This is a genomic window from Streptomyces sp. CB02980 (assembly GCF_014451325.2).
Taxonomy (GTDB): domain Bacteria; phylum Actinomycetota; class Actinomycetes; order Streptomycetales; family Streptomycetaceae; genus Streptomyces.
This window is the reverse complement of sequence record NZ_JACSCH020000013.1, coordinates 114700-230042: the sequence shown is the minus strand read 5'-3', so window position 1 is coordinate 230042 and position 115343 is coordinate 114700. Positions and strand designations below refer to the sequence as shown.

The window sequence follows — 115343 nt, the reverse complement described above, 5'->3', positions numbered from 1 at the left end:
CACCATCAGCTCACGCAGCTGCGGCAGCGTGAGGAAGCTGAGGACGTTGTCGTCGGCCGGGTCGAGCAGATAGCCCTTGCGGCGCGACACCTCGCGCACGGCGACCGCCCGCTGCACCCACTCCTGGCCGGCCGGGCCCGCCGCGGCCACCACCCACTCCTCGCCGTGCACGGGTTCGTACACGGGCCGCAGGACGGCGGCGACCACGGCGCGGAGCCGCTGCTCGACGAGGTTCAGCCAGATGTAGGCCCGTCCGGCGCGCTGGGCGCGGGTGCGGACCTCGCTCCAGGCCTCGGCGTCCCAGTCGATCTCGGCGCCTATCTCCACCGGCCGGGCCACGGTGACCGTGCCGGGCGGCACGGCGCCCGGCGGCGCGACCGCGCCCGGCGGGGCCTCGGCGGGGCCGGCGGGACCCTTCTCCTGACCCGCATCCCCTGGGGGCAGCTCCAGACCTCCCGAGCTCACCCGCGCACCGCCTTCTGCTCCTGGACGCCCGTGTCGACCGGTCCGACAACGATCAAGGAAGGGTACTCCGCGAGCGGGAGGCGGTGCAGCAGGATCGTCAGGCTCCTTCCTCAACTCCCCAGATCGGGCTGGCCGTTCTGGGAGGCGAGATCGGACGGAGTGAGCGGATTCATAGCGGTTACGTCCCTGGGGGCGAGCTGGAAGCCCTGCCAGTGGACCGGCATGGGCTGCTGGTCCTCGTCCCGGGCGATGTGGTGGAACCCGATGTTGACCCAGACGGACGGCTTGGTCAGGGTCTCGCCGTTGACCCATTTGTCCACGCTGTCACCGGCGTTGGGCGCGCAGCCGCCGATGTTGTTGCTCGCGAACTTCTCGCAGGGACGCGCCTGCGTGAAGTACACGTCGTGCTTGGTGAAGCCGCGCCCCGCGTGGGTGTCGGTGTGGCCGGGGACGATCTCGTACGAGCGGGCGTGGCCGTCGGCGTTCTTGCCGGTGCCGCTGACCACCCGCCACCAGCGCATGTTCCTGGCGTCGCCGGCGAGCTCCTTCGTGACGACGGTGCGCTTGGTCTTCACGGTCGGTCCGCCGCCGCCCGGGGCGGGCGCGGTGACGGTGGAGTCGAACTGCTCGACGCGGTCCTTGGTGGAGCCGTCGAGACCGAAGTCGAGCTTCCAGAAGACGTTGTGGGCGTGGCTGGTGGCGTAGGCGCGGGAGCCCTTGCCGATGGGCCAGCCGCGGCCGTCGGTGGCGTTGTAGTCGACGGGCGAGAGGCTTCCGGTGGCACCGACGTTGGCGCCGATGGTCCCGTCGGCGGAGAACCGCCATTCGGAAATGTACTCGTACCAGCCGACCTTGTTCACCGTGTAGACGAGCAGGTCCTTGGCCTGCGCCTGGTAGACCTTGCTGCCGGTGTCGCTGGCCATGCGGTAGGCGTGGCCACGCGCCCGCGTGGTGGTGCACAGACCCTTGATCTGGCCGACCTCGGGCACCTTGACCGTGGTGAGGGTGCCGCCGGGGCACTCGGCCGGCTTGAGGTTCTGCAGGCCCCAGCCGAAGCCCGCGCCGGTGAGGTCGTCGTACTCGGCCACCCCGTCGTCGTAGGGCACGTGGATCTGGGCGAGCCGGGCGCTGGCGAGGACCTTGATCGGGGCGGCCGCGCCGGGCGGCTGGTAGGTCACCTTGTCGAGCGTGAGCCCGGCGTCGGTGTCGTAGCGCCAGCACATGCGCCAGGTGGCGCCGCCGTCGAGCTTCTGCGTGATGCGGTAGGCGTTGGAGCAGTCGGCCTCGGGCGGGACGGGCGTGCGCGTCGGGGCCGGCGGCGGCACCACGGGGGTGCGCGTCGGGGCCGGCGCGGGGGCCGCGGTGGCCCCGGTCGCCGGGCCGGTGGCGGCGGTCGCGGTGCCGAGCAGGACGGCCGCGGTCAGGACGGCGCCGCGCGTGCGCCGCTTTCGCCGGGTGGACGGGCTGTGCGGGGTGGACATGGGGACGTACTCCCTCGTACGGAGATCGGCCCGCCGTCCGCGAGGGACGGCGGGAGAGGACCGGCGGCGGTGGTCAGCCGACGCGGGTGACGGTCCTCGCGGAGAGGTCGACGATCAGGTCGCGGGTGTCGATCCAGGCCCCGTTGAGGACCTTGGTGACGAGCCGTACACAGCGGTGCTCGCCGCAACGGGTCAGCTGCGCGGGCACGTTCGCCTCGCGGTAGGTCCGGTAGAGGTCGCCGTTGAACCACAACTGGCCGGTGGAGGTGAGCTCCTTGCCGGTGGCGTCCTTGTAGTCCTCCTTGACGCCCTTGCCGAGCGGGCTCGCGAGGATCAGCTCCAGGGCCTCGCGCAGCTCCTCGGGGTGGGCGGAGGGCTGGACCCCGCGCTGTACGGCGGACTTCTCGACCTTCCCCGTGGCGAGGTTGACGGTCCGGGTGATGAGCTCGTCCCGCCCGTAGTCGTAGAAGCGGACCTCGGCGCGGCGCGTGCCGTCCCCCGGCAGCGGGTCGGCGAGGCCGGTGCCCAGGTGCTGGGGTCCCCGGCCGCCCTCGACGTTCTGCTGGGCGGCGGCGGGCGGGGTCAGCGCCAGCGTCTCGGCCCGGGCGAGCTCGTCGTCGGTGAGCGGGTCGCTGCCCACGCCCTTCTCCCCCTCGGCCGCCGCGGGGGCCACGGTCGCCGGCGGGGGCGCGGTGCCCTGTGCCTGCGCGTCGCCGCCCTGCGTTCCGTCCGTGCCCTGCTGTCCGGTCGCACCGGAGGCTCCGGTCGATCCCGCGGTTCCGGCCGCCCCCGCACCGACGGCGGCGCGGCCGCCCGGCGTGTCGTCCGCTCCCGCCGCGCCCGGCAGGCTGATCGCGACCGCGACGGCGGTCCCCGTCACCGCCATGGCCGCTCCCGCCACCACCTTCCCCAGGTGGCGGCGCGCTATTTCGTACACACTTCCCCCTCATTCCCCCTCTAGGTGTGCGGTCACCCGGTAGGACGGGGCGAAGTCCTAGGAGGTTGCGCCTCTTTCGGGCAGGATTCGGCCGAAGAACAGCTATAAAACCCGGACAGAAGAGGAAGAGTCGTATCCATGCAGGTCTGGCCGGGACAGGCGTACCCCTTGGGCGCCACGTATGACGGAGCGGGAACCAACTTCGCGGTCTTCTCGGAGGCCGCCCACAGGATCGAGCTGTGTCTGCTCCACGACGACGGCTCGGAGACGGCGGTGGAGCTGCGCGAGACCGACGCGTTCGTGCGGCATGCCTATCTGCCGGGTGTGATGCCCGGTCAGCGGTACGGGTTCCGGGTGCACGGCCCGTACGCCCCGGAGCGCGGGCTCCGCTGCAACGCGGCGAAGCTGCTCGTCGACCCCTACGCGCGCGCGGTGTCGGGGCAGGTCGCGTGGGGCGAGGCGGTGTACGGCTATCCCTTCGGGAAGCCGGACGCGCGCAACGACCTGGACTCGGGCCCGCACACGATGACCTCGGTCGTGGTCAACCCGTACTTCGACTGGGGCGACGACCGGCGGCCGCGCACCGAATACCACCACACGGTGATCTACGAGGCCCATGTGAAGGGCCTGACGATGCTCCATCCGGACCTGCCGGAGGAGCTGCGCGGGACGTACGCGGGTCTTGCGCATCCGTCGGTGATCGGGCACCTCAAGGCACTGGGCGTCACGGCCCTCGAACTGATGCCCGTTCACCAGTTCGTGAACGACCACCGGCTGGTCGACGCGGGGCTCTCCAACTACTGGGGCTACAACACGATCGGCTTCTTCGCCCCGCACAACGCCTACGCGTCCTGGGGCGACCGGGGCCAGCAGGTCCTGGAGTTCAAGTCGGCGGTACGGGCGCTGCACCAGGCGGGCATCGAGGTCATCCTCGACGTGGTCTACAACCACACCGCCGAGGGCAACCACCTGGGCCCGACGCTCTCCATGCGGGGCCTGGACAACCCCTCGTACTACCGGCTCGCGGACGACCCCCGCTACTACCTGGACACCACCGGCACGGGGAACTCGCTGCTCATGCGCTCCCCGCACGTGCTCCAGCTCATCATGGACAGCCTGCGGTACTGGGTCACCGAGATGCACGTGGACGGTTTCCGCTTCGACCTGGCGGCCACTCTGGCCCGCCAGTTCCACGAGGTGGACCGGCTGTCCTCGTTCTTCGACCTGGTGCAGCAGGACCCGGTGGTCAGCCAGGTGAAGCTGATCGCCGAGCCCTGGGACGTCGGCGAGGGCGGCTACCAGGTGGGCAACTTCCCGCCGCTGTGGACCGAGTGGAACGGCAAGTACCGGGACTGCGTACGGGACCTGTGGCGGGGCGAGCCGCGCACCCTCGCCGAGTTCGCCTCCCGGCTGACCGGCTCCTCCGACCTCTACCAGGACGACGGGCGGCGGCCGCTCGCCTCGGTCAACTTCGTGACCTGCCACGACGGTTTCACCCTGCGGGACCTCGTCTCGTACAACGACAAGCACAACGAGGCGAACGGCGAGGGCAACCGGGACGGCGAGAGCTACAACCGCTCCTGGAACTGCGGCACGGAGGGCGAGAGCGAGGACGTCGGGATCGCCGAGCTGCGCGCCCGCCAGACCCGTAACTTCCTTGCCACCCTGATGCTTTCGCAGGGCGTGCCGATGCTCAGTCACGGCGACGAGTTCGGGCGCACCCAGGGCGGCAACAACAACGCGTACTGCCAGGACAACGAGGTGTCCTGGGTGCGCTGGCCGAAGGAGAACAGCGAGGCGGAGGCCACGCTGCTCCGCTTCACCCGGGCGATGGTGCGGCTGCGCCGGGACCATCCGGTCTTCCGGCGCCGCCGCTTCTTCCACGGGCGGCCGGTGGAGGGCACCCACGACGAGCTCACCGACATCGCCTGGTTCACGCCCGAGGGCGAGGAGATGACGTCCCGCGACTGGCAGGCGGCGCACGCCCAGGCGCTGACCGTCTTCCTCAACGGCAACGCCATCTCGGAGCCGGGCACCCAGGGCGAGCGGATCGCCGACGACTCCTTCCTGCTGATGTTCAACGCCTCGTCGAAGGCGCTGGAGTTCGCTGTCCCCGACAGCCACGGGACCCGCTGGCGCACGGTGGTGGACACCTCCGATCCGGAGGGCATGCCACCGCAGGAGGGCCCGGAACTCGTGGGCGGCGAGCGGGTGACCCTCGCGCCGCTCAGCCTGACCGTTCTGCGCCGGCCGGCCTGAGTTCCGGTACGGGACCGGGCACCGCCGCCCGTACCGTCCAGGACAGCAGCGCGCAGGCCACGGCCGCCCCCACCGCCACCGCGAAGGCGGCGGGGGCGCCGTGGCCTTCGGCGAGCCGGCCCGAGACGGCCAGGGCGAGGGCCTGACCGGCCACGACCCCGCTGGTGAGGAAGGCCATGGACTCGGCGAGCCGGGCGGCCGGCACGGTCCGCTCGGTGAGCCCGAAGACGGTGATCAGGTGCGGGGCGTAGGCGGCGCCGAGGACGACGACGACCGCGTACAGGGCGCCGAGGGAGCCGGCGAACAGCAGCGGTACGGAGAGGACGACCAGCGCCGCGGTCGCCGCGCGCCAGCGGGTCGTCAGCCCGATCCGGGCGGGCACGGCCGCCATGGAGAGACCGACGGCGGCGCTCATGACCCCCATCGCGGCGTAGACGAGACCGGCCTGGGCGGGCGCGCCGAGCTCCTCGGTGAGCGCGGTGATCCCGGCCTGCGAGGCACCGAACATGGCGCCCTGGAGGACCATCGTGCCGCGCAGGGCGTACGCGGATCCCGGCAGCCGCGTCCGTTCGGCGGCGCCCGTACGGGTGGACGCCGACGGCTCCGGAAGGGTGGCCCGCGCCGTCGGGTGGAGGGCGAAGGCCGTACCGAAGACGGCGAGCAGGAGGGCCGCCAGGAGGAGCGCGGCCGCCGGGTGGGCGAGGGCGGCGGCGAGGCCGACGAACGCCGGGCCGAGGACGAAGGACACCTCGTCGAGGGTGCCCTCGAAGGAGAGCACCGTGCCGACGGTCCGGTCGTCGGCGCCGGAGCGGCGGGCGAGGGCCACCGAGCGGGTCCTGGCGAGCGGCCCGACCTGGGGGACGGTCGCCCCGGCGAGCCCGCCGAGGACCATCAGCCAGGCCGTGGGGGCGTGGGCGAGCGCGGCGAGGACCAGGGCGGTGACGGCCACGGCATTGGCGAGGGAGGCCGCGAGGACGACCCCGCGCTGGCCGTGCCGGTCGGTGAGCCGTCCGATGACGGGCCCGCCGACGGTCTGCCCCGCCGCGAGCGCCCCGCCCGCCAGGCCGGCCGTGGCGAGGGAGCCGCTCGTCTCGGCGACCAGGAGCAGGCTGCCCAGCTGGCACATGGCGGTGGGCAGCCGGCCGAGGAAGGAGACGACCGGCAGGGCGGGACCGAGCAGGGAGAGGGTGTCGCGATACATCCGGAGCATCGGGCGAACGTAACGCGATGCACACGAACGGGTGCATGGGGCGATGACACAGAAGCCCTCTCGCGGGGTACGTACGTTCGCATGACCTCCCTCCCGTCCGGCCCGACCGCCTTCCCGTCCGGTTCGGCCTCGTCCCTGCCCGCCCTTCCCACCGCCACCTACCGGCTCCAGCTCCAGCCGGAGTTCCCGTTCGCGGCGGCCGAGCGGGCCGTGCCGCACCTCGCGGGCCTCGGGGTCTCGCACCTCCATCTCTCCCCCGTCCTGGAGGCGGTCCCCGGCTCGACCCACGGGTACGACGTCACCGACCACCGGTCCGTGCGCGCCGAACTCGGCGGCGAGGAGGGGCTGCGGGCCCTCGCCGCGACCGCGCGGGCGCACGGGGTCGGCCTCGTCGTCGACCTGGTGCCCAACCACATGGCGGCCTCCGCCCGGCACAACCACGCGCTGCGCGCCGTGCTCCGCGACGGTCCCGCCTCGCCGTACGCCCGCTGGTTCGACATCGACCGGTCCGCCGGGGACGGCCGGCTGCTGCTCCCGGTGCTGCCCGCGCGGCTTCCGGAGGTACGGGACCGGCTGCGGGTCGCGGACGGATCGCTGCGCCTGGACGGCCAGGACTTCCCGCTGCGGCCCGGCACGGAGGGGCTGCCGCTCGACGAGCTGCTCGACGCCCAGTGGTACCGGCTCGCCTGGTGGCGGCTCGCCCGCACGGAGCTCAACTACCGGCGCTTCTTCACGATCTCGGATCTGATCGGGGTACGGGTGGAGGACCCCGAGGTGTTCGGGGCCACCCACGCGAAGATCGTGGAGCTGGTCCGGGACGGGGTGGTCGAGGGGCTGCGGATCGACCACCCGGACGGACTCGCCGACCCCCAGGGCTACTTGGAGCAGCTCGCCGCGGCCACCGGCGGGCACTGCTGGACGGTGGTCGAGAAGATCCTCACCGGTCCGGAGACCCTGCCCGCCGCCTGGCCGGTGGCCGGCACCACCGGGTACGACGCCCTGCGGCACGTCGACGGGGTGTTCACCGATCCGGTCGGCGCCCATGAACTGACCGATCTGTACCGGGAGTTCGTCTGCCGAGCCGGGGACAGGGGCGGCCGCTGGGAGGCGACCGAGCGGCGCGCCGCGTACGAGGTGGTCGGCCACGACCTGGCCGCCGAGACGGCCGTCCTGACCCGGATCGCGGAGCGGATCTGCGCCGCCGACCCCGCCCTGCGGGACCACGCGCCCTGGGCGCTGCGCACCGCCGTCCGCGAACTCCTCGTCCGGGTCCCGGTCTATCGCCCCTACCGGACCGGCGGCGAGGAGGTGCTGACCGCGGAGGCGGCGCGCGGCGCGAAGGCGGCCTTCGCGGTGCCGGAGGAGGCCGCGGCGGTCGACGTCGTACGGGACCTGGCGCTCGGGGCGCTCGGCGACGGGCCCGAACACCGGTCGTTCCGCGCCCGGTTCGCGCAGACCTCGTCGGCGCTGCGGGCCAAGTCCGTGGAGGACACGGCCTTCTACCGGTACACCCCGCTGCTCTCGGCGAACGAGGTGGGCGGTGACGCGGGACGCCCGGCGGTTCCGGTGGACGAGTTCCACGCGTACTGCCGGCGGATCTCACAGGACTGGCCGGGCACCGGCACCGTCCTGTCCACGCACGACACCAAGCGCAGTGCCGACGTCCGGGCCGCGATCGCGGTCCTCTCGCAGTGCCCGCAGGTGTGGGCGGATCTCCTCGGCGAGGTCGCGGGGGTGCCGGCGCCGGACCCGCACGTGGCCTGGACGGCCTGGCAGACCGCCTTCGGCTTCGGCGCCCCCGACCCGGACCGGCTCGGCCCGGCGATCCTCAAGTCCGTACGGGAGGCGGGGCTTCGGACCAGCTGGACGGAGCCCGACACGGAGTACGAGCGGGCGGTGCAGGAGTTCGCGGCGGCCGGGCCCGGCCGCATCCCGCTCCGGGCGGCCTCGGAGGCGGCCTTCGCCCTGGAGCCGCACATCCGGGCGCACGCCCTGGGCGCGCTCCTCACGCAGCTGACGATGCCGGGGGTGCCGGAGCTGTACCAGAACACCGAGCGGGAGTACCGGGCCCTGGTCGACCCGGACAACCGGGCCCCGTTCACGATCGGCGCGGACGACGATCACACGGCCCTGGTGCGGGCGGCACTGCGGCTGCGGCGCGAGCGCCCCGCGGCCTTCGGCGCCCGGGGCGGGTACGCCCCGCTGACGGCCGAGGGCCCGACGGCCGCCCACTGCCTCGCCTTCACCCGCTCCGACGAGGTGATCACCGCCGTCACCCGGCTACCGCTGCGCCTCTGGGAGGCGGGCGGCTGGCAGGACACGGAGCTGGTCCTCCCGGAGGGCCGCTGGGCCGATGTCCTGGACGGTGTGCGGGAGTTCATCGGCGGCCCGGCGACGGAGCTGAAACTGGCGGAGCTGTTCGCGGAGCGGCCGGTGGCACTGCTGGCGCGGACGGAGTGAGGCGACCCCGACTCCCCCCGCCACGACTCCGCAAGGGACACGAAAAGGCGGGACGCCCTCTGGAGGGCGTCCCGCACCGCGCCGACGATCGTCAGGAGCGGGAGGCGCGCGAGACCTCGCACTTGATGTACTCGGAGCCGTCGCCCGTGCCGGGGTAGTCGGCGGTCAGGTCGACGCTCTCGGAGGCGCCCGCCGCGACCGCGATGGCGGTCATGGTCGAGGTCACCGGGGAGGCGGTGCCGCCGATGTCGCCCTTGAACGTCATGGTGACGTTGTAGTCGTAGTCGAGCGCGCCGTCGTTCTTCACGGTGATGCGGGCGACGAGGTTCTTGGTCGCCGCGTCGTACTTGCACTCCTTGATGGTCACGTCGCGGATCGCCTTGTCGGCGCTGCTGGAGCCGCCGGGGAGGGAGCCGCCGGAGGTGCCACCGGAGGTGCTGTCGCTGTCACTGTTGTGGTTGCTGCTGCTCGAACTGCCGGAGCTGCTGCTGCCGCAGCCGCCGCCGTGCGAGCCGCGGGCACCGGTCAGGGCGACGACCGCGATGCCGAAGACGGCGATCGCGCGGACATGACGCTTCTTCACGTTTGAATCCCCGTTGAAAGTGGTACAGAAACAGGCGCTCTTTGACGAGCACACGTCACCCTAGCAGCGGGCGGACGAGCACCTCCCCACCCCGGGATCAGCCACCGGGACGGACGATCAGGCTCCGCGGCGCCCGTGTGATGAGGCCGGTCCACACCGGCCGGAATCCGTCGGCGAGGCGGAGCCGGGGCATGGCCGTGAACAGGGCCCGCAGGGCGTACTCGGCCTCCAGACCGGCCAGGATCACGGCCGGGCAGAAGCCGCTGCCGTAGGTGAGCTGGCCCGGGTCGTCACGGAGCGGGTCGAAGCGGTCGGGCTCGCGGAAGCGCTCCGGGTCGCGGCCGGCCGAGCCGACGAGCAGGGCGACGGACGCGCCCGCGGGGAGGACGCCGCCGCTGACGGGGACCTCGGCGGCGGTACGTCGCACGGCGATCTGCACGGGCGGGTCACGGCGCAGCGACTCCGCCCAGGCCCGGCCCACGAGGTCGGCGGGGGCGTCGCGCAGGGCGGCGACCTGGTCCGGGTCCGAGAGGACGTTGCCGAGGAAGGAGGCGAGGGCCTTCTCCCGTACGGCGATCTGCCCGCCGCACTCCCCGGCGAGGGCCCCGGCGGCCCGGCCGCGTACGAGCCGCATCATGTCGCGGTAGGGCACGCCCACGGCGGCGGCGACGGTTCCGGCGGGGAGCCAGTGGCAGAAGTCGGCGACCAGGTCGGCCTGGGGCCGCTCGGCGATCCGGCGGGCCAGGACGTACGCCGTCCGCTCGGTGACCGAACGGAGGGCCGCCACGTCGACGTCGACGTGGGCCCGCGCGCACGGCGGGTCGCCGGGCCGGTGCCCGTGGGTGAAACGGCTGTCGGTGAGGGCGGTGGCCACGTCCGCGTACCGACTGAGCACCCAGGCCCGCAGCAGCGGGTCGTAGGTGCGCGGAAACTCCTCGCGCAGGGTCCGGTGGATCCCGTGCGGGTCACGCGAGGCACCGGGGTCGAGGGGACTCGGCGCGACGACCCGGGCCCCGGGCGCTCCCCCGTCGCCGGGCGCGGTCCGCACCCGCGCCGCCAGCGGCGCGAGACCGCCCGGCACCACGGCACCCACGCCCTCACCCGGCCGACCACCGGCCGGCGGCGGCGTCGCCGGCGCCATGGACGGCAGCCGGGTCCAGGGGTCCCCGGGCGGCACCTCCGGCCGGTCGTTCCCCATGCCTCGGCCCGGCTCGCGGTTCTGCTCGTGGCTCATCGCGCCCCCTGTCGATCGGCGGTGGGTGCCGCGGCCGGAGATCGTGGCGCGCGTCCCCACAGCCCATCACCGCCCGCGCCGCGCCGCCCGCCGCATACCGCCGAACGGGTGACGGGACGGGGTGTGTACCAGCGGCTCAGCCGTGCGACAGGCGGAACGACATCTGGCCGAAGCCGACCACGTCGCCCGACCTCACGACCACCGCTCCCGTGACCCGGCGGCCGTTGACCGTCGTGCCGTTCGTCGAGCCGAGGTCGCGGAGGATCCACATCCCGCTCTGCATCGACAGTTCGGCGTGCAGCCGGGAGGCCGTCTCGTGGCTGAGGCGGAGGCCGTTGACCGGGTCGCGGCCGATGCGCAGGGGGTGCGGGCCGGGCAAGGGCAGCAGCAGCTTCGGCAGGCGCTCCGCGGACCAGGCGCGTCCCAGCTTGGCCGTGAACGCGGACATCCGCTCGACCGCGCCCACCACCCGGCGGGTCCAGGTGCCCTCGGTCCTCAGGTCGGCGGTGAGCAGGGCGAGTTCGTCGGGGCGCCGGGCCTGGAGCGCGCGCTCCATCCGGTAGACGAACGTGTCGTGCGAGAGGCGGCCCTGAGCGGCGCCCTCACGGAGCAGCACCAGCGCGCGGTCCCGCTCGGCGTCGGTCAGCCGAGGGGTGTTCGCCGGAAGCTCGAAAGGGGTCGTCACATCTGTGATTGTCGGTCCGTCGGGCCCGCAGTGTCCAGAAGGGCCTCCGGCCGGGAAACCCCGTACCCCCTCGGCGATGGTCGCTGTTACGGTCTGGCGTCTCCACAGCACGGATCCCCAGGGGGAAACACGACGTGACCACGTCTTCTTCGAGCACCACCAGCACGCCCGGCACCACCGGCACGCCCGGCACCACCGGCGCGCGCGACCTCGTCATACGTCCGCTCGCCGGACCCGAGGAACTCGACCTGTTCCTCCGCCTCACCTACTCGCTCGACCACGAGCTCGCCGACGACCTCGCCACCGGCCGCCGCCTCCCCGAGTGGATGTGGGTCGCCCTCGACGGCGACCGGCTCCTCGGCCGGCTCTCCTGGTGGGCGGGTGCGGCCGGCGGCGCCCCGCAGGCGCTCGACTTCTTCGACCTCGCCACGGAACTGCCGGAGGAGGAGCGCGCAGAGATCGGTCTGCGGCTCCTGGAGACCGCCACGGCCGCCGTGATCCCGGCGGGCACGCAGCGCCCGGAGTTCGGCCGCTTCATGCCGGCGGACTGGCGTGAGGTGCCGGAGACCCGGTCGCTCCTGGAGTCCGTCTTCGGTGCCCTGCTGGCCACGGGCGCCCGCCCGCTCGTCGAGCGGCTGCGCCTGGAGTGGCGGCCCGGCACCCCCGTACCGGAGCCGAAGGGCCGTCTGGAGTTCCGCCCGGTGCGGGACCGCGAGGACCTGGTCGCGCTGATGACGCCGGTCATGGAGGGCACGCTCGACGCGCACGGCCAGGCGGATCTCGCCTCCGGTCTGTCGGCCCGCGAGGCCGCGGAGCTGCACTACGACGAGGAGTTCGCGCACTACTCCTCGCCGCAGGAGTGGTGGCAGGTGGCCCAACTGCCGGAGACCGGCGAGCCGGTCGGCTTCGTCGTCCCCGCGCGGAACAACTACCACCACACGATCGCGTACATCGGCGTCCTGCCCGCCCACCGCGGCCACGGCTACATCGACGACATCCTGACGGAGGGCACGCGCGTCCTGGCCGCCGCCGACGTCCCGCGGATCCGGGCGGCGACGGACCTGGGCAACGTGCCGATGGCGGCGTCGTTCGCCCGTGCGGGCTACGTCACCTTCGAGCGGGCGATCAACTACGTGTGGGACACACCGGGCGTGACGGGGTCCTGACTGCCAGGATGGTCGCGGTAGTCAGTCGTGGAGTGGCTGGTCCGTCGACGAGGGGATTTCCGTGCTCTTCGAGGTGTGGGCGCCGAACGCCCGTGACCGGGTGACGCTGGAGCTGAACGGCTCCGCGCATCCCCTGGAGCGGGACGCCGAGCGGGACGGCTGGTGGACGGGGGTCGTACCCGCCGAGGACGGCGACCGGTACGGCTTCTCACTCGACGGAGGGCACCTGCTGCCCGACCCGCGCGCCCGCCGGCAGCCCGACGGACCCGACGGGCTGAGCGCGGTCGTCGACCACTCCGCGTACGTCTGGCGGAACGAGTCCCCGAGGCTGCGGCTCCGCAGCTCCGTCCTGTACGAGCTGCACCTCGGCACCTTCACCCCGGAGGGGACCCTGGACGCGGCGGCCGCGCGCCTCGGGGAGCTCGCGGGCCTCGGTGTCACCCATGTGGAGCTGATGCCGCTGTGTCCGTTCCCCGGGGTCCGCGGCTGGGGATACGACGGGGTGGCGCCGTGGGCGGTGCACGAGCCGTACGGCGGCCCCGAGGCGCTGAAGCGGTTCGTGGACGCGGCGCACGGGCTCGGCATGGGCGTGGTCCTGGACGTGGTGCACAACCACCTGGGACCCGACGGCAACCATCTCCCGTTCTTCGGACCGTACTTCACGGAGACCCACCACACGCCCTGGGGCGCCGCGGTGAACCTGGACGCACCCGGCTCGGACGAGGTCCGGGCGTACTTCCGGGGCAGCGCGCTCGCCTGGCTGCGGGACTACCGGATCGACGGGCTGCGGCTCGACGCCGTGCACGCGCTCGCCGACACCCGGGCCCTGACCTTCCTGGAGGAGCTGTCGGCGGCCGTCGACGAGCTGGCGAAGGAGCAGGGCCGCCCGCACTTCCTGATCGCCGAGTCCGATCTCGCCGACCCGCGCACGACCACCCCGCGCGCGCTCGGCGGCATCGGGATCCACGCCCAGTGGAACGACGACTTCCACCACTCCCTGCACACCGCTCTGACCGGCGAATCCCAGGGCTACTACGCGGACTTCGCGCGCGCCCCGATGGCCGCGCTCGCGAAGACGCTCACCCATGTCTTCTTCCACGACGGCACGCACTCGGCGTTCCGGGGCCGCCGTCACGGGCGTCCGGTGGACCGGGAGCGCACCCCCGCCCACCGCTTCCTCGGGTACGCGCAGACCCACGACCAGATCGGCAACCGGGCCCTGGGCGACCGCCTTTCGGCCTCCCTCTCCCCCGGTCTGCTCGCCTGCGCGGCGACCCTCGTCCTCACCGGCCCCTCGGTGCCGATGCTCTTCATGGGCGAGGAGTGGGGGGCGACCACGCCCTGGCAGTACTTCACCGACCACACCGACCCGGAGCTCGCGGAGGCCGTACGGCGGGGCAGGCGGCGGGAGTTCGCGGAGCACGGCTGGGACGAGAACGAGGTTCCCGACCCGCAGGAGGCCGCCACCCGTGACCGTTCGGTCCTGGACCGGGCGGAGCGCGAGCGGGACCCGCACAAGCGGCTGCTCGCCTGGTACCGCCAGCTCATCGCGCTGCGCCGCACCCTGCCCGACCTGACGGACCCGGACCTGGCGGGCGTCAAGGTGGCCTTCGACGAGGAGGCCCGCTGGCTGGTCTTCCGGCGCGGGATCCTGCGGGTGGCGGTCAACCTGGGCAAGGAACCGGCGGTGATCCCGCTCGGCTCCAACGGCCGCGACCAGGTCCTGGCGGCGTGGGAGCCGGTCGAGACCCCGGCGGGGGACGGGGTCCTGCGGCTCCCCGGCGGATCGGCGGTCGTCCTGACGGACGGCTGACGATCAGTCCACGACGGCCATCTCGTGCGGGGTGTTGTTGAAGCGGCGCCCCGCGCCGTCCTCCGTCGCCGTCACGATGTCCTCGATCCGGACGCCGAAGCGGCCCGGCAGATAGACGCCGGGCTCGATGGAGAAGCACATGCCCGGCACGATCGGGAGCTCCTCGCCCTCGATCATGTACGGCGGTTCGTGGGTGGTGACGCCGATGCCGTGGCCGGTGCGGTGGATGAAGTACTCGCCGTACCCGGCGTCCGTGATGACCTTGCGGGCCGCCCGGTCGACCTCCTGGCAGGCGACCCCGGGCCGTACCGCCTCGAAGCCGGCCTGCTGGGCCTCCCGGACGAGGTCGTGGACGCGCCGCTCCTCGTCGGTGGGTTCCCCGACGTGGACGGTACGGGTGGTGTCGGAGCCGTACCCGTGCTTGAGGCCGCCGAAGTCGAGGACCACCATGTCGCCGCGCTCGATGACCCGGTCGCCGGCCTCGTGGTGCGGGTTGGCGCCGTTGGGGCCCGAGCCGACCACGGTGAAGTCGACCTGCGAGTGCCCGAAGCGCAGCAGCAGCGCGGCGAGGTCGGCGGCGACGTCGGTCTCCCTGCGGCCGGCGAACCGGACCTTCAGGATCTCGCCGTACGCCCGGTCGGCGGCGGCCCCGGCGGCCGCGATCCGGGCCAGCTCGTGGGCGTCCTTGACGCCGCGGAGCATCGGCAGGGCCTCGGTGAGGGAGACGTACGAGGTCCCCGGAAGGGCCTGCTGGAGGCCGAGGAGGTGCATGGCCCAGGTGTTGTCGCTGACGCCGAACCTGCCGTCGTCGTCGAGGAGCGGCGCGGTGACGGCGTACGGGTCCTCGCCGTCGGTCCAGTCCCGCAGGGTGAGCGCGGCGGCCCCGGCGGCCTTCTCGGCGTCGGGGGCCTCCAGGGTCGGGACGACCAGGACCGGTTCCTGTCCGGGGGCGATGACGAGGGCGGTGAGCCGCTCGGTGATCGCGGTGGGCCGGTAGCCGGTGAGGTAGACGAGGTCGGGGCCCGGTGCGACGATCACGCCCGCGAGTCCGGCGTCGGCGGCGGACTCGGCGGCGCGGGCCATCCGGGCCCGGTAGTCGTCCGCGGTGAACGGGACGGGGGTCTCGCCGCGCTCCTCGGCCGCTTCGGGGGCGGGGGTGCTCGACATGGGGTCTCCTTCTCGGCTCCGCTGCATCCTGGACGTACAGCATCCTGCCGGGCGACGACCGGGGCCGCGACCGCTCAGCGGAGGTCCGGGCCCTGGGCGATGAGCCGTTCCAGGAGCTCCTGGAAGTCGTCGCCGACGACGATCCGCAGGTCCCCGCGCTCCTCGTCGTGCTCGCTGAGCTGGGTGAGCGTGCCGCCCCGCCACCAGAAGACGTACGGGCTGATGGCGCCCGGCGTGTCCTCGTACCCGGAGGCGGCGAAGGAGGCCATCGCGCCGAGGGCCGGGATGATCGAGGTGTCGCGGATGGGGTGGAAGGCGAGCTGGTGCCGGAACGGCATCGCGACCAGGGCGCCGTGCTCGCCCAGCGGCAGCCCGGTGACCCGCCGGGCCACGCCCTCCAGGTCGAGGACGCGGCTCGCGGTGTAGAAGGAGTCGCCGAGGATGATCTCGAAGCACATGCCGTCGGCGTCGCGGACGGTCTCGTGCTCCTCGACGGGCAGCCCGCGCAGATTGCGCAGGGCCCGGTCGCGCAGCTGGGCGTGGTCGCCGAGCCGTTCGAGCGCCTCGTCGGTGAGCATCATGACGCTCTCGGGCAGGTCGAGGGCGAGGATCTCGTACAGGCCGGGGGCGACGGTCCGCGCGTACCCGAAGGCGGCCGCGTCGATGCCGTCACCGCTGACGACCCGGGGGTAGAGCTGGGAGCGGATCTGCTCGGGCGGCAGGGTGTCGAGCGCGGACGGGCCGTCCATGGCGCGGACGACCAGGCCGATGTGCCGGTTGATCATGCCGGGCCAGACGCGGGGGCCGCGCCGGTCCTGGTGACAGACGGCGGCGAGGTTGCCGAGGCCGAAGCGGCGGCCCTTGTCGTCGACGACGTGGTCGGCGTAGACACTGACCTCCAGGCCGAGTTCGGCGAAGGTCTCCCGGACGCGGCCGCGGAAGAGCGCGGCCTCACGCTGCGAGAAGTACGCGAACTCGGGGTCCCTCGGTGCGTCGTCGCCGTCCCGCCTGGGTCCTCGTCGCAGCCACCCCACGCCCGCCCGCCTTCCGTCGCCGTTGCGCACAGGGTAGCGACTGCCGGTGTCAGCTCTTGAGCCGTCGGGTGAACTCGGCCACCGGGCCGGTGGGTTCGGCCCGCGAGGCGGCCGGCAGGAGGAGTTCGATGCGGTGGACGAGCCGGGGCGCGATCAGGGGGACGGCGATGGCGCCGGAGACGTCCGCCGCGACCGGCGCGGGCAGCAGGGCGAGGCCGTGACCGGCGGCGGCCAGCGCGGCGAGGGTGCGGGTGTCGGTGCCCTCGTAGCGCAGGGCGGTACGGAAGCCCCGCCCGGCCGGTCCGCCGTGGGCGCCCCGCAGCCGGTCGAGGGGGAGGCCGGCGGCGGGCGCGTCGAGCCAGCGGGCGTCGACGAGGTCGTCGAGGCGGAGCCCGGAGCGCCCGGCGAGCGGATGGGTCGCGGGCAGGACGACGGCGAGCGGCTCCTCGGCGACGCCGGTCGCGGCGAGCGGGGCGACGTCGGGCAGGCGCAGCGGGTCGCTGGGGGCGGCGATGCCGTCGACGAGCCCGGCGTCGGCCTCGCCGGTGGCGACGGCGGCGGGCACCGCCTCCCGGGGCAGGGCCCGCAGGGTGACGCCGGTGGCGGGCAGCGCGGCGAGGGTACGGGCGTGCAGGGCGAGCGGGGAGGCGGCGACGCTCAGGGTGGCGCGGGGCGCGGCCGCGAACCGGTCGAGGTCGGCGCGGGCCGCGTCGAGCCGGAGCAGCAGCGCCCCGGCGTGTTCCAGGAGCCGCTCCCCGGCCGGGGTCGGGGCGACCGGCCGGCGGGTGAGCAGCGGCAGCGCGAGGTCGGCCTCCAGGGCGGCGATGTGCTGGGAGACGGCGGACTGGGTGTAGCCCAGCTCGCGGGCGGCCTCGGAGAAGGAGGCGAGCCGGGCGACGGTGACGTACGTACGCAGGAGGTGCGGGTCCATGGAGTGCGCGCCGGGCCCGTCAGGACCCGTCGGGGGCGGTGAGGAGGGCCTGCGCGTAGTGGGCGAGGGAACGGTTGTAGCGGGGCAGCAGGGGCGCGAGGGCGCCGAGGGCGAGGGCGGCGGCCTCGCGGTCGCGGCCGGTGTCGGCGAGGGCGAGGGCGAGGAAGGCGTCGACGGCGCCGGAGAGCGCGGCCTCGTCGGCGTCGAGCTCGGCGGCGGGGATCGCGCGCTCGGCGGTGAGGAGTTCGACGCTGCGGTCGGGGCGGCCGAGGTTGCGCAGGCTGCTGGCGAGCTGGATGACGGCCCGTCGGCGGCGCAGTCCGGTGAGGCCCTGGTCGAGGGCCCGCCGGTAGAGGCGCACGGCCTGCTCCGGCTCTCCGGTGGAGTCGTGGGCGGCGCCCTGTTCGAAGAGGGCGGCCGCGTCGTCCTCGGGGCGCTCGGCGGCGAGGGCGGCGACACGGGCGCGGAAGTCGGCGGGCTCGTACGTGTCGAGCCGCTCCCAGAGGGCGGCGACGCGGCGCTCCCAGTCGGGCAGTTCCTGATCGGTGGTCATACGGCCACCCTATCCAGGCCGGTATAAGCGTTCTTGATGGACAGTGCAGTGATCATCGTTGGACGTGAACGGGCGGCGGCGTCAAGGATGGTCCCCATGAACAGCACGCACCCCCTCCCTCACACCCCTCGGATCGCCCTGGTCGGCGACCGCTCCCCGCACGTCCGCTCCCACGTCCGGATCCCCGTCCTCCTCGACGCCCTCGCGGAACGTGACGGCCTCGCCCTCGACGCCTACTGGATCCCGACCGGGGACGCGGAGACACCCGGCGCGGTGAAGGGCTTCGACGCGGTGTGGGTGCTCCCGGGGAGCCCGTACGCGAGCGAGGCGGGGGCGCTGGCCGCGATCCGCACGGCCCGCGAGGACGGCATCCCGTTCCTCGGCACCTGCGGCGGCTTCCAGCACGCGCTCCTGGAGTACGCGCGGGACGTCTGCGGTCTGACCGGTGCGGCGCACGCGGAGAACGACCCGTCGGCCGACGCCGGCGACCTGCTGATCGCGCCCCTCGCCTGCTCGCTGGTGGGCCACGAGGGAGTCGTACGGGTCACTCCGGGCTCGCTCGCCGAGCAGGCCCTCGGCGCGGAGCGGACCACCGAGCGCTACCACTGCAACTACGGCCCCGACAGCCGCCACCTGGACACCCTGCGGGCGCACGGCATGCGGTTCACGGGCGCGGACGAGGAGGGCGGCATCCGCATCGCCGAACTCCCCTCGCACCCCTTCTTCCTGGCGACCCTCTTCCAACCGGAACTGGCCGGCGACGGCACCCGCCCGCACCCGCTGATCCGGGCGCTCGCGGTGGCGGCGGCGCGGCACGCGGCGGGCTGACCGGCAGGGCAGCCCCTGGGCCGGCGTCAGGTCATCGGCACCACGAGGTGGGCGCGGTCGCGGCCGCGGGCGACCAGGCGGGCGTTCGCCTCGTCCGAGTCCTGGACCTGGCGTTCGGCGCGGGCGCGGTCCTTGCCGAAGCGGACGTGGCGCTCGACGAGCCGGGGGACGCGGCGCCGGGCGTCCAGGTCGAGGTACCAGGCCTCGTCGAGGAGCGGCAGGGCACCGGCCCAGGCGCCCTCGTCGTACAGCAGGTAGTTGCCCTCGGTGACGACCAGCGGGATCTCGGGGCCGACGGGTATCGCCCCGGCGATCGGCTCCTCCAGGGCGCGGTCGAACGCGGGGGCGTAGACCGTGGTGCCGGGGGCGGGGGCGCGCAGCCGGGCGAGGAGCGCGAGGTACCCGGCGGGGTCGAAGGTGTCGGGCGCGCCCTTCCTGGCGGCCCGGCCGAGGCGTTCCAGTTCGGCCTGGGCGAGGTGGAAGCCGTCCATGGGGACGAGGACGGCGAGCCCGTCGAGGCGGGCGACGAGCCGGGCGGCGAGCGTGGACTTCCCGGCGCCGGGCGGGCCGGCGAGCCCGAGGATGCGGCGGGGCGGCCGGCCGTCCCCGGGGCGCTCGGCGAGGGCCCGCGCCCGGGCGGCGAGGCGGTCGAACTGCTGCGCGTCCATGCGGGGCATTCTCGCACCGGCCGCGGACGCGGCCCGCTGTGCGCCCACAGCCCTGGACTCGCGTCTCCCGCCCCTGCCCCGACCCTCGCCCGGCCCTCTCCGGACCCTCGTTCGAACCCTCCCATCAGCGAGGGTCCGACCCGGGTCGACACGGGTTGACGCGGGTAGATTCCTGCCGCTTCCACGCATTACGTTGGGGTAATGCCGTCCATCGCACTTGTGACCCTGGTCGTCCGTGACTACGACGAGGCCATCGCCTTCTACACCGACGCCCTCGGCTTCGACCTCGTCGAGGACACCGACCGGGGCGACGGAAGCCGCTGGGTCGTCGTCCGCCCGCCCGGTGCGGCCGGGGTCGGCGGCCTCGGGAACGCGGGCCTGCTCCTGGCCCGCGCCAAGAACGACTCCGAGCAGGCCTCCGTCGGCAACCAGACGGGGGGCCGGGTCGGCTTCTTCCTCCACACCGAGGACTTCGCCCGCGACCACGCGCGGATGACGGAGGCGGGCGTCAAGTTCCTGGAGGAGCCGCGGCACGAGCCCTACGGCTCGGTCGCCGTCTTCGAGGACCTGTACGGCAACCGCTGGGACCTCCTCCAGCCGACGGACCCGGCCGAGTAGGCCTGGGGCCCGTCCGGCCGGCCCGGCCTAGCCCAGCAGGGCGATCAGCTGTCCCACCGCGTCCACGACGGGCTGGCCCAACGCGCCGACGGCGGCGGCGATCTGCGCGAGGGATGCCAGGACGAGGCCGCGCTGCCGCAGGGCGGCGCGGTCGGGGGTGAGCTCGGGCAGCGCCTCGTCGACGGTCCGGGCCTGCTCCGGGGTGAGGTGGGGCCGCAGGCCCTGGAGGAGGCGGGTGAGCTCGTCGACGGCGGCGCGGAGTCGGTCGTCCGGACCGCCGCCGACCGTGCCGTAGTTGATGCCGACGTTGCCCTGGCCGTCGTTCATGTTGACCACGGGGCCGTAGTTGTTCGTCGTGTCGCCGCTCACAGGTTGATCCCCCTGTTGTTCCGGCCGCCGGTCATGGTGACGACCGGACCGTAGTTGTTCGTGTTGCTGTTGATCTGCTGCACGACCCTGTTGAACTCGGCTGCCGGGTTGTCGATCGCGCGGGCGATCAAGCCGGCGATGTCGCGCAGCTCGTCCACGCTCGGCAGGGTCACGGCCACCGTGGAGCCGCTGGACATCTCGATGTCCAGCACCGGCTTCGGCTTCTGGAACAGCTCCCTGAGGAGGAAGCCGGCCAGCGCGATCAGGAGGACGATGACGAGCGGGCTGGCGTCCCCGACATCGGCATTGCCGCCGCTCCCCTGGTTGATCACGGCGTAGACCACCACGGCCACGGCGAACCATTTGAGGAAGCGCAGGACGGCCGCGGCCCGGTCGGGCTGTTGCTTGTACGCCTCGACGCGGGTGATGTTGTGCAGCGGGAAGGCCGCCGTACCCACCCACAGCATCCGGCGGCTGACCCGGAGGCGCAGGACGCGTCCGTTGCGGAGATCCAGCTGTGGTGAGTCCGGCGGCTCCGGAGGACCGGACGGCGGCTCCGGCGGCGGACCCGGCGGACCGGACGGCGGCTCCGGCGGACCGGAGGGCGGACCCGGCGGCGGACCGGAGGGCGGACCCGGCGGCGGACCGGACGGCGGGCCCGGCGGCTCCGACGGCGGCGCGGGCGGCGGCGCACCTGTGCTTCCTGTGACAGCCATACGTCCCCCGTACTCTCGTCACTCCCACCCGCACCGTGCGGGAGCACCATTAAGCGCCCGGGGCGAGGCGCGAGGCAGACGAGAAACGGCCAATTCGCCTTCCCTGGCCGGTAGTTGGCTGCAAGCGCAAGGCGCGACACACACCGGCCACAGCCTCCGGGTCCCGGAAAACCGCTGTCGCACCTCCTCTCCCCCTCCCTACACTCACGTCTCGCGGCGCATCGACCGATGTGCCGTCAGACGTCCGACCGAGGGGAGACGACCGTGCGTTGCCGTAACGCCGCCGCCGTGTCGTCCGCCCGTGCCCGGTACGACGTGATCCTCGCCTCTCCCTCCGGCCGGTGGCGGCTGCGCGCCCGCCATCGCCGACCCGTGACGCTCCCGCCGTCCGCCTGACGGCCCGCGTACGGGAATCGCGCTGCCCTGTCTTCATCCAGCAGCAGCGAAAGGCACGACACCGTGCGTACCCACCTCGTCGACCGCGTCCGCAACCTCGGCATCCTCGCCCACGTCGACGCCGGCAAGACGACCGTCACCGAGCGGTTCCTGTACCTCACCGGCGCCACTCACAAGCGCGGCGAGGTCCACGACGGCACCACCGTCACCGACTTCGACCCGCAGGAGCGCGACCGCGGCATCACGATCTTCGCCGCGGCCGTCAGCTGCGACTGGGCCGGACACCGGATCAACCTCATCGACACCCCGGGGCACGTCGACTTCTCCGACGAGGTCGAGCGCTCGCTGCGCGTCCTCGACGGCGCCGTCGCCGTCTTCGACGCCGTCGCGGGCGTCGAGCCGCAGAGCGAGACGGTGTGGCGGCAGGCCGACCGGCACGGCGTCCCGCGCATCGCGTTCGTCAACAAGCTGGACCGCGCGGGCGCGGAGCTCGACACCGCCGTGGAGTCGATCCGTACCCGTCTCGGCACCGTCCCGCTGCCCGTCCAGCTGCCCATCGGGCGCGAGGACGGCTTCACCGGCGTCGTGGACCTGGTCCGGATGCGGGCGTACGTGTGGGCCGACGGCGCCGACACGTACACCGACCAGCCGGTCCCCGACGAGCTCCGGGACGAGGCCCGGCACCGCAGGCGACGCCTTGAGGAGACCGTGGCGGAGCTGCATCCGGGCGCCCTGGAGGAGTTCTGCGCACAGACGGATCTCTCCGACTGGACGCTGACGCGCGCGCTCCGCGACCTCACCCTCACCGGCGAGGCCGTGGTCGTGCTCTGCGGTTCGGCCTACCGCAACCGGGGTGTCGAGCCGCTGCTCGACGCCGTCGTCGCGTACCTCCCGGCGCCGTCGGACATGCCTCCGGTCCGCGGGGAGGTGCCGGCGGACCCGGAGGCGCCGTTCACCGCGCTCGCGTTCAAGGTGAGCGCGACGGCCACCGGCCGGATGACCTACGTCCGCGTCTACGCGGGCACGATCGGGAAGGGGGACACCGTGCTCGACTCCGTCAGCGGCCGCACCGAGCGGATCGCCCGCATCCTGCGGGTCCAGGCCGACCGGGCGACCGAGGTCGACGTGGCGCGCGCCGGGGACATCGTCGCCGTCGTGGGCCCGAAGGGCGCCCGCGCCGGGGCGACCCTGTGCGCCCAGGACGCCCCGATCGTCCTCGAACCGCCGACGACCGCCGACCCGGTGGTCTCGGTCGCGGTCGAGGCCCGTCGGAGCACGGACACCGGCCGCCTGGCGACGGCCCTCGCCCGGCTCACCGAGGAGGACCCGTCGCTCGTCGTGCGGTCCGACCCGGAGACGGGCCAGACCGTCCTGTCGGGTCTGGGCGAACTGCACCTGGAGGTCGCGGTGGAGAAGCTGCGGCGCGACCGGGGCCTGGAGGTCACGGTCGGCCGTCCGCAGGTCGCGTACCGGGAGACGGTGGCGAAGGGCGTCACCGGGCTGCTCCACCGTCATGTCAAACAGGACGGCGGCGCGGGCCAGTTCGCCCATGTCGTCATCGACGTGGAACCGCTCGCGGACACCGAGGAGGCGGAGTTCGCGTTCACGTCGGCCGTCACGGGCGGCCGGGTCCCGCAGGAGTACGTCCGCGCGGTCGAGGCCGGCTGCCGGGACGCGCTCGTCGAGGGTCCCCTCGGCGGCCACCCGGTGACGGGTGTCCGGGTCACGCTCACGGACGGCGCGACGCATCCGAAGGACTCCTCGGAGATGGCGTTCCGCACGGCGGGCAGGTTCGCGCTGCGCGAGGCGCTCCGCGCGAGCGTGATGACCCTCCTGGAGCCGGTGACCGACGTGACGGTCACCGTCCCCGCCGAGTCCGTCGGCTCGGTCCTCGGCGACCTCGCGGCCCGCCGCGGGCGTGTCACGGACCAGACGACCCGCTCCGGTACGGCGGTCGTGGAGGCGACGGTGCCGCTGGCCGAACTCTTCGGCTACGCGTCCCGCCTGCGCGGCCGCACCCAGGGCCGGGGCACGTTCACGACCCGCCCGGCGGGTTACGCCCCCGCACCCCGGGGTCAGGTCGGCTGAGTGAAGGGTGTCCGGTCCGTGGCGACCCCACGGACCGGACACCGGGCCGGCGCGATCGGGGCATGGCGCACAAGTCGGCACCAACACCCCCTGCGGAGCGTTAGGTTGATGAATTCGGACGAACGCTGGGGGGCGAGTGGCGGACCAACAGGACGTGCTGTACCGCGTGGAGTCGGACCCGGACTGGAACACGGTCGCGGCCGGCACCGCACGGGTCAGCCTCCATCCGGACGAGACGGCGCCCGAGGTCGTCGTGGTCAGCGGGCCGTGCCCGCGCTGCCGGCACGAGACGGTGCACTCCGAGCCGCTCGTCTCGTACGCCAACGCGCTCGACCGGTCCAGTCTGCTGGCCCGCCTCCTCCGCCGCCGGGCCGCCGAGGCGGGCTCCCGGGAGGTCGAGGTCATCTGCGCCTGCTCCGCGACCCACCCCGAGGCCGGTGAGCACACGGGATGCGGGGCCTCCTGGGTCCTGCGCGTCGAGTGGGGCGTCTGATGGCCGTCCGCGTCACAGCCGGTACGCCCAGCACACCGGCCAGCCGGGCGCGGGCCGAGGAGTCCCGCAGGCTGCTGGAGAGCGAGCTCACCCGCGTCCGCGCCCAGGCCGAGAACTGGCGCAACGGCCTGGCGGCCCTGCTCGGCCTGCTGACCGCGGTCGGCGTCGTCAAGGGACCCGACACCCTGCAGGGATTGTCGGGCTGGGCACACGGCACGGTGGGAGTGCTCCTGCTGGGGGGACTGCTGCTCTCCGCGGCCGGTGCCTTCTTCGCCATGCGGGCCGCGTTCGGGCTGCCGAGGCGTCGGGTGGCCGATGCCTCGCTGGAGGAACTGCTCACCAGGGAGCGGCTGACCGTGCGCCGGGCCGTACGGGACCTGCGGCGCGCGATCGCCGCGGGGTTCCTGGCGCTCGCCGTGGTCACCGCGGGGATCGGCCTGACCTGGTACGGCCCGCGGCCCGGGGAGCCGGGGGTGCAGATCGTCCAGACAGACGGGAGCGTGCTGTGCGGCACGCTCGTCGGGATGGACGCGAAAGGAATGCGGTTGCGCGTCAAGGCCGTGGAGCGAAAGGTGCCCACCGTGCGGATCGCCTCGGCGAAGTCGGTGGCGAGCTGTTCCTAGCTCCTAGAGGTTGGCCGTCCAGCGGGCGTCGGGAGCGGCGCCCTGCCGGTGGAGGTCGAGGATCACGGGGGCGGTCTCCTCCCAGAGGACGTCCACGATCTCCTGGATCATCGTGCCCATATCAAGGAGCGACGCCGCGTTCTCGCCGAGCTCCGCCCGGACCTGCTCACGCACGACCCCGCGTCGGATGTCGATCGGCGGATGGGTGGAGGATCCGGGGTCCGGTGCGTACTCGCCCGTCAGCAGCAGGGAAACGGCTCGGTCCAGGACCTCGCAGGCGGAGAAGAACAGTTCGACGCCCGCGTGGGCCAGCTCAAGGCCGAACTTCGCGCCCATGGCCCCGACGCACAGCTTCCAGCCGATGATGTCCGCCACGGCCTCCTGCTCCCATTCCCAGGCGACCTCGGTGACGTCGACGTCACCCGTCCCGAGCATGCGACGCGAGGTCTTCCGGTCGGCCAGGTGTCCGGCCATGACATGACCGTACTCATGGCCGAGAACGAAGAGCTCCATTCCCTCCACAAGGGTGGAGCCCATGACTCTGACGGCCTGCGTCGGCACGTACGGGGACGCCCCGCTCGGCCGCCCCCGAAGGACGTAGGCGAGCACGACATCGCGGAAGCGGCGCGCGGCCTCCGGGGAGTCCCGCACGTGACGGCGCACGTCGTCGATCCCCGGGGAGAACGCGACCGAGCCGTCCTCTCTGAACTCGTGGGGCATCGCCAGGGCCACGGCCTTGCCGAACAGGTTGGCGAACATGAAGAGCTCGCTCTCGAAGGCCACGATGTGCGTCTGCGAGTCGGGGGCGAGCAGCGTCACGGCGTTGATCTCGCCGGTGATCAGCATGCCGAGCACGGGACGGGTGAAGGAGCCGGTGAAGGCCGTCTCCAGGCGGTCCGCCAGCGAGTGGATCAGCCGATAGCCCCAGAGGGGCTCGTCGGGCCCGCGCGGCGGCCAGTGTTCCAGGGGTGACATCCCCGACTCGACCGCCTGCCGCAGCTGCTCCTCCGACACCTCGGGCATCCTCCGCCCGATCTCGACCATGCGTTCCTGCCAGTCCGTCGCCTGCGCGACGTCCCGCATGCCGGTCGCCTCGGCGGCCTGGGCCTGCAGCTCCCACAGGAAGGCCCGCGCCTTCTCCGTCTCCGTCGTCACCCTGAAGCCCCCGTCCCTCTGCTCACCGGTCAGTCTGGCGGCAGTCGGGGAACGGTGTCAGGCGAACGCGCGCCGCTGCCGCCGCGCGTGGACCGACCCCCAGACCGCCATCACCAGGAAGAGCACGGCGCCCGAGCCGAACAGCACGGTGGCCACGGCCGGCCCACCGCCACCGACGTCATCCTGGGAGGCGACCACCTGTGGATCGCCCTCCCGGTACCGGACGGTCAGACGTTCACCGGCCAGGTTCTCCCCGTGACTGCTCCCCACCGGGAGGTTCGCCACCACGGTCCGCCCCTCGGCCTCGAACCTGACCTTGCATCCCCCCAGGAAGCATCCCGAGCCGGCGGCCACCAGCGTCGCGTCGGCCTGTCGGCCGTCCTGGAGGGAGCGCAGGTGCTGGGCCGCCGGATACATCACGAGGCCCGACAGAGCCGCCAGCAGCAGTGTGAGCACCAGCGCGAAGACAATCGCCACCCGTGGCCCCAGGACTCCGTCGCCCGCCTTGTTCTCCGTGTCCAAGTCGTCCGCCCCCTCCGGTTGTTCCTTCCCGATCAAGGTACGTCAGGAGCCGAGGTCGAGCTCTGCCCGTACGGTCTTGCCGACCGGCACGCGGTCGAGCACGGACCACCGGGTCGCGAGCGCCTCGACCAGGAGCAGACCGCGGCCACCCTCGTCGAGAGGCCCCGGCAGGACGGAGGCCGGGCGGCGTTCGCCCCGGGTGTCGGAGACGTCGATCCGCAGCCGCAGTCCAGGCATGTACGTGAGCACCAGCTCGAAGTCCCGCCCGGGGACCCGCCCGTGGGTGACGGCGTTGGCGGCGAGTTCGGCGACCAGGAGCCCGACGGTGTCGGAGACCTCGGAACCGTAGGGGACGGTCCAGCGGTCGAGTTGGTGGAGCGAGAGACGACGGGCGAGGCGCGCGCCGCGCGGGGTCGAGCTGAAACGCTGGGTGAACACACATACGGTGACGGCGGCTTCGCGGGTCATGGGGGAGGTCATGGGGCCAATGTGGCGCCGCACGGGGAGGGTTGCCAGGTCAGAAACCCGTACGCTGCGCAGCGTACGGGTTCACGCTCTGGACGGTACCGGTAACTATCAGTGAGCCTGGATCCGTTCAGTGCGAGCACACGGTTACGGGAGGTGGCGGGGTGACGGACGAGGCTCCGAAGGGAAGCGAACCGGAGACGTCGGAGAGCCTGAAGGCTTTCGGAGAAGTGGTCAAGGTCTTCCGTAAACGAGCGTGCCTGACGCAGGAACAGTTCGCCCCGCTGGTGGGGTACTCGGTCCCCATGATCGCCTCGATCGAACAGGGCCGGCGTCTGCCGTCGAAGGAATTCGTGGACCGTGCGGAGGAGGTACTGGAGGCGTTCGGCGTCATCAGGGCGGCGGCCAAGCATCTGACGCGCAAGGCGGGGCTTGCGAAGTGGTTCGAAGGGTGGGCGGAGTTGGAGCCTCTGGCGGTGACGCTGTACACCTTCGAGCCTCGACTCGCTCCAGGGCTGCTCCAGACAACCGCATACGCCCGTACTCTCTTCGAGAAGCAGCTCCCGGCGATGAGCGATGACAAGATCGAGTCGAACCTGGTCGCCCGCATGGACCGCACGCACATCCTCACGGACCACCCGGAGACGATCTTCAGCTTCGTCATCGAGGAGCATGCGCTGCGCCGCCAGGTGGCCACCCCGGAGGTCGTGCGCGAGCAGATCGACAACATCATCGAACTCAGCGAACGGCGCAACATCGACATCCAGATCATGCCGCAATCGCGCGGGCACCACGCCGGGCTCGACGGTCCGTTGTGCCTCCTGGAGACCGGGGAGAACGCCTGGTACGCGTACAGCGAGGGGCAAGGCACCGGCCAGCTCATCTCCGACCCCAAAGTGGTCAGCATCCTCCAGCAGCGGTATGCCAGGATGCGGACACAGGCTCTGTCCGTAGAGGCGACCGTGGGCCTGTTGCGGGAGATCCGAGGAGCACTATGAGCACGACTGAACTTGCCTGGTTCAAGAGCAGCTACAGCACCGGTGACGGCGGCAACTGCGTAGAAGTCGCCACCTGCCCCTCCACCATCCACGTTCGCGACTCCAAGAACCCCACCGGCCCCCAGCTCGCCCTCTCCCCCTCCACCTGGACGGAGTTCCTCGCCGAACTGGTCTGAGCCGCGTCTGACAGGATGCGTGTACCTGCCCTCCACCGCACGCGGACGGGCCGGTACACGTACGACGCGAGGAGCACAGACCAGATGAGCACGACGCCCGGCGGGTACCTCTCCGACCTCTTCTCCCTCGAAGGCCGCACCGCCCTCGTCACCGGCGGCAGCTCCGGCATCGGACGTGCCATCGCCGGGGCCCTCGCCCGCGCCGGGGCGAGCGTCGTGGTGATCGCGCGCAAGGAGGCGGATCTGGTCACGACCGTCGACGAGTTGACGGCCGACGGCTGCCGGGCGGCATGGGTGAGCGCCGATCTGGGCACGCGCGCGGGGATCAAGGCCGGGGCCGAGGAGGCGGCGGCCGTGTTCGGCGAGCCGGACATCCTGGTCAACTCGGCCGGCATCAATCTCCGACCCCCGCTCGGCGAACTCAGCGACGAGGTCTGGGACACCACCATGACGGTGAACCTGGAGGCCCCCTTCCTCCTCGGCCGGCGCTTCGGTCCCGGCATGGCCGAGCGCGGCTTCGGCCGGATCATCCACATCACCTCCCAGCAGGCGCACCGCGCGTTCGTGCAGAGCGGCGCGTACGGGGTGTCCAAGGGCGCCCTGGAGTCGCTTGCCCGTTCGCAGGCCGAGGCCTGGTCCCCGTACGGCGTCACGGCCAACACCCTGGTCCCCGGCTTCGTGATGACCCCGCTCAACGTGCGGCTCTCCTCCGACCCGGAGAAGGTGGCCGCGCTGGCGGCCCGCACGATGGTCGGCCGCAACGGTCTCGCCGAGGACTTCGCGGGCGCGGCCGTCTTCCTGGCGAGCACCTCCTCCGCGTACGTCACGGGCCAGTCCCTCTTCGTGGACGGCGGCTTCTCCGTCCACTGACGTCGCGCCCGTCCCCGTACGAGATCCGGCCATCACCCGCCCCGACAGGCCGTCGGATTTCGGTCATTGTTCGCCGAACCCCTGGCGTCCCGCACGGTGAGCACTTGAATGGCCTCACTCGTGTGCGGGTGAGTGCGCGGAACAACCGGGGGAACACATGGATCCACTGACGGCCATCGCCGCTGCGGGCGTCGCGCTCGTGGTCAAGGGTGCTTTGGAGGCCACGGGCCAGGAGGCCGGACGGAGCGGCTGGACCGGTGGGGCCCGGCTGGTCGCCCGGATCAGGGAACGGTTCCGCGGGGACGGCGACGCCGAGGCCGCCCTTGAGCGGGTGACCGACGCGCCGGACGACGAAACCGGCCAGCATGACCTGGAGCGGATGCTCCAGGCGCACATGCTGCGCGACCGGGACTTCGAGACCGACATCCGGCAGCTCGTCGACGAGGCCGTCGCGGCCTCCGGGCGCGGCGGCCCGCAGGTGACCGCGGCGCTGATCAAGAACGCCCAGATCTTCAACGAGAAGGTCGAGATCAAGGGCGACTGGAACGTCTCCTGACGACGTCCGTACGTCCCCGATCAGAGAGGGCGGGACGTCCCCGACCAGCGAGGGCAGTACGTCCTCGCTCGGAGGGGGCGGCGCGTCCCCGATCAGTGGAGGCGGCCGTGCTCGTGCCGCCTCTTCGCCGACCCACCCCGGAAGACCTGTGCCATGAGCGAGGAAACCACCGTCGAGCCGTCGGCCGGCGGTAAGACTGACCGCTCCGATCCCACCCCCACCCCGCCTTCCTCTCCCGACGCCCCGAAGGGCGCGTCCGAGGGCTCCGCGAAGGGCGAGCCACGCGGGGGCGGGCCGGAGCAGGACGGCCCCGTCAGCGAGTCCGACGCCCTGCGCTCCCTCAAGGAGGGCTCGGCCGCCGACGACGCCGAACGGTCCGAGGCGCAGCGGGCGGGCGCCATCGCGGACCTCATCGCGCAGCGTCTCAACGCCGACGCGTCCGGCACCCGGATCGGCACCCTGGCGCTCTTCAACGACACGGTCAGCTTCGGCGGCGGGTTCAACGCCGGAGGCGAGCGGCACGCCCGCGCCGCCCATCGCGGCGGCGGGTCCGTGCTGCCGCTCGGCGCCGCGGAACTGGTCGACCACACCGAGCTGTTCGTCCAGCCCGAGGGGTACGACTCCGCGTTGACCTCGCTGTGCGAGCGCCGGCTCCTGGTCCTGGCCGGGCCCTCGGGCAGCGGCCGCGAGGCCACCGCCGTCAATCTGCTCGCCGAGGCCCTCGCGCTGGGCGGCGCCGACGGCGGCGGTGTCTGCCACCGGCTCCTCGACCCGGCGGCCGTCCTCGCCCCCGAGTGGGAACCACCGGTCAAGGACAGCGGATACCTGGTCGCCGTCGAGGACGGACGGGCCGGCGCGCGGGACTTCGAGGCGCTCCCCCGCAGGCTTCCGGCCGTCGTGGCGGCGCTGCACGCGCACGGCTGCCATCTGGTCCTGACCGGCGGCCAGGACCTGGCCGTCAGCGTCCGGGCGGACGGCTCCGAGTCGGTGGCCGTGCACGCCCTCGCGCCCGTGGACCCGCTGGCCGTCCTCGAACGGCGGGTGCTCGGGCACGGCGGTTCACGGGAGGCCCGTGCCGAGCTGCGCGCCACGCTCGCGTCCGGCGGGGTCGCCGACACGCTGCGCGAGATGCCCGCCGCCCGGCACGCCGCACGCCTCGCCGCCGACATCTCGGCGGGCCGGGACGTGGTCGCCGCGGCGGCCGCGCTGCGCGACCCGAGCGACCAGGTGCGGACGTGGTTCGACCGGCACCGGAACCCGGAGGCGGTGGCGTTCGCGCTGGCCGCCGCCGTCCTGGAGGACAGCGGCTACCTGACCGTCGCCGAGGCGGCCGTACGGCTCCGGGCCGCGCTCGCGATCCCCGAACCCGCGCCGCCGGACGTGCGGTTCAGGGACCGGCTCGGCGACGAACAGCAGTGGATCCGCCTCGACGCCGGCTCCTCGGGACCGCCCCGGGTGCGCTTCCGGAACCCGCTGCTCGGGCAGGTCGTCCTGATCTACGCCTGGACCGGGCTCGACGGCTGGCGCGAGGCCCTGCTCAGCTGGCTGCGCCGGCTCCTCGACCACCACGACCTGGAGGTCCGCGCCCGGGCCGCCGTCGCCGCCGGGATCCTCGCCTGGGCCGACCACCACTACGCGGTGCACCGCTTCCTCACCACCTGGGCCGCCGCGGACTCCTGGCAGCTCCGCCAGGCCGCCGCGACCGCGCTCGGCGTGGCGGGAAGCCGGGAGGACTCGGCCGAGGCCGTGTGGGAGCTGCTGCACGGCTGGGCACGCGGCGGCAGTTCGGCCCGTCAGCGGCGGCTCGCCGGGACGGCCGCGAACACGGCGGGCGGGCTCCTCGGCCGGGAGGCGCCGGCGCGCGCGGTGGCCGTGCTGCACGACGCCCTCGACCGCGACGACGACTGGGGCACCCTGCCGTCCGTGGCCTGGGGCGGGGTCCACCTGGTGCACCAGGGGCGGGCGGGGGAGCTGCTCGACGCCTATCTGGACTGGTCCGAGCCGCAGGACCTCTCCCCCATGGTCGTCAAGACGCTGTCCGCCTTCCTCTTCGCGACGGGCCGGCCGTACGAGCCGATGGTCGACGGGCCGGTGGAGGGCGTGTCCGGCGTACCCCTGCTGCTGAGCGTTCTTCCCGAACACGAGGAGCGGATGGCGGAGTTGTGGGCGCGGTCGCTGGCCCGCCGCCCGCTGCAGGACACGGCCCTGCTCGCGCTGCGCGACTGGATCGACGTCCACGCCGAACGCGGCGGCCGGCCCACCCTCGAAGCGCTGAACCGCCTCCTGTGGGACGTCTCCCGGAAACCGGGCTCACACCGCGAGCGGCTGTTGTGGTGGCTGGACAAGTGGGCGAAGGACCGCGAGCGGCCGTCCCGGAACGCCGCACTGATCCGTGCCGCGCTGGCCCGTACGACCTGAACCGGACGTCCCGAGTACGACCCGACCGTGCGGCGCGACCGTGCGACCCGACCGTTCGAACCGCCCCGTCCGAGACGGACGGACGTCCCGAGGAAGTGGAAGGAGGTACCCGTGGGAGAACAGCAGACCTACGACCCGGTGCTGTCCTACGAGGAACTGCCCAAGTGGCGGCTGACGAGTCCGGTACGGCCGCCGCAGCCCGGCCGCGCGCTGGTCCTGGTCCGGGCGAGCGGTCCGTCCCTGACGATACGCACCGGGGAGGAGATCCCCTCCTCCCGCTTCGGCGCGTACAGCGGGATGTTCACCGTCGACCTGACGGAGCACCGGCTCGTCCTCGACATCCCGCTCCTCAGCCGTGACCACACGTTCTCCTTCCGCAGCCGGGTGGACCTCGTGTGCCGGGTCGCGGACCCGGCCCAGGTCGTGGCCCGCGGCATCCGGGACATGAGCGAGACGCTCTTCGACTATCTACGGAAGACGCTGCGCGAGGTCTCGCGGGAGTACGACATCGCCCAGTTCCACCAGGCGGAGGGGGCGTTGAACGCGACGGTGGCGGGGTTCACCGGTGACGACGCGGTGCGCCTGCGGAACGTGCACGTCGAACTCCTCGTCGACGAGGACGAGATCGCCACCAGCGGGCGCGACTTCCGGGACGTCGTCCGGGAGACCCGGCTCTCCGGGATGCGGCGCGAACGGCACCTGGACATGATCCGCGAGGAGGGCCTCGACGGCCTGATCGCCGAGATCATGGAGAAGGAGGGCCCTCGCGCCGCCCTCACCTGGATCGAGAAGAACGAGGCCGAGAAGCGCGAGGTGCGGCGCGAGATCATGCGCCTGGTCCTGGAGCGCGGCGACGCGGACCGGGAGCCCTTCGAGCAGGCCGAGCTGGAGCGGACCGTCCTGGAGGAGGTCCTGCGCGAGGGCGACGGGCTCTTCGACGGCGCCGCCCGGCGCGGGCGGCTGCGCGGCTCGCTCGCCCGCGCCACGGACCCGCCGCCGGCCCTCGGCCCGGGATCCGGGACCGAGGACGAGCCCCGGGGGACGCGCGGTGCGCTGCGCGGCGAGGTGGTGCGGGGCGGGACGTCGGGAGACGGGGACGCGCGGGGCACCCGGCCCGGCGACGCGGGCCCCGCCCGGTCCGGTGGCAGCCGGGTCTCGGGGACGTACGGCGCGGCTCGTACCGAGGGCTACGGATCGGTCGGCCGCCCGGGCCGCGACGGCCGCCCGGCGGACCACGACGGCGGACGCGGGCGGGACGGCGGACGGTACGACGGACGGGACGGCGGGGCGTCGCGCGGTGCCGGGGGCTACGGGCCGCCCGAGGACGAACCCCTGCCGGATCCGAGCGCGGGCCGGGACCGTGACAGGGATCCGGGCCGGGACCCGGGCCGGGACCGAGACCCCGGTCGCGACCGGGACCCGGGCCGGGACCGCGACCGCGACCCGGGCCGGGTCCGGGAATCAGGCCGGGACCGCGCCCCCGACCGGGACCGGGACTCCGGGCGCGATCGGGATTCCGGCGGCGCCCCCGACCGGGACCCCGGCCCGGACCGGAACTCCGGCCGGGCGGACCGGCCGGGAACGCCGTCCGAGCCGTCCCCGGCCCGCGACGCCGCGCCCGGCGAACCGTCCGCCGACCGGCCGGCGCCCCGGGTGAGCAGGGTGCGGGGCACCACCAAGCGGGACACCCCTCGACCCGGACCCGACAGGGAGCGTTGATGGCAGACGACCACAGGGCGTGGCAGGCCGCGCCCTCGCACCGCCCCGACCGGCGGCCGCCCGCACCGGCGCCCGCGGGTCCGCCCCCGCCCCCCGGACCGCCGGGACCGCCCCTGCCGCCCGGGCCTCCCGGCCCGCCCCCGCCGCCCGGACCCGGCGGAGCGTCCGCTCCCACGGACCCGCGGCGTCACCCCGTAGCCCCGCCGCCGATCTCGGCACCGGCGCCCGCGCGGGGCATCGGTCCGGCGATCGGGCCGGGGCCGAAGGCGGCCCCGAAGGGGGCGCCCGGCGCTGCCGCCGTGCCCGGCGACGAGCCGAAGCCGGCCGAGCGCCGGCTGCCGCCCCAGATGGTCTGGTCGGCGCCGGGAGAGGTCCCCGGGCTTCAGGCGCTCTCGGTGTGGACCGAACAGGTGCCCGGTCACGGCGAGGACGCCGAGCCGTTCGTGGTCCACCACTGGCCCACCGACGAGGGCATGATCGCGGTGTTCGACGGTTCGGGCGGCGCGGGCGCCGGCCCCGTGTGGGAGGGGCCGGACGGACTCCGCCACACCGGGGCCTGGGTCGGGTCCCGGGTCGCCCGGCTGGCCACGGAGTGCTGGTTCCGCGAGGTGGCACGGGAGGGCGAGGAGGTCGGTCCGGACAGCCTGCACCAGTACCTGGACTGGTTCCTCGCCATGGCGCCGCAGCGGCGCAGCAAGATCGGCGGCACCATGCGCCGGCACCTGCCGACCACCCTCGCCGGCGTGCACTACCGCGTCCGCGGCAAGCAGTCCACGGTCGAACTGCGCCCCCTGTGGGCCGGTGACTCCCGGGCGTACGTGCTCACCCCGGCCAACGGACTGCACGTCCTCACCCGGGACCACACCCGCGAGAGCGACGCCCTCGAACTGCTGCGCACCGACCCGCCGATGACCAACGTGGTCTGCGCGGACCGGAAGTTCACCATCGACACCCAGCACATCGCGTCGTTCGAGATGCCCTGCGTCCTGATCGCCGCCACGGACGGGTACTTCGGCTATGTGCACACCCCCGCCGACTTCGAGTACCTGCTCCTGGACACCCTGCGGCAGGCCAACAACGAGTACGAGTGGGCCGATCTGCTCCGCCGCGGGGTCCAGCGGTACACCGGGGACGACGCCTCGCTCGCCCTGCTCGCCCTCGGTCACCAGGACTTCGCGGCCCTGGTCGCCGCGTACGAGCAGCGCTTCTCCGACCTGACGGAGCGGTACGTACGGGGCCGCCCGGCGGTCCTCGACGCGGCCCCCCGCAGCGGCGGCGAGGCGGCGGGAGAACCGGAGAGCCCGCAGGAGACGCAGGCCCGTGTCCGCACCTGGCAGGACCACACCTGGCAGACCTACCGCACCGCGTACGAGAACTATCTGCCGCCCGCGTCCGAGGAGTACCGATGAAACTGGGCGACACGATCGCGGGCTACCGCATCGTCACCGAACCCACCAACGCCAACGGTGGAAAGTGCATCTGGGCCTTCGCGGAGAAGGACGGGGGCCAGTACTTCATCAAGCAGTTCCTCGAACCCAAGCGCCCGCGCGACGACGCCGCCGACTCCAAGAGCGTACGCATCCGCCGCGAGGTCGCCCAGGAGTTCGAGAAGCGGCACCGAGACGTCATGAAGCGGCTGCGCCCGGACACCCTCGGCGGTGGCAACATCGTGCTCGCCACCGACTTCTTCCACGTGGGCAGCACGTACTACAAGGTCACCGAGCGGATCGACACCACCAGCCTGGACCGGCCCCAGACGCTGGAGCCCCGACAGAAGATGGTGCTGCTCAAGACGCTCGGATCGAGCCTCAAGCAGCTGCACGACAGCGGCACCGTGCACGGTGACCTCAAGCCGCTCAACGTGCTGGTGCAGAAGCGGGAGGGCGCCGCCTTCCACGCGGCGAAGCTGATCGACTTCGACGACTCGTACGGCTCAGGGAACCCCCCGCAGCCGGACGCCATCGCCGGCGACTCCGTCTACGGCGCCCCGGAGTGGCTCCGCTACATCAAACTCGACGGGACGGTCCGGCCCAAGGACCTCACCTGCGCGGTCGACATCTTCGCGCTCGGGCTGATGACCCATACCTACGTGGTGGGCGAACTCCCCTCGTACGAACCGGGGTTCGACTCCCCCGCGGACGCGGTGAACGGCGGCGCGGAGCTCCGCTTCGACGCGCGCCTCTCGGACGAACTCCTCGCCCTGCTGCGCGGGATGACGTCCGCCGACCCGCGTGCCCGGCCGGACATCGCCGCCTTCCTTGCGACGCTCTCCGACCCCGAGGTGTGCACCCTCCGCCATCGCAGGCCGGGCACCACGGCCACGCCGAGTGCCACGAAGGCCCCGACGCCTCCGGCCGCCACGACCACAGCCGGGCCGTCGCGCACGAGCCGCATCCGCTCCACCTTCGGCCCCCGCAAGGAGGCTCCCGCGGCATCCACGGCCCCCGCGCCCCCGGCGCCCCGGCCGGCCGCAGCCGAACCGCCTCCGGCCGCCGCCGGGACACCGGTGCCGGCGCCCGCTCCAGAAGCGGGCAAGTCCCGCGTCCGCATCAACCTCGGCGGTCGCGGCGGCGACCGCCGCACCCCCTGACAAGGAGAACGTCCCCATGAACGACGCCATCGGGCAGTACCAGGGCAATCTGCAGTACGCCGTCGACATCGCCCTGTGCATCGACGCGACCGGCAGCATGCACCCCGTCCTCGGCACGGTGAAGGCGAGCGCCCTCCAGTTCCACCAGCGCCTCGACGACGTGATGGCCAAGAAGGGCAAGTCCATCAGCCAGCTGCGGCTGAAGGTCATCGCGTTCCGCGACTTCGGCGACAACCCCTCGGACGCGATCGAGGAGACGGACTTCCTCCATCTGCCCGCCCAGGCCAAGGAGTTCGAGCAGTTCATCGGCGGGATCGACGCGGGTGGCGGCGGCGACATCCCGGAGTCCGGCCTGGAGGCGCTCGCCCTCGCGATCAACTCCCCCTGGGAGACCGGGCTCGACCGCAGGCGCCATGTGATCGTGATGTTCACCGACGCGCCCGCGCACGCCCTCGGCACAGTCGGCGCCGACGCGCCCACCTACCCGCGGCACATCCCGCGCAGCCTGGACGAGCTCTTCGAGCAGTGGGGCTACGCCCGCAGCCAGACCTCGGTCATGGAGCAGTCCGCCAAGCGGCTCGTGCTCTTCGCGCCGGAGGAGGCCCCGTGGTCGGACCCGATCGCCGAGGAGTGGGACCTCACCCTCCACTTCGCCTCGAAGGCGGGCGAGGGCCTGGAGGAGTTCGAGATGGACGAGATCATCGAGACGATCGCGAACAGCCTGTGAGGTTGGAGTGGGACGGCTTCCGGCTGTCCCTGGGGTCCGAGGGGCTGGAGTTCCTCTGGATCGGCGCGGGGATCTTCGAGGTCAGGGTGTCGCACTGCGCATCGGCCTCGCTCCGTCATCCGTCGGCCACCAGGGCGGGCCACGAGCTGGAGTTCCGGCTCCGGTTCCCGGGCGGTGCCTCGGGGACCAAGACGGCCGAGGTACGCGTGGACGTGCCGCCCCACAAGGTGGAGCAGGTCGAGCACTTCATGGCCGTGCTCTGGCGCGACCACTCGGTGCCGGACCTGCCTGAGGGCGTGGGCACGGACGTTCCCGTGGCCGCGGCCGCGCCTCCCGCCGCCGTGCACACCGACCCGGCCCCGGGCCCCGGCCCGGATCCGGATGCGGCGACCGAGGCGGCCTCGGACGCCGTCGAGCTGGAGCGCGTGCCCGAGGGCAGGCGCGAGTGGATCCTCAGCCCCGCCGGGGAGAGGTCGGAAGAGCTGTTCGTGGACGTGATGGCACGTCTGGCGAACAGCGACCATTAGGAGGGACGACAGGGGTGGCGGGCTCGGCCGAGTGGAAATGCGCGGACTGCGACAGCAACAACGGACTCAAGGACACGGCCTGCAGCATCTGCGGGTCGACCCGGCGGGCTCCGATGCCGCGGCCCGCCACCCCGCCACGCCCGACGCCGAGGCGCTCCGTACCGAAGGCGACGCCTCCCAAGGCGACGCCGTCGAAACCCACGCCCGCGAAGAGCACACCTCCGACGACCACGCCCCCGAAGACCACGACGTCGCGCGTCACCTCCACCGGGACCACCCCGCGGGCGACTCCGCCCAGGAAGGACGCCCCGAAGACTCCGTCGCGGCCCACGCCCCGGCGGACCGCCTCGCCCCCGCGGGGGACCGGTTCCACCGGCGGGACGGGCTCGCGCCCGACCGGGCTCCTGTTCCCGCCGCCGAGCGGCACCGGCTACACACCACCGACGCGGACGACGCCGCCGGTGTCCACCCCGCCGACGTACACGAGGCCGACCTCCTACGATCCGTCGACCCGGTACCGGCCGCCGGTGAAGGAGAAGAAGTCACGCGGCTGTCTGGTCTTCTTCATCGTGGTCGCCATACTCGTGGTGCTCGGAATCCGGAACGGCTGGTTCGCGACCATCGGCGATGCCATCGAGGACGCGAGCTCGAAACCGGCGACGAGCAGCCCGCGCCCGACCGGCACCGCGTGCCCGTCCCGTATCGCCGACGCGCTCCCGAGCGGCGACGGAGCCGCGCTGGTCGAGGCCTTCCGCACGGAGAACAAGCAGATCACCCTCTGCCGTACGAAGGCAGGGAAGCTCTACTACTACGGCGAGTTCAGCGACCAGCGCGAGCCGGGCATCGCCATGAAGGCCAAGAAGACGAGTGACGGGTACGAGGCGACCAACAGCCCGTACCGCTATGTCATCCGCGGGGACACCGTCAGCGTCTACAAGTCGGGCACCCGCATCGGCCGCGAGGAGCTCAGCCGGGAGCCGTCCCCGAGCTGAGCTCCTCGTACGCCGGTCGCTCCTACTCCCCGGACTCCAGCCGCAGCGAGATCGAGTTGATGCAGTACCGCTGGTCCGTCGGGGTGGGGTAGCCCTCGCCCTCGAAGACGTGGCCCAGGTGCGAGCCGCAGCGGGAGCAGCGGACCTCGGTGCGGACCATGCCGTGGGAGCGGTCGTCGATCAGCTCGACGGCGGAGCTGTCCTTCGGGTCGAAGAAGGACGGCCAGCCGCAGTGCGACTCGAACTTCTCGTTCGACGTGAACAGCTCCGCGCCACAGGCCCGGCAGGAGTACACGCCCTTGGTGGTGGTGTCCGTGTACTCACCCCGGAACGCGGGCTCCGTGCCCGCCTGGCGCAGCACCTGGTACTCCGCCGGGGTCAGCTCCGCACGCCACTGCTCGTCCGGCTTCTCGACGTCGTACGCCATGAGCTCGCTCCCTCTGCTACTTCGACAGGTGGTCCAGGATCAGCGGGCCGAGGTCCGTGACGTCGCCCGCGCCCATGGTGAGAACGAGATCACCGGGTCCGGCCATTCCCGCCACGACCTGCGGCACCGTCGCCTTGTCGTGGACGGGCGTCACGTCGGCGCCCGCCTGCCGCGCGGCGGCGATGATCAGCTCGCTGGTGATGCCCGGGATCGGGTCCTCGCGGGCCGGGTAGATGTCGAGGACGACGGACGCGTCGGCGAGGGCCAGCGCGTCGCCCATCTCCTTGCCCAGCTCCTGGGTGCGGGAGAAGAGGTGCGGCTGGAAGACGACCAGGAGGCGGGAGGCCCCGGCGGCGCCGCGCATGGCCTCCAGGTCGGCCGTCATCTCGGTGGGGTGGTGCGCGTACGAGTCGATGACCTGGACGCCCTGCGCCTCGCCCTTGAGCTGGAGGCGGCGGCCGACACCGGTGTACGCGGTGAGGGCCTGGGCGAGCTCGGCCGCGTCGATGCCGACGCGGGCGCCGGCGGCGAGGGCCGCGGCGGCGTTGTGCGCGTAGTGGCGGCCGGGGACGGAGACGGTGAAGGTGTGCTCGACGCCGTCGAGGGCGACCGTCACCTCGCTCTTCATCCCGTTCGGGACGATCTTCAGGATGCGGGCGTCGGAATCCGCGGTCTCGCCGACCGTGACGATGTTCAGACCGTCGCGGTCCGCGACCCGGCGGGCCAGCTCGCGGGCGCCCGCGTGCTCGCCGACGACCAGGGTGCCGCCGGGGCGGATCTTGGCCGTGAAGGCCTCGAAGGACTCGTAGATCTCGTCCATGGAGGCGTAGTTCGCGTGGTGGTCCAGCTCGACGTTGAGGACGATCGCGACCTCGGGGTCGTACTTCTGGAAGCTGCGGTCGCTCTCGTCGGCCTCGGCGACGAAGACCTCGCCGTCGCCGTGCAGCGCGTTGGTGCCGGGACCCGCGAGGTCGCCGCCGATGGCGTACGAGGGGTCGAGGCCGAGCTCGGTGAGCGCGACGGCCAGCATGGAGGTGGTCGTCGTCTTGCCGTGCGTACCGGCGACGGCGATCGCGCGCAGGCCGTCCATGAGGGAGGCCAGCGCGTCGGAGCGGTGGACGACGGGGATGCCGAGCTCGGCGGCGCGGGCCAGCTCGGGGTTGTCGGCGCGGATGGCGCTGGAGACGACGACGGCGGAGGCGTCGTCGGCGAGGTGCTCGGCGGCGTGCCCGATGTGCACGGTGGCACCGAGGGCGCGCAGCGACTGGGCGGTCGCGGACTCCTTGGCGTCACTGCCGGCGACCTTGGCGCCGCGCTGGGCGAGGATCTTCGCGATGCCCGACATTCCGGCACCGCCGATGCCGATGAAGTGCGGCCGTTCCATGGCGGCAGGGATGGCGGGTGCCATGCGGATCTCTCCCCGGGGTGGTCGTGCGTGGAAGACCCCAGCCTAGTGGCTCCGGCCGGGTGGGCCCGGCGGGAGCGGCGGGGCCCGGTGCGTGGCGTGCCGGCCGTGCCGGGCCCGTGTCCGTGCCCCCTGCACGGGGCGCGGACACGGGCGAGAGACCGTACGACCGGCCGTACGACTGCTCGCGGCTGCTCGGCGGCTCGGCTACTCGGCCGCTTCCTCGCTGTGGGCGAAGAGCTTGAGGACCGGGACCCCTACCTTGTGGCGGGCCCGGGAGGCCCAGTCGCGGTGGAAGAACTCCTCCACGTAGTGCGGGGCGGTCAGCACGATCACCTCGTCCGCCTCCGACTCCTCGACCACCGCCTTCATCTTGGTGAGCGGGTGGTCCTCGACGACCTGGCCGACCGCTTCGCAGCCGGCGTCTCTCAGTGCCCGGAGCGAGTGCTCCAGGGCCAGCTCGGCGGGGCGCCTGGCCTCCTTGCCCTCCGGTTCGTCGCCCTCGCGGGCGGCTTCCTTCAGTTCGCCCATGGCCACGTCGTCGATGGCACGCAGCAGTACATCGGCCTGGTCACCACGCGGCTGCATCAGCACGATGAAGGACACGCCCTCGTCGCCGTGCAGGGTGGTGACGAATTCCACGTCGACGGACGTCAGGGGCTTCTCGATCATCAGAACGCTTGTGAACACCTCAGGAGCCCTTCTGCGGAAACCATCCTTCCCCGTGCCCGCACGGGGTCTGCGACAGTAAGTGTGCCCAGCGGACGGTAAGCGGAACGACAAATTCCGCCGATTGTCAGATCCGACGGTAGCGGGTGAAGAGGAAGCCGTCCTGCTCCAGCAGCGAAGCCACGGCGAAGCGTGTCGGGACGGCCACCGGAGGGCCCCCGGCGATCCGCTGGGCGTCACCCGCCGTCATCGTCGGCGAGACCGTCAGACACAGTTCGTCGAGGACCTCCGCGGCCACGAACTGGCCGAGCAGCCGGGGCCCGCCCTCGGTCAGCTGCCGCCGGAGTCCGCGCTCCGCGAGCACCGCCTTCGCGCGGGCCGGCTCCACCCCGGCGCCGTCGCCCGCCACCAGCACCTCGGCGCCCGCCTCCCGCGCGGCCCGCACCCGCTCGGCGGGCGCGGCGGCGCCCGTGAGGATCAGCGTCGGCACCAGCGGCTCGGTGAAGAGCGGAAGCGAGAAGTCCAGGTTCAGCGAGGCGCTGACCACGGCGATCACCGGGGCCGGGCCCTGTCCGGCGGCGTCGCGGCGGGCCGCGAAGGCGTCACGCGCGCGTGCCGGGCGGTAACCCTCCAGACGTACCGTTTCCGCACCGACGACGATCACGTCCGCGAGGCCCCGCAGGGTGCCGAAGATCCGCATGTCGGTCTCGGAGGAGAGCGGCTGGGAGCGCCCGTCGTGCTGCCCCGCCCCGTCGAGCGAGGAGACCATGTTGGCCCGCAGCCAGGCCGCCTCCGCTGAAGGAGGCTCCGGGTACGCGTAGGCGTCGGCGAGCTCGTCGAGCGACCACTCCCGGCCGGCTCCCGCCTCGGTGTCGTGGGCTGTCATGTCCGTCACAGGGAACAGGCGTCGCATCCTTCGAGTCTGACATGGCGCTTACAGTGGGGAACTGTGTCGACCCGTGCCCTCTCCGCAGCCGCATCCACCTCAGCGGCCCCGCTCTCGCTCTGCTCCCGAGAGCCCCACGTCCCCGCCGACCGACTCGTCGCGGAGATGGTGCCGCCGCCGCGCTTCGACTCCGTACGGTTCGACACGTACCTCCCGGACCCGAACCAGCCCAGCCAGACGGACGCCGTCAAGGCGCTGAGCTCCTTCGCCGAGGGCCTGGGCGGAGCGCATGCCTCCGGTGCCGGGAAGCGCCGCTGGTTCGCCCGGAAGCCGGCCGCCCCCACCGGGCCGCGCGGGGTCTACCTGGACGGCGGGTACGGCGTCGGCAAGACCCACCTGCTCGCCTCGCTCTGGCACGCGACCCCCGCCGAGCCCGCGCTGAAGGCGTTCGGCACCTTCGTCGAGCTGACCAACCTGGTCGGCGCGCTGGGCTTCCAGCAGACCGTGAAGACCCTCGGCGAGCACCGTCTCCTCTGCATCGACGAGTTCGAGCTCGACGACCCGGGCGACACCGTCCTCGTCTCCAGCCTGCTCGGCAAGCTGGTCGAATCGGGCGTGGCGCTCGCCGCCACCTCCAACACGCTCCCCGGCAAGCTCGGCGAGGGCCGCTTCGCCGCCGCCGACTTCCTGCGCGAGATCCAGGGCCTCTCGGCCCACTTCCGGCCGCTGCGGATCGACGGCGAGGACTACCGCCACCGCGGCCTGCCCGAGGCTCCGTCCCCGTACTCCGACCAGGTCGTCACGGAGACCGCGTACGCGACGCCGGACGCCTCCCTCGACGACTTCCCGCACCTGCTCGAACACCTGGCCAGGGTTCACCCGAGCCGGTACGGCGCGCTCACCGACGACCTCACCGCGGTCTGCCTCACCGACGTCCAGCCCGTCCCGGACCAGTCGACGGCCCTCCGGCTCGTCGTCCTGGCCGACCGGCTGTACGACCGCGAGATACCCGTGCTCGCCTCCGGACTGCCCTTCGACCGGCTTTTCAGCGACGAGATGCTGAACGGCGGATACCGCAAGAAGTACTTCCGGGCGATCTCCCGGCTCACCGCGCTCGCCCGCGACGCCAAGGGACTGGTCGCGCAGTAGGTTGGTGGCCGTACCCGATCGAAAGGGATCCACCATGGCCACCGTGCGTCACGCCCACACCGTCTGGCAGGGCGACCTCCTCAAGGGTTCCGGTGTCGTCACCCTCGACTCCTCCGGTCTCGGCTCGTACGACGTCTCCTGGCCGGCCCGCACCGAGGAGCCCAACGGGAAGACCAGCCCCGAGGAGCTCATCGCCGCCGCGCACTCCTCCTGCTTCTCCATGGCCTTCTCCAACATCCTGGCCAAGGCCGACGCTCCGCCGGCCCGCCTGGAGACCAAGGCCGACGTCACCTTCCAGCCGGGCCAGGGCATCACCGGCATCCACCTCACCGTGCGCGGCGAGGTCCCCGGCCTGGACGCGGACCAGTTCCAGGCGCTGGCCGAGGACGCGAAGAAGAACTGCCCGGTCAGCCAGGCGCTCACGGGCACGACGATCACGCTCACGGCCGAGCTCGCCGGTTCCTGACCCAGGGTCAGAACACGCGCCACATGAGGCAGTTGTGGCCCGCATGGTTCACGTGTCACCACAGTGCGTGGTACACACATGCGGGTCACGCGTCACACACCTGTCCGCCAACAGGGAGTTGTTGCCTCCATGTCCTCCGCGACTCGACGTCAGATCCTCTCCCGCACCGGCGCCACCGCCGCCGGGATCGCCTTCACCGGCGCGCTCTCCGAACTCTTCGCCGGCAGCGCGAGCGCCGCGCCCGGCGGCCACACGGGCCGGGCCGGCTACGGCCCCCTCGTGCCCGACCCGGACGGCCTGCTCGACCTGCCGGCCGGCTTCCGTTACAAGGTCCTCTCCCGGCAGGGCGATCCGCTCCGCTCCGGCGAGGGCCTCGTCCCCAGCAACCCCGACGGCATGGCCGCCTTCGCCGGCCGCCGCGGCCGGGTGCATCTCGTCCGCAACCACGAGAACCGGGTCACCGGCAAGATCGGTGTCCCGACCGTCCCCGGCCTGACGTACGACCCGGCCGGCAAGGGCGGCTGTACGGCCCTGGAACTCGACGGCCGGAACAACGTCCTCGGTGAGCGGGTCGCCATCGCGGGTACGGCCGTCAACTGCGCGGGCGGGCCCACCCCCTGGCGCACCTGGCTGACCTGCGAGGAGACCGAGGACAGGGCCGGGACGAACGGCTACACCAAGGACCACGGCTTCATCTTCGAGGTCGACGGAGCCGACCCGCACCGCACCGGCGCCGTCCCGCTCACCGCGATGGGCCGCTTCCAGCACGAGGCGATCGCGATCGACCCGACGAGCGGCATCGTCTACGAGACGGAGGACGCCTTCGAACGCCCCTTCGGCCTCTTCTACCGCTTCCTCCCCCACCGGCCGCTCGGCGGCACGGGCTCGCTGCGCGCGGGCGGCGCCCTGGAGGCCATGCGGGTGCCGGGCGTCGCCGACCTCTCGGTGATCCAGGAGGCGGGCACCCGCTTCGAGGGGATCGAATGGGTCCCCGTACCGGACCCGCAGGCGGCGGAGACCCCCATCAGACTGCAGGACTTCGGCCCCCGGGGCATCACGCACGCCCAGAAGCTGGAGGGCTGCTACTGGGGCGGCCGGGCCGTGTACTTCGTGTCCTCCTTCGCGCGCGTGAAGGACGGTTCCGGCGCGACGCACTTCGGCCAGGTCTGGAAGTACGAGCCGCACCGGCGCCGGCTCACCCTCGTCGTCGTCTTCGGCCCGGACACCGACATCCAGCTCCCCGGCGAGTCACCGGACAACATCTGTCTGGCGCCGAGCGGGGGCCTGATGGTCTGCGAGGACGGCGACGGGGCGCAGCACGTCTTCGGGGTGAGCGAGCGGGGCGAGGTGTACGCGCTCGCCCGGGGCGCGCAGAACATCGGCACGCCGGAGGCGCCGGAGTGGGGCGAGTTCGCGGGCGTCACGTTCTCGCCGGACCGGGGAACCATGTACGTCAACTGCTACACGCCGGGGACGACGTTCGCGGTGACCGGCCCGTGGTGCTGAGCTGAGGACGGCGCCCGGCCGCCCGCACTCGCGGGCGGCCGGGTTCCGTCGCAGGATCGGGGGGAGGACGGACGCGCGCGGCGTGGCGGAAGGGGCACGAGGTGGCGAAGAAGGACGGGAAGAAGGGCGGGAAGAGGGACGGCAGGAAGGACGGCAGGAAGAAGCCGAAGCAGCGGGAAGCGTCCCTGCGGGAGCTGCTCCGCGTCCCCCGGGGCGAGCGCATCGACCTCACCGCGTACGACGCCTCCGCGACCCCGGGCGGCCCCGCCGACAAGGCGGCCGGTCTTGCCGCCACCGCCGCCCTCGCACCGCGCCTCGCGGACCTCCAGGAACGCCTGTACGCGGCGAGTACGGCCGGTGACCGCCGACGGGTGCTCCTGGTCCTCCAGGGGATGGACACCAGCGGCAAGGGCGGCACCGTCAAGCACGTCATCGGCCTCTTCAACCCCTCCGGCTGCCGTATCCACGCCTTCAAGGCCCCGACGCCGGAGGAGCGGAACCATCCGTTCCTCTGGCGGATCATGAAGGCGCTCCCCCGTCCGGGCGAGATCGGCATCTTCGACCGCTCGCACTACGAGGACGTGCTCATCGCCCGGGTACGGGAGCTGGTCCCGCGCACGCAGCTCGACCGCCGCTACGGCCAGATCAACCGCTTCGAGAAGTCCCTCGCCGACGACGGCGTGACGGTCGTCAAGGTCTTCCTGCACATCTCGTACGAGGCACAGCGCAGCCGCCTGCTCGAACGGCTGGACAACCCGGAGAAGCACTGGAAGTTCAACGTGGGCGACATCGAGGAACGCGGCATGTGGCCGGCGTACCAGAAGGCGTACGCGATCGCCCTGAAACGCTGCACGACGGACGAGGCCCCCTGGCACCTGGTCCCGGCGGACCGCAAGTGGTACCGGAACTGGGCGATCAGCAAGCTGCTGCTCGAACACCTGGAGGCGCTGGACCCGGAGTACCCGCCGGGGGACTTCGACGTGGACGAGAGCCGACGGCGGCTACTCGCCACCTGAGCCGCGCCAGTCGCTGATGGCGTCCACCAGCACCTGGGACATCCGAAGGTCCAGAAGTCTCAGCCGCCCCTGATCCGCCATCGTGCTGAACAGCCGGTCCTGGAGTGCCGTCTCGTTCGCGAGGGTGAGGCGGGCGGCGAAGGCCGTCATGACCATCCGGTCGTCCAGCCAGGTCACCACGTCGAACAGGGTGTCGATCCGTGCTTCGTCGAGCTCCAGGACGGCCGCGCCGAGCATCAGGTAGTCGACCCCTGGGACAGCCCCGCCGGGCCCCAGGTCGTCGGCCTTGGCGGGCGGCAGGTACGGCAGGCAGGCGGCCGCGAGCACGAGGGCCGCCACGTCGGCCCTCCCGGCCTCGGCGAGCCCGACCGTGCACCGCAGCCCGTACCGGTCCGGCGGACGCCCCAGGGCGAAGGCCTTCGCCACCCTTGTCAGCTCCTCCGGGGCCGGGGTGTCGGCCAGCGCCGCCACCACGAGGGCGACCGCGTCCTCATCGCTCCGCACGCGGATCACCGCCTCGGCGAGCACCCGGTCGCTCTCGACCCCGAGGCGCGTCCCGGCGTCCCACAGGCCCTGATGGACGGCAGCCGCATTGCGACGGGTGATCCGTGCCGCGACCGCGGCCACCCACAACTGCCGGATCCGGACAGGCCTCCGCCGCAGCACTCCCGGGGCGAATGCCAGCACGTCCTCCAGCGGCCGCAGCCGCGCCACGTCCACGACGAACGTCTCCGCGGGTGCCCTCCCCGCGCCGTTGCCCAGAAGCCAGACCAGCAGCTCCGCCACCTCGTCCAGCGGCCGCGACCACGCCGCCTCCGTCAGGTCCCGGCCGGCCTCCGGGAAGTTCTCCTCCTCCCACAGTCCGGCCAGCTGGGCCTTGAACGCCTCCAGGGGCAGCCCCCCGGCGGCTTGCGGGCTCCGCCGCGACAGTTCCTCCTCCAGGCACAGCACCCGGTCCCGTAGCTCCTCGCCGTGGCGTTCCGCCTCCGCGCGGAGGCGTTCGGCGTCCTCCAGGTCCTGCCGGAGCCGTGCGATCTCGCGCAGCAGGTCGTAGGTGGGGGACGGGTCCGCGCGCTCGGCGCCCCAGTCCAGGCGGAGCTGCGTGAGGTCGTCGGCGAGGCGACGGACCTCGTCCTCCTTCTTCTCCAGGAGGGTCTGCAGCGCCTCGATGTTGCGCTCGGCGCGCCGGGTGTCCCGGCGGGAGCGGGCCAGCTCCCCCCGCAGGCTCTCCAGCCGGAACTCGTCCGGGTTGCAGACGCGCAGCGCCTCCAGGCGCTGGTTCCTGAGGGCCTCCTTCGCCTCCAGCTGGAGGGGCGCGCCGAGGTGCTCCTCGACCTCGCGCACCAGCCGGTCGACGAACTCCTGGGGTGCGAGCCGACGGCCGCTCAGGTAGCGGGAGACGGCGGACTTGTCGAGGTGGACGCGGTGGGCGTACTGGGTCTGGGTGATGCCCAGTCGCTTGAAGAGTTCTGCCAACACGTTGCCCAGCGCGGCAACCTCGGCGACCCCGCCGCGCTCGATCTCCGACGAACTCCCCTGCGTACGGGCGATTTCGGTCATCGCACACCTCCCCCTGGGCGTTGCCGCGACACCGGCAACAGTTGCGGCTTTCGCAACGTACCGGACGGGGCCGACGGTGGGGGCTCGCTCATCCGGAAGCCCACACGACCCCAAGGAACCCGATGCGTACTCTCCGCTGGGCCCAGCGTGCCCTCATCGTTCTCGTGGCGATCCTGCCCCTGCTGCTCGTGACGCTCGCCTTCCTGCCCGCGCTGCTCGTCCTCCCCTTCCGGCGGGAGCGGGCCGCGCACGCCGACGCGATGGTGCGTCAGCTCAGCGCGTGGACTCGGGTGCTGCTGCTGTCGAGTCGCGAGCGTTAGACACTTTGATCAGTTAGCTTCCGATCGTGAACATTTCTGTACGAAACTTGGCGGCGCTCGGTCTTCTGGGCGCCGTCCTCGTCGGCTGTGGCCGGGAAACCGTCGAACCGTCCCCGGCCCCGCCGGCGAGGGAGCCGGCCGCCGTCACCAGCCCGTCGCCCCGGGCGAGCGCCGCGGCGGCCGGGCCCAAGCCCGCGCGCGTCCCCGCCGCACCGCCCACCATGGCTCCGGGGCCCGGCGGCCTCACCCCCGTGTACACGCACCGGACGAAGGGCACGGGCAAGGCCACGGCGAAGGGCGCGGAGAAGGTCGTCGCGCTCACCTTCGACGCCGACATGACGGCCGATCAGGGGCCACGGGCCGCGCAGGGCGAGCGTTTCGACAATCCTCAGCTCATCGAGACCCTGCGCCGGCTCAAGGTGGACGCGACCGTGTTCATGACGGGCCGCTGGGCGGAGGAGTACCCGGACCAGGCGAAGTCCATCGGCCGCGACCCTCGCTTCGAGATCGCGAACCACTCCTACAGCCACTACGCCTTCGCGTCCCCCTGCTACGGCCTCCCGGCCGTCTCCACGCCCGACATGGCGGACGACGTCCAGCGGGCCTTCGACGCGTTCCGCGACGCCGGGGCGGTGAACGTCGTCCCGTACTTCCGCTTCCCCGGCGGCTGCTACGACGACGCGGCCCTCCGCGCGCTCGCGCCGGCCGGGGTGACGGCGGTCCAGTGGGACGTCGTCAGCGGCGACGCCTTCGCGCAGGACGCGGACGCGGTGGCCGAGCAGGTCCTCGACGGAGTGAAGCCGGGCTCCCTGGTGGTCATGCACTGCACGCGCAGCGCGGCCCCGGTCACGGAGCAGGCGATCCTGCGCATCGTCCCGGAACTCCGGGCCCGCGGCTACCGCTTCGTGAAGGTCTCGGAGCTGATGGGCGGATGAGCGGACGGACGGATGCACGGCCGGACGGATGAGCGGACGGACGGATGCACGGCCGGACGGATGCACGGCCGCCCAGGGCCAGTCCGGCCCGTCCGACCCTGATCCGCCGGACAGGACCTAGCCCGAGCAGGCCGTGCGCTCCGCCTCCCGCCACTCGCAGACCGGGCAGAGGGTGATGCCCTTCGTGGACTCCGGGTACTCGGTCGGCTCCTGGCACAGCACACACGCGGCGAAGGGGCCCTCGGTGGCCGGTTCGGGCTTCGGGCCGCCGGGCTCCGGGGCGGCGCAGTACGACGTGGACTCGGTGGACTCGGTCGTGTCGTTCATGTCTTCGAGCGTACTCACTCCAGGCGGGCCGTGGCCCGGCACGCGAGGGCCGCGCACGCCGCCGCGAGGAGCACGGCGCCCCCGCAGGCGAGCCACGGCGGGTCGGCGGTCGCCGTGCGGGCGCCGGTGATCAGGGCCGTCATCGCGTGCTTCGCCGGTGAGCCGGTGGTCACCAGGGCGAACAGCGAGCCCAGGACCAGGGCCGCGACGGACCAGCCGGGGGCCCGGACGAAGGGGCGGGACGCCAGCGCGCCGACGGCGGCGCCCGTCAGGGCGCAGGCCAGCGCCGCCAGGAGCCCCGTGGCCACGGCGGCGGGCGCGGTGACACCGCGCCGGTCGCCGGTCGCCGTCACCGCGAGGACCGCGACCGCGCCGACGAGGGCGGGCAGGCCGGTCCCGGTGACGAGCGCCGCGAGATGCGCGCGGCCCCGGCCGGCCGCCGTCGCGACGACGTTCCGGGCGGCGGACGGCTCCTGTGTGACGCAGATCCGTACGGACCAGGCGGTGACGGGGAGCAGCGCGGCGGCGGTGAGGCCGAGCGCGCCGAGGACGGGCTCGCCCGCGTTGACGCCGACGGCGAGGAAGGCCGCGTACAGGAGGAGCGGGGCGAGCCAGCGCTGCGAGCGGAGCAGCAGGCCGGTCTGGTAGCGCAGGAGCGCCGTCATACGCGTACGCCTTCGGAGCCGAGGTGGTGGATGTGCCAGGAGGCGGCGAGGAGCGCGCGCAGCAGGGCGTCGGAGTGGCCGGCGTCGACGGTGAGGACGGTGGTGCCGTCGCCGTCGCCGTCGGGTCCGGGTGCGACGACGGGGTGACCGGGAAGGCGCTCCGCGGGCGGGAGGGCGCGCGGGCCGCCGGAGACGGTGATCCGCACGCGCGGCAGCGGCCCGGCGCCGGCGCGGACCGGGCCTGAGGCACGGCCGACCGGGTCCGAGGCCGGGCCGACCGGGTCCTCGGCCTCCCCGACCCGTCCCTCCCGCACCTCGTACACCGCGGACGGCTCCCCCTCCAGCCGGCGCGGATCGTGGTCGACGAAGACGACGGTTCCGCCGGCCGCCCGGCGTGAGCGGACCGCCGCGTCCAGTTCCGCACGCGCGCCCGTGTCGAGGCCGGTCCAGGCCTCGTCGAGGACGAGGAGGGACGGGTCGGCGAGAAAGGCCTGGGCCACGGCGACCTTCTGGCTCGTGCCCTTGGAGAGCTCCGCCATGGCCGTACGGGCGTGCTCGCCCGCCCCGAAGCGTTCCAGCCACTCCCCCGCCACGGCCCGCGCCGCCGCCGTGCCAAGACCCTGGATCCGCCCCAGGTGGACCAGATAGTCGGTGGCCGTGAAGGGCAGTGCGGCCGGGAAGCGTTCGGGTACGTACGCCGTGCGGGGCGGGCGGCCCGTGATCCGGCCGGCGGTGGGCGCGTCGACGCCGGCGACGAGCCGGAGCAGGGTCGACTTCCCGGTGCCGTTCGTGCCCACGACCCGGACCAGGGTCCCGGCGGGCAGGTCGAGGTCCACGTCGCGGAGGATCCACGCCCCCCGGAGGCCGTGCCGGCGCCCGACCCGCTCCAGCCTCAATTCGAGGACTTCTGCGGGGTCAGCTCGCTGGGCCGGACGACCACGAAGCCCTGGCCCTCCAGCTTCAGCTGCACCGCCTCGCCCGAGCCGCCGCGGATCATCGAGCCGACTGACTGCGAGCGGTGGAGCGAGGTGTGCAGCTGCTCGCTCCAGCCGACCACGGCGTCGGTGTCGACGAACACCGGGGCCTGCGGGCTGACGGGGATGACGATCGGGTTGCCCTCGCACATGAGGGCGACCTTGCCGTAGCCGGAGAAGACGGAGTTGAAGAGGCCGCCGCCGGTCATGCCGGCGCCCTTCACGGTCTTGATCTCGTAGTGGAGGGTGGCGTCGAAGCAGAGCACGTTGCGGCCGTTGACCGAGAACGCGTCGCCCTGCTCGATCTCGACGATGAAGCAGTTCTGCGCCTCGTGCGCGAACCACGCCTCGCCCTGGCCGCGCACGGCCATCAGGGCGAGGCCCTCACCGGTGACGGCCCGCTTGAGCAGGCCGCCGATGCCCTGAGCCTTGCGCTCGAACTGGAGGTTGCCGCGGAAGGCGATCATCGATCCCTGGCGGGCGTGCATCTCGCCGTTGACGGTGTACTTGACCGATTTGGCGTTCTGGAGGGTCATTCCCGGGAAATCTGCGGTCTCGGCGAGGTGTTCGCCGGTGAAAAGATCACTCTTCATGAAGGGCATCCTGGCCCGGAACTGCTCATTCCTACAAGAATCGCTCGTGACGGCAGTGGCAGACTTGCCCGGTGAGCAGCAACGAGACCGATCTTCGCGATGAGAAGCCCCAGTTCGTCCTTCCGTTGGTCGTACGGATCGAACGGGACGCGCCGCCGTCCCGTACCGACGCCCTGGAGACCGCCGCGCGCGCCGTCCTGGAGATCCTCACCGACGACCGCTCGCTCGGCGAGGGCGAGTGGGCGCAGGCCATGACCGACTGGCAGGACGCCAGGATCCGCAAGGTGGTGCGCCGGGCGCGCGGCGCGGAGTGGCGGCGCGCGGGCGCGCTCCCGGGGATCACGGTCGACGGCCTGGAGGCGGAGGTACGGGTCTTCCCGCCGGTCCCGCTCGACGGCTGGCCGAAGGAGCTGGCCAAGCTCCAGGTCTCGGGCACCGACCTCGACGACCCGGCCGTACCGGGCCCCGTACCGGACGGCGCGGTGGTGCTGTGGATCAACCCGGAGCTCGACATGTCGGCGGGCAAGACGATGGCCCAGGCCGGGCACGGGGCGCAGCTGCTGTGGTGGGCGATGGGGGACGCCGACCGGAAGGCCTGGCACGAGGCGGGCTTCCCGCTCGCGGTCCGCACCGCGCCGGCCGAGGAGTGGCCCGCCCTGGCGGCGAGCGGTCTCCCGCTGGTCCGGGACGCGGGCTTCACGGAGATCGCCCCGGGCCCGACCGTGGTGGCCGAGGGAAGCGACCGTTTCGCCCCGGCGCTGCGGCTGCCGCGACCGTAGCCCTCAGCGCCTGACACCCCCTCCGTTCGCCGTGACCGAATGGAACCTCAAATCAACCTCTGAACGTGACCCTCCTGGGATTCGAACGCTCCCGCCGGGGCCATCACGTGGGTGACTGAGGACCGAAGGAGGGGGACATGACGGAACTCGGCATCGGCATCGGCTGGCGTCCCGAGATCGCTGACGCGGTGGGGGGACTGTCCGGCATCGACTGGGTGGAGGTCGTCGCGGAGAACATCTGCGCCGACCATCTGCCCGACTCCCTGGCGCGGCTGCGCGAGCGCGGCGTCACCGTCGTGCCGCACGGCGTCTCGCTGGGGCTCGGGGGCGCGGACCGCCCCGACCCGGCGCGGCTCGCCGCGCTCGGCGAGAAGGCGGTGGCGCTCGGGGCGCCGCTGGTCACGGAACACATCGCGTTCGTCCGGGCCGGGGGGCCGCTGACCGCGACCCCGCAGCTCGAAGCGGGCCATCTGCTTCCCGTACCCAGGACCTGGGACGCGCTCGACGTGCTCTGCGAGAACGTACGGATCGCGCAGGACGCGCTGCCCGTGCCGCTCGCCCTGGAGAACATCGCGGCGCTCGTCTCGTGGCCGGGCGAGGAGATGTCGGAGGGACGCTTCCTGGCGGAGCTGGTGGAGCGTACGGGGGTACGGCTCCTCATCGACGTCGCCAATCTGCACACCAACCACGTCAACCGGGGCGAGGACCCGGCGCGGGCCCTGTCGGAGCTGCCGGTGGAGGCGATCGCGTACGTGCACGTGGCGGGGGGTGTCGAGCGGGACGGGGTCTGGCACGACACGCACGCGCACCCCGTGCCGGGCGCGGTGCTCGACGTACTGGCGGACCTCGCCTCCCGGGTGACGCCGCCGGGCGTGCTGCTGGAGCGGGACGACGACTTCCCGCCTGCGGAGGAGTTGGCCGACGAGCTGCGGGCGATCCGCAGGACGATCACCGCCGTGGGCGCACGTTCCGCCGGGAGGACGGGGGTCCCCGCGGACGAAGTCCGGGAGCGAGCGGACACGGCCCACCAGCACGGCGCCCCCTCGTCGAGGAGCGCGCCCCGGGGGGCGCTGCTCATCGGCGCCGGGGCTCGGGTTTCCGGTGGGCCGATGCCCAGCGTCACCCCGGTGGTACCCGTGGCCCCCGTACCGGAGACCGCGCCCGCACCCACGCCCGGTGCCCGGCAGCGCGTCGCCGTCGCTCAGGCCGCTCTGTTGTCCGCGCTCGTCGCCGGGACTCCCGTACCCGAGGGCTTCGACAGCCGGCGGCTCGGCGTGCAGAGCCGGGCGCTCGCGGCCAAGCGGGCCGGGGTCGTCGCCAAGGTCGCGCCGGAGCTCCCCGAGATCCTGGGCAGGGGCTACCGGCCGGCGTTCCTCGCGTACGCCCGATCCCGGCCCATGACCGGCGGCTACCGCCGCGACGCGCTCGACTTCGCCGAGCATCTCCTTGTCGCGGGGCGGCCGGAGGATCCGGCGGCGCGGCGGCGGCTCACGGAGTGGTGGCAGGACCGTTCGGGCAGCCGCCCGCCGGGCCGCGCCGCCCGTCTCGTACGGGCCGCCCGGCACGCTCTGGTACGGAAGTGAGGTGCTCGTGAACGTCCTGGTCGCGCTCTACTACCTCGCCGGCATCGCCGGCATCACGGCGCTCGTCACCCGGGTCGTCCGGACCCGCGGGGGACCCGGCGGACCGGTCCACGACCGGTACGAGGCCGCCTTCCTCAACGGCGGCCCCGCCAGGGTCGTCGACACCGCCCTGACCGCCCTCCAGGCGGACGGCAGGCTGGCGATCGGCGGCCCCGGCATCGTGGCGATCGTCCGCCCCGTCGCGTACGACCCGGTGGAGCGCGCCGTGCTCCAGGAGCACGCCGCCGCCCCGCACGGGGCCCTGCACCACCTGCGGATGGCCGTCATGCGGCACCCGGCGGTCCAGGAGATCGGTGACGGGCTCGCGGTGCGCGGGCTCGTCGTCGATCCGGCGACCCGGCGCACCACGTCCCGGTGGTGCGGCGTGTTCGCCATCACGGCATTCGCGCTCTTCCCGGTCTCGATCGTCCTCACGGTCGTGGACTTCGCCACCACCCTGGACACCGACTCGGGGATGCCGGTCCCGTTCATCTTCAAGGTGGTGCCGATCCTGCTCGCCGCCCTGGTCACCGCCATCGTCTGCGGGTCGCTCACCGCCCGGCAGATCACCCCGGCCGGGCGGCGCGCGGTCTTCGCGTACGGGCGGGCCCACGCCCATCTCGCGGACGCCGGCCTGCTGGTGGCCCTGCACGGGCTCCGGGCGCTGCCCGATCCGGTGCTGCGGGAGCAGCTGGCGGCCGCCGCCCGGATCTACGGGCCGCCCCGGCGGCGCGGACGCGGCGGCCGGCGTCATGTGGCGCAGCACCGGTACGGCACCTCGGACGCCGGCGACGACTTCGCGGCGGCCACCGTGTGGTGTGCGGGGACCAGTGCGTGCGGCGGAGGGGGTGGCGGGGGCGGGGGCGGAGGTTCCTGCTCGGGCGGCGGCTCCGGTTCGTCGTGCTCGTCCGGGTCCTGTTCCGGGGGCGGCTCCGGTTGCGGCGGCGGGAGTTCGTGCTCCGGCTCCAGCGGAAGCTCGTGCTCCAGCTCCAGCGGGAGTTCGTGCTCCAGCTCCAGTTCCAGCGGGAGTTCGTGTTCCAGCTCCAGCAGCTGATCACCCGTTCGAGTGGCGGGCCCGCCCCGCCTCCCGTACAACTCGGTCATGGTCTGGGTTCCGTTGCTGCTCGTGGCGTGTGTGGTGGCCGGTGTCGGCTGTGCGCGGCTCTGCCGGGCGACGCTCGCGGCGGCCCGGCCGGCGCGCGGTGACGCGTCCGCCGCGGGCGCGTCCGAACTCACCGTCGGCGAGGCGGCCTACCTCGCCGGCGGGCCGCTGCGGGTCACCGATCTCACCCTCGTGTCCATGCACCGGGAACGGCGGCTGCTGCTCGCCCGCACCGGCTGGGCGACGGTCGTGGACGCCGACGCCTGCGCGGGGGACGAGCTGGAGCGGGCCGTGATCGGCGCCCTGGGCCCTCGGGGGCAGGCGCCGATTCCCGCCGTACGTCCGCTGGTCGCCGCCGCCGACTCCGTACACCTGCTCGCGGAGCGGCTCGTCGCACGGGGGCTCGCCGTGTCCGCCGAGGGCCGGCGGGAGGTCGCCGCCGGGCTGCGGGTGGTGCGGGCGGGTTTCCTGCTGAGCCTGGTTCTCGGGGCGGTGTCCGCGCTGCTCGTGCCGGCCGCCGAACGGGGCCCGGTCCTCGCCGGGTTCGCGCTGCCGCTGCTCGCGTCGGGGCTCTGTCTGCTGATCGGGCGGATCGAGGTGTACCCGTACACCCGCTGGGCCTCGCCGGCCGGGCAGCGGCTGCTCGCCGCGCTCTCGGCCACCGATCCGTTGACGGCACTCGCGACGCGCGGACCCGCGGTCCTGGAGCCGGAGCTCCGTGCGGCGCTGCGCGGCCGGGGCTGAGGCCGGCAGCGAGAAGGCCCCGGAAAGGACGCCGGTGCGGCGCGCGTATGCGCGCCGCACCCGGAGCCGGACCCGGTGTCGCTGGCGCGGCAGGCAATGGTCACGCCTGCCGTCTGATCTTCCGGGTCGAGGGGTGGCGCGCCCGGCCGGGAGCCGGGCCACCACCAGGTTTTCGTGCGGCCGTCAGGCCAGGCCCGCCACCAGGTCGGCGACGCTCTTGCGGCGACCGGTGTAGAACGGGACCTCTTCGCGGACGTGCATCCGCGCCTCGGAGGCGCGCAGGTGACGCATGAGGTCCACGATGCGGTGCAGCTCGTCGGCCTCGAAGGCGAGGAGCCACTCGTAGTCGCCGAGGGAGAAGGAGGCGACCGTGTTGGCGCGGACGTCCGGGTAGCCACGGGCCATCTTGCCGTGGTCGGCGAGCATCCGGCGGCGGTCCTCGTCCGGCAGCAGGTACCAGTCGTAGGAGCGCACGAAGGGGTAGACCGAGACGTAGTCGCGCGGGTTCTCGTCGGCCAGGAAGGCCGGGATGTGCGACTTGTTGAACTCGGCGGGGCGGTGCAGCGCCATGTTCGACCAGACCGGCTCCAGGGCGCGGCCCAGGCGGGTGCGGCGGAAGAGGTTGTACGCCTCCTGGAGCTCGTCGCTCGTCTCGGCGTGCCACCAGATCATGACGTCGGCGTCGGCGCGCAGACCGGAGAGGTCGTACGTGCCACGGACGGTGATGTCCTTGGCCGCGAGCTGGTCGAACAGCTCCTGGACCTCGTCGGCGTAGCCGCCGCGGTCCTCGGGGAGAACGTCGCGCAGCTTGAAGACGGACCACAGGGTGTAGCGGATGACCTCGTTGAGGTCCTTCGCCTTCTTACCGGCGTTCGGGATCTTTTCGGGCGCACTCATACGCCTATTCTCGCCCGTCACAGGGAGTGCCCCGCACCGGGGTCGGTCCTTTTCGACGTGGCGATGATCTCGTCGGCCGCCCGATGGGCCGAGGCGATGCAGGCGGGGATGCCGACACCGTCGTACGCGGCGCCCGCGACGCGCAGTCCGGGGAGGGCGGCGACGGTCTCGCGGACCCGGGCGACCCGGGCGAGGTGGCCGACCGGGTACTGCGGCAGGCCGCCCATCCAGCGGGTGACCGTGGTGGCGACGGGCCGGGCGGTGAGTCCGATGGCGGCGGCGAGGTCCTTGAGGGAGGCGGCGACGAGGTCGGCGTCCTCGCGGTGGACCTGGTCCTCCTCACCGTGGCGGCCGACGGAGGTCCGCAGCACGAACAGGTCGGGGGCGCCGTCGGTGACCCACTGCCATTTCTGCGAGGAGAAGGTGGAGGCCTTGATCGTGTGGCCGTCGACGGGTGGCACGAGGAACCCCGAGCCCGACAGGGCGGGCATGTCGGTGCGGCGGAAGGCTAGCGTGACCAGGGCCATGGAGGCGTACGCGATGGCGTCGAGCTCGGCGGCGGCGGCGGGCGCGTGCGGGGCGAGGAGCGCGGCGGCGGGGCCGGCGGGAGTGGCGAGGACGACGGCGTCGGCGGTGAGGACCCGGTCGCCGCTGACGACCTGCCAGCCGGTGGCCCCGGTGCGGCGGAGCGCGGTCACGGGGGCGTCGGTGAGGATCTCGCCGCCGGCGGCGCGGATCGCGTCGGCGACGGCGCCGGGCAGGGTGCCGACACCGCCGTCGACGCCGAGGAAGACGGTGCCGCCGAGGCCGGTGGCGGCGCCCGCCGCGTCGGCGGGGACGGCCGCCCCGGCCTGCTGGACGGCGCGGACGGCGGCGGTGAGCGTGGGCCGGGTGCGGGCGGCCTCGAAGAGCGCGGGGACGGCGGCCTTCATCGAGATGCGGTAGGCGTCACCGGCGTACACCCCGCCGAGGAGGGGTTCCACGAGCCGGTCGACGACCTCGTGGCCCATGCGGGCGGCGACGTACGCGCCGATGGCGATGTCGTCGCCGATCTCGGCCGGGGGCAGTTCGGCGTCGAGGCCGATCCGGCGGACGCCCTCCGCGGAGAGCAGTCCCTCGACGGCGTGGGCGTCGCCGGGGACGCCCATGACGTGGCCCTTGGGCATGGGGACGAGCTCGCCCCGGGACCAGACGGACGCGGTGGTCGTGCCGGGGGCCTGGAGCCGGTCGCCGAGGCCGACGGCCCGGGCGAGGGCGACCGCCTCGGGGCGGCGGGCGAGCAGCGACTCGGCGCCGAGGTCCACGGGGGCGCCCGCGATCTCCCCGGCGAGCAGCTTGCCGCCGAGCCGCGGCCCCGCTTCGAGGAGGGTCACCCGGTGGCCGGCGACGGCCAGCCGGTGGGCGGCGGCGAGTCCGGCGATACCGCCTCCGGCGACGACGACATGAGGCCCGGCGTGGTGTCCCGTGGTGTCCGCGTTCATGGGACCACTCTCTCAAATCGCCCATCGGCTCCGGTTCCGAGGCTCCCTCTTCCGCCCGCTTCCGTTCCGAGGCCGGACCGTGACCGCATCGCTACCGCCGGAGGGCAACCCGATCGGTGGGCTCGTACGTCGAACCGGCAACACCTACCACCCCTGGGGGGACTCGATGCGGAGCTCACGTACGACGGCGAGAACGCGGGCGGCGGCGGGCGCGGCCCTGCTCACGGCCGCGCTGGTGCTGACCGGCTGCGGGGCCGGCGGCGTCGACACGGCCGGGGACGCCAAGCGCGACCTGAGCGCGGCGGGGCCCGCGGACGCCAAGGGCGACACGGCGGCGCAGGGCGCCGCCGACGGCTACGCCGGATCGGGCGCCGAGAAGGCCCCGTCCGCGCCCTCGAAGGCCCCCGCGCAGCAGCACGTCATCCGTACGGCCTCGCTCTCGGTGGAGGTCGGCGATGTGACGAAGGCCCTGGTCACGGCGCGCGACGTGACGGCAGGCGCGGGCGGGCACGTCGAGAACGAGTCGACGGAGCGGCTCGACGACGGGTACGTCACCTCCCGCGTCGTGCTGCGGGTGCCGCAGGAGCGGTACGACTCCGTCCTCACCGAGCTCGCCGGCACGGGCAAGCTGCTGGCCCGCAAGGCCGACGCCAAGGACGTCACCGAGCAGGTGGTGGACGTGGAGAGCCGGATCGCCACCCAGCGCGCGAGCGTGGCGCGGGTGCGGGCCCTGATGGAGCGGGCCGAGAAGCTGACCGACGTGGTGACCCTGGAGGGCGAACTCAGCCGCCGGCAGGCGGACCTGGAGTCGCTGCTGGCCCAGCAGTCCTCCCTGAGGGACAAGACGTCGCTGGCGACGATCACCCTGGAGCTGTCGCAGAAGGAGAAGCCGCGGGCCGAGGAGAACGAGGAGGAGGGCCGCCCCGGTTTCGGTGACGCCCTGAGCGGCGGCTGGAACGCCCTGGTCGGCGCGGTCTCCTGGGCCGTCGTCGTCCTCGCGGCCCTGGCGCCGTGGCTGGCCGTGGCCCTGATCGCCTACCTCGTGTGGCGCCACGTCGTCCGCCCCCGCCGCGCCAAGCGCACGGACGCCCACCCGGCGGCCCCGCCGGAGGCCCCGCCCGCCGTCCCCGCCGCCCGCCGCAACGCCGCGGGAGCCTCCGTACCCCCGGAGACGCCCGACACCCCCGGCACCGGCGAGTGAGCCGAAGGGGCGCGGCTGTTCCTCCGGCTTTGGCACTTTGGAGGCGAACCGAGCCCAAAATGGAGAGGTGAGTCAAAGACTGGTGGTCATCGGTGGCGACGCGGCGGGGATGTCCGCCGCGTCGCAGGCGCGCAGGCTCAAGGGGCCGGAGGAGCTGGAGATCGTCGCGTTCGAGCGCGGTCACTTCTCCTCGTACTCGGCCTGCGGCATCCCGTACTGGGTCGGCGGTGACGTCGCCACGCGCGACAAGCTGATCGCGCGCTCCCCCGGGGAACACCGGGCACGCGCCATCGACCTGCGGATGCGGACGGAGGTGACGGCGATCGACGTGCCAGGCCGCCGGGTCCTCGCGCGGGACCTGGAGGCCGGTACGGAGACCTGGACGGGCTTCGACAAGCTGGTGGTCGCGACGGGCGCCCGGCCCAAGCGGCCGGCGCTGCCGGGGATCGACGCCCCCGGGGTGCACGGGGTGCAGACCCTGGACGACGGGCAGGCGCTGCTCGACTCGCTGGACGCGGTGCCGGGGCGGCGGGCGGTCGTGGTCGGCGCGGGCTACATCGGCGTGGAGATGGCCGAGGCTCTCCTCAACCGGGGCTACGAGGTGACGGTCCTGCACCGGGGCGAACAGCCGATGGCGACCCTGGACCCGGACATGGGCCGTCTGGTGCACCGGGCGATGGACGGTCTGGGGATCACGACGGTCGCGTCGGCGGAGGTCACGAAGGTCCTCACCGGCGAGGACGGCCGGGTCAGGGCGGTGGCGACGGAGGAGGCCGAGTATCCGGCGGACGTGGTCGTCCTGGGCATGGGTGTGGTGCCGGAGACCTCGCTCGCCCGCGCGGCGGGGCTGCCCCTGGGGGCGCACGGCGGACTGCTCACCGATCTGGCGATGCGGGTCCGCGGCCACGAGGACATCTGGGCGGGCGGTGACTGCGTGGAGGTCCTTGACCTGGTCTCGGGCCGCGAGCGGTACGTGCCGCTGGGGACGCACGCGAACAAGCACGGCCAGGTCATCGGGTCCAACGTCGGCGGCGACTACGCGACGTTCCCGGGGGTCGTGGGCACGGCGGTGTCCAAGGTCTGCGACCTGGAGCTCGCCCGGACCGGCCTGCGGGAGAAGGACGCGCGGGAGGTGGGGCTGCGGTACGTGACGGTGACCGTGGAGTCGACGAGCCGGGCCGGGTACTACCCGGGGGCCGCGGCGATGACGGTGAAGATGCTGGCCGAGCGGCGCACGGGGCGGCTGCTCGGGGTGCAGATCGTGGGCCGGGAGGGCGCGGCGAAGCGGGTGGACATCGCGGCCGTGGCGCTGACGGCGGGGATGACGGTGGAGCGGATGACGGCCCTGGACCTGGGGTACGCGCCGCCGTTCTCGCCGGTGTGGGACCCGGTCCTGATCGCGGCCCGCAAGGCGACGGCGGCGGTCCGCGCGGCGGGCTGACGACGGCACGACGGCCGCCGGGGTGTCCCCGGCGGCCGTCGGACGGGCTTGGCGGGTGCGTCAGACGGCCGTCCTGGTGTGGACGTACTCGACGAGCCGGGACAGGGCGTCCGGGTCCATCGACGGCATGACGCCGTGGCCGAGGTTGAAGACGTGCCCCTCGAGGTTCTTCGCCGCGGCCAGGACCTCGTCCGCCTTGGCCTCGACGACCTCGCGCCCGGCGAACAGCACGGCCGGGTCCAGGTTGCCCTGGAGCGCCTTGCCGGGGCCGACGCGGCGGGCGGCCTCGTCCAGCGGGACGCGCCAGTCGACGCCGACGACGTCCGCGCCGGCCTCGCCCATGAGGCCGAGCAGCTCGCCCGTACCGACGCCGAAGTGGATGCGCGGGACGCCGTACCCGGCGACCGCGTCGAACACCTTCACGGAGGCCGGCATCACCGAGCGCCGGTAGTCGGCCGGGGCGAGGGCGCCGACCCAGGAGTCGAAGAGCTGGACGGCGGAGGCGCCGGCCTCGATCTGGACCTTGAGGAAGGCGGAGGTGATCTCGGCGAGGCGGTCGAGCAGATCGGCCCACAGCTGCGGGTCGCCGTACATCATCGCCTTGGTGCGCTCGTGGCTGCGCGAGGGACCGCCCTCGACGAGGTAGCTCGCGAGGGTGAAAGGCGCGCCCGCGAAGCCGATGAGCGGGGTGTCGCCCAGCTCCTCGGTGAGCATCCCGATGGCCTCGGTGACGTAGTGGACGTCCTCGGGGGTCAGGTCGCGCAGCCGGTCCAGGTCGGCGCGGGTGCGGATCGGGTCGGCGACGACCGGGCCGACGCCGGGCTTGATGTCGAGGTCGAGGCCGATGGCCTTGAGGGGGACGACGATGTCGCTGAAGTAGATCGCGGCGTCGACCTTGTGGCGGCGGACCGGCTGGAGGGTGATCTCGGTGACCAGCTCGGGCCGCATGCAGGACTCGAGCATGGGGATGCCCTCGCGCACCTTCAGGTACTCGGGGAGCGAGCGCCCGGCCTGCCGCATGAACCAGACGGGGGTGTGCGGCACGGGCTCGCGCCGGCATGCCTTGAGGAACGCGGAGTCGTGCGTCCGCGACTGCTGCTTCGTCTGCTGGCCCTGCGGGCTGTCGTTGGCACTCACGCCCAGAATCTTCGCATGTGGCGGGAAGCCGCTCGTCCGGGCCGGGTGTCCTCCCTGCACAGAGGCCCCGTTCCGCCTACTCTTCCCCGCATGGCTGCGGCTCAGGGACATTTTTCCGATCATTCCGAAGGCGATCGAGGGACGGACGAAACGGCGGACAGTACGGAGGCGAACCCGGTACCCCCCGCGTTCCGCCGGGCGGTGGAGGCGCTGCGCTCGGCGCGGTTGCGGCCCGAGATCGAGATCGACCCGACGAGGCCCCCGCAGCGCCTCGCCCCTCACGCGTACGCGGTCGAGGCGGCCGTCGTGGACGGCGAGGAGGACCTCGCGGACGGGCGGCTCGTGCTGCTGCACGATCCGGACGGCCACGAGGCCTGGAAGGGCACCTTCCGGCTTGTCACGCTGGTCCGGGCGGAGCTGGAGCCGGAGATGGCGGCGGATCCGCTGCTGCCCGAGGTGTGCTGGTCCTGGCTGACCGGGGCCATGGAGGCCCGGGGGCTCGCGTACGGGGAGGCGAGCGGCACGGTCACGATGGCGGGCTCGCACTACTTCGGCGGTCTCGCGGACCGCAGGCCGGCGACGCAGATCGAGATCCGGGCGTCCTGGACGCCGCGCGAGGGTCTGGGCGGGGTGCCGGACACCGGAGCGCATCTGGCGGCCTGGTGCGATCTGCTCTGCCAGATCGCGGGACTGCCGCCCGTGCCGGCCGATCCGGCGACGGGCGCGGCGGGGACGGTGTCGGGCGCGGGGATCGTCTCGCTGCCCCAGCGGCGGGGGCCGCAGCAGGTCTGAGGGGTGGGATCAAGCCAACCTTCGGAGTGTCCGAAGACGGCCCCGGCACTCCCTCTCAGGGGTGACACGAGGGGGCCCGCTCGTAGGATGATCGATCACGCGTCCGAATTGCCCTAATTGTTACTCACCAAATCGTGATCTTTCCCTAAAGGCGGGCGGCCCAGCTGCCGAAGGAACCAGTGACCCCTTCACAGCACGGGTTCGCCCCCGGCTTCTTCCCCGAGCCGGCTCCGTCCCGCACCCTTCCCCCCAGGAGGCCTGGTGTCCGTTCTCCTCGAGCAGCCCGCAAGCCTGGTCGCCTACCGCCCGAACAAGCCGACGGCCATGGTCGTCGTGGCCGACCCGCGCGTCCGCTCCACCGTGACCCGCCACCTGTGGGCCCTCGGAGTACGCGACGTGATCGAGGCTTCTTCCATCGCGGAGGCACGTCCCCGCGTCGGCAACCCGCGCGACATCTGCGTTGCCGACGTCCACCTGCCCGACGGCAGCGGCCTGACCCTGCTGTCCGAGACCCGCGCCGCGGGCTGGCCCAACGGCCTCGCCCTCTCGGCGGCGGACGACATCGGTGCCGTGCGCAACGCCCTGGCGGGCGGCGTGAAGGGCTATGTCGTCACCGGCACCCGTACGAACATCGGTCACCCGACCCGACCCGGCGCCGCCCCCATCGGCGCCGCGGCCGCGCGGCTCGGCCACCGCCGCCCCCCGGGTGCCCCGAGCCACCCGGGCGGCTACCGCGAGCTCTCCGGCCGTGAGGTCGAGGTGCTCCGGCTCGTCGCGGAGGGCCAGTCGAACAAGGCGATCGGCGTCTCCATGGGCCTCTCGGCCCTCACCGTGAAGAGCCACCTCGCCCGGATCGCCCGCAAGCTGGGCACCGGCGACCGCGCCGGCATGGTCGCGGTGGCCCTGCGGACGGGGATCATCCACTGACAGAGCGCTCGACGAGAAGCCGGCGCCTGTCGACGGAACGTTCCGTCGACAGGCGCTTGCCGTTCACCGATACCCTTGACAGGTGACCGACGCCCAAGAGACCGCAGCAGACACAGCACTGCGCACCACCGGGGGCGGCCCCCCGGACGACGATGTCCCTGCGAATGGGCTTCCGATCCCGTTGCTGGAGCCCCGCGAGGGGATTCCGCCCGTCGTCGAGACCGAGGACGCCCTCGCCGAGGTGATCGCCGCCTTCGCGGCCGGCCGCGGCCCCGTCGCCGTGGACGCCGAGCGCGCCTCCGGCTACCGGTACGGCCAGCGCGCCTATCTCGTGCAGCTCCGCCGCGAGGGCGCGGGGACCGCGCTCATCGACCCGGTGGGCTGCCCCGACCTCTCGGGACTCGGCGAGGCGCTCGCCGGGACCGAGTGGATCCTGCACGCCGCGACCCAGGACCTCCCCTGCCTGCGCGACATAGGCATGCTCCCCACCTCGCTGTTCGACACGGAGCTCGCCGGGCGGCTCGCGGGCTTCCCGCGCGTCGGCCTCGGCGCGATGGTCGAGTCCGTCCTGGGCTACGCCCTGGAGAAGGGCCACTCCGCCGTCGACTGGTCCACCAGGCCGCTGCCCGAGCCCTGGCTGCGGTACGCGGCCCTCGACGTGGAGCTCCTCGTCGACCTGCGGGACGCCCTGGAGAAGGAGCTCGACCGGCAGGGCAAGCTCGAGTGGGCTCACCAGGAGTTCGACGCGATCGCCTCCGCTCCGCCCGCGCCGCCGCGCAAGGACCCGTGGCGGCGGACCTCCGGCATGCACAAGGTGCGGCGCCGCCGCCAGATGGCGGTCGTACGGGAGCTGTGGACGGCCCGTGACGCGGTCGCCCAGCGGCGGGACGTCTCCCCCGGCAAGGTGCTGAGCGACGCGGCGATCGTGGAGGCGGCGCTGGCGGTGCCGGTGAACGTGACCGCGCTCATGGCGCTGCCCGGCTACGGCCACCGGATGGGCCGCCGTCAGCTGGAGCAGTGGCAGGCGGCCGTCGACCGCGCCCGCGCCCTGCCCGAGAGCGAGCTGCCCCAGCCGGGCCAGCAGGTGGCCGGCCCGCCCCCGCCGCGCGCCTGGGCGGACAAGGACCCGGCCGCTGCGGCCCGCCTGTCGGCGGCGCGCGCGGCGGTCTCGGCCCTCGCGGAGGAACTGAACCTGCCGCAGGAGAACCTGATCACCCCGGACACGGTCCGCCGCGTCTGCTGGGAGCCGCCGACCCCCGGCGACGCTTCGGGCGTGGCCGCCGCCCTGACGGGCCACGGGGCGCGACCCTGGCAGGTCGAACTGGTGACCCCGCTCCTGGTGAAGGCGCTGACGGCGACCGTGTGACCCCGCTCGGAGAGCCCCTGGACGGTGTGAGAGACCGCCAGGGGCTCCGCCGTGTCTACGGGGCCGGGCTGAGGTTGCCGTCGGTGTCCATGTCGAAGACGCCCTCGGTCTTGCCGTCGACCTTGAGGTGCTTGAGCCAGTGCTTCGAGAGGTTGTGCACGTTCTTGTGCTGCATCTCCCACACCACCGAGTGCCCCGCGCAGTCCAGCTTGACCATCAGCTTGTGGGCGCCCGTGACGGCGTCGTAGAGCGCGGGGACCGAGAAGTTGAGTTCCGGGTCCGGGTTGGGGGGCGAGGTGTTCACCTGGCGGTCGAACTCCCCGTACACCATCAGTACGGGGACGCTTCCGCCGAGCACTCCGCCCTGTGCCGCGGTGGTCTCGTTCCATCCCCACCGGACGAAGTTCCTGATCCGGTTGAGCCCCTCCGTCGGCGGACCCCATGTGCTGCCGACCGGGTCGCTCTTCATGATCGCGTCCCACGCCGCCTCGACGACGTCGTCCTTGCGCTGGCCGTCGCAGTGCACCTCGGTCTTCCAGCCGCTGCCGAATCCGGGCTTCGTGCCGAGGAAGGTCGGAAAGCCCGGCCGCGGCAGCGTGGCCGGCGGGGTCGACGTTCCCTTGGGCGGGAAGATCGGCGCCAGCAGGAAGAGGCTCTCCACCTTCTGGGGATTCTTGACCGCGTACGGTCCCATCGTGAACGCGGCGGCGGACCAGCCGATGAAGGCGACCTTCTCCACCTCGCACTCGGCGCGGATGAAGTCCACGACGGTGTTCAGCTCGTCCCGGTCGCTGTTCGAGTTGGTCAGCTGGAACGGGTAGTTCGGCGGGCCCGGCGTGAATCCCGGTGGCCGTGGTGTCAGCAGGTGCTGATGAGCGGGGTTGACGTTGCGGGGGTCGTCCATCTGGGGACGCGGCGACAGTCCGGAGCCCTGGAGGTCCATGATGAAGACGTCGTAGCCGGCTTTCGCCAGGGCCTCGGCCCAGCTGTACGACTTGTACTGAAGGTCGAAGCCCGCGAGCGCCGGGACGCTCCGGCCGTGGAGCATGAGGACCGGCTTCCGCGCCCCTCCTCCGGACGCGCTGTTCCTCCGCTCCCGCACGAAGAGCTTGACGGCCTTGCCCTTGTTCGCGGGGACGGTGGACGTGTGGGGGACTGCGTGGTCTTTGGTGATGATCGCCATAGGAGTCCTTTCCGTGGGCGGGGCCGGAGCCTCGTGCCCCGGGCCGGTGCCAGACTCCGCCCGCCGACGGGCGGCCGCGCCGCGACACGGCCGCCGCTCTGGGCCCATCGGGTTGCGGGACCCTCCGATCAGACGGGCGTACGCGGGGGGCGTGCGGTCGGCCCGGCGGCATTCTCGGGGTGTGACCTTCGCCGCTTGGGCCCCAGGGGCTGGGCAGCTTGGTTACCCACAAGTAGCATGGGGGAAGCAAGCGCACGCTTAGGCGTGTGCCGCAGCAGTGCCATCCCGCACCCTGGAGGAGAGCCATCGTGCCTCGTACCGTCAGGGATGTCGTCTTCGTCGACGGCGTCCGCACCCCGTTCGGCAAGGCGGGCCCGAAGGGCATCTACCACGAGACCCGCGCCGACGATCTCGTCGTCAAGGCCATCCGGGAGCTGCTGCGCCGCAACCCCGGCCTCGACCCCGCGCAGATCGACGAGGTCGCCATCGCCGCGACCACGCAGATCGGTGACCAGGGTCTGACGCTCGGCCGCACGGCGGGCATCCTCGCCGGGCTGCCGCAGTCGGTGCCGGGCTACTCCATCGACCGCATGTGTGCCGGCGCGCTGACCGCCGTCACCTCGGTCGCCGGTTCGATCGCCTTCGGCGCCTACGACGCCGTCATCGCCGGTGGCGTCGAGCACATGGGCCGCCACCCCATGGGTGAGGGTGTCGACCCGAACCCGCGCTTCGTGTCGGAGAAGCTCGTCGACGAGTCCGCCCTCTTCATGGGCATGACCGCCGAGAACCTGCACGACCGCTACCCGAGCATCACCAAGCAGCGCGCCGACGAGTACGCCGTGCGCTCGCAGGAGAAGGCCGCCAAGGCGTACGCCGACGGCAAGATCCAGCAGGACCTGGTGCCGATCTCGGTCCGCCGCACCGACGCCTCCACCGGTGAGACCGGCTGGGGCCTGGTCACCGCCGACGAGCCGATGCGCCCGGGCACCACCCTGGAGTCGCTGGCCAACCTGAAGACGCCGTTCCGCGTCCACGGCAACGTCACCGCGGGCAACGCGGCCGGTCTCAACGACGGCGCCACCGCCTCGATCATCGCCTCCGAGGACTTCGCCCGCGAGAACAACCTCCCGGTGAAGATGCGCCTCGTCTCGTACGCCTTCGCCGGCGTCGAGCCCGAGGTCATGGGCTACGGCCCGATCCCGGCGACCGAGAAGGCCCTCGCGAAGGCCGGTCTGTCCATCGAGGACATCGACCTCTTCGAGGTCAACGAGGCCTTCGCGGTCCAGGTCCTCGCCTTCCTGGAGCACTACGGCATCGCCGACGACGACGCCCGCGTCAACCAGTACGGCGGCGCCATCGCCTACGGTCACCCGCTCGCCTCCTCCGGCGTCCGTCTGATGACGCAGCTGGCCCGCCAGTTCGAGGAGAACCCGCAGGTCCGCTACGGCCTCAACACGATGTGCGTCGGCTTCGGCATGGGCGCCACGGTCATCTGGGAAAACCCCCACTGGGAGGGCAAGTGAGCACCACCGCCGAGCTTCTGAAGGGCGCCGCGGAGCTCTTCCCCGACGAGGTCGTCACGAGCGCCCACGTACGGCACTTCGAACTGCCCGCGGGTGCGGGCCGGTTCGCCCTGATCACGCTGGACAACGGCTTCGACCACACCAAGCCGACCACCTTCGGCCCGCAGTCGCTCGCCAACCTGAACACGGCGATCGACCAGGTCGAGACCGAGGCCGCGAACGGTGAGATCACCGGCGTCGGCATCACCGGCAAGCCGTTCATCTTCGCCGTCGGCGCCGACCTCAAGGGCGTCGAGCTGCTCAAGAAGCACGACGAGGCGCTCGCCATCGGCAAGGGCGGCCACGACGTCTTCAAGCGGCTGTCCGAGCTCGCCGTCCCGACCTTCGCGTACTACAACGGCGCGGCCATGGGCGGCGGCGTCGAGGTCGGTCTGCACTGCACCTACCGCACCGTGTCGAAGGCCCTGCCGGCCTTCTCGCTGCCCGAGGTCTTCCTCGGTCTGGTACCCGGCTGGGGCGGCTGCGCCATCCTGCCGAACCTGATCGGCGCGGAGAAGGCCGTCTCGGTCATCATCGAGAACTCGCTGAACCAGAACCGTCAGCTCAAGGGCAAGCAGGTCTTCGAGCTCGGCATCGCCGACGCGCTGTTCGAGGGCGCCGACTTCCTGGAGCAGTCGCTGATCTGGACGGCTTCCGTCCTCAACGGCTCCGTGACCGTCGAGCGCCCCGCGATCGACCGCGGCGAGGCCTGGGACCAGGCCGTCGCCAAGGGCCGTCTCGTGGCCGACTCCAAGGTCCACGGTGCCGCGCCGGCCGCCTACCGCGCCCTCGACATCATCGAGGCCGCCAAGGACGGCGACCTGCAGAAGGGCTTCGACGCCGAGGACCAGGCCCTCGCGGACCTGATCATGGGCGGCGAGCTCCGCTCCGGCATCTACGCCTTCAACCTGGTGCAGAAGCGCGGCAAGCGCCCCGCCGGCGCCCCGGACAAGTCGCTGGCCCGCCCGGTCACCAAGGTCGGTGTCGTCGGCGCCGGTCTGATGGCCTCCCAGCTCGCCCTGCTCTTCCTGCGCCGCCTCGAGGTGCCGGTCGTCCTGACCGACATCGACCAGGAGCGCGTCGACAAGGGTGTGGGCTACGTCCACGCCGAGATCGAGAAGCTGCTCGGCAAGGGCCGCATCAACCAGGACAAGGCCAACCGTCTCAAGGGCCTGGTCTCCGGTGTCCTGGACAAGGCCGAGGGCTTCGCGGACGCGGACTTCATCATCGAGGCCGTGTTCGAGGAGATGTCCGTCAAGCAGAAGGTGTTCGCGGAGGTCGAGGCGGTCGCCCCGGCGCACGCGATCCTCGCCACCAACACCTCCTCGCTCTCGGTGTCGGAGATGGCCTCCAAGCTCCAGCACCCGGAGCGCGTGGTCGGCTTCCACTTCTTCAACCCGGTCGCGATCCTCCCGCTCCTGGAGATCGTCCGCGGCGAGCAGACGGACGACGCCTCGCTGGCCACCGCGTTCGGTGTCGCCAAGAAGCTGAAGAAGACCGCGGTCCTCACCAAGGACGCCCCGGCGTTCGTCGTGAACCGCATCCTGACCCGCTTCATGGGCGAGATCCAGAACGTCATCGACGAGGGCACGTCGGTCGAGACCGCCGAGAAGGCGATCGAGCCCCTCGGCCTGCCGATGTCGCCGCTGGTCCTCCTGGAGCTCGTCGGCCCGGCCATCGGTCTGCACGTCTCCGAGACCCTGAACCGCGCCTTCCCGGAGCGCTTCATCGTCTCCCCCAACCTGAAGGCCGTCGTCGAGGCCGGCAAGCGCGGCTTCTACGTCTACAAGCCCGAGAACGGCTTCAAGCCCGAGCTGGACCCCGAGGTCGCCGCGCTTCTCGTCCAGGGCGACTCCGTCCTGACCGAGCAGCAGGTCCGCGACCGCGTCCTGGACGCGGTGGCGCAGGAGATCGGCCTGATGCTGGAGGAGGGTGTCGTCGCCGAGGCGCAGGACATCGACCTCTGCCTGATCACCGGCGCGGGCTGGCCCTTCCACCTGGGCGGCATCACGCCGTACCTGGACCGTGAGGGCGTCGCCGAGCGCGTCAACGGCAAGCGTTTCCTCGCGCAGGGCGTGGCGAGCGTCCCGGCGTAACACCCGGCCTCGCGCCCCAGGGCGTACGTGAACGGCCCCGGCACCTTCTCCAGGTGCCGGGGCCGTTCGCGTACGTGCACGTACCGTCGGGCGCGCTCTTCGGGAGCTCCCCGGCGCGCCCGGGGAGCTCCTCGGGGCGTCACCCTATGGAGCGCCAGCCCTCCAGGAGCAGACCCTCCGTCGAGTCCTTCTGGCGGGTGGTGATCGGGGCGCCCGCGCCGACCCGGGCCATCGCGACCAGTCGCCCGTCGAGCCCGCGGGTGAGGACGGCGGCGAGCTCGCCGTGCCGCTCCCCGCTCTCCGACCACTGGATGCCTTCGGTCTCCTGCTCGCTCGGGTAGGCGGCGAGGGCGAGCCGGCCGTCGGCGGACTGCTGGGCGAGGACCGTGCAGTCGAAGCCGTCGATGAGACAGCGGGTGGCGGTGAGCCGTCCGGTGCCGACGGCCTTGCCGAGCACCGTCGGCTCCAGGGAGCGCTCCGGCGACCAGGCGCGGACCTGGCCGTCCAGGTCGAGGTAGAAGAGCGTGACGTGCCCGGAGGGGCCGGTCGTGGCCGCCAGGGTGCCCATGGTCACCGACGCCGGGAGCAGCTCCTCGCGGATCGGCCGGGCGCCGGACTCGCGCTGTACGTAGCGGGCGAGGCCCTTGGCGTGCGAGCTGTACAGCTCGACGAAGCCGGAGCCGTTGGTGACCGCGACCGGCGAGGGGTCGGTCCTCGACCCCTTCAGGTCCCACCAGGGGTGCCAGCCGCCGGCGTCCTTCTGGGCCCGCACGCTCAGCCCCCCGCCGCCGTTGGGCACGAAGGCGTACACACGGCCCTGGCCGTCCACCGCGACGGCGGGGTTGCCGGTCCACGGCCCCTTGCCGTTGGAGTGCCCGATCGAGCGCCACTCCAGGGCGGGGCGGCCGGTCTGGAACTGGACGCTGTGGACGAGCTCGACGTGTCCCTCTTCCCCGCCGGTGGGCCGCAGGGCGACGAGGTGGACGTAACGGTCGGCGCCCTGGCCGACGGCGAGGAAGGGGGTGAGCCGGCCGGCGGGTCCGGGGCCGCCGAGCGAGACGGGTCCGCTCCAGGATCCGTCGGGCTGCTCGGTCCAGCGCACCACCTCTCCGTCCCTGGGCAGGTAGGCGCTGAACCGGCCCTCCGCCCCCCTGGTCAGCCAGGCACCCTGGAGCAGGGGGACGGTGGAGGAGCCGTGGGAAGGGGCTGCGGGGGCCTGGGATCGATTAGCCATGGGGGGATCCAGCACTCCGGTCGTCGGAAGGAGTTCGGGTACGAACCGACTGTAGTCGCCCTTCCGAACGGTCCCTTCCGCGCCTGCGGTATCGCCGCCTTACGGCCCGCTCAGTACTTCGCGCCCTGGCCTTGCTGCCCGAGCCGGCTGTGACTGCGCCCGTACAGGAAGTACACGACGATGCCGATCACCATCCAGACCGCGAACCGGAACCAGGTCTCGCCGGGCAGGTTGAGCATCAGCCAGAGCGAGGCGGCGATGGAGATGATGGGCAGCGCCGGAACCCACGGGGTACGGAAGGAGCGCGGCAGGTCGGGGCGGGTGCGGCGGAGCACGATGACGCCGAACGCGACGACGACGAAGGCGAAGAGGGTGCCGATGTTCACCAGGGTCGCGAGTTCGTTGATGCTGGTGAAGCCGGCGACGATGGCGATGATCACACCGAGCAGGATGGTCGGCCGGTACGGGGTCTTGAAGCGCGGGTGCGTCTTGGAGAAGAAGCGCGGCAGGAGGCCGTCGCGGCTCATCGCGAAGAACACCCGGGTCTGGCCGAGCAGCAGGATCAGACAGACCGTGGTGAGGCCGACGGCGGCGCCGAAGCTGATCACGCCCGCGTAGAAGGGATGCCCGGCGGCCTTGAAGGCGTCGGCGAGCGGGGCGCTCACGGACAGCTCCGTGTAGTGCTGCATGCCGGTGACGACCAGCGCCACGGCCACGTAGAGCACGGTGCAGATGAAGAGCGAGCCGAGGATGCCGCGGGGCATGTCCCGCTGGGGCAGCTTGGTCTCCTCGGCTGCCGTGGCCACCACGTCGAAGCCGATGAAGGCGAAGAAGACGACCGAGGCGGCGGTGAAGATGCCCATGACGCCGAAGTTGGTCGGCTCGTACCCGAAGAGCAGCTGGACGAGCGGGGAGTCCCAGTTGGAACCGCCGCCCTCGGGGGTGACGGCCGGCGGGATGAAGGGGTCGTAGTTGTCGCCGACGATGAAGAACAGACCGGCGATGATCACGATCATCACCACGGTCACCTTGATCGCCACGACGAGCGCGGTGATCCGGGCGGAGAGCTTCATGCCGAGGACGAGGACGACCGTCAGAACCAGGACCAGGATGAAGGCCAGGATGTCGAAGGTGCCGCCCACGACGTCGGGGCCCTGGAGCGCCGCCGGTAGATGCCAGTCGATGTTGTCCATGAGCGAGCGGACGTAGCCCGACCAGCCGACGGCGACCACCGCCGTACCGAGGGCGAACTCCAGGACGAGGTCCCAGCCGATGATCCAGGCGGGCAGCTCGCCGATCGAGGCGTAGGCGAAGGTGTACGCCGATCCCGCCACCGGCACCGTCGAGGCGAACTCGGCGTAGCACAGGGCGGCGAGGGCGCACACGATGCCCGCGGCGACGAAGGCGAGGGCGGTGGCCGGGCCCGCGTTCTCCTTGGCCACCTTGCCGGTCAGGACGAAGATGCCGGTGCCGATGATGACGCCGACGCCGAACACCATCAGATCCCATGCGGACAGGGATTTCTTGAGTGCGTGCTCCGGCTCCTCCGTGTCGCGGATCGACTGCTCGACCGTCTTGGTCCGGAAGATGCCGTTGTTGGCACGTGGCTGCTGGTCCGTACTCACTCGTCGTACCTCCCTGCCATGGGGCTGCCCGCCCTGTGGTCAGAATGCACGCGAAAGGGCCGATCGGCACTCCGAAGAGTGAACCGATCGGCCCCGTGGGTGACGCGGGGTGACGGTGGCCGTCAGTCGCGGGCGGGCTCCACGGCCTGCGCGCTGCTCTCGAACCTGCCGTCGAGACGCGAGACCAGACCGGTGACCTGCCGGGCGATGTCCGGGGCGGTCAGACCGATCTCGGCCAGGACCTCGCCGCGGGAGGCGTGGTCCAGGAAGCGCGGCGGGATGCCGAAGTCACGCAACGGCACGTCCACTCCGGCGTCGCGGAGCGCCTGGGCGACGGCCGAGCCGACGCCGCCGACGCGGCTGTTGTCCTCGACGGTGACGACGACCCGGTGGCGCTCGGCGAGCGGGGCGAGGGCCTCGTCGACGGGCTTGACCCAGCGGGGGTCGACCACGGTGGTGGAGATGCCGTGGTTGTCGAGCAGGTCGGCGATCTCCAGGCACATGGGCGCGAGGGCGCCCACGGAGACCAGGAGGACGTCGGGCCTGTCCGAGCCGGGCTCGCGGAGCACGTCCATGCCGCCGACGCGGCGCAGGGCGGGTACGGCGGGGCCGACCGCGCCCTTGGAGAAGCGGACCACGGTGGGGGCGTCGGTGACCTCGACGGCCTCGCGCAGCTGGGCGCGGACCTGGTCGGCGTCGCGCGGGGCGGCGAGCCGCAGGCCGGGGACGACCTGGAGGATCGACATGTCCCACATGCCGTTGTGGGAGGCGCCGTCGGTGCCGGTGACGCCGGCCCGGTCCAGGACGAAGGTGACGCCGCACTTGTGCAGGGCCACGTCCATCAGGACCTGGTCGAACGCGCGGTTGAGGAAGGTCGCGTAGACCGCGAAGACCGGGTGCAGACCGCCGGTGGCGAGGCCGGCCGCGGAGACCGCGGCGTGCTGCTCGGCGATGCCGACGTCGAAGACCCGCTCCGGGAAGGCCTTGGCGAACTTGTCGAGACCGACGGGCTGGAGCATGGCCGCGGTGATGGCGACGATGTCCGCGCGCTCCTTGCCGAGCTCGACCATCTCCTGGGCGAAGACACCCGTCCAGTCGGCGCCCGAGGAGGCGATGGGCAGCCCGGTGTCGGGGTGGATCTTGCCGACGGCGTGGAAGCGGTCGGCCTCGTCCTGGAGGGCCGGCTGGTAGCCGCGGCCCTTCTCGGTGAGGCAGTGGACGATCACGGGGCCGCCGAAGCGCTTGGCGCGCGTCAGGGCGGACTCCAGGGCCTCGATGTCGTGGCCGTCGATGGGGCCGACGTACTTGAGGCCGAGGTCCTCGAACATGCCCTGGGGGGCGATGAAGTCCTTGAGGCCCTTCTTGGCGCCGTGCAGGGTCTCGTAGAGCGGCTTCCCGACGACGGGGGTGCGCTCCAGGATGTCCTTGCCGCGGGCGAGGAAGCGCTCGTAGCCGTCGGTGGTGCGCAGGGTCGCCAGGTGGTTGGCGAGGCCGCCGATGGTGGGCGCGTAGGAGCGCTCGTTGTCGTTGACCACGATGACGAGCGGGCGGTCCTTGGCGGCGGCGATGTTGTTCAGCGCCTCCCAGGCCATGCCGCCCGTGAGGGCCCCGTCGCCGATGACGGCGACGACGTGGTCGTCCTTCTTGAGGACCTCGTTGGCCTTCGCGAGGCCGTCGGCCCAGCCGAGGACCGTGGAGGCGTGCGAGTTCTCGATGACGTCGTGCTCGGACTCGGCCTGTGAGGGGTAGCCGGAGAGGCCGCCCTTCATCTTGAGCTTCGAGAAGTCCTGGCGGCCCGTGAGCAGCTTGTGGACGTAGCTCTGGTGGCCGGTGTCCCAGAGGACCTTGTCCTTCGGGGAGTCGAACACGCGGTGCAGGGCGATGGTCAGCTCGACCACGCCGAGGTTGGGCCCGAGGTGCCCGCCGGTCTTGGAGACGGCGTCCACGAGGAACGTCCTGATCTCGTCGGCCAGCTGATCCAGCTGTTCCGGGGAGAGCCGGTCCAGATCTCGCGGTCCCCTGATACGGGTCAGCAGAGCCACCCGTGCCTCCTTGCGTTTGAGCTGGTCGAGCTTGCCGATTTGTCGAGTCTAATGTTCCGTCTTGGATCGTGGGCATCGGGCCGGGGGGTGACGCGTCACCCTCACGGCCTACATGCCGCTGATCTGTACGGCTTTGATCGCTGATCCGTACGGCTCCCCGCGGGTCGGGGCACTGCTCCGGACGCAGCAGTGCCCGGCGCCGGTTTCACGGCGCCGGGCGGTGTGGCGGGCGTTACGCGCGGGACGGGGTCCCGGGTCGCGTCCGGAAAGTAGCGCAAGGCGGGACTTTCCGGACGCGACCTAGGCGCGTCCCGCCGTCTTCTGCGTCTTGCGGGAGACCGAGTCGATGATCACGGCGATGAGCAGGACCGCTCCGGTGATCATGTACTGGATCGCGTTCGAGGACAGGTTCATCTGGTTGAGGCCCTGGACGATCGACTGGATGACCAGGATGCCGAGGAGCGCCGACCAGACCTTGCCGCGTCCGCCGAACAGGGACGTACCGCCGATGACCGCCGCGGCGATGCACATCATCAGCTGGTTGCCGCCACCGAGGGAGCGGTCGGCGCCGCCGGTCGCGGAGGCGAGGAACAGACCGCCGATCGCGCCCATGGTGCCGGAGATCATGAACACCGAGATCCGGATCCACGAGACGTTGATACCGGCGCGGCGGGCGGCCTCGATGCCACCGCCGACGGCGAAGACCTGGCGGCCGTACGTGGTGCGGCGCAGCACGAAGTCGGTGACGAGCAGGATCACCAGGAAGATCACCAGGGAGAGCGGCAGGCCCTGCTCCTGGTTGAAGCCGTACGCGGCGACGAGGACCAGGACCGCGAGGACGGCGGTGCGCAGGATGATCTCGCTCTGCGGGCGGTGCGGCAGTGCGGCGGCCTTGCGGCGGCGGGAGTCGCGCAGCTGGGCGAGGTAGAACGCGGCGACGACGGCCACGGCGAGGCCGTAGGCGGCGGCGACGTCGGAGAAGTAGTACTTGGTGAGGTCGGCGACGAAGCTGCCGATCGGGGTGGGGATGGTGGACTTGTCCCCCATCACCCAGGTCTGGAGACCGGCCCAGCCGAGGAAGCCCGCGAGGGTGACGACGAAGGCGGGCACGCCGATCTTGGCGAAGACCAGGCCGTGGAAGGCACCGAGGAGGGTGCCGGAGAGGATGCCGAGGAGGATCGCGAGGCCGTCCGGCATGTCGGTGCCCAGGACGCCCCAGACGGAGCCGGCCAGACCCGCCACGGAGCCGACGGCGAGGTCGATCTCGCCGAGCAGCAGCACGAAGACGATGCCGACGGCCATGATGCCGGGGCCGACCGCGTACAGCGTGATCTGGTCGAGGTTGTACGAGGTGATGAAGTTGCCGGTGAGCGCCTGGAAGACGATGCCGATGACGATCAGGCCGACGACGACGGGCAGCGAGCCGATCTCACCGGAGCGGATCTTGCGCTTGAACTCCTCGACGTAACCCTTGAAGCCCTGCTCGCGCACGAGGAGGCGGGGGTCGACGGCGGGGATCGCGGCGGCGGCCGGGGCCTCGGTCACCGGGGCCGTCTCCTCGGGGGTACGGGGCTCGGGCACCGCTGCCTCTTCGCTCGCGGTGGGAGGGGTGTTGCTCACTTCGCTACCTCCGCGTTGCGGGCCTGACGGCGGGTCACGGCGTTGTCCGTGGCACCGGTGATCGCGGCGATGATCTCTTCGTGCGTGGTGGTGGCGACCGGGAAGGTGCCGTTGTTGCGGCCCAGGCGCAGTACGGCCACGGTGTCGGCGACGGCCTTCACATCGGCCATGTTGTGGCTGATGAGGATGACGCCGAGGCCCTGCTCGCGCAGCCGCTCGACCAGGTCGAGGACCTGGGCGGTCTGCTCGACGCCGAGGGCGGCGGTCGGCTCGTCGAGGATCACGATCTTGGGGTCGCCGACCAGGGCGCGCGCGATGGCGACGACCTGGCGCTGACCGCCGGAGAGCGCCGCGACGGGGATGCGGACGCTGGGGATGCGGATCGAGAGCGTGGAGAGCAGGTCCTTGGCCCGCTTCTCCATGGCGACCTCGTCGAGGACGCCGCCCTTCTTGATCTCGCGGCCGAGGAACAGGTTGGCGACGACGTCGAGGTTGTCGCAGAGCGCGAGGTCCTGGTAGACGGTCGCGACACCGAGGTTCTGGGAGTCGTGCGGGCGCTGGATCTCGACCTGCTCGCCCTCCCACTCGATGACGCCCTCGTCGATCGGGTGGACACCGGCGATCGTCTTGACCAGCGTGGACTTACCCGCTCCGTTGTCGCCGACGAGCGCGACGACCTCTCCTGCGTGGACTTCGAGATCGACACCGGAGAGGACCTGAACCGCTCCGAACCGCTTGAAGATCCCGCGCAACGCCAGCACGGGCGCCTGCGTCTGGGACACGTGAACCAACTCCTTCGCCGCCCGCGGGCGGCGGCATGTCGCGCCGCCGGTGCAGCGCCAAAGTTCGAGGGGGGCTGAGCTCGTCCGGCCCCCGGACCGACAGCGGGGTCTGGGTCGGCCGGGGGCCGGACGGGCAGGGGGACGGATCGTGTCGACGGGCGCCGGGCGGTCAGGGGGCGGAATCACCCTCTGGCGGGGGTTTCCACCCCCGGCGGGGCTCTTCACCCCGTGGCCGGGGCTTCAGCCTCTGTACGCGGGCCGGTGTCGGGATCCGTGACGCCGGGCCTCAGGGGCCCGGCGGGCTCGGCTCAGGGGCTACTTGATGCCCAGTTCCGTGCACTTGGCAGCCAGGTCCGAGGTGCAGAGGTCGGCGGCCTTGTAGATGCCGTCCTTGATCACCGTGGTCTGGATGTTGGCCTTGTCGACGACGACCGGCGGGAACAGCGTCGACGGCACACCGTCGGTCGCGCCCTGGGCGCCGAGCTCCTTGCCCTGGAGCAGGTTCACCGCGAACTTGGCGGCCTCGGGGGCCAGCTGGAGCGGCGACTTGTAGATGGTGAAGGTCTGCGAACCGGCGATGATGCGCTGGACGCCCGCGGCCTCGGCGTCCTGGCCACCCACCGGAATGCCCTTGATGCCGGCGTTCTCGAGGGAGGTGATGACGCCGCCGGCCATGCCGTCGTTGGCCGAGTAGACCGCGCCGATCTTGTCCTTGCCGACCGAGGAGATCGCGGCGGACATCTTCTCGCCGGCGATCTTCGGGTCCCACTCGCCGGAGGCCTCGTAGGCGATCTTGCCGACCTTGCCGTCGAGGGCGGTGTGGGCGCCCTTCTTGAAGAGACCGGCGTTCGGGTCCTTCTCGTCGCCGTTGATCATCACGACGTTGGCGGAGGCGGCCTTGGCGCCGAGGGCGGCGAGGAGCGCCTGGCCCTGGAGCTCGCCGACCTTGTTGTTGTCGTGGCTGACGTAGGCGTCGGCGCCCTTGACGGCGCGGTCGTACGCGACGACCTTGACGCCCTTGGCCTTGGCCTCGGCGACCCAGCCCTCGGCCTTGGTCGCGTCGACCGGGTCGAGCGCGATGACCTTGATGCCGTCGGCGATCAGCTGGTCGAACTGCTGCTTCTGCTTGACGACGTCGGAGACCGCGTTGTTGTACACGACCTCGCAGTCGCCGCACGCGGCCTTGACGGCCTTCTCGAACTGGGGCTTGTCCAGAGCCTCGTAGCGCGAGGTCTTGTTCTCCGGAAGGAGCAGACCGATCTTGGTCGAGCTGCCCTTGTCACCGCTGTCGTCGCCGCCGGCCTGGCCGCAGGCGGCGAGCGAGAGAGCCATCGAAACCGCGGCCGTTGCTATGACGGCACGACGCGTCACTGCGTTCATGTGGGTTGCCTCCCTGACGAGGCCGCGACGTTGCGGCCGAGGTGGCACGAAGTCAACTCGGCCGCAACGTTGACGTCAAGAAGTAAATTCTTAACGAGATGACAACGGTGGTGTTCGTTATCTAAGTGAACGCAAGGCGTGAGGCCGGAGCGGCCGTCGGCAGGGCACTCTCCAACAGGGTCGAATCGCCCATTTCACTCAGCACGAGGGCCAGCGCGCCGAGCACCTCTGCGCGGCCTCCCAGGGCCCCCTGGGCCAGCGAGAGCTGCCGGGCGGCGCTGGGGATCGCGTACCGCGAGACGGAGTCCCTGATGGGCGCCAGGACCAGCTCCCCGGCCTCCGCCAGGTCGCCGCCGAGCACCACCCGGCTCGGGTTCAGGAGATTGCAGAGGTTGGCGATACCGCTGCCGATGTGCCGCCCCACGTCGGCGATCACCCGGCGGCAGCCGGGGTCGCCCTCGCGGGCCAGCTGGACGACCCGCTCCATGGTCAGATCGGGGCCGTGGCTGGGCTGGAGCAGCGGCAGCACGTACCGGGCGGCCGTGAAGGTCTCCAGGCAGCCGCGGTTGCCGCAGCGGCAGACCGGGCCCGACTCGTCGAGCGTGATGTGCCCGATCTCGCCCGCGGTGCCGCCGGGGCCCCGGTAGACCCGTCCGTCGATGACGAGGCCGGCGCCGACGCCGCTCGCCACCTTGATGTACGCCAGGTCCTTGACGCCCCGCCCGCTGCCCCAGACCAGTTCGCCGAGCGCGCCGAGATTGGCGTCGTTGTCGACGTGCACGGGGACGCCGAGGCGGCCGGAGAGCTCCTCGGCGGGGTTGATCCCGCTCCAGCCCGGCAGGATCGAGGTCGAGCCGAGCGTCCCCGAGGAGACGTCGATGGGGCCCGGTACACCGAGCCCGACGCCGATCACCTTGTCCGGGCCGATCCCGGTGGCCAGGATCAGCCGTTTGACCAGCTGCTCGGCCCGGTCGAAGCCCTCCGCGGCGGAGGCGTCCACGTCGAGCGGCTCCGCCTCCTCGGCGAGCACCTGGTGGGCGAGGTTGCCGACGGCGACCCGGAGGTGGGTGTGGCCGAAGTCCACGCCGATCACGATGCCGGCGTCACCGGAGAGCGAGACGCTGCGGGCCCGGCGGCCGCCCGCCGAGGTGGGCGTGACGTCGACCGTGCCGCCGTCCTTCAACTCCCGGACGATGTTGGAGACCGTCGCGGCGGACAGTCCCGTCGCCCGGGCGATCTCCGCCTGGGTGAGCGAGCCGGCCATGCGCACCGCCCGGACGACCCGTTCGAGATTGGCCCTGTGCAGAGACGTCTGCGATCCCGGAGTCTCCATCGACTCACTCACTCCCACCGTTTTCTCCAACATGTGAACTCTAAGGGGACGCTTTCGGCTTGCTCCCCGTCAAGACCTTGAGCCACCGGGCGGCACGCCTCACACGGGCCAAGCCCGAGATGCGCCACGCCCGCAGGGGCCCTCCACCGGATCCGGCACACGATCCGGCTGGGCCCGGCGCAGACCTCGCGCCGGTCCGATTCGCGCATCGACTGCCGAGCATCTACTGCCCGAGCCCGGAACCAGAAAGGAGCACGGGGGTCATTTCCGAATTTCCGCCATACCCACCCTCAAAAGGCCACTTACAGAAGAAGCAGAACCTGTCTCGAAATTCACTTACCCCCCAGTCAAACGTCCTGTAGCTTTCGCTTCGAAGGAATCTTGCACCTACAAGGAGGACGTTCCATGAGGAATGGAAGAAGGATCACCAGGATCACCACAACGACGGCTCTCGTCGTTGCAGGATTTATGGGTGGAACTGCCACACCCGCCGCAGCTCACGACGATAGTCAAGCCGTTTACGCAGGATGCGGCTGGTCCAGCGGATACACGGAACTCGACAGAGAAATGATATACAATCCTGCAGGCGCCCGCATGGGCGCCGTATTCCTGGTCTGGAATGGTTCCACGGGTCAAAACTGCGTCGTCACTACACAGTGGGCAGGCCACGGCATCCCGGCCAAGCTCGTCGCCACTCTCGGCATCAGAAGCTCCGGAAGCGGAGCCATCACGTACAGGACCGACTCGGGAAGCTTCGGACATTTCGCCGCAGTTAAGGAATACACATCTGGTCAATGCGTGAACTTCCGCGGGGAAATTGCAGGAAGTGTCGCTGGGCGCTCCGCATGGGGAAATTGCGGTTGAGATTGATTTGAAAGGGGGTGCCTCCGATCCTTTGATCGGAGGCACCCCCTTTCAAATCAATCTCAACCTACTGACACAGCTCCCTTTACTTCACGGCCCCGGCGGTCAGACCGGCCACCACCTGCCGCTGGAAGATGATGTACGCGGCGAGCACCGGGAGCATCGCCATCACGAGGCCGGCGAAGAGCCCAGACCAGTCACCTTTGTAGCCCTGACTGACAGCGAGTTGCACCAGGCCCTGCGAGAGTACCTTTTGGTCTTCCTCCGTGTTGAGCACTGTCGGCAGCAAGTACTGGTTCCACTGGCCGAGGAAGTTGAAGATGCCGACGCTGATGAGACCCGGCTTCGCCATCGGCAGCATCACCTGGAAGAAGGTCCTGGTGTGCGACGCGCCGTCCACGAAGGCCGCTTCCGCCACCGAGGTCGGCAGCGTGCGGAAGAAGGCCGTGAGGAAGAAGACGGTGAAGGGTAGCGAGTACGCGATGTAGACGAGGATCAGGCCGTGCGGGGTGTTGAGCAGGGCCATGTTCTGCATCACGTAGAAGAGCGGCACGAGCGCCAGGATGATCGGGAAGCTCATCCCTCCGATGAAAAGGAAGTAGATGAAGCGGTTCCCAGGGAAGTCGAAGCGGGCCAGCACGTACGCGGCCATGGAGCCGAAGAGCAACGTACCGATGAGTGAGCCACCGACCACGAGGATCGTGTTCAAGAAGTAATCGCCCATGTGCGCATCGGTCCAGGCTCGGGACCAGTTCTCGAAACGAAGTGTTTCGGGCAGAGCCCAAGGCGAGTTAAAGATCGCCTTGTCGGTCTTGAAGGAGGTCATGACCGCCCAGAGCAGCGGCATGACGACCATGATCGCCCAGATGATCAGGAAGCCGTGCGAGAAGACGTTGAGGACCGAGCCCTCACTCTTGGATTCCTTGCGGGTCGTGGGCGGCACCGTCTTGGTGACCACGGGCCCCGAGCCCCCCGAGGGGCCGGGGGTCTCGACGCCGGGGGTGGCAGTGTCGGTCGTCTTCATCAGAACTCCAGCCGCTCGCGTCGGCCCAGCTTCATCACGATGGCCGCGAAGGCCAGGGTGACGAGAAGGAGCGCGACACCGATGGTCGTTGCGTAGGCAGCCTGACCGTCCCGGAATGCCTTCTGGTACACGTACAGCGGAAGGACGATTGTCGAGTAGTCCGGCCCACCACCGCTGGGGCCGACGGTCATGATCTGGACGACGGCGAAGGACTCCGCGCCGAGCGCCAGGATGCCCATGTAGATCCAGCCGGACTGCACGGTGTCCCAGAGGAGCGGCAGGGTGATCTTGAAGAAGGTCGTGAAGCGGCTGGCGCCGTCGAGCAGTGCAGCCTCGTAGAAGTCCCTCGGAATGGACGCCATGCCGGCCGAGAAGAGGACGACGAAGAAGCCGACCGTCGACCAGACAAGTACCACCATCACGCAGATGAGGGCAAGGTTTGGATCACCCAGCCAGTCCGGCTGAACACTCCCGAGACCGACGCCCTTCAGGAAGGAGTTGATGGCCCCACTGTTCGGGTTGTACGCGAACTGGAAGAGAAGTGCAACGATTGCGATCGACAGCACCTGCGGAAAGAAGTACACAACCTTGTAGAAAGAGGATCCACGCACTCCCGCGATGGCTGCCCCCCTACGGCGCCGACCGCCGACATTGAGCATGAAGGCGAAGAACAGCGCAAGACCGACGGTCACCAGCGGGAGCACCACTGCGAGGGTCAGACTGTGCTGGAGCGATTTCCAGAAGATCTCGTCGTCCAGCATTCTGCTGTAGTTGTCGAATCCGACGAACCCGAATTCGGGGCTCAGTCCGCTCCAGTCCGTGAGCGAGTAGTAGATGGACTGGATGAACGGCCAGATGACGAAGAGCGCATAGAGCGCGAGGGGTGCCGCCAGGAACCCCACGATGAAACGGTACTTGCCGTGCTGCATTCCTACCGACCCCGATCTTCCCGCGGAGGCGCGCCGCGGGTGCCGCGCGCGAAGGGGCCGGGGCCCGCTCCCGGTCGGCGGGAAGGGGCCCCGGCACTGCTCACTGGTGCTTGTAGTGCTTGATCGAGGAGTCCTTGGCCGCTTCGTCGGCGAACTTCTGGATCTTCTTGATCGTCTCTGCCGGGGTGGCACGGCCGGCCATCATCTCGCCGATGCCCGCGACACCGATCTTCTCCTTCTGGAGGGCGACGTACCAGTCCTGGAGGCGCGGGTTGACGACGTTCTGGCCGGCCTTCTCCAGGGCCGCGACACCGGACCTCAGACCCGGCGAGAGCTCGATGCCCTCGGTTCCACCGTTGAACGCGGTCAGAGACTTCACGGACGCCGTGAAGTTCTTGGAGGAAGCCTCGCTGAGCATGATGCGCAGCTGCTCCATGCCGCCTGCGGCGTTCTTCGCCTTCGCAGGGACGATAAAGGGCTCGCCGCCTGATGCCCAGATGGTGCCGAAGGGCATCTTGTCAGAGCTGTCGAGGCCAGTCGGTGCAGACACGGCGAGGTTGAAGTCGGCAGGCATGGTCTTCGCCGCCTCGTTCTCGACCCACGAGCCGTTCGGGATGAAGAGCGCCTTGCCTTCGGTCCACGCGGTCTGCGACTGGTTGTGATCGAGGCCAGGGGTGCCCTTGAGGATGTACCCCTTGCGGACCAGTTCGTAGTAGGCCTCGAAGCAAGCCTTGACCGCCGGGTGCTCCCACGCCTTGGGCTCCAGGTTGTCGATGGCGTCCAGGACCTCGCGGCCACCGACCTTGCCGATCATGGGGTAGAGCGAGAAGGGGACGTAGTACGGGTGCTTGCCCGCGTACGTCCAGGGAGCGATGCCCTTCTTCTTGGCCTTCTCGCAGACGGCCAGCATCTCGTCCCAGGTCTCCGGGTACTTCGCGTCGAGCGAGTCGAGCAGCTTCTGCGAGTACCAGACACCGTAGACGGTGTACGCGTAGTAGAGGACCCAGACCGGGGCGCCGTCGAACTGGCCCATCTCGACGATGCCGGGCCGCAGGGTGTCGCGGACCTTCTTGTTCGGGTCGTCGACGGACGCCGCGTCCAGGAGGTCGGTGAGGTCGGCCAGCTGCTTCTGGCCGACGAGGACGCCCATGTCCATCTGCTCTGCGCCCGAGTTGTCGATGAGGTCCGGCGGCGTGCCACCGTTGAAGCGTGGCTGCAGTACCGTCGTGATCTTCTGGGTCGGCGTGAACTTGACCTTGGCCTTGGGGTAATTCGTCTCGTAGACCTTGATCGCGTCCTTGGCGTACTGCTGTCCGAATCCGCCGTCGAAGAGGACGAAATCAAGCGGTGCCGACTCGTTCACCCCGAGCGGGTTCTTGTCGGACTTCGTCCCCTTCTCGACCTTGGCGTTTCCGTCGCCGCTGCTGCTCGCGCAGGCGGAGAGGAAGCCCATGGTCGGCACCGAAATCAGGCCGATCGCGGCGGAACGCTTGATCAGATCGCGACGGCCAAGGCCCTCATTGGTCTGAGCGGAGGTGGATCCCATGCTCAAGTCCTCGCCTTCATTCAGGACTCAGGCGGTGTACCGGTCGCCCGTACTCACTCGCCACAGGCGAAGGGCCCCGCCACCGCGGTCATTTGCAGCCGGGTCGTGCAGGCGTCGGGCCGTCGTGTGAGGAAACCGACTGGCTGGACGCGACAGGTATAGTCCACTTCCCTTCGCCGGAGCAAGATCGAAAGCAGGTTTCGACGGCCATCTTTCCCGAGTTGAGACCTCCGGGATAAGCACGCTGGATCTGCGGCGTTTCGTCCAACCATCCGTCCGTCGATGCCCTTGACAGTGCCTCAGACCTCCCCGTAATGGGGCACCTTGACGGGGCGGTCCAGGGCGTGGCGGGGACGCGGGCGGGCAAAAGCGGGCATACGGTCGGGATCGAAACAGTTGTGTCACAGACACCCGGAAAAGTAAGGATCCTGTGAGGGTGACCGGGGATCATAGGGGGACCGCCGACCTCGACCATGCGTTCGAGGGTCCGGCGGGATTTACCTGTCCCTCTCCCTTATGGAGTACTACGTGGCCAACTCTTCCGGCCTGAACCGCTCGGGTCTCCTGTCCCGTGTCGCGGTCGCCGCGATCACCGCCGCCCTCGTCGGCACCTCGACCGTCGCGGTCGCGGCGGAGCCGGGCCCGGCGACCAAGGCCCCCGCCGCGCCGCAGTCGAACCGCGTGTCGGCCGCCGCGCAGTCGGAGCGCGTGTCCGCCGCCGCGGCCTCCGCGACCGCCGCGACCGCCGCCTCCGGTGCCGCGCTCAACAACCTTTACGGCTGGCACACCAACGGCGACGTCATCGGCTACACCCCCGTCGGCGGCGGCGCCATCCAGCGGATAGCCGGGACGCAGGGCTGGAACTGGGTGGGATACAAGAACTTCACCCAGGCGGACACCGACGCGCGTCCCGACGCGGACGGCTGGTACCACGCCGACGGCTGGTACGCCGTCAGCCGCACCGGCCGCCTGCACTTCGCCAGCGACGGCCCGGTCCGCGACCTCGGCGGCGGCTGGAACGCGTACAACAAGGTCCTCTCGGCCGGCAACACCGGCGGTGGCGCCCCGGACGACATCCTGGCCCGCGACAGCGCCGGCGTGCTCTGGCACTACCTGGGCAACGGCAACGCGTCCCTGACCCAGCGCTACCGCGTCGGCGGCGGCTGGAACGCCTACACCCAGATCGCGGGCAAGGGCGATGTGACCGGTGACGGCCGCGCCGACATCATCGCCCGTGACCGCAGCGGCGTCCTGTGGCTCTACAAGGGCACCGGCAACTACCGGTCCCCCCTCACCGGCAAGACCCGCATCGGCGGCGGCTTCAACGCGTACAACTACCTCTTCTCCCCCGGTGACCTCAACGGCGACCGCCGCGCGGACCTGGTGGCCCGTGACGGCGCCGGCGCGCTGTGGCTGTTCAAGGGCGCGGGCACCACGCCCAACCCGTTCCCCACCCGCATGAAGATCGGCACCTCGGGCTGGAACGGCTTCGGCGCGCTGTTCTGATCGCCTCCGGCGTAGCGAAAGGGCCCCGCTCCTCTTCCGAGGAGCGGGGCCCTTTCCCGTACTACCGGATCCGGCGCTGGTGTCAGCCGCGGATCAGGTTGCGGAGCACGTACTGCATGATGCCGCCGTTGCGGTAGTAGTCCGCCTCACCGGGGGTGTCGATGCGGACGACCGCGTCGAACTCGACACCGGTGTCGGTGGTGACCTTGACCGTGCTCGGCGTGGTGCCCTCGTTCAGCTCCGTGACGCCCGCGATGGAGAAGGTCTCCTCGCCGGTCAGGCCGAGCGAGTCGGCCGACTGGCCGGCCGGGAACTGGAGCGGCAGGACGCCCATGCCGATGAGGTTCGAGCGGTGGATGCGCTCGTACGACTCGGTGATGACGGCCTTGACGCCGAGGAGCGCGGTGCCCTTGGCGGCCCAGTCGCGGGACGAGCCGGAGCCGTACTCCTTGCCGCCCAGGATGACCAGCGGGGTGCCGGCGGCCTGGTAGTTCTGCGAGGCGTCGTAGATGAACGACACCGGCGCGTCCGCCTGCGTGAAGTCGCGGGTGAAGCCGCCCTCGGTGCCCGGCGCGATCTGGTTGCGCAGGCGGATGTTGGCGAAGGTGCCGCGGATCATGACCTCGTGGTTGCCACGGCGCGAGCCGTAGGAGTTGAAGTCACGACGCTCCACACCGTGCTCGGTGAGGTACTTGCCGGCCGGGGTGTCGGCCTTGATGGCGCCGGCCGGGGAGATGTGATCGGTGGTGACCGAGTCGCCCAGCTTGGCCAGGACGCGGGCGCCGACGATGTCGGTGACCGGGGTGGTCTCCATCGTCATGCCCTCGAAGTACGGGGGCTTCCGGACGTAGGTGGACTCGGCGTCCCACTCGAAGGTGTTGCCGGTCGGGATCGACAGCGCCTGCCACTGGGCGTCGCCCGCGAAGACGTCCTGGTAGGACTTGTTGAACATGTCCTCGCCGATGGCGCTGGCGACGACGTCGTTGACCTCGGCCTCCGTCGGCCAGATGTCGGCCAGGTAGACGGGCTTGCCGTCCTGGTCGACGCCGAGGGCGTCCTTGGTGATGTCCACCTTCATGGAACCCGCGAGGGCGTACGCGACGACCAGCGGCGGGGAGGCCAGGTAGTTCATCTTGACGTCGGGGTTGATGCGACCCTCGAAGTTGCGGTTGCCCGAGAGCACCGAGGTCACGGCCAGGTCGTGCTCGTTGACGGCCTTGGAGACCTCCTCCGGCAGCGGGCCGGAGTTGCCGATGCACGTGGTGCAGCCGTAGCCGACGAGGTTGAAGCCGACCTTGTCGAGGTACGGGGTGAGACCCGCCTTGTCGAAGTAGTCGGTGACGACCTTCGAGCCCGGGGCGAGAGTGGTCTTGACCCACGGCTTGCGGGTCAGGCCCTTCTCGGTGGCCTTCTTCGCGACGAGCGCGGCGGCGACCATCACGTACGGGTTCGACGTGTTGGTGCAGGAGGTGATCGCGGCGACGGTGACGGCGCCGTGGTCGATCTCGTAGGTCGAGCCGTCGGGGGCGGTCACGGTGACCGGCTTCGACGGGGCGCCGTTGGGGTGGTTCGCCGGGGCGTCGGAGGCCGGGAAGGACTCCTTGCCCGCCTCGTCGGCCTCGTCCACGTAGTTACGGACGTCCTGGGCGAACTGCGCGGCGGCGTTCGCGAGGACGATGCGGTCCTGCGGGCGCTTCGGGCCGGCGATGGAGGGGACGACCGTGGAGAGGTCGAGCTCCAGCTTCTCGGAGAAGTCGGGCTCGGCGGCCGGGTCGAGCCAGAGGCCCTGCTCCTTGGCGTACGCCTCGACGAGCGCGACCTGCTGCGCGGAGCGGCCGGTCAGCTTGAGGTAGCTCAGGGTCTCGCCGTCGATCGGGAAGACGGCGGCGGTGGAACCGAACTCCGGCGACATGTTGCCGATGGTGGCGCGGTTCGCGAGGGAGGTGGCGGCGACGCCCTCACCGTAGAACTCGACGAACTTGCCGACGACGCCGTGCTTGCGCAGCATCTCGGTGATCGTGAGGACCAGGTCGGTGGCGGTGGTGCCGGCCGGGAGCTCGCCGGTCAGCTTGAAGCCGACGACGCGCGGGATGAGCATGGAGACCGGCTGGCCGAGCATCGCGGCCTCGGCCTCGATGCCGCCGACGCCCCAGCCGAGCACACCGAGGCCGTTGACCATGGTGGTGTGGGAGTCGGTGCCGACGAGGGTGTCGGGGTACGCCTGGCCGTTGCGGACCATGACCGTACGGGCCAGGTGCTCGATGTTCACCTGGTGGACGATGCCGGTGCCCGGGGGGACGACCTTGAAGTCGTCGAAGGCGGTCTGGCCCCAGCGCAGGAACTGGTAGCGCTCCTTGTTGCGGCCGTACTCCAGCTCGACGTTCTCCGCGAAGGCGGAGTTCGTGCCGAACTTGTCGGCGATGACGGAGTGGTCGATGACCATCTCGGCCGGGGAGAGCGGGTTGATCTTCGCCGGGTCGCCGCCGAGCGCCGCGACGGCCTCGCGCATGGTGGCGAGGTCGACGACGCAGGGAACGCCGGTGAAGTCCTGCATGATCACGCGGGCCGGCGTGAACTGGATCTCCTGGCTCGGCTGGGCCTGCGAGTCCCAGTTGCCGAGGGCCCGGATGTGGTCGGCGGTGATGTTCGCGCCGTCCTCGGTGCGGAGCAGGTTCTCCAGGAGGACCTTCAGGCTGTAAGGGAGGCGCGCGGAGCCCTCGACCTTGTCCAGCTTGAAGATCTCGTACGACTCGTCGCCCACGCGCAGCGTGCTGCGGGCGTCGAAGCTGTTCGCCGACACGACAGTCTCCTTCATCAATGTGCGCGTAGTACCGCGCCGCGACAATATGCGGCTCCGCCGCGTGGTGCGCGCCACGACTCCCTCGCCGATCCGCTAAGGTAAGGCTTAGTTAGGTAACCCTTACCTGGTGGGCGGCCGCGGTGCGCCGTAAGCAGTTATCTCGATGTCGAGATAACTCTAGTGCATCCCCGCTGCTCGGTCATGCCCGGCATACATGTGACGGCCGTCATCCTGACGACCGTCCGGCGGGCGACCCCGGACGCGCGGCGGGCCACCCCGGAGGCACGGCGGCCCTCACCCGCTCCCCCGGCGGGTCGACGCGCGCGGACACAGCCGGGCCGGAACCGTCAGCCCGCCCGGCGCGGGGGCGGGCAGGGCCGGGTCGAGCCGGGCCACCAGCGTCGTGATCGCCGTCTCCGCGATGGTCTCGGGCCGCAGCGTCACCGTGGTCACCGGCGGGTCGGTCTCGGCATAGGCCGGATCCTCGCTGGCGCAGACGAGCAGCAGGTCGTCGGGGATCCGCAGACCGTGGCGGGCCGCCGCGGCGAGGACCTGCCGGCCGCCGGGGTCGTAGAGGGAGTGGACCGCGTCGCAGGACCGGTCGGAGAACGCCCGGTCGAAGGCGTGGCCGGGCGCGTCCTCCGGGTCGAAGGTGATCACCGACGGCTCCCGGCCGCGCTCCCGGCACCATTCCTCGTACGCCCGGGTCACGGCTCCGGTGTAGTACTCGCGGCCGTACCCGGCGTGCAGGGCGATCCGGCGCGCACCGGCGGCCGCCAGCCGGTCGAGGACCTCGCGGGTGGTCGCGGCGTGGTCGTTGTCGACCCAGACGTCGTCGGGGTGCGGGTCGGTGGGGCGGCCGTCGAAGACCACGGGGATGCCCCGGGCCCGCAGGGCGCGCAGCACCCGGTCGTCCTCGGGGCTGTCGAGCAGGAGCATGCCGTCGACGCTCAGGGTGTGCCACAGGGTCTCGCCGCCGCGCGCCGCGGGCAGGACCGTCAGCGCGTAGCCGAGGGCGTGCGCGGTGGCCGCGCCGGCGGTCAGCAGGCGGGAGAAGTAGGGGACCTCGAGGTAGTTCCAGGGCGCGCCCGCGTAGGTGGTGACGGCGAGGCCGAGCGTCCCGGTCCGGGTCAGGGGCGTCCGGCGCGAGCCGTAGCCGAGGGCCGCCGCCACCTCGCGGACCCGGCGCCGAGTGGACTCGCCGAGCCGGCCCGTGCCGTTGAGGGCGTGGGACACGGTGGCGGTGGACACCTCCGCGGCACGGGCGATGTCGGTGAGGGTGGGCCCTGACATGCGCGCCATCGTACGGATTTCGCGGTCCGGGGAGGGTACTGGTTACGACGTTAATCAGCGAGCGTCCGGCCACAGCCAATGTTTGGAGTGGTCATGACTTCTTCCCTGAGCCGGCGCACCGTTCTCGCCGCCGCCGGTGCGGCGGGTCTCGTCGGGGTCGCCGGGAGCCCCGCGGCGGCGGGCTCGCGCCCCCGGTCGGCCGCGCTGGTCGTGCACAACGCCCGGGTGTTCACCGGCCGGTCCGGCGGCCGTCCCGTCGAGGCCGTGGCCGTCGGCCGCGACGGCCGGATCCTGGCGACCGGGCGGGGCAGCGAACTGCGCCGCCTCGTCGGCCGGGACACCGAGGTCGTCGACGCGCGCGGCGGGACCGTGATGAGCGGCATCCACGACGGTCACGTCCACCCCCTGGGCGCGGGCAGCCGCTCGCTGCGGCCCTCACTCGAAGGGGCGGAGACGACGCGGGAGGAGCTGCTCGCGATCCTGACCGGCTTCCTGAAGGACAGCCCGGGGCAGGAACCGGACGGCTGGCTGGTGGTGGAGGACTGGAACCCGATCGGCCTGCTGCCGCAGGGCTCGCTCCCCCACCACTCGCTGCTCGACGCCCTGCCCACCCGCCGTCCGATCGCCCTGGTCGGCGGCGACGGCCACAACATCTGGGTCAACGGCCGCGCGCTGGAGACCGCCGGCATCACGGCCGCCACGCCGGACCCGGCGGGCGGGAAGATCGTGAAGGGCGCGGACGGCCGGCCGACCGGCGTCCTCAAGGACGACGCCCAGCCGCTGGTGACCCGGCACATCCCGGAGCCGAGCGAGGCCGAGCTGGTCGCGGCGTGCGCGCGGGTGCTCGCCCAGGCGGCGGCCTCGGGGGTCACCACGATGATGGACGCCCTGGTCGGGCGCGGAGAGCTGAGCACGTACCGGGCGCTCGCGACTGCCGGGAAGCTGCCGCAGCGGATCGTCCCGGCGATCCGGCTCGACCCGGACCAGGCGAAGGACCCGGCGGCGGCGCTCGCGTACGCCCGGGGGCTGCGCCGGGAGTTCGGCGACGTGCGGGGGCTGCGCTTCGGGATGATCAAGGTGTTCCTCGACGGGGTGATCGAGTACCCGGCGCAGACGGCGGCGCTCCTCGATCCGTATCTGGACGGTGAGGGACGACCCACCACCAACAGGGGCGAACTGTACGTCTCGGCCCAGGACTACGGACGGCTGTCGGCCACCTTCAACCGGGCCGGCTGGCAGATGCACGCCCACGGCCTGGGCGACCGGGCCGTACGGACGGCACTCGACGGATACGCGTACGCCCGCCGCGCCACCGGGCTGCGCGACCCGCGCAACGCCGTCGCCCATCTCCAGCTGGTGGACCCGGCCGATCTGCGGCGCTTCGCCCAACTGGGCGTGGCGGCCTGCATGCAGCTGCAGTGGGCTTCCGCGGACACCTGGACGATGGAGGCGCTCCTGCCGTACATCGGGCCCGAGCGGCACCGGTGGATGTACCCGGCGCGCTCGCTGGAACGCCACGGCGCCGTACTCTCGGGCGGCTCGGACTGGCCGGTGGACGCGCTCCAGGTGTGGAACCAGATCAGGACCGCGATCGACCGGCAGGGGGCGTACGGCCAGGGGCCGCTCCACCGCGAGCTGGAGGGCCTGAGCCGCGCCTCGACGCTGCGGATGCACACGTACGGCACGGCCTGGCAGCTGCGGATGGACGGGGAGACCGGGACGATCCGGGAGGGCCGGGCCGCCGATCTGCTGGTCCTCGACCGGGATGTAATGAAATGTCCGGTCGCGGACATCAGTGACACCGCGGTGCGGCTCACCCTGGTCGGGGGCCGCGTGGTCCACGACGCGGAGTCGGCCTCGGGGCGTTCGGCCTCCGCGGGGCTGGCCCGCGCGGCGTCCGCGCCGCGGCCCTCGACGTACGCGGCGGTGCACGGCGGCCGGCACCGGGCGTGCGGCTGCGCGGCGCACTGAGCCCTCACCCCTCGATCCCCTCGCACCCGCCCGTACGGCCGCGGACGAATTGCCGCGGCCGTGCGGGCGGCGGACGATCGGGACATGTTCAGTGGCGCGCATGTGATTCTCTACACGCGGGACGCGGAGGCCGACCGGGCCTTCCTCAAGGACGTCGCCGGCTTCCCGCACGTGGACGCCGGGCGCGGCTGGCTCATCTTCAAGCTGCCGCCCGCCGAGGTCGCCGTCCACCCGACGACGGAGGAGCCGAAGCACGAGCTCTACCTCATGTGCGACGACCTCGCCGCGACCCTGAAGGACCTCGAGGACCGGGGTGCGGAGATCTCACGCGCCATCACCGACCAGGGCTGGGGCCTGCTCGCCGCTGTACGGCTGCCGAGCGGGACCGAACTCCCCCTGTACGAGCCGCGTCACCCGACCGCGCACAGCCTGTCACTCTGACGGCCTACCCCAACGGCAGGCACCATCTCATATCTGAGATAACGTGACGCCATGGCAGACGACTACCTCGTACGCATCGGCAAGCTCATCCGTGACGCCCGGCAGCACCGCGGCTGGACACAGACGCAGCTCGCCGACGCACTGGCCACGAGCCAGAGCGCCGTCAACCGGATCGAGCGCGGCAACCAGAACATCAGCCTTGAGATGATCGCCCGGATCGGCGAAGCCCTCGACAGCGAGATCGTGTCCCTGGGTTACGCGGGACCGATGCACCTCAGGGTCGTCGGCCGCCGCCGTCTCTCGGGCGCCATCGACGTCAAGACGAGCAAGAACGCCTGTGTCGCACTGCTCTGCGCCTCCCTCCTCAACAAGGGCCGCACGGTCCTGCGCCGGGTCGCCCGCATCGAGGAGGTCTTCCGGCTCCTTGAGGTGCTCAACTCCATCGGGGTGCGCACCCGCTGGGTGAACGACGGCGTCGACCTGGAGATCGTGCCGCCGGCCGAGCTGGACATGGACTCGATGGACGCCGAGGCCGCGATCCGCACCCGCTCGATCATCATGTTCCTCGGCCCGCTGCTGCACCGCATGGACCGCTTCAAGCTGCCGTACGCCGGCGGCTGCGACCTCGGTACGCGCACCATCGAGCCGCACATGATCGCGCTGCGCCGCTTCGGCCTCGACATCACCGCGACCGAGGGCATCTACCACGCCCAGGTCGAGCGCTCCGTCTCCCCCGACCGCCCGATCGTGCTGACCGAGCGCGGCGACACCGTGACCGAGAACGCCCTGCTCGCGGCCGCCCGCCACGACGGCGTGACCGTCATCCGCAACGCCTCCTCCAACTACATGGTCCAGGACCTGTGCTTCTTCCTGGAGGCCCTGGGCGTACGGGTGGACGGCATCGGCACCACCACCCTCACCGTGCACGGCGTGCCGCAGATCGACGTGGACGTCGACTACTCCCCCTCCGAGGACCCGGTCGAGGCGATGAGCCTGCTCGCCGCCGCGGTGGTCACCGAGTCGGAGCTGACGATCCGCCGGGTCCCGATCGAGTTCATGGAGATCGAGCTCGCGGTCCTGGAGGAGATGGGCCTCGACCACGACCGCTCGGCCGAGTACCCGGCGGACAACGGCCGGACGCGCCTGGTCGACCTGACGGTCCGCCCCTCCAAGCTGGAGGCGCCGATCGACAAGATCCACCCGATGCCGTTCCCCGGCCTGAACATCGACAACGTCCCCTTCTTCGCGGCGATCGCGGCCACGGCGCAGGGCAAGACGCTGATCCACGACTGGGTCTACGACAACCGGGCCATCTACCTCACGGACCTCAACCGCCTCGGCGGCCGCCTCCAGCTCCTCGACCCCCACCGGGTCCTCGTGGAGGGCCCCACCCGCTGGCGCGCCGCCGAGATGATGTGCCCGCCGGCCCTGCGCCCCGCGGTGGTCGTCCTCCTCGCGATGATGGCCGCCGAGGGCACGTCGGTCCTCCGGAACGTGTACGTCATCAACCGCGGCTACGAGGACCTGGCGGAGCGCCTGAACTCGATCGGCGCGCAGATCGAGATCTTCCGGGACATCTGATTGTCCGTCAGAGCGCAATGCCGCTCCTTCCCGTGCGAACCGTCGGAATCGGGTCGGGGAGGGGCGGCATCCGTGCTTCGCACCATGGTCACGATATGTAGGCGGCCGTATGGATTGCCAGATCACCCGGATACCCTGTCGGGGTGTACGACATGACGGATCCGGTCGCTGCTCGACAGGCGGCGAAGGCTGCCGAACAGGAGCGTCTGAGACGCGCACGTGAAGGTCGGGAGACCGGGGAAACCTCCAACGTCAGCGGTTTCGCCCAGCGTAAGTGGCGCTGGCTCGGGGTCGGTGGCGGCGAGGCGGTCGAAGCCGTTCTGGCCATGCTGCGGGAAATCGTGTCCACCGCCGGGAACTCCGAGGCGGAACGGGTGACCCTCGCACAGGCCATCGAGGGCGACCCGGACCGCGAGGCCCTGCTGGCAGTGGTGCGCTCGGGCCTGACTCTCCTGCCACCGGAGTCGGTCCTCGGCCACCTGAGGAACCTCTGGGCCACCGATGTGCGATGGCTCAACGAGCCGGGACTCGAACGGTGCAGAGTGCTGTGCTCGACGGCGCCCGGCCTGGACCTCGTCAGTACGCGGTCCCACGCGGTGTCGGGCGGCCGGCCTTCAGCCTCTTCGCGACCGCGGCCACGCGTGGCGCGATACCCGTGCCGAACCGGTTTCTCGACGAGCTTCTCGCATGGGCGCCCCTGTCCGTCATAGATGATCTGATCGACCATGGTGGCCTCATGGTCGAGGACGCACCGTGGGAAGAGCGAGACGAGGAAGAGGGCCTGTACCTACGTGCCCGCCTCACCCCCGCCGACATCACCGTCGAGCAGGCCGAGCGCCTCGACTGGCAGGCGCATCTGCGCCGATGGTCCTTCCGCCACGGTCACACGCTCGTCCGGCAGGAGCCGGACGATGTGTGGGACCTGTTGTACGACGTCGTCATGGACGGCGACCTGACCGCCTTGGACGCACTCGACGCAGTTCTGCCCCGTCCCCAGCAGATCGAGCTGCGCAACCTCAGGTCCGGTGCACAGCTCGGGCAATGGCCACTGGCTCTGGCCGAGGAACGAGGGCTCTGGACGCTGATGGCCGCCCTGTGGCATCCGGCCGGACTTGTCGACGCAGGCCGGAGCCCGTTCTACGCCCTTGCCGCCCTGAACCGTGCCTACGACCTCATCAAGTCCGGCGATCCGGAGGCAGCGGCCGAACAAGCTCACTCGCTCACTCTGTCCAGGAACCACCGCAAGGTGCCGGCGGAGTTGATTCAGGAGGCACACGCCCTGTCGGCATACGCGGCTGTGGAGCAGAGCCGGCGGACCGTTTCCCCCAGCACGCGGGGCAAGTTCCTCGACGCCGCCTTGGAGAGCGCCGAGTTGGCGGCGGCTCAGGGCGGGGCCGTCGCCGAGCGCAACCTCCGGCTGCTTCGTGCCTGGAGAGGGGCGAGTACCAACTCCCGCGGCGCGTTCAGCAACCCCTTCCTCGATATCGGCATGGAGCACGGAGCCGACGGATGGGAAGAGCACTGCCGGGAGGTGTACCGGCAGCACGACGGCGACACCAGGGCGCAATCGGAGCTGAACATAGCCGAAGGGCGTATCCAGGACGCGCTGCGCGGGGACGCGGGCTGGGACGTTTTCTATCAGTTGCCGCCCGATGCGTCCCGATACGTCATACCCTCCGAGGTGCCACGGCATCTGGTGCCTCCGCTGGAAGCTCTTCCGCGTCGGACTCCAGTGACGAGCGGCGGCGAGTTGGAGGCCATCCGCGCCCGTGCCGCCGTCGAGCTGCTGGACGACTTCCGGACCACCGCGCCGCGCCTCGACCGTCATCATTCCGCACAGTGAGCCCGTCCGAGCCGTCGTCCTGAACCATCTTCCCCAGCCGAACGAAGCAGAGCAGGCCTGATGCGTCCCAACAAGAAGAGGATTCCCAAGAGGGAACAACCACACCGTCCGTGCCCCGCGTGCGGCCGGACACAGCCCGGTGAGAAGCACTCACCGCCGGCGCACAAGGTCGGGGGGCTCAAACGACGCCGGGAGCGGCGTGCGGACGCTACGGTCCAGCCTTCGGGGTGCGGCGTCACCGATACACCGCCCCGGCCCGACCCGATCGACGCGATGACACTGATCAAGGGAGTGGCCGCCCGCGTGCCGGAGGCCCTGGAGGCGGCCGGGGCCGGCGAGGCGCCCGCCGCCGCACTCACGGCAGCGGTACGCAGGGCGGTCCTGGACGAGTTCCGTACCCGCGCGCAGTTCGCCGGGCGTCTCGCCGAGATCGATGCGCTCCTCTGGTCCCGGGCCGGAGACAGCCGCGAGACCGTCGACGGGGCAATGGCGGAGCACTTGCGGGAGCTGCGGCTACTGCGGGTGACGGAGCCCGAGGAGAGCGACCGGTTCATGGTGACCGAAGGCGAGGGGGACGCTTTCGAGCTACTGAGCCCGGCGTACGTGGACGAGTTGACAGGAAACGTCATACTCGCCGGCCAGTTGCGACGTGTCGCCGGGCCCGCGGGCGTGAGGGTGGGGGAGGAAGCATGACGGCAGCCGGAATCGATTTCGGTACCACCAATTCGGTCGCCGCCCAGTGGAACGGCGAGTACGTCGAGGTGCTGGAGATCGGCGGGCAGGGCCTGGACGCCAATTGGCGACGGGACGGGTTCGAACTGCTGTACCCGTCGGTCGTCGGTACAAGCTCCCTGCGGCCGGGCACCCTGTTCGGCTGGGAGGCGAAACTCCGCTCCGAGCAGGCCGTCGAGGCGTGCAAGCGGATGCTGCGCGAGGAGCCTTTCGTCACGCTGGGTGGCGAGCGGTTCGCCGCGACCACCGCGGCCGCCGGTGTCTTCCACGCCATCGCGGAGGCAGCGGAGGAGGAGGCAGCCACCGAGATCCGGGAGGCCGTCGTCACCGTCCCCGCCAATGCGACCGGAGCGGCCCGTTTCCGGACGCGAGAGGCCGCGCGCGCCGCGGGAATCACGGTTCGCACCCTTCTGAACGAGCCGACCGCGGCGGCGATCGCGTACGCGCACGAGATGGAGGCGGACGGCGAGTTCCTGGTCTTCGACTGGGGCGGCGGCACCATGGACGCCACGCTTCTTCTGCACGACGACGGCTTCTTCGACGAGAAGGCGAGCCGTGGCGTCAACCGCCTCGGTGGCCTGGAGATCGACGAGCGGCTGCGCCGCATGGTCCTCGACCGGGCGCCGACTCGCGGACGTTGGAGCGAATCCGAGAAGCGGATGTTCGCCCTGGAGATCGAGCGGGCCAAGATCCTGCTCTCCCATCAGGAGTCGGTCCGCGTCCTGACGCCCGACGATGTCGCCGTGGAGATCGGGCAGGACGAGTTCTCCGAGGCCATCCAGGATCTCATCAGCCGTGCGCTCGACCCGGTGGAGGAGTGTCTGGAGCAGGCCAGGATCGACCCGCGGGACCTCACCGCGGTGCTGATGATCGGTGGCAGCAGCCAGATTCCGGCGGTGCGTGCCGCGGTCTCGGAGGCGCTCGACTGTGAACTCGTCGACAGCGCTCTTTGCAACCCGATGACCGCGGTGTCCGAGGGAGCAGCCATCAGCGCCGCCGCCATGGACGGCGAGCTGAACAGCATCATCCGGGTGGTCAACACGCACGCCCTGGGTACGGTCACCAAGAACCGCGAAGGAAGGCGGAGCTTCAGCTCCGTCATCGACCGGAACCAGCGACTTCCGCAGCAGCGCGTGAAGTCGTACGAACCGACGAAGGATCACCTCTCCCAGCTCACCGTCGAAGTCTGGGAAGGGGACCCCGACCGCGAGGTGGATCATCCGGACAACGTGAAACTGACCGATCTGATCCTGACCTACCCCCGGCGATGCACGGCCGAGGACGGCGTCTTCGACCTGGAGTACACCTACAGCAGGGAGGGTCTGCTGGCGGTGAAGGCGACCTTGCAGAAGACCGGCGAGGTCGTCCTCGACGAGGACGTGAAGGTGTTCGGGGACGGGAACGTGCTGCCGGAGGTGAGGAGAGAGCTCGACCGGCTGCGCGCCCTCGCGCCGGCCGCCCGGCCTGCGACCGCACCGACCCATCCCCAGCAGGTCCGGCCCCGGAGCCAGAGCGCGGGCGCACCCAAGCCCACCCGCCCCAGCTCCGCTCCCCTGCCGGTCGGCGGGGCCACGGAGTCGGCCCCGCTCGTCATCGACGGGTCCAACCTCGCGTGGAACGGCCGGCCTCCGCGTACAGCGGGCGGCAGTCCGAGCTTCGCGGCGCTGCAGGCGGCTGTCCGGTCCCTGCGGTTCAAGCATCCGGAGCGCGACATCCATGTGGTGGTCGACGCCACCCTGCGCCATGACGTGTCCGCCGAGGAGCGACCCCTCGTGGAGGCAGCCATCGCCGACGGCACCGTCGTACAACCTCCGGCCGGAACAGAGGGCCGAGGCGATGCCCTGGTGATCAGCATCGCGGAAGAGGTCGGCGGGATCATCGTCTCGAACGACAATTTCGCGCCGTTCCAGAAGGCGAGTCCATGGCTGCGGGCATCCGGTCGAGTCATGGGTGCTACACAGTCGCAGGGGGTGTGGGTCTTCAACCGGCGCATTCCCAACCCTGCGACGCCCGCCCAGCGGAGATGACAGTTCCGCCGCATGTTTTACACGTTGACGGCGTCAACAGATTGACGCCGTCAACGTTGAAGGGTGAAGATATACGCTCCCAGCGGGATTGACCCGCCTTGCGTGCGATCGGGTGAAACGGGGAGTGGCAGTGAGCCTGGAGATGATCGACGGACGATTCCGGATCACGGGTTCCGTCGGGCGCGGCAACATGGGTGAGGTCCACCGCGCCGAGGATCTCCAGGCTCCGCCGGGCTCCGTTCATCGGGACGTCGCGGTCAAGACCATCCTGCGGGGCCGGACCGGCTCCACCATCGACGCGTCAGGTGCCCGCAAGGAGGTCGAACGCTTCCGTCGGGAAGTACGGATCATGCGCATGCTCTCCAAAGGGCATCCGAACCTCACCCTGCTGATCGACGGCGGCGTGGACCTCACCGCACAAGGTGACGGACTTCCCTACCTGGTCATGGAACTCCTTGACGGTCATCCCCTCTCCGATCTCATCGACGAGGAGCCGCAGCTCCCGGTCTCCTGGGCGGCCGCCATCGGGGCGCAGATCGCCTCCGGTCTCGCCGCCGCGCACACAGCCGGCGTGGTCCACCGCGACCTGAAGCCGGCCAATGTGATGCTGACAGGCGACGGAACCGTCAAGATCCTCGACTTCGGCATGGGCTCGATCGTCGACGATCCCGATCAGACGCGACTGACCAGCACCGGTGTCAGCGTGGGCACGGCCCGATACATGGCGCCCGAGCAGTTCCGTGCCGAACGGGTCTCCGGCCTCGCCGACCTCTACGCGCTCGGCTGCATTCTGTACGAGCTGCTGATCGGTCGGCCGCCGTTCTCCGCCAGGACCCCGTACGAGCTCTGTGAACAGCACAAGCACCAGCAGCCGCCGCGGCTGACCCTGGTCCGCCCGGACCTGCCCGCCGAGCTGGTCCGGCTCGTGGAACGCCTCCTCGAGAAGGACGTCGAACTGCGGCCCGAGAATGCCGCCCTGGTCCACGACGCACTCGTCCCTCTCGCACTCGCACCGGACGACACCGCCGCGCTCCTGGCCCCGCACTGGCAGGCGATGGATCCGGTGAAGCGGCTGCGCGCGCTGCTTCCCGCCCGTACCGCCGCCGCGCCCGTACCCGTACCCCGCAAAGCGCCGCGAGTGCCCGAAACGATGGACGTCTTCGGTATCCACGCCGACCTGATCAGCGAGTACGAGGACTTCACCAGGAGCTCGACCGTAATCCGGGACCCGCGCGTCGAAGGGTTCGTCAAGGACGATCTGGCGGCGAAGTCGCAGTGGCCCGACCCTTGGCTGTCACTGAATCCGTTCTTCGCCGACGGCGGCCAGGTCACGGACCTCGTCCGGGACGGCGTGCTGCACCCCCGGTGCGCGGAGATCTTCCAGGCGGGCAAGAAGGAGGGCGCGCGGCGCCCTGACGGCCGGCCGCTCACTTTCCATCTGCATCAGCGGCAGGCGATCGAGGCCGCTCAGGCGGGCGACTCCTACGTGCTGACCACGGGTACCGGTTCCGGCAAGTCCCTGTCGTACATCGTCCCGATCGTGGACCATGTCCTGAAGGAACGTGAGGCAGCGGGCCCTGGGGCTGAACGCCGGGTGCGCGCGATCGTCGTGTACCCGATGAACGCGCTGGCCAACTCCCAGCTCATGGAGCTGGAGAAGTACCTGCGCCACGGCTTCGGGGCGGGGCACGAGCCGGTCACCTTCGCCCGCTACACCGGCCAGGAGTCCGACGAGCAGCGGAAGGCTCTGCGCAAGGACCCTCCGGACATCCTGCTGACGAACTACGTGATGCTGGAGCTGATGCTGACCCGGCCGGACGACCGGACGAGCCTGATCCGCATGGCCGAGGGGTTGCAGTTCCTCGTCTTCGACGAGCTGCACACCTACCGGGGCCGGCAGGGCGCCGACGTGGCGTTCCTGATCCGTCGGGTCCGCGAGGCCTGCCGTGCCTCCGCCACCCTGCAGTGCATCGGTACCTCCGCGACCATGTCCACCGAGGGCTCCTGGGAGGAACAGCGGCGTGAGGTCGCCAAGGTCGCCGGACGGTTGTTCGGTACGACGGTGGTGCCGAAGCGCGTGATCGGCGAGACGCTGATCAGGGCGACCGAGGAGGCTCCGGCGACCGTGCCGGCCGAACGGCTGCGGGTACCGGCGGCGCCCCTGTCGTACGAGGCACTGACGAAGGACTCCCTGGCCCGCTGGCTGGAGTCGCGGTTCGGTCTGGAGCGCGAGGAAGGCACGGGACGGCTGCGTCGCTGCGCCCCGGAGACCGTCGAGACCGCGGCCGCCGAACTAGCGTCGGCGTCCGGGGAGCCCGAAGAGAGGGTGGCCGAGGCGATCCGCACCACGCTGGAGGCGGGCGCGCGGGCGAAGCACCCGGTGACGGAGCGGCCGTTGTTCGCCTTCCGCCTGCACCAGTTCCTCTCCAAGGGCGACACCGTTTACACGACGCTGCAGGATCCGCTCAGCAGGCCGCTGACCCGCACATACCAGCTGGAGCAGCCCGGCAGCGGCGGCATGCCGCTGTTCCCGCTGTCGTTCTGCCGTGAGTGCGGGCAGGAGTACCTGACCGTCTGGCGCACCGAGGAGAGCGGTTCGTTCCGGTACGAGCCGCGCCGAGACACGTCCGCCTCGGGCGGTCGGGACGGCGAGGGCTACCTGTACGTCGGCGTGCCCGGCGAGGACTACGAGTGGCCGGTGGACTCGCAGACTGCCGTGGACGACCGGCGACTGCCCGAGTCGTGGCTGGAATCCGACGCTCAGGGCGTGACGGTCGTCAAGAAGTCCCACCGGCCCCGGGTGCCGAAGCGCGTCATCGTGGACCCACTCGGAAACGAGTCGGGTGAGGGGCTGGTGGCGGCTTTCGTCCCGGCGCCGTTCCTGTTCTGCGTGCACTGCCAGGTCTCCTACGAGCAGACCCGTGGGCGTGACTTCGCAAAGCTGGCCACCCTGGACCAGGAGGGCCGCTCCTCTGCCACCTCTCTGATCTCCGCGTCGATCGTGAAGTCGCTGCGGGCCGTCCCCGAGGACAGCCTGGGCAAGGAGGCGCGCAAGCTCCTCACCTTCGTCGACAACCGGCAGGACGCTTCCCTCCAGGCCGGCCACTTCAACGACTTCGCGCAGGTGACCCAGTTGCGGGGCGCCCTGTACCAGGCCGCGGTGCAGGCAGGTGAGGAGGGGCTGCACCACGACGACCTCGCCGAGGCGGTGACGGCCGTGATGGGTCTTTCGCCTCGCGAGTACACGGGGTCCGCTTCCCTGCCGCCGTCGCTGGAGCGCCGGGCGGCGAAGGCCTTCCGCGATGTCGTGGGATACCGGCTCTACCGGGATCTGGAGCGCGGCTGGCGCATTACGATGCCGAACCTCGAGCAGACGGGGCTGCTGCGGATCGACTACGAGGACCTGGCCTGGGTCACGGACCAGCCGGAGCGCTGGCAGTCCACGCACACCGTGCTGCGCGAGGCCGATCCCGCACTGCGCGAGGAGATCGCCCGGACCCTTCTCGACTACATGCGGCGGGCCCTCGCCATCGACGTGCAGTACTTCCGCGACGACTTCGACGTGCTGCAGGGGGCGAGCGAGGAGCGGCTGACCGGGCCGTGGGTGCTGAGCGAGAGCGACCGGCCCACCGTCGGCACCGCCTACCCGTACGGCTCGCGGCCGGGCATGGAGCGCTCCGCGCTGTTCCTGTCAGCCCGCGGCAAGTTCGGCAAGTACCTCCGGCGGAACATGCCCGAGCTGCGCGCTCTTCCCCTCGACGACGTCCAGAACGTCATCGAGGACCTGCTGAAGGTCCTGCTCGAAGCGGAACTCGTCCGTGAGGTGGAGGCGGCGCCCGAGCGCTCCGGGCCCGCCTACCGCCGCCCGGCGGCGCAGAAGCGGACCGGCTACCGGGTGGCCGCGGCCGCCCTCGTCTGGCGTGCCGGCGGCGGCGAGCGTGGCGCGGTCGACCCGCTGGCTCGCACGTACAACAAGGGCGAGGGCCCACGCGTCAACCCGTTCTTCCGCGACCTGTACCGGACGGCTGCGGCCGAGCTGGCCGGCCTGTACGCCCGGGAACACACCGCTCAGGTCCCGCCGGAGGACCGCCTGGAGCGCGAGCGGCAGTTCCGCACCGCCGAACTGCCGTTGCTGTACTGCTCTCCGACGATGGAGCTGGGCGTGGACATCTCCTCGCTCAACGCCGTCCTGATGCGCAACGTGCCGCCGACGCCGGCAAACTACGCGCAGCGTTCGGGCCGGGCGGGCCGTTCCGGTCAGCCCGCGCTGGTGGCCACGTACTGCGCCACGGGCAACAGCCACGACCAGTACTACTTCCGCCGTTCGCAGGACATGGTGGCGGGGCAGGTGGCGCCGCCGCGTCTGGACCTCGCCAACGAGGACCTGGTCCGTTCCCATCTCCAGGCCATCTGGCTGGCGGAGACCGGGATGAAGCTGGGCACCGCGATCCCGGACATCGTCGACGTCGCCTACGACCCCGACGGCGACGACCGGCCCGATCCGCACATGGCGCTGCCGCTCGTCGACCGCATCCGCGACGAGTCCCTGGACGAGGGGGCCCGCCGACGCGCGATCGACGCCGCCCGTGCCGTCCTCGCTCCGCTGACCGCGGACCTGGCGGCCACCACCTGGTGGTACGACGAGTGGGTCGAGGACCGGATCGAGCGGGCCCCACAGCGGTTCGACGTCGCCTTCGACCGGTGGCGCCAGCTGTTCCGTGCGGCGGTCATCGACCAGTACGAGCAGAACAAGAGGGTCGTCGACCACACCCTCTCGCAGGGCGAGCAGAGCCGGGCGCGCACCCGCCGCCGCGAGGCGGAGACCCAGACGAACCTGCTGCTGAACCGGTCGTCCGACAGCAAGTCGGTGATGAGCGACTTCAACCCGTACCGGTACCTGGCGTCCGAAGGGTTCCTGCCCGGCTACAGCTTCCCGCGGCTCCCGCTGGCCGCGTACATCCCGCGCTCCGGCAACCGGCGCAATGCCGACGGCGACTATCTGCAGCGTCCCCGCTTCCTCGCGATCCGTGAGTTCGGCCCCGGCGCTCTCATCTACCACGAGGGCGCCCGCTACCAGGTCACCCGTGTCCAGCTGCCGCCGGACGCCTCGGGGGATCTGGCGACGGCGGAGGCCAGGCGTTGTGACGGGTGCGGCTACCACTACGCCGTCAAGGTCGGCGCGGACGTCTGTGGCATGTGCGGCGAGTCCCTGCGGGGCAAGCGCACCGGACTGCTGCACCTGCACACGGTGTACACGACGCCGCGCGAGCGGATCTCCTCCGACGAGGAGGAACGCCGCCGGGCCGGTTTCCGCCTGGAGACCTCGTACGCCTTCCAGGACCACGGCGCCCGCAAGGGGCGTCTCACCTCGCACGTCACCGACACCGAGGGCGCGCCGGTCCTCGACCTGGACTACGGCGACTCGGCGACCGTCCGCATCACCAACCTCGGCCGGGTCCGTGACAAGGAGGGCGAGCCGGACGGCTACTGGCTCGACCTGGGTGACGGCCGCTGGCTCAACGACCGGGCCGCCGCGGACGCCATCGAGGGCACCGGCATGCCGGTGGTCGACGAGGACGGCAACGAGAAGCGCCGTAAGAAGCGTGTCCTGCCGTACGTGGAGGACCGCCGCAACATTCTCGTGGTGACCCTGGACGAGCCGCAGCCCGAGCCGATCGCCCTGTCGTTCCTGTACGCGCTGGAACGGGGCATCGAGGCGGCGTTCGAGCTGGAGGACTCCGAGCTGACCGCGGAGCTGCTGCCCCCGGACGACGGTCCGCGTCGGCGCATCCTCTTCATGGAGGCGGCGGAGGGCGGCGCCGGTGTGCTGCGGCGCATCCAGCACGACAAGGACGCCCTCGCGCAGGCGGCCAGGACCGCACTGGAGATCTGCCACTTCGATCCGGAGACCGGCGAGGACCTTGGGGGACCGTCGGCCGACGAGGAGTGTGCCCGCGGCTGCTACGTCTGTCTCCTGAGCTACGCGAACCAGACGCACCACCGCCGGTTGAGCAGGCACGCCGCGCGGCCGCTGCTGCTGCGACTGGCCCGTGCCCTCACCGAGCGGGAGGACCGGGGCGAGTCCCGCAGCGAGCAGTTCCGCAGGCTGGCCCCGGCGGTGGACGTCGTCCGCGACGCGGACCCGGTCCCGACGCCGGCCTCCGTGCCGACTCCGCTGGAGGCGGATCTGGGGGCGCTGGTGACAGGCGGCGACCTGCTCGGCTGGCTCCGGGCCAAGGGCTATCGGCTGCCGGACGAGGTCGAGGTTCTTGTGCCTGAGGCGGGGGCCCGGCCGGACCTCGTCTTCCGGCTGGACGGCGCCAACCTCGCCGTGTTCGTCGACGGCCCCGGCCGTACGGCCGACTCGACGCGCGACATCGAGGCCGGCTATCGCCTGGAGGACGCCGGCTGGGACGTCCTGCGTTTTCCGACGGACGCGGACTGGGACGCCATCACCTCGTACAACGCCGCCTACTTCCACCTGCGTTGAGCTCCCACTCACTCTCGACTTCTAGGAACTGAGACAACTCATGAGCCTCACGTACACAGCCGGCTCCCTGGTCGCCGCGCGTGGCCGGGAATGGGTGGTGCTGCCGGAGAGCGCACCCGACATGCTGGTGCTGCGCCCCCTGGGCGGGAGCGAGGACGACATCGCGGCCGTGTTCCCCGCCTTCGAGGAGGTGCGGGCGGCCGAGTTCGCGGCGCCGAGCGCGGCCGATCTGGGGGACCAGCGGGCCGCCGGTCTGCTGCGGACGGCGCTGCGCATCGGGTTCCGTTCGGGTGCGGGCCCGTTCCGCTCCCTGGCCTCGATCGCCGTGGAACCCCGTGCCTACCAGCTGGTTCCGCTCCTCATGGCGCTCCGACAGCGCACCGTAAGGCTGCTGATCTCGGACGACGTCGGTATCGGCAAGACGGTCGAGGCGGGGCTGATCGCCAAGGAGCTGCTCGCGCAGGGCGAGGCGACCCGGCTCGCCGTGCTCTGTGCCCCGGCGCTTGCCGAGCAGTGGCAGGCCGAGCTGCGGGAGAAGTTCGGCATCGACGCCGAACTGGTCCTGTCCTCGACCGTGTCCCGGCTCGAGCGGGGCCTGGAGCTGGGCCAGTCCCTGTTCGACAAGCACCCGTACACGATCATCTCGACCGACTTCATCAAGTCGACCAGGCACCGAGAGGACTTCGTCAAGCACTGCCCCGACCTGGTGATCGTCGACGAGGCGCACGCGTGCGTGGCCGCCGACGACTCCGCGCAGGGCGGAACGTCGTCCGCGGCGAACCAGCTCCGGTACGAGCTGCTGCGCCGCGTCTCCGCCAAGGACGACCGGCATCTGCTGCTGCTGACCGCGACCCCGCACTCCGGCAAGGAGTCCGCGTTCCGCAACCTGCTCGGCCTGGTGCGGCCCGAACTCGCCACGCTGGACCTGGAGTCCCCGGCGGGGCGGGCGAAGCTCGCCGAGCATTTCGTGGCCCGTAAGCGCGCCGACGTCCGGGAGTACCTCACCAAGGAGGACGGACTCGCCGACGACTCCCTGGCGGAGCGGACCGCCTTCCCGTCAGACCGCTGGACGAAGGACGAGCCCTACAAGCTGACGCCCGCCTACCGCGCGCTGCTCGACGACGCCATCGCCTACGCCCGCGACCGCGTGACGGCGGCCGGCGAGCAGGGCAAGCGGGAGGCGCGGATCGCCTGGTGGTCGGTGATCGCCCTGCTGCGTTCAATGGTGTCCTCGCCTGCGGCCGCCGCGCAGACCCTGAAGACGCGTTCCGAGTCCGCGGCCGCCCGTACCGCCCAGGAGGCGGACCTCCTGGGTGCGCCGGTGGCCTCCGACTCCGCCGAGAACGACCGCCTGGAGGGCATGGACGTCGCGCCCGGAGCCGCCGAGTCGGAGGAGGCGGGCGCCCGGCTCCTCGAACTGTCCCAGCGGGCGGCCGAGTTGGTCGGTCCGACCGAGGACGCGAAGCTGAAGGCGCTCACCCGGCATCTGAAAGGCCTGATCGCCGACGGCTACCACCCGATCGTCTTCTGCCGATACATCCCCACCGCCGAGTACCTCGCCACGCAGCTGGAGGGGAAGCTCGGCAAGAAGGCGCGCATCGCCGCCGTGACCGGCACGCTCTCCCCGCAGCAGCGGCTGGAGCGGATCGAGCAGCTCGCCACCGGCTCCGCCGAGGACGCCGTCGACCCGGCCGTCCGCCGGGTGCTGATCGCCACCGACTGCCTCTCCGAGGGCGTCAATCTCCAGCACTACTTCGACGCCGTCGTCCACTACGACCTGGCGTGGAACCCGACCCGTCACGACCAGCGGGAAGGTCGCGTCGACCGGTACGGGCAGAAGCGTGACCAGGTCCGCGTCATCACCATGTACGGCGAGGACAACGGCATCGACGGCAAGGTTCTGGAGGTGCTGTTCAAGAAGCACCGGCAGATCCTGAAGGACCTGGGCATCTCCGTCTCCGTCCCCGACGAGACCGCCTCCGGTGTCACCGACGCCGTCGTCGAGTGGCTGCTGCTGCACGGCCGACAGGGCAGCCAGGAAAGCCTGTTCGACCTGGACGGCCACCAGGACTCCTTCGACCGGATCGAACGCGAGTGGAACTCGGCGGCCGAGCGGGAGAAGACGTCCCGCTCCAAGTACGCCCAGCGCGCGATCCATCCGGAGGAGGTGGCGCGCGAGGTCGCCGCCGTACGGGCCGCGCTCGGCGGCGCCGACGAGGTTCGCGGTTTCGCTCTGGAGGCGCTGTGCGACCTGGACGCGCTGGTCCGCGACCCACGCGACGGCTCCGGCGACTTCACCGCCCAGCCCGGCGGCGCCCCGGCCGGTCTGCGGGACTCGCTCGCAGCCACGCTCGGCGGGCGGATCGTCGAGGAGGACCGGGAGATCCCGTTCCGTACGTCCCCGGCGATCGCGCGCGGCGAGGCCGCGCTGGTCCGCACCGACCCGGCGATCGGCGCCATCGCCTCGTACGTCCTGGATTCGGCGCTCGACGCGAACACCCCCGGCCCCCGGCCGGCCCGCCGGTGCGGTGTGGTCACCACGGACGCGGTAACCGTCCGGACCACGCTCCTGCTGGTCCGCTACCGCATCCACCTGACGCTGCCGTCACGCAACGGCGATCAGAAACTCGTCGCCGAGGACGCCCGACTGCTCGCCTACGAGGGGGCGCCCTCGCGCGCCCGCTGGCTGGACGACGACGCGGCCGCCGCACTCCTCACGGCCGAGGCGACGGCCAGTACCCACGAGCAGGCGGCCCGCAACGCCATCGCGAAGGATCTCGCCGGCCTGCCGGAACTGGCCACGCATCTCACCGAGTACGGCACCCGGCTGGCCGCCGAGCTCGACGCCTCGCACCGCCGGGTACGCAAGGCCAACGAGGAGATCGTCCGCGGTCTGAAGGTCGTCCCGCAGGAGCCCGCCGACGTACTCGGCGTGTATGTGTACCTGCCCCCCGTCGCGTCCGCCCCCACCGTGTCCGGAGCCGAAGCCTGATGTCCGCCGCCACCCGCACCGCCCTGGCCTTCACCGCCGTGACCCCGGTCGGCGGCCTGCTTCCCTCCGACATGCTGCTGCGCATCGCCGAGGCGCGGAACCTGCCGGGCACCAAGCCGGCCGACTACGGCCTGCCCGCCTCGGTGCCCATGCGCAACGAGGCCGAGCGGGCCTGGGAGTACCTCAAGCCGCTCTGGCGCGACCTGCGCGCCGCGCTGCCCCCGGACCCGGAGACCGGCGCGCCCGCATCCGACCCGACGGGCCGCGCCGGCACCGACTGGCTCGCCCAGCTCTTCCGCAAGCTGGACTTCGGCGCGCTGACGGAGGTCGGCGCGGCGGGTATCCCGGCGGACTCCGACCCGGAGAAGCGCTTCCCCGTCTCCCACCGCCACGGCCCGGCCCTCATCCACCAGGTCCCCTGGAACCAGGATCTCGACAAGCGCCCGGCCCCCGGCCAGGTCCCGCCCCAGTCCATGGTGCAGGACTGTCTCAACCGCGCCGAGGCCCACCTGTGGGCGATCGTCACCAACGGTCGCCGGCTGCGGCTGCTGCGCGACTCGTCGTCCTTCTCCACGGCGGCCTACGTCGACTTCGACCTGGAAGCCCTCTTCGACGGCGAACTGTTCAGCGAGTTCGTCCTGCTGTACAGCCTGCTGCACGCCTCCCGCTTCACGGTGGCGGAGGGCACAGCGGCGTCGGGCTGCTGGCTGGAGAAGTGGCGTGCCGAAGCCGTCACCTCCGGCACCCGCGCCCTGGACCAGCTGCGTCTGGGCGTACAGAACGCCCTCACCGTCCTCGGCACCGGCTTCCTCCGCCACCCGGACAACACACGCCTGCGGGAGAACACCGACCCGAAGGCCCTCCGGGACGCGCTGCTGCGCCTCGTCTACCGGCTGCTGTTCGTCTTCGTCGCCGAGGACCGCGACGCCCTCCTCCACGGAGAACCCGAAGACCCGCGACGGAAGGCGTACGAGCGGTACTTCTCCTCCGCCCGTCTGCGTGAACGCGCCCGCCGCCGCCAGGGCACGGCCCACGGCGACCAGTACGAGGCCCTCCGCATCGTCCTCGAAGCCCTCGGCACCGAGGGCGGCCGCCCGGAGCTGGCCCTGCCGGGCCTCGGCGGCCTGTTCTCCCGCACCGACACCGACGCCCCGCTCGACGGCCTGAAGCTGTCCAACGAGTCGCTGCTCTCCGCCGTCCGCCACCTGGCCCAGGTCCGCGACCAGGGCGCCCGGCGCTGGCGGCCCGTCGACTACCGCCACCTGGCTGCCGAGGAACTCGGTTCGGTCTACGAGTCTCTCCTTGAGCTGGAGCCGAAGCACTCGGCGACGGACCGCTCCTTCGAGCTCGTGGAAGTGGCGGGCAACACCCGCAAGACAACGGGCAGCTACTACACGCCGTCCTCGCTCATCGAGTGCCTGCTGGACACGACGCTCGACCCGGTCATAGACGATGCCGTCAAGCGGGGCGACCAGCGGGCCACAGCGGCCGGCCGTCCCGACCCGACCGAGGACATCGTCGACGAGCTCCTGTCCCTGACGGTCTGCGACCCGGCGTGCGGCTCCGGCCACTTCCTCGTCGCCTCGGCCCGGCGTATCGCCAAGCGCGTGGCCTCGGTCCGCGAGCACAACCCAGAGCCGACGGACGACGCCATGCGCCACGCGCTGCGCGAGGTCGTCGCCCGCTGCATCTACGGCGTCGACCTCAACCCGATGGCCGTGGAGCTGGCGAAGGTGGCGCTGTGGCTGGAGGGCATGGAACGGGGCAAGGCCCTCGGCTTCCTGGACGCCCACGTCAAGCGCGGCAACGGGCTGATCGGCGCGACACCGAAGCTGCTGGCGGCAGGCGTCCCCGACGAGGCCTTCAAGCCGATCGAGGGCGACGACCGGAAGTACGCGTCCGCACTCGTGAAGCGCAACAAGGCCCAGCGGGGTGGCCAGGACGAGCTTCTGTTCGACACGGAACCCCTGCCGGGGAATGAGCGGTACGCGGTCGAGCTCGGCCGGATCACTGCCGCACCCGCCGACTCGCTGGAGGACGTGCACGCCCAGGAAGCCGCGTATCGGGTGTACGTGGAGTCGTCGGCGTACGTCCAGGACCTCCACGCCGCCGACGCCTGGTGCGCCGCGTTCGTCTGGCCCAAGCAGGCGGGGGCGCCGGATGCGCCGACGGACCAGGTGTTCCGGGCACTGCGGGGCCGGGACCAGCCGTCGGTGCCGGACGCGACGCACGAGCAGATCCTGGAGTTGCGAGACCAGTACCGGTTCTTCCACTGGCACCTGGAGTTCCCGGAGGTGTTCGCCGTCCCGGAGTCGGGAGCGGGTGTGCAGGCGGGGACGGGGTGGGCGGGCGGGTTCGACGCGGTGGTGGGGAACCCGCCGTGGGATCAAGTGCAGGTAGACGCACGCGAGTTCTTCGCATCGAGGCGAGTGGACATCGCTGAAGCAGCGAACATGACGGCCCGCAACAAGAAGATCGACCTGCTGGCCGCAGAAGACCCCGAGCTGTACGCAAGCTTCAAGGAGGAGCAGCGCAAGAACGACGGGTTCAAGCATTTCGCGCACGCCTCGGGACGGTTCCCGCTGACGGCATACGGACGGCTCAATACGTATTCGCTCTTCACCGAACACGCTCGCACGGTCATGGGCACTCAAGGGCGTAGTGGACAGATCGTTCCCTCGGGTATCGCCACGGACTCCTTCAACCAGTACTTCTTCAAGGACGTGGTCACCAAGGGACAGCTTGCCGCCCTTTACGACTTCGAGAACGAAGATAAGGTCTTTCCTGAAGTCCACAACCAGCTGCGATTCTGCCTGTTCATGCTGCGCGGCTCAGGCAGCCTCCACGAGCCGATCCGGATGGTGTTCAAGGTACGGCAGCCCGAGCAGATCGCCGATCAGAGCTACCTGCTGGCAGCCGAGGACATCCTCGTTATGAACCCGAACACCGGAACCTGCCCCGTCTTCCGCTCACGCCGCGATATGGAGATCACGCTCGGCATCTACCGACGCCTCCCCGTATTGGTCAAAGAAGGCGCTGCGGACGGCAACCCGTGGGGCGTGAAGTTCCAGCTCATGATCATGATGAACACGGATTCGGACAAGTTTCGCACGAATGAAGACCTCATCGCTGATGGCTGGCGCCTAGAAGGCAACACCTTCGTCAAGGCTGGAGCACATATGCTCCCGCTGTACGAGGCGAAGATGCTGCACCACTACGACCACCGCTTCTCCACGTACGAGAATGCGACGGAAAAGCAGCTCAACAAGGGCACCCTCCCACGCTTCACCGTGGAGCAGCACCAGGACCCAACGGCCGTACCTCTACCCCGCTACTGGGTCTCTGAACAGGACACCCCCACTGGCGAGTTCGACGAGTCCGGCCAGGAGATCCACGCACCAGGCGTCCGCAGTCGCTTGGCGGCCCGGGGATGGGACCGGGAGTGGGTGATGGGCTGGCGTGACATCTGCCGGGCGAGCGACGAACGCACGATGATCTCCTCCATCGCCCCCGCCCACGGGTTCGGTCACCCCTTTCCGCTGGCATTCCCCGCCGGCATTGCGAACGCGCCACTCCTCAGCGCCGTGTTCTCCTCCATGGTCTGCGACTACGCCGTCCGCCAGAAGATCGGCGGCACCCACCTCACCTTCGGCTACGTGCACCAAATGCCAGTCCCGACCCCTGACATCGTCGCTCCTCACGCCCCCTTCATCACCCCTCGCGTCCTCGAACTCACCTACACCGCAACCGACATGGCCCCCTTCGCCCGCGACCTAGGCGACACCGGTACCCCCTTCCGCTGGGACCCCGACCGTCGTGCCGTCATCCGTGCCGAGCTGGACGCCCTGTTCTTCCACCTCTACGGCATCACCCGCGAGGACACGGCGTACATCCTCGACACCTTCAACGTCACACGCGACAACGACATCAAGGCGCACGGCGAGTACCGCACCAAGAACCTGATCCTCGCCGAGTACGACCGGATGGCCAGCGAGGGCCTGACCGACTACCGGTCCGCCCTCACCCCGCCTCCCGGCCAGGGCCCTCGCCACAACTGATCCGCTTCTGGGGGTGGCCGCGTCTGCGGTCACCCCAGTTCGTGCCATTCACTCGACCACGGGCATCGGCCCCCGCATGCCAACTGAGCCGCCCCGTGGACCCAGCAACCACCGTCGAAGTGGAGAACCTCATTGAGCACTTACGCGGCATCACTCGTCGAAGGCCCACCCTCCATGAGTGCGTACGAGGAGCAGGTCTGGAAGGCTCTCAACGAGCACTGGGAGCGCCGCAACAACCGCCGTGGTCTGCCGAAGTGGGCGAGTATCGCCCTCGATCGCACCGGGGAGGTCGCAGGAAACGCCGGGCGCCGGGTCAAGGACGCCGTGCCGGAAGGGGTCAAGGAGCCGATACGTCGCGCGGGCGGCGCGATCGCCGACGCGGCCCTGCGGCCGGCGGTCGCGGCCGCGACAGCGCTGCTCGACCTGGTCAACGACTGGGCGCTGGAGCTCAACGACCCGAAGAGCGTCGAGAAGCTCGCCCGTAAGCGGGGGCTCGAAATCGACAACTTCACCGAACTGCGGGAGCAGGACCTCAAGGTCTGCGACCGGCTGCTGAGCGCCAACACCATGAAGTGGCGGACCGCCGGCGCGTTCGAGGGAGGTGCCATGGGCGCACTGGCCATGGTCCCCGTCGCCGGTATCCCCGCCGCGATGACGGCGGACATCCTCGTCATCCAGGTCCTGAGCGCGTCGATAGCCGCGCGTATCACATACTCCTACGGCTACGACGCCAAGGACCCCGACGAGCAGCTCTTCATTCAGCGCCTGGTGCACCAGTCCTTCAAGGCGCAGGTGGCCAAAGCCGAGCCGCTGCACAAGACCGCACAGGCAGCGCAGGCGCTCAAGGGGCGCGTGAGGTGGTCGGACAAGCTCCGCAACGACCACAAACTGGTGGCTGCTCTTGAGAAGTTGATGCAGCACTTGAGCCCGGCAGGCTCCAAGGTGTCGGTCAAGACCGTCGCCAAGGTCGTGCCGTTCGTCGGCATCCTCGTCAGCGCCGGCCTGAACTCCGCAGTCCTCGGCCGCGTGGCCTCCGAGGCCCAGCGGTACTGCCAGACCCGCTTCCTGTGCGAAAAGTACGGGCTACCGCTGCCTGCCGCACTCGTGGCCGACCGGGAAGACGACCCCGAGGACGACGCCCCGTAAAGAGCACGCCGAGTGGCGGGGCACCCGACCCGGGCTCCCTGCCACCCAACTCCTCAGAAAGCGTGACACATGACCCACGAGATATCGGATACCCAGGTCGCCACGTTCCGCTCCCACGGCTCCGCCGTGATCGAGGCGTACCTGGAGTCCAAGGGGTGGCAGCGGAACCTCGGTGACGGTCCGCGCAACATCTGGTACCGCCAAGAGGCTGCACGTGACCTCTGTCCGTACTGCGACTGCGGGGACGACTCCCTCGTGAACGACCCCGCCTGTCCCGTTCACGACCGTGCCACGTGGGTTCTGACATGGCCTTGCGGGGACGGAGCCACGGCTCACGATGTCTTGCGCACCCTGTGCCGTGTGGAAGACCGCGAGCCGGAGGAGGTCCTCCACGCGCTCACCCTGCGCGACCGTGATGAGGTCAGAGCGCGGTGCGACACTCCGCTGTGGCGGCAAACACCCGATCCCGACTGGGGAATTGAGTTCTTCGCAACGCTCGGTAGGGTTCTGGACCTGTCGGCGGAACAGAACACCAAAAGGCACCAGTACACGGTCGGTCTGGTCTCCGAGAACGAGGTGCTCTTCACCTTTCCCCACGAAGAGTCGCCGTCGGTCGACGGTCCGCCCTCCCCCGGCCGAGAAGCCGCATGCCGTCTCTACTCCACCGCGCAGAACGAGGTGGAAGGCCCCAGCGACCGCAGCACTCATGCGGCGACGAGGTACGCCACCGGTGAGTGGACCACCGAGGCGGTCATCAGCACGGAGGATCTTCCTCCGTCCACTCCTCTCGAAGCCGAAGTGAGTTCACTCGTCCACCAATTCAGCCTCATGAAATGGACGCTCGACAGGGCGCTTCCTTCACGGTCGGCCACCTGACACCGACCAGTTCTTCAACATCGCCTCACGTACCGAGCCTTTGAAGGGAGACCGCCATGGAACCACGCGGCTACCGCATGGTGGTGTCGACCGAGTCGGACTACGTCGACACCTGCGCCATAGCGGAGCGGGAGTTGATCGCATGGCTCGAATCCAAGCAGTACGACACATCCGGGCTCGCCGAGGGGCGGACCGAGGTCGCTGACCACGCGACTCTCGACCGCGACTCCGAGTCCGGCATGAATGGCGCGTACAGCCGGTGGCGCATGCGCGAGACGCTCTCCACCACATCGGGCACCTGGCAGTCGACGCTCGTCGTGCGCTCCGGGCTCCCTGAGGGCGAGGGCCGCACCTGGGTGCAGGTCGACATCGAGCACCAGCCGGCCAAGGCGGACGAGTTCCCGAAGCCCGCCAACACCCCGAACATCGCCCGGTCCCTCCTCGACGCCCTGGAGGCGCGGGACGGTCAGGCCGACGTCACCACCTCACCGTCCTTCGTCGAGGACGACGCCGACGTCGACGACCTGCTCGAAGAGCTGTGCGACGCCAACCGCCGCATGCCCGTCGTCATAGCCACAGTGCCGTACTTGAAGGATCCCGACGAGTGGTCGCGTACGGTCGTGGAGCCGCTGTTCCGGAACCTGCACGGGCTGGCGGTGCTGTACGTCCTCATGCCGGCGGCGCAGGCCAAGTTCAACACTGCGCTGGAGTACCACCCGGTGTTCGGCGGCGGCGTCCGCACCTACGTACCGGGGCTCGACCCTGCCTGGAAGCCGGATGCCCAGCGGCATCCTGTGATGTCCCGCAAGACCATCGAAGTCAACGTCCGTCGCGCCGCCGCCATCCTCGCCGCGCTCCCGCAGCGGCTGGCCTCCCGCCACGCGCTTCCCGCCGCCCTGCTGAGCGTTCCGCAGCAGCGGGTGCGGCTGCGGCCGAGCTCGCACGGCGCAGACATCGTCCAGCTCCGCAAGGACAACCTCGCCCTGACCTCTCTCCTTGGGGAGGCGGAACAGGCGGAGGCGGTGCGCGTCAACGAGATCAACGACCTGTACGCGGAACTCGCCAAGGCGGAACAGGGAAGCGATGACCTGCGGGGTCAGAACGAGGAGCTGTACGACAAGGTCCAGGAGTCCCAGCGCCTCATCCACTTCCTGCGGAGGCAACTGGAAGCCGCGGGAGAGTTCGCCACGGCTTATGGTGCGGCCGTTGCCCCGAGAATTACCTATCCGGAGACCTTCGCTGACCTGCTCGACCGGCTGGATGAGCTTCCCTTCATCGCGTTCACGGGCAACGCCAAGATCACCCGGGGGCTCGACAGCCAGTCGGTGGACAACTGGCTGAGCGTGGCCTGGGACGGTCTCCTGGCACTCAACCATTTCGCTCAGGCCTCGGCCGACGGCAAAGCCTCCGGCGACTTCCTGAGCTGGTGCAAATCCGAGGCGTCCGGCGGCTTCCCCTTCCCGGCGGCCAAGGTGGCCATGCGGGAGT

The 115343-nt window shown here is 71.5% G+C and carries 93 protein-coding genes (2 of these 93 only partly in view); 51 read left to right on the top strand and 42 right to left on the bottom strand.

The window, feature by feature from the left end:
* From E0F75_RS26205 to E0F75_RS26195, 3 genes are all read right to left on the bottom strand, one after another.
* Positions 1-465, bottom strand: partial view of an SAV2148 family HEPN domain-containing protein gene (locus tag E0F75_RS26205; RefSeq protein WP_229313215.1) — the 5' portion only. Its footprint begins 819 nt before the window's first position; 465 of the gene's 1284 nt are visible here — the first part of the coding sequence; the start codon lies at positions 463-465; its stop codon lies beyond the left edge, outside the window.
* A 110-nt stretch (positions 466-575) separates the two neighbouring features.
* Positions 576-1946, bottom strand: coding sequence for a copper amine oxidase (locus E0F75_RS26200; protein ID WP_229313213.1), 1371 nt, complete (start codon positions 1944-1946; stop codon positions 576-578).
* A gap of 73 nt (positions 1947-2019) precedes the next feature.
* Positions 2020-2832, bottom strand: a complete 813-nt coding sequence (locus tag E0F75_RS26195) for a Tat pathway signal sequence domain protein (RefSeq protein ID WP_267499599.1) — start codon at positions 2830-2832, stop codon at positions 2020-2022.
* 189 nt (positions 2833-3021) lie between these two features.
* On the opposite strand from E0F75_RS26195, the gene glgX reads away from it, so the two are divergent.
* A complete protein-coding gene (gene glgX, locus E0F75_RS26190; RefSeq protein ID WP_229313209.1) occupies positions 3022-5142 on the top strand; it encodes a glycogen debranching protein GlgX in 2121 nt (706 codons plus the stop codon).
* Here the strand turns inward: glgX and E0F75_RS26185 are convergent.
* Positions 5111-6343, bottom strand: a complete 1233-nt coding sequence (locus E0F75_RS26185) for an MFS transporter (RefSeq protein ID WP_229313329.1) — start codon at positions 6341-6343, stop codon at positions 5111-5113. The genes glgX and E0F75_RS26185 overlap by 32 nt on opposite strands.
* A 90-nt stretch (positions 6344-6433) precedes the next feature.
* On the opposite strand from E0F75_RS26185, the gene treY reads away from it, so the two are divergent.
* Positions 6434-8812 (top strand): malto-oligosyltrehalose synthase, encoded by a 2379-nt coding sequence (treY, locus tag E0F75_RS26180; RefSeq protein WP_229313208.1) that lies wholly within the window; start codon positions 6434-6436, stop codon positions 8810-8812.
* 91 nt (positions 8813-8903) lie between these two features.
* Here treY and E0F75_RS26175 read toward each other — a convergent pair whose 3' ends face one another.
* From E0F75_RS26175 to E0F75_RS26165, 3 genes are all read right to left on the bottom strand, one after another.
* Positions 8904-9395 (bottom strand): hypothetical protein, encoded by a 492-nt coding sequence (locus E0F75_RS26175; RefSeq protein WP_229313207.1) that lies wholly within the window; start codon positions 9393-9395, stop codon positions 8904-8906.
* Between the two features lie 97 nt (positions 9396-9492).
* Positions 9493-10629 carry a cytochrome P450 gene (locus E0F75_RS26170; protein WP_229313206.1) on the bottom strand — a complete coding sequence of 379 codons (1137 nt, stop codon included), beginning with the start codon at positions 10627-10629 and terminating at the stop codon, positions 9493-9495.
* A gap of 136 nt (positions 10630-10765) precedes the next feature.
* Positions 10766-11314 carry a DUF1707 and FHA domain-containing protein gene (locus E0F75_RS26165; RefSeq protein ID WP_229313204.1) on the bottom strand — a complete coding sequence of 183 codons (549 nt, stop codon included), beginning with the start codon at positions 11312-11314 and terminating at the stop codon, positions 10766-10768.
* Between the two features lie 215 nt (positions 11315-11529).
* Here E0F75_RS26165 and E0F75_RS26160 point away from each other — a divergent pair, with 215 nt between their 5' ends.
* Both E0F75_RS26160 and treZ read left to right on the top strand, forming a co-directional pair.
* Positions 11530-12480: a GNAT family N-acetyltransferase gene (locus E0F75_RS26160; RefSeq protein ID WP_229313327.1), complete on the top strand. Its 951-nt coding sequence runs from the start codon at positions 11530-11532 to the stop codon at positions 12478-12480.
* 61 nt (positions 12481-12541) lie between these two features.
* A complete protein-coding gene (gene treZ / locus E0F75_RS26155; RefSeq protein WP_229313202.1) occupies positions 12542-14293 on the top strand; it encodes a malto-oligosyltrehalose trehalohydrolase in 1752 nt (583 codons plus the stop codon).
* Between the two features lie 3 nt (positions 14294-14296).
* On the opposite strand, the gene E0F75_RS26150 is transcribed toward treZ, so the two are convergent.
* The 4 genes from E0F75_RS26150 to E0F75_RS26135 all read right to left on the bottom strand — a co-directional run bounded on the left by E0F75_RS26150 (position 14297) and on the right by E0F75_RS26135 (position 17978).
* On the bottom strand, positions 14297-15460 hold the full coding sequence (locus E0F75_RS26150; RefSeq protein WP_229313200.1) for an aminopeptidase P family protein: 1164 nt from the start codon (positions 15458-15460) through the stop codon (positions 14297-14299).
* 74 nt (positions 15461-15534) lie between these two features.
* On the bottom strand, positions 15535-16494 hold the full coding sequence (locus E0F75_RS26145) for a hypothetical protein (protein WP_229313198.1): 960 nt from the start codon (positions 16492-16494) through the stop codon (positions 15535-15537).
* A gap of 49 nt (positions 16495-16543) precedes the next feature.
* Complete coding sequence (locus E0F75_RS26140) at positions 16544-17425, bottom strand: LysR family transcriptional regulator (protein WP_229313196.1); 882 nt, start codon at positions 17423-17425, stop codon at positions 16544-16546.
* A 19-nt stretch (positions 17426-17444) separates the two neighbouring features.
* The gene (locus E0F75_RS26135; RefSeq protein WP_229313194.1) at positions 17445-17978 is read right to left on the bottom strand and encodes a tetratricopeptide repeat protein; all 534 of its coding nucleotides are present in this window, start codon (positions 17976-17978) and stop codon (positions 17445-17447) included.
* A gap of 96 nt (positions 17979-18074) precedes the next feature.
* On the opposite strand from E0F75_RS26135, the gene E0F75_RS26130 reads away from it, so the two are divergent.
* Positions 18075-18806: a hypothetical protein gene (locus E0F75_RS26130; RefSeq protein ID WP_229313192.1), complete on the top strand. Its 732-nt coding sequence runs from the start codon at positions 18075-18077 to the stop codon at positions 18804-18806.
* Positions 18807-18832: 26 nt separating this feature from the next.
* Here the strand turns inward: E0F75_RS26130 and E0F75_RS26125 are convergent, their stop codons facing one another.
* Positions 18833-19483 carry a nucleoside/nucleotide kinase family protein gene (locus E0F75_RS26125; RefSeq protein WP_374115434.1) on the bottom strand — a complete coding sequence of 217 codons (651 nt, stop codon included), beginning with the start codon at positions 19481-19483 and terminating at the stop codon, positions 18833-18835.
* A 192-nt stretch (positions 19484-19675) separates the two neighbouring features.
* On the opposite strand from E0F75_RS26125, the gene E0F75_RS26120 reads away from it, so the two are divergent.
* Positions 19676-20092 carry a VOC family protein gene (locus E0F75_RS26120; protein ID WP_229313188.1) on the top strand — a complete coding sequence of 139 codons (417 nt, stop codon included), beginning with the start codon at positions 19676-19678 and terminating at the stop codon, positions 20090-20092.
* A gap of 27 nt (positions 20093-20119) precedes the next feature.
* On the opposite strand, the gene E0F75_RS26115 is transcribed toward E0F75_RS26120, so the two are convergent.
* Both E0F75_RS26115 and E0F75_RS26110 read right to left on the bottom strand, forming a co-directional pair.
* On the bottom strand, positions 20120-20461 hold the full coding sequence (locus E0F75_RS26115; protein ID WP_229313186.1) for a hypothetical protein: 342 nt from the start codon (positions 20459-20461) through the stop codon (positions 20120-20122).
* Positions 20458-20952 carry a DUF6232 family protein gene (locus E0F75_RS26110; protein ID WP_267499592.1) on the bottom strand — a complete coding sequence of 165 codons (495 nt, stop codon included), beginning with the start codon at positions 20950-20952 and terminating at the stop codon, positions 20458-20460. The genes E0F75_RS26115 and E0F75_RS26110 overlap by 4 nt, the downstream gene beginning before the upstream one ends.
* A gap of 684 nt (positions 20953-21636) precedes the next feature.
* Between E0F75_RS26110 and fusA the strand changes: the two genes are divergently transcribed.
* The 3 genes from fusA to E0F75_RS26095 all read left to right on the top strand — a co-directional run bounded on the left by fusA (position 21637) and on the right by E0F75_RS26095 (position 24777).
* Positions 21637-23661, top strand: a complete 2025-nt coding sequence (fusA, locus tag E0F75_RS26105; protein WP_229313182.1) for an elongation factor G — start codon at positions 21637-21639, stop codon at positions 23659-23661.
* A gap of 154 nt (positions 23662-23815) precedes the next feature.
* The gene (locus E0F75_RS26100) at positions 23816-24154 is read left to right on the top strand and encodes a hypothetical protein (protein WP_229313180.1); all 339 of its coding nucleotides are present in this window, start codon (positions 23816-23818) and stop codon (positions 24152-24154) included.
* On the top strand, positions 24154-24777 hold the full coding sequence (locus E0F75_RS26095; protein ID WP_229313178.1) for a hypothetical protein: 624 nt from the start codon (positions 24154-24156) through the stop codon (positions 24775-24777). Before E0F75_RS26100 ends, E0F75_RS26095 begins: the two co-directional genes overlap by 1 nt.
* Positions 24778-24780: 3 nt before the next feature.
* Here the strand turns inward: E0F75_RS26095 and E0F75_RS26090 are convergent, their stop codons facing one another.
* The 3 genes from E0F75_RS26090 to E0F75_RS26080 are packed head-to-tail and all read right to left on the bottom strand — an operon-like array spanning position 24781 to position 26934.
* Positions 24781-25932, bottom strand: coding sequence for a hypothetical protein (locus tag E0F75_RS26090; RefSeq protein ID WP_229313175.1), 1152 nt, complete (start codon positions 25930-25932; stop codon positions 24781-24783).
* A gap of 57 nt (positions 25933-25989) precedes the next feature.
* Positions 25990-26454 carry a DUF3592 domain-containing protein gene (locus E0F75_RS26085; protein WP_229313173.1) on the bottom strand — a complete coding sequence of 155 codons (465 nt, stop codon included), beginning with the start codon at positions 26452-26454 and terminating at the stop codon, positions 25990-25992.
* 42 nt (positions 26455-26496) lie between these two features.
* On the bottom strand, positions 26497-26934 hold the full coding sequence (locus E0F75_RS26080) for an ATP-binding protein (RefSeq protein WP_229313171.1): 438 nt from the start codon (positions 26932-26934) through the stop codon (positions 26497-26499).
* Positions 26935-27083: 149 nt separating this feature from the next.
* On the opposite strand from E0F75_RS26080, the gene E0F75_RS26075 reads away from it, so the two are divergent.
* From E0F75_RS26075 to E0F75_RS26025, 11 genes are all read left to right on the top strand, one after another.
* Positions 27084-27917, top strand: coding sequence for a helix-turn-helix transcriptional regulator (locus E0F75_RS26075; RefSeq protein WP_229313169.1), 834 nt, complete (start codon positions 27084-27086; stop codon positions 27915-27917).
* Positions 27914-28093, top strand: coding sequence for a DUF397 domain-containing protein (locus E0F75_RS26070; RefSeq protein ID WP_229313167.1), 180 nt, complete (start codon positions 27914-27916; stop codon positions 28091-28093). Before E0F75_RS26075 ends, E0F75_RS26070 begins: the two co-directional genes overlap by 4 nt.
* Positions 28094-28177: 84 nt before the next feature.
* Positions 28178-28963 (top strand): SDR family NAD(P)-dependent oxidoreductase, encoded by a 786-nt coding sequence (locus E0F75_RS26065; RefSeq protein ID WP_229313165.1) that lies wholly within the window; start codon positions 28178-28180, stop codon positions 28961-28963.
* Positions 28964-29120: 157 nt separating this feature from the next.
* A complete protein-coding gene (locus E0F75_RS26060; RefSeq protein ID WP_229313163.1) occupies positions 29121-29519 on the top strand; it encodes a hypothetical protein in 399 nt (132 codons plus the stop codon).
* A 153-nt stretch (positions 29520-29672) separates the two neighbouring features.
* Positions 29673-31937 carry a hypothetical protein gene (locus E0F75_RS26055; RefSeq protein WP_229313161.1) on the top strand — a complete coding sequence of 755 codons (2265 nt, stop codon included), beginning with the start codon at positions 29673-29675 and terminating at the stop codon, positions 31935-31937.
* 111 nt (positions 31938-32048) lie between these two features.
* Complete coding sequence (locus E0F75_RS26050) at positions 32049-33656, top strand: hypothetical protein (RefSeq protein WP_229313159.1); 1608 nt, start codon at positions 32049-32051, stop codon at positions 33654-33656.
* 299 nt (positions 33657-33955) lie between these two features.
* The gene (locus E0F75_RS26045; protein ID WP_229313158.1) at positions 33956-35065 is read left to right on the top strand and encodes a serine/threonine protein phosphatase; all 1110 of its coding nucleotides are present in this window, start codon (positions 33956-33958) and stop codon (positions 35063-35065) included.
* Positions 35062-36246, top strand: coding sequence for a lipopolysaccharide kinase InaA family protein (locus E0F75_RS26040; protein WP_229313156.1), 1185 nt, complete (start codon positions 35062-35064; stop codon positions 36244-36246). The genes E0F75_RS26045 and E0F75_RS26040 overlap by 4 nt, the downstream gene beginning before the upstream one ends.
* Before the next feature lie 16 nt (positions 36247-36262).
* Positions 36263-36973, top strand: coding sequence for a vWA domain-containing protein (locus E0F75_RS26035; protein WP_229313154.1), 711 nt, complete (start codon positions 36263-36265; stop codon positions 36971-36973).
* A 2-nt stretch (positions 36974-36975) separates the two neighbouring features.
* A complete protein-coding gene (locus E0F75_RS26030) occupies positions 36976-37500 on the top strand; it encodes a hypothetical protein (RefSeq protein WP_229313152.1) in 525 nt (174 codons plus the stop codon).
* Positions 37501-38027: 527 nt separating this feature from the next.
* The gene (locus E0F75_RS26025) at positions 38028-38492 is read left to right on the top strand and encodes a hypothetical protein (protein WP_229313150.1); all 465 of its coding nucleotides are present in this window, start codon (positions 38028-38030) and stop codon (positions 38490-38492) included.
* Positions 38493-38514: 22 nt separating this feature from the next.
* Here the strand turns inward: E0F75_RS26025 and msrB are convergent, their stop codons facing one another.
* The 4 genes from msrB to E0F75_RS26005 form a co-directional block, all read right to left on the bottom strand.
* A complete protein-coding gene (msrB, locus tag E0F75_RS26020; protein WP_229313148.1) occupies positions 38515-38919 on the bottom strand; it encodes a peptide-methionine (R)-S-oxide reductase MsrB in 405 nt (134 codons plus the stop codon).
* A 16-nt stretch (positions 38920-38935) separates the two neighbouring features.
* A complete protein-coding gene (gene murC, locus E0F75_RS26015) occupies positions 38936-40327 on the bottom strand; it encodes a UDP-N-acetylmuramate--L-alanine ligase (RefSeq protein ID WP_229313146.1) in 1392 nt (463 codons plus the stop codon).
* 204 nt (positions 40328-40531) lie between these two features.
* Positions 40532-41014, bottom strand: coding sequence for an indole-3-glycerol phosphate synthase (locus tag E0F75_RS26010; RefSeq protein WP_209497377.1), 483 nt, complete (start codon positions 41012-41014; stop codon positions 40532-40534).
* Positions 41015-41120: 106 nt separating this feature from the next.
* Positions 41121-41906, bottom strand: coding sequence for a pyrimidine reductase family protein (locus E0F75_RS26005; RefSeq protein WP_229313144.1), 786 nt, complete (start codon positions 41904-41906; stop codon positions 41121-41123).
* Between the two features lie 36 nt (positions 41907-41942).
* Here E0F75_RS26005 and zapE point away from each other — a divergent pair, with 36 nt between their 5' ends.
* The 4 genes from zapE (at position 41943) to E0F75_RS25985 (ending at position 46016) form a co-directional block, all read left to right on the top strand.
* Positions 41943-43028: a cell division protein ZapE gene (zapE, locus tag E0F75_RS26000; RefSeq protein WP_229313142.1), complete on the top strand. Its 1086-nt coding sequence runs from the start codon at positions 41943-41945 to the stop codon at positions 43026-43028.
* Between the two features lie 34 nt (positions 43029-43062).
* Entirely contained in the window at positions 43063-43494 is a 432-nt protein-coding gene (locus E0F75_RS25995) for an OsmC family protein (protein WP_229313141.1), read from the top strand.
* Between the two features lie 129 nt (positions 43495-43623).
* On the top strand, positions 43624-45000 hold the full coding sequence (locus E0F75_RS25990; RefSeq protein ID WP_229313140.1) for an alkaline phosphatase PhoX: 1377 nt from the start codon (positions 43624-43626) through the stop codon (positions 44998-45000).
* 101 nt (positions 45001-45101) lie between these two features.
* Positions 45102-46016: a PPK2 family polyphosphate kinase gene (locus E0F75_RS25985; RefSeq protein ID WP_374115433.1), complete on the top strand. Its 915-nt coding sequence runs from the start codon at positions 45102-45104 to the stop codon at positions 46014-46016.
* Here E0F75_RS25985 and E0F75_RS25980 read toward each other — a convergent pair.
* Positions 46002-47576, bottom strand: a complete 1575-nt coding sequence (locus E0F75_RS25980) for a helix-turn-helix transcriptional regulator (protein WP_229313139.1) — start codon at positions 47574-47576, stop codon at positions 46002-46004. The genes E0F75_RS25985 and E0F75_RS25980 overlap by 15 nt on opposite strands.
* A 122-nt stretch (positions 47577-47698) precedes the next feature.
* Here E0F75_RS25980 and E0F75_RS25975 point away from each other — a divergent pair, with 122 nt between their 5' ends.
* Together E0F75_RS25975 and E0F75_RS25970 are read left to right on the top strand one after the other, a co-directional pair.
* Positions 47699-47896: a hypothetical protein gene (locus tag E0F75_RS25975; RefSeq protein ID WP_229313137.1), complete on the top strand. Its 198-nt coding sequence runs from the start codon at positions 47699-47701 to the stop codon at positions 47894-47896.
* Between the two features lie 47 nt (positions 47897-47943).
* Positions 47944-48831 carry a polysaccharide deacetylase family protein gene (locus E0F75_RS25970; protein ID WP_267499587.1) on the top strand — a complete coding sequence of 296 codons (888 nt, stop codon included), beginning with the start codon at positions 47944-47946 and terminating at the stop codon, positions 48829-48831.
* A 117-nt stretch (positions 48832-48948) separates the two neighbouring features.
* On the opposite strand, the gene E0F75_RS25965 is transcribed toward E0F75_RS25970, so the two are convergent.
* Genes E0F75_RS25965 through E0F75_RS25950 form a run of 4 tightly spaced genes read right to left on the bottom strand, consistent with a single transcriptional unit; the run spans position 48949 to position 51390 of the window.
* The gene (locus tag E0F75_RS25965; RefSeq protein ID WP_229313134.1) at positions 48949-49158 is read right to left on the bottom strand and encodes a hypothetical protein; all 210 of its coding nucleotides are present in this window, start codon (positions 49156-49158) and stop codon (positions 48949-48951) included.
* 14 nt (positions 49159-49172) lie between these two features.
* Positions 49173-49823, bottom strand: coding sequence for an ABC transporter (locus E0F75_RS25960; RefSeq protein ID WP_229313132.1), 651 nt, complete (start codon positions 49821-49823; stop codon positions 49173-49175).
* A complete protein-coding gene (locus tag E0F75_RS25955) occupies positions 49820-50719 on the bottom strand; it encodes an ATP-binding cassette domain-containing protein (protein WP_229313130.1) in 900 nt (299 codons plus the stop codon). Before E0F75_RS25955 ends, E0F75_RS25960 begins: the two co-directional genes overlap by 4 nt.
* Entirely contained in the window at positions 50716-51390 is a 675-nt protein-coding gene (locus E0F75_RS25950; RefSeq protein ID WP_229313128.1) for an AIM24 family protein, read from the bottom strand. The genes E0F75_RS25955 and E0F75_RS25950 overlap by 4 nt, the downstream gene beginning before the upstream one ends.
* A gap of 71 nt (positions 51391-51461) precedes the next feature.
* On the opposite strand from E0F75_RS25950, the gene E0F75_RS25945 reads away from it, so the two are divergent.
* From E0F75_RS25945 to E0F75_RS25930, 4 genes are all read left to right on the top strand, one after another.
* Entirely contained in the window at positions 51462-52169 is a 708-nt protein-coding gene (locus E0F75_RS25945; RefSeq protein ID WP_229313126.1) for a peptidyl-tRNA hydrolase, read from the top strand.
* A 137-nt stretch (positions 52170-52306) separates the two neighbouring features.
* Positions 52307-53752, top strand: coding sequence for a DUF692 domain-containing protein (locus tag E0F75_RS25940; RefSeq protein ID WP_229313124.1), 1446 nt, complete (start codon positions 52307-52309; stop codon positions 53750-53752).
* 1 nt (position 53753) lies between these two features.
* Positions 53754-54845 (top strand): TIGR04222 domain-containing membrane protein, encoded by a 1092-nt coding sequence (locus tag E0F75_RS25935; protein WP_229313117.1) that lies wholly within the window; start codon positions 53754-53756, stop codon positions 54843-54845.
* 48 nt (positions 54846-54893) lie between these two features.
* Positions 54894-55637: a TIGR04222 domain-containing membrane protein gene (locus E0F75_RS25930; RefSeq protein ID WP_229313115.1), complete on the top strand. Its 744-nt coding sequence runs from the start codon at positions 54894-54896 to the stop codon at positions 55635-55637.
* A 183-nt stretch (positions 55638-55820) separates the two neighbouring features.
* On the opposite strand, the gene hemQ is transcribed toward E0F75_RS25930, so the two are convergent.
* Both hemQ and hemG read right to left on the bottom strand, forming a co-directional pair.
* Positions 55821-56534 (bottom strand): hydrogen peroxide-dependent heme synthase, encoded by a 714-nt coding sequence (gene hemQ / locus E0F75_RS25925; RefSeq protein ID WP_229313113.1) that lies wholly within the window; start codon positions 56532-56534, stop codon positions 55821-55823.
* Between the two features lie 17 nt (positions 56535-56551).
* Positions 56552-58015: a protoporphyrinogen oxidase gene (gene hemG / locus E0F75_RS25920; protein WP_229313106.1), complete on the bottom strand. Its 1464-nt coding sequence runs from the start codon at positions 58013-58015 to the stop codon at positions 56552-56554.
* Between the two features lie 79 nt (positions 58016-58094).
* Here hemG and E0F75_RS25915 point away from each other — a divergent pair, with 79 nt between their 5' ends.
* Together E0F75_RS25915 and E0F75_RS25910 are read left to right on the top strand one after the other, a co-directional pair.
* On the top strand, positions 58095-59216 hold the full coding sequence (locus E0F75_RS25915; protein ID WP_229313082.1) for a DUF4349 domain-containing protein: 1122 nt from the start codon (positions 58095-58097) through the stop codon (positions 59214-59216).
* 67 nt (positions 59217-59283) lie between these two features.
* On the top strand, positions 59284-60657 hold the full coding sequence (locus tag E0F75_RS25910; RefSeq protein ID WP_308189606.1) for an FAD-dependent oxidoreductase: 1374 nt from the start codon (positions 59284-59286) through the stop codon (positions 60655-60657).
* A gap of 60 nt (positions 60658-60717) precedes the next feature.
* Here the strand turns inward: E0F75_RS25910 and hemE are convergent, their stop codons facing one another.
* Positions 60718-61794 carry a uroporphyrinogen decarboxylase gene (hemE, locus tag E0F75_RS25905; protein WP_229313081.1) on the bottom strand — a complete coding sequence of 359 codons (1077 nt, stop codon included), beginning with the start codon at positions 61792-61794 and terminating at the stop codon, positions 60718-60720.
* 90 nt (positions 61795-61884) lie between these two features.
* On the opposite strand from hemE, the gene E0F75_RS25900 reads away from it, so the two are divergent.
* The 3 genes from E0F75_RS25900 (at position 61885) to E0F75_RS25890 (ending at position 64879) form a co-directional block, all read left to right on the top strand.
* The gene (locus E0F75_RS25900; protein WP_229313079.1) at positions 61885-62586 is read left to right on the top strand and encodes a DUF3000 domain-containing protein; all 702 of its coding nucleotides are present in this window, start codon (positions 61885-61887) and stop codon (positions 62584-62586) included.
* Between the two features lie 261 nt (positions 62587-62847).
* Positions 62848-63513 carry a response regulator transcription factor gene (locus E0F75_RS25895; RefSeq protein ID WP_015037008.1) on the top strand — a complete coding sequence of 222 codons (666 nt, stop codon included), beginning with the start codon at positions 62848-62850 and terminating at the stop codon, positions 63511-63513.
* Between the two features lie 82 nt (positions 63514-63595).
* A complete protein-coding gene (locus E0F75_RS25890; RefSeq protein ID WP_229313077.1) occupies positions 63596-64879 on the top strand; it encodes a ribonuclease D in 1284 nt (427 codons plus the stop codon).
* Between the two features lie 55 nt (positions 64880-64934).
* Here the strand turns inward: E0F75_RS25890 and E0F75_RS25885 are convergent, their stop codons facing one another.
* Positions 64935-66062, bottom strand: coding sequence for an alpha/beta fold hydrolase (locus tag E0F75_RS25885; protein WP_229313076.1), 1128 nt, complete (start codon positions 66060-66062; stop codon positions 64935-64937).
* 308 nt (positions 66063-66370) lie between these two features.
* Here E0F75_RS25885 and E0F75_RS25880 point away from each other — a divergent pair, with 308 nt between their 5' ends.
* Together E0F75_RS25880 and E0F75_RS25875 are read left to right on the top strand one after the other, a co-directional pair.
* Positions 66371-67585 (top strand): acetyl-CoA C-acyltransferase, encoded by a 1215-nt coding sequence (locus E0F75_RS25880; protein ID WP_229313075.1) that lies wholly within the window; start codon positions 66371-66373, stop codon positions 67583-67585.
* A complete protein-coding gene (locus tag E0F75_RS25875) occupies positions 67582-69720 on the top strand; it encodes a 3-hydroxyacyl-CoA dehydrogenase NAD-binding domain-containing protein (RefSeq protein ID WP_229313073.1) in 2139 nt (712 codons plus the stop codon). Before E0F75_RS25880 ends, E0F75_RS25875 begins: the two co-directional genes overlap by 4 nt.
* A gap of 139 nt (positions 69721-69859) precedes the next feature.
* Here E0F75_RS25875 and E0F75_RS25870 read toward each other — a convergent pair whose 3' ends face one another.
* From E0F75_RS25870 to ngcE, 10 genes are all read right to left on the bottom strand, one after another.
* On the bottom strand, positions 69860-70954 hold the full coding sequence (locus E0F75_RS25870) for a hypothetical protein (protein ID WP_229313072.1): 1095 nt from the start codon (positions 70952-70954) through the stop codon (positions 69860-69862).
* 110 nt (positions 70955-71064) lie between these two features.
* A complete protein-coding gene (locus E0F75_RS25865) occupies positions 71065-72579 on the bottom strand; it encodes an amino acid permease (RefSeq protein ID WP_229313070.1) in 1515 nt (504 codons plus the stop codon).
* A gap of 122 nt (positions 72580-72701) precedes the next feature.
* Positions 72702-74621, bottom strand: coding sequence for a 1-deoxy-D-xylulose-5-phosphate synthase (dxs, locus tag E0F75_RS25860; RefSeq protein ID WP_229313068.1), 1920 nt, complete (start codon positions 74619-74621; stop codon positions 72702-72704).
* 300 nt (positions 74622-74921) lie between these two features.
* Positions 74922-76241, bottom strand: a complete 1320-nt coding sequence (locus E0F75_RS25855) for a sugar ABC transporter permease (protein ID WP_374115432.1) — start codon at positions 76239-76241, stop codon at positions 74922-74924.
* A complete protein-coding gene (locus E0F75_RS25850) occupies positions 76238-77032 on the bottom strand; it encodes an ATP-binding cassette domain-containing protein (protein ID WP_030322939.1) in 795 nt (264 codons plus the stop codon). The genes E0F75_RS25855 and E0F75_RS25850 overlap by 4 nt, the downstream gene beginning before the upstream one ends.
* A gap of 306 nt (positions 77033-77338) precedes the next feature.
* Positions 77339-78403, bottom strand: coding sequence for a sugar ABC transporter substrate-binding protein (locus tag E0F75_RS25845; protein WP_229313066.1), 1065 nt, complete (start codon positions 78401-78403; stop codon positions 77339-77341).
* A gap of 121 nt (positions 78404-78524) precedes the next feature.
* Positions 78525-79736 carry an ROK family transcriptional regulator gene (locus tag E0F75_RS25840; protein ID WP_229313060.1) on the bottom strand — a complete coding sequence of 404 codons (1212 nt, stop codon included), beginning with the start codon at positions 79734-79736 and terminating at the stop codon, positions 78525-78527.
* Between the two features lie 949 nt (positions 79737-80685).
* Positions 80686-81624, bottom strand: a complete 939-nt coding sequence (locus E0F75_RS25835) for a carbohydrate ABC transporter permease (RefSeq protein WP_229313058.1) — start codon at positions 81622-81624, stop codon at positions 80686-80688.
* On the bottom strand, positions 81624-82553 hold the full coding sequence (locus tag E0F75_RS25830) for a carbohydrate ABC transporter permease (RefSeq protein ID WP_229313056.1): 930 nt from the start codon (positions 82551-82553) through the stop codon (positions 81624-81626). Before E0F75_RS25830 ends, E0F75_RS25835 begins: the two co-directional genes overlap by 1 nt.
* Positions 82554-82653: 100 nt before the next feature.
* Positions 82654-84099 carry an N-acetylglucosamine/diacetylchitobiose ABC transporter substrate-binding protein gene (gene ngcE / locus E0F75_RS25825; protein ID WP_229313054.1) on the bottom strand — a complete coding sequence of 482 codons (1446 nt, stop codon included), beginning with the start codon at positions 84097-84099 and terminating at the stop codon, positions 82654-82656.
* 528 nt (positions 84100-84627) lie between these two features.
* On the opposite strand from ngcE, the gene E0F75_RS25820 reads away from it, so the two are divergent.
* Positions 84628-85605, top strand: a complete 978-nt coding sequence (locus tag E0F75_RS25820) for a VCBS repeat-containing protein (RefSeq protein ID WP_229313045.1) — start codon at positions 84628-84630, stop codon at positions 85603-85605.
* An 82-nt stretch (positions 85606-85687) separates the two neighbouring features.
* On the opposite strand, the gene acnA is transcribed toward E0F75_RS25820, so the two are convergent.
* Together acnA and E0F75_RS25810 are read right to left on the bottom strand one after the other, a co-directional pair.
* Positions 85688-88405 (bottom strand): aconitate hydratase AcnA, encoded by a 2718-nt coding sequence (gene acnA / locus E0F75_RS25815; RefSeq protein WP_308189605.1) that lies wholly within the window; start codon positions 88403-88405, stop codon positions 85688-85690.
* Positions 88406-88699: 294 nt separating this feature from the next.
* Positions 88700-89698 (bottom strand): LacI family DNA-binding transcriptional regulator, encoded by a 999-nt coding sequence (locus tag E0F75_RS25810; protein WP_229313040.1) that lies wholly within the window; start codon positions 89696-89698, stop codon positions 88700-88702.
* 93 nt (positions 89699-89791) lie between these two features.
* Here E0F75_RS25810 and E0F75_RS25805 point away from each other — a divergent pair, with 93 nt between their 5' ends.
* From E0F75_RS25805 to E0F75_RS25740, 13 genes are all read left to right on the top strand, one after another.
* Complete coding sequence (locus E0F75_RS25805) at positions 89792-91669, top strand: amidohydrolase (protein WP_229313038.1); 1878 nt, start codon at positions 89792-89794, stop codon at positions 91667-91669.
* A gap of 84 nt (positions 91670-91753) precedes the next feature.
* Positions 91754-92110 carry a VOC family protein gene (locus E0F75_RS25800; protein WP_229313036.1) on the top strand — a complete coding sequence of 119 codons (357 nt, stop codon included), beginning with the start codon at positions 91754-91756 and terminating at the stop codon, positions 92108-92110.
* A gap of 51 nt (positions 92111-92161) precedes the next feature.
* The gene (locus E0F75_RS25795; protein WP_209497345.1) at positions 92162-93691 is read left to right on the top strand and encodes a UDP-N-acetylglucosamine 1-carboxyvinyltransferase; all 1530 of its coding nucleotides are present in this window, start codon (positions 92162-92164) and stop codon (positions 93689-93691) included.
* 143 nt (positions 93692-93834) lie between these two features.
* The gene (locus E0F75_RS25790; RefSeq protein WP_229313034.1) at positions 93835-94401 is read left to right on the top strand and encodes a hypothetical protein; all 567 of its coding nucleotides are present in this window, start codon (positions 93835-93837) and stop codon (positions 94399-94401) included.
* A gap of 26 nt (positions 94402-94427) precedes the next feature.
* The gene (locus E0F75_RS25785; RefSeq protein WP_229313031.1) at positions 94428-95534 is read left to right on the top strand and encodes a hypothetical protein; all 1107 of its coding nucleotides are present in this window, start codon (positions 94428-94430) and stop codon (positions 95532-95534) included.
* 273 nt (positions 95535-95807) lie between these two features.
* Positions 95808-96227 (top strand): hypothetical protein, encoded by a 420-nt coding sequence (locus tag E0F75_RS25780; protein WP_229313029.1) that lies wholly within the window; start codon positions 95808-95810, stop codon positions 96225-96227.
* Positions 96224-98293 carry an Hsp70 family protein gene (locus E0F75_RS40125; protein WP_267499552.1) on the top strand — a complete coding sequence of 690 codons (2070 nt, stop codon included), beginning with the start codon at positions 96224-96226 and terminating at the stop codon, positions 98291-98293. The genes E0F75_RS25780 and E0F75_RS40125 overlap by 4 nt, the downstream gene beginning before the upstream one ends.
* 142 nt (positions 98294-98435) lie before the next feature.
* A complete protein-coding gene (locus tag E0F75_RS25765; RefSeq protein WP_267499579.1) occupies positions 98436-104783 on the top strand; it encodes a protein kinase in 6348 nt (2115 codons plus the stop codon).
* A 40-nt stretch (positions 104784-104823) separates the two neighbouring features.
* Positions 104824-107775 (top strand): DEAD/DEAH box helicase, encoded by a 2952-nt coding sequence (locus E0F75_RS25760; RefSeq protein ID WP_229313020.1) that lies wholly within the window; start codon positions 104824-104826, stop codon positions 107773-107775.
* A complete protein-coding gene (locus tag E0F75_RS25755; protein WP_229313018.1) occupies positions 107775-111833 on the top strand; it encodes an Eco57I restriction-modification methylase domain-containing protein in 4059 nt (1352 codons plus the stop codon). The genes E0F75_RS25760 and E0F75_RS25755 overlap by 1 nt, the downstream gene beginning before the upstream one ends.
* 174 nt (positions 111834-112007) lie before the next feature.
* Positions 112008-112979 (top strand): EcsC family protein, encoded by a 972-nt coding sequence (locus E0F75_RS25750; protein ID WP_229313012.1) that lies wholly within the window; start codon positions 112008-112010, stop codon positions 112977-112979.
* Between the two features lie 69 nt (positions 112980-113048).
* On the top strand, positions 113049-113855 hold the full coding sequence (locus tag E0F75_RS25745; RefSeq protein ID WP_229313010.1) for a hypothetical protein: 807 nt from the start codon (positions 113049-113051) through the stop codon (positions 113853-113855).
* Between the two features lie 56 nt (positions 113856-113911).
* Positions 113912-115343, top strand: partial view of a hypothetical protein gene (locus E0F75_RS25740; protein WP_229313008.1) — the 5' portion only. It continues 218 nt past the right edge of the window; the window shows 1432 of its 1650 coding nt (coding positions 1-1432); its start codon is at positions 113912-113914; its stop codon lies beyond the right edge, outside the window.

Coding starts and splice junctions, on each gene's coding strand:
- E0F75_RS25940 (WP_229313124.1), top strand. CDS start 52,307: ATGACGGAACTCGGCATCGGCATCGGCTGGCGTCCCGAGATCGCTGAC.
- glgX (WP_229313209.1), top strand. CDS start 3,022: ATGCAGGTCTGGCCGGGACAGGCGTACCCCTTGGGCGCCACGTATGAC.
- E0F75_RS26035 (WP_229313154.1), top strand. CDS start 36,263: ATGAACGACGCCATCGGGCAGTACCAGGGCAATCTGCAGTACGCCGTC.
- E0F75_RS26140 (WP_229313196.1), bottom strand. CDS start 17,425: ATGGACCCGCACCTCCTGCGTACGTACGTCACCGTCGCCCGGCTCGCC.
- E0F75_RS26125 (WP_374115434.1), bottom strand. CDS start 19,483: ATGCCCCGCATGGACGCGCAGCAGTTCGACCGCCTCGCCGCCCGGGCG.
- E0F75_RS26200 (WP_229313213.1), bottom strand. CDS start 1,946: ATGTCCACCCCGCACAGCCCGTCCACCCGGCGAAAGCGGCGCACGCGC.
- E0F75_RS25995 (WP_229313141.1), top strand. CDS start 43,063: ATGGCCACCGTGCGTCACGCCCACACCGTCTGGCAGGGCGACCTCCTC.
- E0F75_RS26055 (WP_229313161.1), top strand. CDS start 29,673: ATGAGCGAGGAAACCACCGTCGAGCCGTCGGCCGGCGGTAAGACTGAC.
- E0F75_RS26065 (WP_229313165.1), top strand. CDS start 28,178: ATGAGCACGACGCCCGGCGGGTACCTCTCCGACCTCTTCTCCCTCGAA.
- hemQ (WP_229313113.1), bottom strand. CDS start 56,534: ATGAGTGCGCCCGAAAAGATCCCGAACGCCGGTAAGAAGGCGAAGGAC.
- msrB (WP_229313148.1), bottom strand. CDS start 38,919: ATGGCGTACGACGTCGAGAAGCCGGACGAGCAGTGGCGTGCGGAGCTG.
- E0F75_RS25805 (WP_229313038.1), top strand. CDS start 89,792: ATGACTTCTTCCCTGAGCCGGCGCACCGTTCTCGCCGCCGCCGGTGCG.
- E0F75_RS25975 (WP_229313137.1), top strand. CDS start 47,699: ATGCGTACTCTCCGCTGGGCCCAGCGTGCCCTCATCGTTCTCGTGGCG.
- E0F75_RS25885 (WP_229313076.1), bottom strand. CDS start 66,062: ATGGCGATCATCACCAAAGACCACGCAGTCCCCCACACGTCCACCGTC.
- E0F75_RS26070 (WP_229313167.1), top strand. CDS start 27,914: ATGAGCACGACTGAACTTGCCTGGTTCAAGAGCAGCTACAGCACCGGT.
- E0F75_RS26040 (WP_229313156.1), top strand. CDS start 35,062: ATGAAACTGGGCGACACGATCGCGGGCTACCGCATCGTCACCGAACCC.
- E0F75_RS26005 (WP_229313144.1), bottom strand. CDS start 41,906: ATGCGACGCCTGTTCCCTGTGACGGACATGACAGCCCACGACACCGAG.
- E0F75_RS25950 (WP_229313128.1), bottom strand. CDS start 51,390: ATGAAGAGTGATCTTTTCACCGGCGAACACCTCGCCGAGACCGCAGAT.
- E0F75_RS25760 (WP_229313020.1), top strand. CDS start 104,824: ATGAGCCTCACGTACACAGCCGGCTCCCTGGTCGCCGCGCGTGGCCGG.
- E0F75_RS25990 (WP_229313140.1), top strand. CDS start 43,624: ATGTCCTCCGCGACTCGACGTCAGATCCTCTCCCGCACCGGCGCCACC.
- E0F75_RS25750 (WP_229313012.1), top strand. CDS start 112,008: ATGAGTGCGTACGAGGAGCAGGTCTGGAAGGCTCTCAACGAGCACTGG.
- E0F75_RS25765 (WP_267499579.1), top strand. CDS start 98,436: ATGATCGACGGACGATTCCGGATCACGGGTTCCGTCGGGCGCGGCAAC.
- E0F75_RS25810 (WP_229313040.1), bottom strand. CDS start 89,698: ATGTCAGGGCCCACCCTCACCGACATCGCCCGTGCCGCGGAGGTGTCC.
- E0F75_RS25845 (WP_229313066.1), bottom strand. CDS start 78,403: ATGAACGCAGTGACGCGTCGTGCCGTCATAGCAACGGCCGCGGTTTCG.
- E0F75_RS26135 (WP_229313194.1), bottom strand. CDS start 17,978: ATGACCACCGATCAGGAACTGCCCGACTGGGAGCGCCGCGTCGCCGCC.
- E0F75_RS26060 (WP_229313163.1), top strand. CDS start 29,121: ATGGATCCACTGACGGCCATCGCCGCTGCGGGCGTCGCGCTCGTGGTC.
- E0F75_RS25840 (WP_229313060.1), bottom strand. CDS start 79,736: ATGGAGACTCCGGGATCGCAGACGTCTCTGCACAGGGCCAATCTCGAA.
- E0F75_RS25780 (WP_229313029.1), top strand. CDS start 95,808: ATGACACTGATCAAGGGAGTGGCCGCCCGCGTGCCGGAGGCCCTGGAG.
- E0F75_RS25965 (WP_229313134.1), bottom strand. CDS start 49,158: ATGAACGACACGACCGAGTCCACCGAGTCCACGTCGTACTGCGCCGCC.
- E0F75_RS25745 (WP_229313010.1), top strand. CDS start 113,049: ATGACCCACGAGATATCGGATACCCAGGTCGCCACGTTCCGCTCCCAC.
- E0F75_RS25795 (WP_209497345.1), top strand. CDS start 92,162: ATGGCAGACGACTACCTCGTACGCATCGGCAAGCTCATCCGTGACGCC.
- E0F75_RS26080 (WP_229313171.1), bottom strand. CDS start 26,934: ATGACCTCCCCCATGACCCGCGAAGCCGCCGTCACCGTATGTGTGTTC.
- E0F75_RS25800 (WP_229313036.1), top strand. CDS start 91,754: ATGTTCAGTGGCGCGCATGTGATTCTCTACACGCGGGACGCGGAGGCC.
- hemG (WP_229313106.1), bottom strand. CDS start 58,015: ATGAACGCGGACACCACGGGACACCACGCCGGGCCTCATGTCGTCGTC.
- murC (WP_229313146.1), bottom strand. CDS start 40,327: ATGGCACCCGCCATCCCTGCCGCCATGGAACGGCCGCACTTCATCGGC.
- E0F75_RS26095 (WP_229313178.1), top strand. CDS start 24,154: ATGGCCGTCCGCGTCACAGCCGGTACGCCCAGCACACCGGCCAGCCGG.
- E0F75_RS26130 (WP_229313192.1), top strand. CDS start 18,075: ATGAACAGCACGCACCCCCTCCCTCACACCCCTCGGATCGCCCTGGTC.
- E0F75_RS40125 (WP_267499552.1), top strand. CDS start 96,224: ATGACGGCAGCCGGAATCGATTTCGGTACCACCAATTCGGTCGCCGCC.
- E0F75_RS25980 (WP_229313139.1), bottom strand. CDS start 47,576: ATGACCGAAATCGCCCGTACGCAGGGGAGTTCGTCGGAGATCGAGCGC.
- E0F75_RS26170 (WP_229313206.1), bottom strand. CDS start 10,629: ATGAGCCACGAGCAGAACCGCGAGCCGGGCCGAGGCATGGGGAACGAC.
- ngcE (WP_229313054.1), bottom strand. CDS start 84,099: ATGGGATCCACCTCCGCTCAGACCAATGAGGGCCTTGGCCGTCGCGAT.
- E0F75_RS26195 (WP_267499599.1), bottom strand. CDS start 2,832: ATGGCGGTGACGGGGACCGCCGTCGCGGTCGCGATCAGCCTGCCGGGC.
- E0F75_RS26150 (WP_229313200.1), bottom strand. CDS start 15,460: ATGTCGAGCACCCCCGCCCCCGAAGCGGCCGAGGAGCGCGGCGAGACC.
- E0F75_RS25835 (WP_229313058.1), bottom strand. CDS start 81,624: ATGAAGACGACCGACACTGCCACCCCCGGCGTCGAGACCCCCGGCCCC.
- E0F75_RS26185 (WP_229313329.1), bottom strand. CDS start 6,343: ATGTATCGCGACACCCTCTCCCTGCTCGGTCCCGCCCTGCCGGTCGTC.
- E0F75_RS25830 (WP_229313056.1), bottom strand. CDS start 82,553: ATGCAGCACGGCAAGTACCGTTTCATCGTGGGGTTCCTGGCGGCACCC.
- E0F75_RS25900 (WP_229313079.1), top strand. CDS start 61,885: ATGGCTGCGGCTCAGGGACATTTTTCCGATCATTCCGAAGGCGATCGA.
- E0F75_RS25870 (WP_229313072.1), bottom strand. CDS start 70,954: ATGGCTAATCGATCCCAGGCCCCCGCAGCCCCTTCCCACGGCTCCTCC.
- E0F75_RS25755 (WP_229313018.1), top strand. CDS start 107,775: ATGTCCGCCGCCACCCGCACCGCCCTGGCCTTCACCGCCGTGACCCCG.
- treY (WP_229313208.1), top strand. CDS start 6,434: ATGACCTCCCTCCCGTCCGGCCCGACCGCCTTCCCGTCCGGTTCGGCC.
- E0F75_RS26120 (WP_229313188.1), top strand. CDS start 19,676: ATGCCGTCCATCGCACTTGTGACCCTGGTCGTCCGTGACTACGACGAG.
- E0F75_RS25960 (WP_229313132.1), bottom strand. CDS start 49,823: ATGACGGCGCTCCTGCGCTACCAGACCGGCCTGCTGCTCCGCTCGCAG.
- E0F75_RS25930 (WP_229313115.1), top strand. CDS start 54,894: ATGGTCTGGGTTCCGTTGCTGCTCGTGGCGTGTGTGGTGGCCGGTGTC.
- E0F75_RS25785 (WP_229313031.1), top strand. CDS start 94,428: ATGGTCGAGGACGCACCGTGGGAAGAGCGAGACGAGGAAGAGGGCCTG.